Source organism: Amycolatopsis acidicola, from assembly GCF_007713735.2.
GTDB lineage: Bacteria > Actinomycetota > Actinomycetes > Mycobacteriales > Pseudonocardiaceae > Amycolatopsis_E > Amycolatopsis_E acidicola.
In genome coordinates this window covers 1-94,082 of record NZ_VMNW02000026.1, presented here as the reverse complement: position 1 = coordinate 94,082, position 94,082 = coordinate 1, and the positions used below count along the sequence as shown (strand labels likewise).

84 protein-coding genes and 2 pseudogenes are annotated in these 94,082 nt (G+C 69.9%); 42 read left to right on the top strand and 44 right to left on the bottom strand.

Features of this window, described 5'->3' with window-relative positions:
• From FPZ12_RS19140 to FPZ12_RS19115, 6 genes and pseudogenes are all read right to left on the bottom strand, one after another.
• Positions 1 to 532 (bottom strand): annotated as a pseudogene (locus FPZ12_RS19140) (hypothetical protein); the annotation flags it as partial.
• 29 nt (positions 533 to 561) lie between these two features.
• Positions 562 to 1,977, bottom strand: a complete 1,416-nt coding sequence (locus tag FPZ12_RS19135) for a hypothetical protein (RefSeq protein WP_144752668.1) — start codon at positions 1,975 to 1,977, stop codon at positions 562 to 564.
• Positions 1,978 to 2,002: 25 nt separating this feature from the next.
• Positions 2,003 to 2,350: a hypothetical protein gene (locus FPZ12_RS19130; RefSeq protein WP_243769912.1), complete on the bottom strand. Its 348-nt coding sequence runs from the start codon at positions 2,348 to 2,350 to the stop codon at positions 2,003 to 2,005.
• A 94-nt stretch (positions 2,351 to 2,444) separates the two neighbouring features.
• Positions 2,445 to 3,221 (bottom strand): ABC transporter ATP-binding protein, encoded by a 777-nt coding sequence (locus FPZ12_RS19125; RefSeq protein WP_144752671.1) that lies wholly within the window; start codon positions 3,219 to 3,221, stop codon positions 2,445 to 2,447.
• On the bottom strand, positions 3,218 to 4,231 hold the full coding sequence (locus FPZ12_RS19120) for a FecCD family ABC transporter permease (protein WP_424923620.1): 1,014 nt from the start codon (positions 4,229 to 4,231) through the stop codon (positions 3,218 to 3,220). Before FPZ12_RS19120 ends, FPZ12_RS19125 begins: the two co-directional genes overlap by 4 nt.
• Positions 4,232 to 4,235: 4 nt before the next feature.
• Positions 4,236 to 5,207: an ABC transporter substrate-binding protein gene (locus FPZ12_RS19115; protein ID WP_424923619.1), complete on the bottom strand. Its 972-nt coding sequence runs from the start codon at positions 5,205 to 5,207 to the stop codon at positions 4,236 to 4,238.
• Positions 5,208 to 5,667: 460 nt separating this feature from the next.
• On the opposite strand from FPZ12_RS19115, the gene gltB reads away from it, so the two are divergent.
• The 4 genes from gltB to FPZ12_RS19095 all read left to right on the top strand — a co-directional run bounded on the left by gltB (position 5,668) and on the right by FPZ12_RS19095 (position 15,604).
• Entirely contained in the window at positions 5,668 to 10,266 is a 4,599-nt protein-coding gene (gene gltB / locus FPZ12_RS19110; protein WP_144752677.1) for a glutamate synthase large subunit, read from the top strand.
• On the top strand, positions 10,259 to 11,767 hold the full coding sequence (locus tag FPZ12_RS19105) for a glutamate synthase subunit beta (protein ID WP_144752680.1): 1,509 nt from the start codon (positions 10,259 to 10,261) through the stop codon (positions 11,765 to 11,767). The genes gltB and FPZ12_RS19105 overlap by 8 nt, the downstream gene beginning before the upstream one ends.
• Positions 11,768 to 11,953: 186 nt before the next feature.
• The gene (locus FPZ12_RS19100) at positions 11,954 to 14,140 is read left to right on the top strand and encodes an MMPL family transporter (RefSeq protein WP_144752683.1); all 2,187 of its coding nucleotides are present in this window, start codon (positions 11,954 to 11,956) and stop codon (positions 14,138 to 14,140) included.
• 72 nt (positions 14,141 to 14,212) lie between these two features.
• The gene (locus tag FPZ12_RS19095) at positions 14,213 to 15,604 is read left to right on the top strand and encodes a class II 3-deoxy-7-phosphoheptulonate synthase (RefSeq protein ID WP_166462819.1); all 1,392 of its coding nucleotides are present in this window, start codon (positions 14,213 to 14,215) and stop codon (positions 15,602 to 15,604) included.
• 375 nt (positions 15,605 to 15,979) lie between these two features.
• Here FPZ12_RS19095 and FPZ12_RS19090 read toward each other — a convergent pair whose 3' ends face one another.
• The 3 genes from FPZ12_RS19090 to pknB all read right to left on the bottom strand — a co-directional run bounded on the left by FPZ12_RS19090 (position 15,980) and on the right by pknB (position 20,055).
• Entirely contained in the window at positions 15,980 to 16,537 is a 558-nt protein-coding gene (locus FPZ12_RS19090; RefSeq protein WP_144752687.1) for a 2'-5' RNA ligase family protein, read from the bottom strand.
• A 33-nt stretch (positions 16,538 to 16,570) separates the two neighbouring features.
• Positions 16,571 to 17,872 (bottom strand): wax ester/triacylglycerol synthase family O-acyltransferase, encoded by a 1,302-nt coding sequence (locus FPZ12_RS19085; RefSeq protein WP_144752690.1) that lies wholly within the window; start codon positions 17,870 to 17,872, stop codon positions 16,571 to 16,573.
• 191 nt (positions 17,873 to 18,063) lie between these two features.
• A complete protein-coding gene (gene pknB, locus FPZ12_RS19080) occupies positions 18,064 to 20,055 on the bottom strand; it encodes a Stk1 family PASTA domain-containing Ser/Thr kinase (RefSeq protein ID WP_144752693.1) in 1,992 nt (663 codons plus the stop codon).
• Positions 20,056 to 20,188: 133 nt separating this feature from the next.
• Here pknB and FPZ12_RS19075 point away from each other — a divergent pair, with 133 nt between their 5' ends.
• Positions 20,189 to 20,557, top strand: a complete 369-nt coding sequence (locus tag FPZ12_RS19075) for an Rv2175c family DNA-binding protein (RefSeq protein ID WP_144752696.1) — start codon at positions 20,189 to 20,191, stop codon at positions 20,555 to 20,557.
• On the opposite strand, the gene FPZ12_RS19070 is transcribed toward FPZ12_RS19075, so the two are convergent.
• Positions 20,526 to 21,611, bottom strand: a complete 1,086-nt coding sequence (locus tag FPZ12_RS19070; RefSeq protein ID WP_243769911.1) for an MFS transporter — start codon at positions 21,609 to 21,611, stop codon at positions 20,526 to 20,528. The two genes, FPZ12_RS19075 and FPZ12_RS19070, sit on opposite strands and share 32 nt — an antisense overlap.
• A gap of 74 nt (positions 21,612 to 21,685) precedes the next feature.
• Between FPZ12_RS19070 and FPZ12_RS19065 the strand changes: the two genes are divergently transcribed.
• Positions 21,686 to 22,192, top strand: coding sequence for a CGNR zinc finger domain-containing protein (locus tag FPZ12_RS19065; RefSeq protein ID WP_144752701.1), 507 nt, complete (start codon positions 21,686 to 21,688; stop codon positions 22,190 to 22,192).
• 479 nt (positions 22,193 to 22,671) lie between these two features.
• On the opposite strand, the gene FPZ12_RS19060 is transcribed toward FPZ12_RS19065, so the two are convergent.
• Genes FPZ12_RS19060 through FPZ12_RS19045 form a run of 4 tightly spaced genes read right to left on the bottom strand, consistent with a single transcriptional unit; the run spans position 22,672 to position 26,820 of the window.
• Positions 22,672 to 23,457, bottom strand: a complete 786-nt coding sequence (locus FPZ12_RS19060) for an LLM class F420-dependent oxidoreductase (protein ID WP_144752704.1) — start codon at positions 23,455 to 23,457, stop codon at positions 22,672 to 22,674.
• Entirely contained in the window at positions 23,454 to 24,317 is an 864-nt protein-coding gene (locus tag FPZ12_RS19055; RefSeq protein WP_144752706.1) for a phytoene/squalene synthase family protein, read from the bottom strand. The genes FPZ12_RS19060 and FPZ12_RS19055 overlap by 4 nt, the downstream gene beginning before the upstream one ends.
• The gene (gene crtI, locus FPZ12_RS19050; RefSeq protein ID WP_144752708.1) at positions 24,314 to 25,756 is read right to left on the bottom strand and encodes a phytoene desaturase family protein; all 1,443 of its coding nucleotides are present in this window, start codon (positions 25,754 to 25,756) and stop codon (positions 24,314 to 24,316) included. The genes FPZ12_RS19055 and crtI overlap by 4 nt, the downstream gene beginning before the upstream one ends.
• A complete protein-coding gene (locus tag FPZ12_RS19045; RefSeq protein WP_144752711.1) occupies positions 25,756 to 26,820 on the bottom strand; it encodes a polyprenyl synthetase family protein in 1,065 nt (354 codons plus the stop codon). The genes crtI and FPZ12_RS19045 overlap by 1 nt, the downstream gene beginning before the upstream one ends.
• A gap of 79 nt (positions 26,821 to 26,899) precedes the next feature.
• Between FPZ12_RS19045 and FPZ12_RS19040 the strand changes: the two genes are divergently transcribed.
• The gene (locus FPZ12_RS19040) at positions 26,900 to 27,685 is read left to right on the top strand and encodes a PIG-L family deacetylase (RefSeq protein WP_144752714.1); all 786 of its coding nucleotides are present in this window, start codon (positions 26,900 to 26,902) and stop codon (positions 27,683 to 27,685) included.
• Positions 27,686 to 27,697: 12 nt separating this feature from the next.
• On the opposite strand, the gene FPZ12_RS19035 is transcribed toward FPZ12_RS19040, so the two are convergent.
• Positions 27,698 to 28,477 (bottom strand): hypothetical protein, encoded by a 780-nt coding sequence (locus FPZ12_RS19035; RefSeq protein WP_144752717.1) that lies wholly within the window; start codon positions 28,475 to 28,477, stop codon positions 27,698 to 27,700.
• 58 nt (positions 28,478 to 28,535) lie between these two features.
• On the bottom strand, positions 28,536 to 28,970 hold the full coding sequence (locus tag FPZ12_RS19030) for a VOC family protein (protein WP_144752720.1): 435 nt from the start codon (positions 28,968 to 28,970) through the stop codon (positions 28,536 to 28,538).
• A gap of 9 nt (positions 28,971 to 28,979) precedes the next feature.
• On the opposite strand from FPZ12_RS19030, the gene FPZ12_RS19025 reads away from it, so the two are divergent.
• Entirely contained in the window at positions 28,980 to 29,750 is a 771-nt protein-coding gene (locus tag FPZ12_RS19025) for a helix-turn-helix domain-containing protein (RefSeq protein ID WP_144752723.1), read from the top strand.
• Here the strand turns inward: FPZ12_RS19025 and FPZ12_RS19020 are convergent.
• Positions 29,700 to 30,560, bottom strand: a complete 861-nt coding sequence (locus FPZ12_RS19020; protein WP_144752726.1) for a LysR family transcriptional regulator — start codon at positions 30,558 to 30,560, stop codon at positions 29,700 to 29,702. The genes FPZ12_RS19025 and FPZ12_RS19020 overlap by 51 nt on opposite strands.
• A 113-nt stretch (positions 30,561 to 30,673) precedes the next feature.
• Between FPZ12_RS19020 and FPZ12_RS19015 the strand changes: the two genes are divergently transcribed.
• The 4 genes from FPZ12_RS19015 (at position 30,674) to FPZ12_RS19000 (ending at position 35,379) form a co-directional block, all read left to right on the top strand.
• The gene (locus FPZ12_RS19015; protein ID WP_144752728.1) at positions 30,674 to 31,672 is read left to right on the top strand and encodes a bile acid:sodium symporter family protein; all 999 of its coding nucleotides are present in this window, start codon (positions 30,674 to 30,676) and stop codon (positions 31,670 to 31,672) included.
• Between the two features lie 14 nt (positions 31,673 to 31,686).
• Complete coding sequence (locus tag FPZ12_RS19010) at positions 31,687 to 32,571, top strand: methylenetetrahydrofolate reductase (RefSeq protein WP_144752731.1); 885 nt, start codon at positions 31,687 to 31,689, stop codon at positions 32,569 to 32,571.
• A 32-nt stretch (positions 32,572 to 32,603) separates the two neighbouring features.
• Positions 32,604 to 34,331 (top strand): DUF885 domain-containing protein, encoded by a 1,728-nt coding sequence (locus tag FPZ12_RS19005; RefSeq protein WP_144752734.1) that lies wholly within the window; start codon positions 32,604 to 32,606, stop codon positions 34,329 to 34,331.
• Positions 34,332 to 34,479: 148 nt separating this feature from the next.
• A complete protein-coding gene (locus FPZ12_RS19000) occupies positions 34,480 to 35,379 on the top strand; it encodes a DMT family transporter (protein WP_144752737.1) in 900 nt (299 codons plus the stop codon).
• Positions 35,380 to 35,646: 267 nt separating this feature from the next.
• On the opposite strand, the gene FPZ12_RS18995 is transcribed toward FPZ12_RS19000, so the two are convergent.
• The 3 genes from FPZ12_RS18995 to FPZ12_RS18985 are packed head-to-tail and all read right to left on the bottom strand — an operon-like array spanning position 35,647 to position 37,710.
• Positions 35,647 to 36,213 (bottom strand): GNAT family N-acetyltransferase, encoded by a 567-nt coding sequence (locus FPZ12_RS18995; protein WP_144757719.1) that lies wholly within the window; start codon positions 36,211 to 36,213, stop codon positions 35,647 to 35,649.
• Positions 36,210 to 36,719 carry a YbaK/EbsC family protein gene (locus tag FPZ12_RS18990; protein ID WP_144757720.1) on the bottom strand — a complete coding sequence of 170 codons (510 nt, stop codon included), beginning with the start codon at positions 36,717 to 36,719 and terminating at the stop codon, positions 36,210 to 36,212. Before FPZ12_RS18990 ends, FPZ12_RS18995 begins: the two co-directional genes overlap by 4 nt.
• A 25-nt stretch (positions 36,720 to 36,744) precedes the next feature.
• Complete coding sequence (locus FPZ12_RS18985) at positions 36,745 to 37,710, bottom strand: DMT family transporter (protein ID WP_144757721.1); 966 nt, start codon at positions 37,708 to 37,710, stop codon at positions 36,745 to 36,747.
• Positions 37,711 to 37,738: 28 nt separating this feature from the next.
• On the opposite strand from FPZ12_RS18985, the gene pdxR reads away from it, so the two are divergent.
• The 4 genes from pdxR to FPZ12_RS18965 all read left to right on the top strand — a co-directional run bounded on the left by pdxR (position 37,739) and on the right by FPZ12_RS18965 (position 41,302).
• Positions 37,739 to 39,208 (top strand): MocR-like pyridoxine biosynthesis transcription factor PdxR, encoded by a 1,470-nt coding sequence (pdxR, locus tag FPZ12_RS18980; protein WP_166462818.1) that lies wholly within the window; start codon positions 37,739 to 37,741, stop codon positions 39,206 to 39,208.
• A gap of 162 nt (positions 39,209 to 39,370) precedes the next feature.
• Complete coding sequence (locus FPZ12_RS18975; RefSeq protein ID WP_144757723.1) at positions 39,371 to 39,862, top strand: SAV_6107 family HEPN domain-containing protein; 492 nt, start codon at positions 39,371 to 39,373, stop codon at positions 39,860 to 39,862.
• The gene (locus FPZ12_RS18970) at positions 39,862 to 40,626 is read left to right on the top strand and encodes a maleylpyruvate isomerase N-terminal domain-containing protein (protein WP_144757724.1); all 765 of its coding nucleotides are present in this window, start codon (positions 39,862 to 39,864) and stop codon (positions 40,624 to 40,626) included. The genes FPZ12_RS18975 and FPZ12_RS18970 overlap by 1 nt, the downstream gene beginning before the upstream one ends.
• A gap of 40 nt (positions 40,627 to 40,666) precedes the next feature.
• Positions 40,667 to 41,302, top strand: a complete 636-nt coding sequence (locus FPZ12_RS18965) for a VOC family protein (RefSeq protein WP_144757725.1) — start codon at positions 40,667 to 40,669, stop codon at positions 41,300 to 41,302.
• A gap of 28 nt (positions 41,303 to 41,330) precedes the next feature.
• Here the strand turns inward: FPZ12_RS18965 and FPZ12_RS18960 are convergent, their stop codons facing one another.
• Genes FPZ12_RS18960 through FPZ12_RS18950 form a run of 3 tightly spaced genes read right to left on the bottom strand, consistent with a single transcriptional unit; the run spans position 41,331 to position 43,599 of the window.
• A complete protein-coding gene (locus tag FPZ12_RS18960; RefSeq protein ID WP_144757726.1) occupies positions 41,331 to 42,320 on the bottom strand; it encodes an ABC transporter permease subunit in 990 nt (329 codons plus the stop codon).
• Positions 42,317 to 43,198 carry an ABC transporter ATP-binding protein gene (locus FPZ12_RS18955; RefSeq protein ID WP_144757727.1) on the bottom strand — a complete coding sequence of 294 codons (882 nt, stop codon included), beginning with the start codon at positions 43,196 to 43,198 and terminating at the stop codon, positions 42,317 to 42,319. Before FPZ12_RS18955 ends, FPZ12_RS18960 begins: the two co-directional genes overlap by 4 nt.
• Positions 43,195 to 43,599: a GntR family transcriptional regulator gene (locus tag FPZ12_RS18950; protein ID WP_144757728.1), complete on the bottom strand. Its 405-nt coding sequence runs from the start codon at positions 43,597 to 43,599 to the stop codon at positions 43,195 to 43,197. The genes FPZ12_RS18955 and FPZ12_RS18950 overlap by 4 nt, the downstream gene beginning before the upstream one ends.
• A 150-nt stretch (positions 43,600 to 43,749) precedes the next feature.
• Between FPZ12_RS18950 and FPZ12_RS18945 the strand changes: the two genes are divergently transcribed.
• On the top strand, positions 43,750 to 44,871 hold the full coding sequence (locus FPZ12_RS18945; protein ID WP_144757729.1) for a GNAT family N-acetyltransferase: 1,122 nt from the start codon (positions 43,750 to 43,752) through the stop codon (positions 44,869 to 44,871).
• 7 nt (positions 44,872 to 44,878) lie between these two features.
• On the opposite strand, the gene def is transcribed toward FPZ12_RS18945, so the two are convergent.
• Together def and FPZ12_RS18935 are read right to left on the bottom strand one after the other, a co-directional pair.
• A complete protein-coding gene (gene def / locus FPZ12_RS18940; protein WP_144757730.1) occupies positions 44,879 to 45,379 on the bottom strand; it encodes a peptide deformylase in 501 nt (166 codons plus the stop codon).
• 53 nt (positions 45,380 to 45,432) lie between these two features.
• Positions 45,433 to 50,067: an ATP-dependent helicase gene (locus tag FPZ12_RS18935; RefSeq protein ID WP_166462820.1), complete on the bottom strand. Its 4,635-nt coding sequence runs from the start codon at positions 50,065 to 50,067 to the stop codon at positions 45,433 to 45,435.
• A 100-nt stretch (positions 50,068 to 50,167) separates the two neighbouring features.
• Between FPZ12_RS18935 and FPZ12_RS18930 the strand changes: the two genes are divergently transcribed.
• Positions 50,168 to 52,018 (top strand): Hsp70 family protein, encoded by a 1,851-nt coding sequence (locus FPZ12_RS18930; RefSeq protein WP_144757731.1) that lies wholly within the window; start codon positions 50,168 to 50,170, stop codon positions 52,016 to 52,018.
• Here the strand turns inward: FPZ12_RS18930 and FPZ12_RS18925 are convergent.
• A complete protein-coding gene (locus tag FPZ12_RS18925; protein WP_144757732.1) occupies positions 51,985 to 52,734 on the bottom strand; it encodes an alpha/beta hydrolase in 750 nt (249 codons plus the stop codon). The two genes, FPZ12_RS18930 and FPZ12_RS18925, sit on opposite strands and share 34 nt — an antisense overlap.
• Positions 52,735 to 52,941: 207 nt before the next feature.
• On the opposite strand from FPZ12_RS18925, the gene FPZ12_RS18920 reads away from it, so the two are divergent.
• Positions 52,942 to 53,136, top strand: coding sequence for a DUF3046 domain-containing protein (locus FPZ12_RS18920; protein ID WP_144757733.1), 195 nt, complete (start codon positions 52,942 to 52,944; stop codon positions 53,134 to 53,136).
• Positions 53,137 to 53,157: 21 nt separating this feature from the next.
• Here FPZ12_RS18920 and FPZ12_RS46870 read toward each other — a convergent pair whose 3' ends face one another.
• Positions 53,158 to 53,289 carry a hypothetical protein gene (locus FPZ12_RS46870; RefSeq protein ID WP_279537822.1) on the bottom strand — a complete coding sequence of 44 codons (132 nt, stop codon included), beginning with the start codon at positions 53,287 to 53,289 and terminating at the stop codon, positions 53,158 to 53,160.
• A 94-nt stretch (positions 53,290 to 53,383) separates the two neighbouring features.
• Here FPZ12_RS46870 and recA point away from each other — a divergent pair, with 94 nt between their 5' ends.
• Together recA and FPZ12_RS18910 are read left to right on the top strand one after the other, a co-directional pair.
• Positions 53,384 to 54,427 carry a recombinase RecA gene (gene recA, locus FPZ12_RS18915; RefSeq protein WP_144757734.1) on the top strand — a complete coding sequence of 348 codons (1,044 nt, stop codon included), beginning with the start codon at positions 53,384 to 53,386 and terminating at the stop codon, positions 54,425 to 54,427.
• Positions 54,428 to 54,452: 25 nt separating this feature from the next.
• Entirely contained in the window at positions 54,453 to 54,989 is a 537-nt protein-coding gene (locus FPZ12_RS18910; protein ID WP_144757735.1) for a regulatory protein RecX, read from the top strand.
• A gap of 361 nt (positions 54,990 to 55,350) precedes the next feature.
• Here the strand turns inward: FPZ12_RS18910 and FPZ12_RS18905 are convergent, their stop codons facing one another.
• The 3 genes from FPZ12_RS18905 to edd all read right to left on the bottom strand — a co-directional run bounded on the left by FPZ12_RS18905 (position 55,351) and on the right by edd (position 59,961).
• Positions 55,351 to 56,793 (bottom strand): lipase maturation factor family protein, encoded by a 1,443-nt coding sequence (locus tag FPZ12_RS18905; RefSeq protein WP_144757736.1) that lies wholly within the window; start codon positions 56,791 to 56,793, stop codon positions 55,351 to 55,353.
• 675 nt (positions 56,794 to 57,468) lie between these two features.
• Positions 57,469 to 58,086 (bottom strand): bifunctional 4-hydroxy-2-oxoglutarate aldolase/2-dehydro-3-deoxy-phosphogluconate aldolase, encoded by a 618-nt coding sequence (gene eda / locus FPZ12_RS18900; protein WP_279537821.1) that lies wholly within the window; start codon positions 58,084 to 58,086, stop codon positions 57,469 to 57,471.
• Positions 58,087 to 58,098: 12 nt separating this feature from the next.
• The gene (edd, locus tag FPZ12_RS18895; protein ID WP_166462817.1) at positions 58,099 to 59,961 is read right to left on the bottom strand and encodes a phosphogluconate dehydratase; all 1,863 of its coding nucleotides are present in this window, start codon (positions 59,959 to 59,961) and stop codon (positions 58,099 to 58,101) included.
• Between the two features lie 237 nt (positions 59,962 to 60,198).
• Between edd and FPZ12_RS18890 the strand changes: the two genes are divergently transcribed.
• The 4 genes from FPZ12_RS18890 to FPZ12_RS18875 are packed head-to-tail and all read left to right on the top strand — an operon-like array spanning position 60,199 to position 63,992.
• Entirely contained in the window at positions 60,199 to 60,486 is a 288-nt protein-coding gene (locus FPZ12_RS18890) for a hypothetical protein (RefSeq protein WP_144755414.1), read from the top strand.
• Positions 60,483 to 61,301 carry a hypothetical protein gene (locus FPZ12_RS18885; protein WP_144755417.1) on the top strand — a complete coding sequence of 273 codons (819 nt, stop codon included), beginning with the start codon at positions 60,483 to 60,485 and terminating at the stop codon, positions 61,299 to 61,301. The genes FPZ12_RS18890 and FPZ12_RS18885 overlap by 4 nt, the downstream gene beginning before the upstream one ends.
• 25 nt (positions 61,302 to 61,326) lie before the next feature.
• Positions 61,327 to 63,240 (top strand): fumarate reductase/succinate dehydrogenase flavoprotein subunit, encoded by a 1,914-nt coding sequence (locus tag FPZ12_RS18880; protein WP_144755420.1) that lies wholly within the window; start codon positions 61,327 to 61,329, stop codon positions 63,238 to 63,240.
• Positions 63,237 to 63,992, top strand: a complete 756-nt coding sequence (locus FPZ12_RS18875) for a succinate dehydrogenase/fumarate reductase iron-sulfur subunit (RefSeq protein ID WP_144755423.1) — start codon at positions 63,237 to 63,239, stop codon at positions 63,990 to 63,992. The genes FPZ12_RS18880 and FPZ12_RS18875 overlap by 4 nt, the downstream gene beginning before the upstream one ends.
• Here FPZ12_RS18875 and FPZ12_RS18870 read toward each other — a convergent pair.
• Both FPZ12_RS18870 and FPZ12_RS18865 read right to left on the bottom strand, forming a co-directional pair.
• The gene (locus FPZ12_RS18870; protein ID WP_144755426.1) at positions 63,989 to 65,704 is read right to left on the bottom strand and encodes a P-loop NTPase fold protein; all 1,716 of its coding nucleotides are present in this window, start codon (positions 65,702 to 65,704) and stop codon (positions 63,989 to 63,991) included. The two genes, FPZ12_RS18875 and FPZ12_RS18870, sit on opposite strands and share 4 nt — an antisense overlap.
• Positions 65,705 to 65,725: 21 nt before the next feature.
• On the bottom strand, positions 65,726 to 66,907 hold the full coding sequence (locus tag FPZ12_RS18865) for an ROK family protein (RefSeq protein ID WP_144755429.1): 1,182 nt from the start codon (positions 66,905 to 66,907) through the stop codon (positions 65,726 to 65,728).
• 84 nt (positions 66,908 to 66,991) lie between these two features.
• Here FPZ12_RS18865 and ggh point away from each other — a divergent pair, with 84 nt between their 5' ends.
• The 3 genes from ggh to FPZ12_RS18850 all read left to right on the top strand — a co-directional run bounded on the left by ggh (position 66,992) and on the right by FPZ12_RS18850 (position 69,475).
• Positions 66,992 to 68,362 carry a glucosylglycerate hydrolase gene (ggh, locus tag FPZ12_RS18860; RefSeq protein WP_144755432.1) on the top strand — a complete coding sequence of 457 codons (1,371 nt, stop codon included), beginning with the start codon at positions 66,992 to 66,994 and terminating at the stop codon, positions 68,360 to 68,362.
• Between the two features lie 207 nt (positions 68,363 to 68,569).
• Positions 68,570 to 69,043 (top strand): hypothetical protein, encoded by a 474-nt coding sequence (locus tag FPZ12_RS18855; protein ID WP_144755435.1) that lies wholly within the window; start codon positions 68,570 to 68,572, stop codon positions 69,041 to 69,043.
• A 9-nt stretch (positions 69,044 to 69,052) separates the two neighbouring features.
• Positions 69,053 to 69,475 carry a hypothetical protein gene (locus FPZ12_RS18850; protein ID WP_144755438.1) on the top strand — a complete coding sequence of 141 codons (423 nt, stop codon included), beginning with the start codon at positions 69,053 to 69,055 and terminating at the stop codon, positions 69,473 to 69,475.
• Between the two features lie 159 nt (positions 69,476 to 69,634).
• On the opposite strand, the pseudogene FPZ12_RS18845 reads toward FPZ12_RS18850, so the two are convergent.
• Positions 69,635 to 70,095, bottom strand: a pseudogene (locus FPZ12_RS18845) (IS1634 family transposase); the annotation flags it as partial.
• A gap of 128 nt (positions 70,096 to 70,223) precedes the next feature.
• Here FPZ12_RS18845 and FPZ12_RS18840 point away from each other — a divergent pair.
• Positions 70,224 to 70,607 (top strand): VOC family protein, encoded by a 384-nt coding sequence (locus FPZ12_RS18840; RefSeq protein WP_144755441.1) that lies wholly within the window; start codon positions 70,224 to 70,226, stop codon positions 70,605 to 70,607.
• Here FPZ12_RS18840 and FPZ12_RS18835 read toward each other — a convergent pair.
• From FPZ12_RS18835 to FPZ12_RS18815, 5 genes are all read right to left on the bottom strand, one after another.
• Complete coding sequence (locus FPZ12_RS18835) at positions 70,584 to 71,405, bottom strand: alpha/beta fold hydrolase (RefSeq protein WP_243769910.1); 822 nt, start codon at positions 71,403 to 71,405, stop codon at positions 70,584 to 70,586. The genes FPZ12_RS18840 and FPZ12_RS18835 overlap by 24 nt on opposite strands.
• A gap of 139 nt (positions 71,406 to 71,544) precedes the next feature.
• A complete protein-coding gene (locus FPZ12_RS18830; protein WP_144755445.1) occupies positions 71,545 to 72,441 on the bottom strand; it encodes an amino acid ABC transporter permease in 897 nt (298 codons plus the stop codon).
• Complete coding sequence (locus FPZ12_RS18825) at positions 72,438 to 73,133, bottom strand: amino acid ABC transporter permease (protein ID WP_424923618.1); 696 nt, start codon at positions 73,131 to 73,133, stop codon at positions 72,438 to 72,440. The genes FPZ12_RS18830 and FPZ12_RS18825 overlap by 4 nt, the downstream gene beginning before the upstream one ends.
• A gap of 164 nt (positions 73,134 to 73,297) precedes the next feature.
• Positions 73,298 to 74,143: a glutamate ABC transporter substrate-binding protein gene (locus FPZ12_RS18820; protein ID WP_144755452.1), complete on the bottom strand. Its 846-nt coding sequence runs from the start codon at positions 74,141 to 74,143 to the stop codon at positions 73,298 to 73,300.
• Positions 74,144 to 74,170: 27 nt separating this feature from the next.
• Positions 74,171 to 74,899 carry an amino acid ABC transporter ATP-binding protein gene (locus FPZ12_RS18815; RefSeq protein ID WP_208025906.1) on the bottom strand — a complete coding sequence of 243 codons (729 nt, stop codon included), beginning with the start codon at positions 74,897 to 74,899 and terminating at the stop codon, positions 74,171 to 74,173.
• 222 nt (positions 74,900 to 75,121) lie between these two features.
• Between FPZ12_RS18815 and FPZ12_RS18810 the strand changes: the two genes are divergently transcribed.
• The 4 genes from FPZ12_RS18810 to FPZ12_RS18795 all read left to right on the top strand — a co-directional run bounded on the left by FPZ12_RS18810 (position 75,122) and on the right by FPZ12_RS18795 (position 77,867).
• Positions 75,122 to 75,343 (top strand): ribbon-helix-helix domain-containing protein, encoded by a 222-nt coding sequence (locus tag FPZ12_RS18810; protein ID WP_144755458.1) that lies wholly within the window; start codon positions 75,122 to 75,124, stop codon positions 75,341 to 75,343.
• On the top strand, positions 75,343 to 75,690 hold the full coding sequence (locus FPZ12_RS18805) for a type II toxin-antitoxin system PemK/MazF family toxin (protein WP_144755461.1): 348 nt from the start codon (positions 75,343 to 75,345) through the stop codon (positions 75,688 to 75,690). The genes FPZ12_RS18810 and FPZ12_RS18805 overlap by 1 nt, the downstream gene beginning before the upstream one ends.
• A gap of 213 nt (positions 75,691 to 75,903) precedes the next feature.
• A complete protein-coding gene (gene miaB / locus FPZ12_RS18800; protein WP_144755464.1) occupies positions 75,904 to 77,394 on the top strand; it encodes a tRNA (N6-isopentenyl adenosine(37)-C2)-methylthiotransferase MiaB in 1,491 nt (496 codons plus the stop codon).
• Positions 77,391 to 77,867 (top strand): Rv2732c family membrane protein, encoded by a 477-nt coding sequence (locus tag FPZ12_RS18795; RefSeq protein WP_166462816.1) that lies wholly within the window; start codon positions 77,391 to 77,393, stop codon positions 77,865 to 77,867. The genes miaB and FPZ12_RS18795 overlap by 4 nt, the downstream gene beginning before the upstream one ends.
• Before the next feature lie 127 nt (positions 77,868 to 77,994).
• Here the strand turns inward: FPZ12_RS18795 and FPZ12_RS18790 are convergent, their stop codons facing one another.
• Positions 77,995 to 78,891, bottom strand: coding sequence for a LysR family transcriptional regulator (locus FPZ12_RS18790; protein WP_144755467.1), 897 nt, complete (start codon positions 78,889 to 78,891; stop codon positions 77,995 to 77,997).
• A gap of 84 nt (positions 78,892 to 78,975) precedes the next feature.
• Here FPZ12_RS18790 and FPZ12_RS18785 point away from each other — a divergent pair, with 84 nt between their 5' ends.
• A complete protein-coding gene (locus FPZ12_RS18785; RefSeq protein ID WP_208025903.1) occupies positions 78,976 to 80,169 on the top strand; it encodes an MFS transporter in 1,194 nt (397 codons plus the stop codon).
• Here FPZ12_RS18785 and FPZ12_RS18780 read toward each other — a convergent pair.
• Entirely contained in the window at positions 80,105 to 80,743 is a 639-nt protein-coding gene (locus FPZ12_RS18780) for a TetR/AcrR family transcriptional regulator (protein WP_144755470.1), read from the bottom strand. The two genes, FPZ12_RS18785 and FPZ12_RS18780, sit on opposite strands and share 65 nt — an antisense overlap.
• Positions 80,743 to 83,130 carry a glycoside hydrolase family 3 protein gene (locus FPZ12_RS18775; protein WP_243769909.1) on the bottom strand — a complete coding sequence of 796 codons (2,388 nt, stop codon included), beginning with the start codon at positions 83,128 to 83,130 and terminating at the stop codon, positions 80,743 to 80,745. Before FPZ12_RS18775 ends, FPZ12_RS18780 begins: the two co-directional genes overlap by 1 nt.
• Before the next feature lie 92 nt (positions 83,131 to 83,222).
• On the opposite strand from FPZ12_RS18775, the gene FPZ12_RS18770 reads away from it, so the two are divergent.
• Complete coding sequence (locus FPZ12_RS18770) at positions 83,223 to 83,669, top strand: DinB family protein (protein ID WP_144755473.1); 447 nt, start codon at positions 83,223 to 83,225, stop codon at positions 83,667 to 83,669.
• Positions 83,670 to 83,736: 67 nt separating this feature from the next.
• Here the strand turns inward: FPZ12_RS18770 and FPZ12_RS18765 are convergent, their stop codons facing one another.
• Positions 83,737 to 85,050 carry a DUF349 domain-containing protein gene (locus FPZ12_RS18765; protein WP_144755476.1) on the bottom strand — a complete coding sequence of 438 codons (1,314 nt, stop codon included), beginning with the start codon at positions 85,048 to 85,050 and terminating at the stop codon, positions 83,737 to 83,739.
• A 292-nt stretch (positions 85,051 to 85,342) separates the two neighbouring features.
• On the opposite strand from FPZ12_RS18765, the gene FPZ12_RS18760 reads away from it, so the two are divergent.
• Genes FPZ12_RS18760 through dapF form a run of 3 tightly spaced genes read left to right on the top strand, consistent with a single transcriptional unit; the run spans position 85,343 to position 87,741 of the window.
• Positions 85,343 to 86,014: a class III extradiol dioxygenase subunit B-like domain-containing protein gene (locus FPZ12_RS18760; protein WP_144755479.1), complete on the top strand. Its 672-nt coding sequence runs from the start codon at positions 85,343 to 85,345 to the stop codon at positions 86,012 to 86,014.
• Positions 86,011 to 86,910, top strand: coding sequence for a tRNA (adenosine(37)-N6)-dimethylallyltransferase MiaA (gene miaA, locus FPZ12_RS18755; protein ID WP_144755482.1), 900 nt, complete (start codon positions 86,011 to 86,013; stop codon positions 86,908 to 86,910). Before FPZ12_RS18760 ends, miaA begins: the two co-directional genes overlap by 4 nt.
• A gap of 9 nt (positions 86,911 to 86,919) precedes the next feature.
• Entirely contained in the window at positions 86,920 to 87,741 is an 822-nt protein-coding gene (gene dapF / locus FPZ12_RS18750; RefSeq protein ID WP_150980406.1) for a diaminopimelate epimerase, read from the top strand.
• Here dapF and FPZ12_RS18745 read toward each other — a convergent pair.
• Positions 87,732 to 88,973, bottom strand: coding sequence for an MFS transporter (locus tag FPZ12_RS18745; protein WP_144762040.1), 1,242 nt, complete (start codon positions 88,971 to 88,973; stop codon positions 87,732 to 87,734). The two genes, dapF and FPZ12_RS18745, sit on opposite strands and share 10 nt — an antisense overlap.
• A 64-nt stretch (positions 88,974 to 89,037) precedes the next feature.
• Here FPZ12_RS18745 and FPZ12_RS18740 point away from each other — a divergent pair, with 64 nt between their 5' ends.
• From FPZ12_RS18740 to FPZ12_RS18730, 3 genes are read left to right on the top strand one after another with little or no spacing between them, the layout of a single operon-like run.
• Positions 89,038 to 89,532, top strand: coding sequence for a winged helix-turn-helix domain-containing protein (locus FPZ12_RS18740; protein WP_144762052.1), 495 nt, complete (start codon positions 89,038 to 89,040; stop codon positions 89,530 to 89,532).
• A gap of 43 nt (positions 89,533 to 89,575) precedes the next feature.
• Positions 89,576 to 91,006 carry a GTPase HflX gene (gene hflX / locus FPZ12_RS18735; RefSeq protein ID WP_144762037.1) on the top strand — a complete coding sequence of 477 codons (1,431 nt, stop codon included), beginning with the start codon at positions 89,576 to 89,578 and terminating at the stop codon, positions 91,004 to 91,006.
• A 23-nt stretch (positions 91,007 to 91,029) separates the two neighbouring features.
• Positions 91,030 to 92,046 (top strand): hypothetical protein, encoded by a 1,017-nt coding sequence (locus FPZ12_RS18730; protein WP_243769913.1) that lies wholly within the window; start codon positions 91,030 to 91,032, stop codon positions 92,044 to 92,046.
• Positions 92,047 to 92,095: 49 nt separating this feature from the next.
• Here the strand turns inward: FPZ12_RS18730 and lexA are convergent, their stop codons facing one another.
• The gene (lexA, locus tag FPZ12_RS18725; RefSeq protein ID WP_144762034.1) at positions 92,096 to 92,815 is read right to left on the bottom strand and encodes a transcriptional repressor LexA; all 720 of its coding nucleotides are present in this window, start codon (positions 92,813 to 92,815) and stop codon (positions 92,096 to 92,098) included.
• Between the two features lie 264 nt (positions 92,816 to 93,079).
• Here lexA and FPZ12_RS45645 point away from each other — a divergent pair, with 264 nt between their 5' ends.
• Positions 93,080 to 93,541 carry a hypothetical protein gene (locus FPZ12_RS45645; RefSeq protein WP_166462815.1) on the top strand — a complete coding sequence of 154 codons (462 nt, stop codon included), beginning with the start codon at positions 93,080 to 93,082 and terminating at the stop codon, positions 93,539 to 93,541.
• Positions 93,542 to 94,082 lie beyond the last annotated feature (541 nt).

Sequence of the window (94,082 nt, the reverse complement as noted above, 5' to 3'; positions counted from 1 at the left end):
GCTGCTGCGGGGGTGGTGGCGGGGGCTGCCGGGACGACAGGACGTTGTTGCCCGAGAAGTAGTCGTCCTCGCTCTGCTGCGCCGGCGGCGGGGCCGCCTGCGCGCGGGTGGGGCCGCCCCCGTTGAAAACGCTTCCGGTGACGCCGCGCGCTTCGAGGATTTCCTCGAGCGTGGCGCCTTCTTCGGCTTCCTGGTAGATCTCGCGCATCTCGCCGAGGCGGGCGCGCATGGCCTCCTGGACCGCCGGGTCCTTGAGCGCCTTGCCTTCGAGCACGTCCTTCCAGGACAGCTCGCCCGCGTCCACCTTCTTCTTCAGCTCGCGCATCGCGGCGGGGGCGTCCGGCCGCTCGGCCGCCGCCTTGATCCGGGCGATGTCCTCCGGCTTCGCGGTGTTGTCGACGTCCGGGATCTGCTTGAGCTTCTCCTCGGTCTTCTTGATCAGGTCGCGCGCCTTCGACATCGTCTCGTCGAGCTGCGCCTCGGCTTCGCGCAGTGCGGGCGGCTTCCAGGAGTCCAGGTCTGGCTGGGTCATGAGTGGCTACTCCACGTACTTCCGGGCGATCAGGTGCTGGCGGGGGCGGAGGTCTGCGACCGGCTGCGGCTCGGCGAGGACTCCGCCTCGCCGCCTTCCTCGCCGGAACCGGACGCGGTCTTGCCGATGTCCTTGGCCGTCGAGCCGATGTCGCGCGCGTCGCCCGCCACGTCCTTGGCGTCGGAGGAGATGTCGCTGACGTCGCCCTTGATGTTCTTGCCGATGTCGACCACGTCGCCGATGCTCTGGATGTCCTTGATCTTCGCCAGCTGTGAGCCGATGTCCTGGATGGACTGCCACATCGACTGCACCTTCTCCACGATGTCCTTGATCATCTCGATGATCGAGAAGATCTGGTTCGCGATGTCGAGCGCGTCGATGATCGTGGTGGCCTCGGCGGCCCAGCCCGCCACCGGGATGCACGCCTTGGCGGCGATCTCGATGAGCTTGTCGATCAGTTTCTTCAGTAGTTTCAACGCTTCCGCGGCGAGCTTCTCGGAACCGTCGGCCACCGCGAAGAAACCCTTGGCGATGAGCTTCGCGACCTGGCCCTCGACGGCCAGCCCTGCCTTCCAGCCGATGTCCACGTAGGCCTTGTGCGCCAGCGCGGACGGGCCGTGCCAGTCGTCCTGGGTGATGATGTCCGCGTTGCCGGACATGGTCGCGGAGAACTGCTTCATCGCGTCGCCGATGGTCTCCCAGGCGTCGCCGTTCTGCCGCATCTTGCTGAAGTCACCGGTGATCGGCTTGATCACCATGTCGACGAGGCTCTGGCCCGCGATGTGCTGGAACACCCAGTCCACCGCCATGACCTCGATGCCGGCGTCCTCCACCAGCTGCTTGACGTCGTCCCCGTTACTGGGCTCCGGCGGCTCCAGCACGTCGGAGATTTCGGAGCCGTCGGAGAGCTGGCCGCTCGGGGTGGTCGGCTCGAACTCGCCGCCCTCGTCCCCGCCTTCGCCGCCGCCCTCTTCTTCGCCGCCTTCGTCTTCGCCGGCGTCTCCGCCTTCGCCCTCGCTGCTCTCGCCGGAGCCGCTTTCGCCTTCGCCACCTTCGCCCGAGCTGCGTTCGCCGGAGCCGCCTTCTTCCGAGCCGGACTCGTCACTGTCCGAAGAGGACCGACGTGGCTCCTCGCCGCCTTCGCCCTCTTCCGAAGACGGGCGCGTGGTGCCCTCGTCGTCGGTGCGGTTGGGGCGGTTGCCGGTGTCGTCACCGGTGTCGCCGCGCTGGTTCCCGGTCTGGCCCGGCTGCGTGTGACCCGGCTGCGTCTGGCTCGGCTGGGTCTGCTGGCCCGGGTATGTCGGGTTGTGGGTGGTGGGGGTCTGCGTCGTCGGCGTTTGGTGCGTCGGCGTTTGGTGCGTGGGAGTGGTGTGGCTCGGGGTGTTGTGACTGGGCGTGCTGTGACTCGGCGTGCTGTGGCTGGGGGTGTGGTGCGTGCGTGCCATCGCGTGGGTTCCGTTTCGGCTTCGGTCAGTTGATGACGGGGACGTTCTCGTCCTGCAGCTCGCGGAGGAGGTCCTGCAGTGCCTTCGCCGCCTGCTCGTCGATGTTCTGGTACGCCTCGGCGGTCTCCTTCACGCCGTCCACCAGCGACGCGAGCCGCTGCCTGCCGAAACTCAGCGTCTCCCCGAAGAGCGAACCCACGAGGTCCACCACCGGCTGGAGAACGATGAACAACCCGGTGAACCCGGACTTGTCCAACCCGTACGTGTGCATGTACTCGTTGATCGCGTCGATCGCGGAGTTGAGCCCGTCCAGCGTTTCGGCGTAGCCCGCCACCGCGTCCGGGTCGACGTGGAAGTCCACGAGTCCCCCCAACAGAAGTTTCCGTTTGTCGTTGTGCCGAGGAGAATAATTCACCGCGTCCCCTGGCGTACGCGGTTTCCCGCAAAACCCGGAAAGTCCGGAACGTCTATTTCGGTCGCACGGGCGCGATGACCAGCTCGCCGTGCTCGGTGACGATCACGTTTGCATTCGCACCGTAATGGTGGGACAAGGCGGGAACCGTCAGCACTTCACCCGGCGTGCCCGCCGCGACCACTTCTCCGCCCGACAGCAGGAGAACATGATCGGCGTACTGCGCGGCGAAAGTCAGATCGTGCAAAGTGGACACCACCGTCGTGCCGTCTTCGCGTCGCAGCCTGTCGATCAGTTCGAGCAGTGCCTGCGCGTGCCCGAGGTCCAGGCCCGTGGTGGGTTCGTCGAGCAGCAGCAACCCGGCGCGTTGCGCGAGCACCCTGGCCAGCACCGCGCGCTGGCGTTCACCGCCGGAAAGCGTGCTCAGCCGCCGCCCGGCGAGCGCGCCGAGATCCAGCCTGCCGAGTACATCCTCCACAATGGACAGATCGGCGGCGCCTTCGCGGGACAGCAGGCCGAGATGTGGAGTGCGGCCGAGCAACGCATAGTCGGTCACCGTGAGCCCCGGCGGCAGGGCCGGATCCTGCGGCGCGTAACCGATCAGGCGCGCCTTTTCCTTGCGGGACAACGAACTCACCGGATGCGTGTCGACGAGCAGCTCGCCTTCGCCGGGCAGCAACCCGGCCATGGTCTTGAGCAGCGTGGACTTTCCCGCGCCGTTCGGGCCGACGATCGCCAGCCAGCTTCCGGCAGGCACGTCCACGCTCACGTCGCGCATCACCGGACGGCCGCCGTAGCCTGCCTGCACGTTCCGCAACCGCAACGATGTCATGACAGCTTCCCCCGCGAAGAACGCAGCACCACCACGAAGAAAGGCGCCCCGGCGAACGCGGTGACCACGCCCAGCGGGAGTTCGCCGGGCATGATCGTGCGCGCGATCTGGTCCGCCACGATCAGGAAAGCGGCTCCTGTCACCAAAGACAGCGGCAGCACCACGCGGTAGCTCGCGCCGGCGAGCATCCGGACGAGATGCGGCACGACGATGCCGACGAACCCGATCAGCCCGCTGACCGACACCGCCGCGGCCGTGGCGAGAGAGGCAGCCGCGAGAAGCACCAGCCGCACCCGTCCCGGCCGGATGCCGAGCGACGCGGCTTCGGCGTCACCGAGGGAAAGCACGTCGAGCAGCCGCCCGGAGACGCACAAGATCACCGCGGCGACGGCGATGTAGGGCAACGCGATCAGCACTTCGCGCCAGCCGCTCACGTTCAGCCCGCCGAGCATCCACGTGTAGACCTGTTTGATCGTCTCGGTGTTCAGCTGCTGCGCGAACGTTTGCACCGCGGACAGGAACGAGCCGACGGCCACCCCGGCGAGCAACAGCGTGGCCGTCCCGGTGCCGCCCGAGGAACGGCCGAGGAGCCAGCTGAGCCCGACGCCGCCCAGCGCCCCGAAGAACGCGGCCACCGGCACCCACCCGCCCGCGTGCGGGGTGAACACGACGACGATCGTCGCCGCCATCCCCGCGCCCGCGGCGGCGCCGAGGAGATACGGGTCCGCGAGCGGATTCCGGAACACGCCTTGGAAAGTGGCGCCGGACATGGCGAGTGCCGCGCCGACGAGACCGGCCAGCAGCACCCGCGGCACGCGCAGCTGCCAGACGATCGCGGCCTCCCGTTCGGACAGCGGGGACCGGCCGCCGGTGACCTCCGCCCAGATCTCGCCGAGCACGCGCTGCCACCCGAGGTCGCCCGCGCCGACGAGCACGGCGACCACCAGCACCACGAGGAGCACGAGCAGTGCGAGCGCGACGGTCCTCGGCCGCAGCCGGGTGGTGTTCACGATTTCAGTGCTCGGCGCGCGTGACGGCGTCCGACACCGCGCGCACGAGGTCCACGATGCGCGGGCTCCAGCGCGACGCGATGTCGTCGTCCAGCGTGAAGATGTGGCCTTCCTTGACGGCGGTCAGCGTGTTCCATCCCGGACGGGCGGCGAGCGTCTGCGCGTTTTGCCCGCAGCACCGGGAATCCGCCAGGAACACCAGCGATGGATCAGCCTGCAAAATGCGTTCTGCAGACAGCTGCGGGTATCCGCCGGAGTTCGACGGATCGCCGTCGTCGGCGATGTTCGTCAGCCCGAACCGGCCGAGCACGCCGCCGATGAACGTGGCGGAGGTGACGCTGTAGTACGTCTGGTCCAGCTCGTAGTAGTAGGACAGCGGCTTCGCGGGCTTCGGGGTGCCGGCGACGATTTTGTCGATGTCCGAACGGGTCTGCTCGGCGAGACTCTCGCCTTCGGCCTGATGCCCGGTCGCGCGGCCGAGCTGGACGAACTGGTCGTACGCCTGGTCGAGGTTCGCGGCCGCGGGCATCACCAGGGTCTTGGTGCCGGTTTTCGCCAGCGCGGCGGCGAGTCCGGTGCTGTCGGCGCTGACGATCACGAGGTCCGGGTGGTAGCCCGCGATGGCCTCCGGATCCGGGCTCAGCGAGGACAACGACGTATGCGGCGCCTCGTTCGGATAGTCCGAAAGCGAGTCCACCGCGACGACCTGCGGCCCGGCGCCCACGGCGAAGAGCGTCTCGGTCGCGGACGGTGACAGGGAGACGATCCGCGTGGGCTGCCGGTCGATCGTGACCGAACCGATGGTCACCGGGAACGTGGCCTCGGTGTCCGGTTTCGCCAAGGAGTCCTCGTCCTTCGGGTGCGAGGCGCAACCCGTGAGTACGAGCAGCAGCGACAGCAGCAGGAGTGGGAACCTGCGCGACATGGCGACCTCTGAGGGTTCGGCCGGTGGCGCGTCGTGCCGTTCCGCGGTCACGCCGCACCTCTGTACCGGAGGTGGATGGCGTCGGGCGGGCACGGCAGGCGACCTGGCTCGGGCCGACCGAGCGTGACCGGCCCATCACAGTTGCGGCACAGCACCGGGTTCGCACCGGTTTCGCTGCCGTACACATCCCTGGTCAGCAGGCCGCTGACCAGCGTGAGGAACGCTACCACCGGCGGATCTGGCCCTTCGGGGCGCCGTTCGCGTAATCTTGGAAAGATTCGCGCGCGGGCTACACTGGAGCTCAGCGAGGCTCTTCAGCCCATCAAGAACGATGTCGTTCGCCGCAGCCAGATCGTTACCTCCTCGATGAGAAAATCCACACTGCGAGAGGGTGCCGTTGTGTTTCCTGGGTGTTAAGGTCGCGCTAATCAGCGGGCCATCGTCGTCCCGAGCACAGCAAACCGGGGGAACTTTCCGAACTGAGCACGACGACGACGAAGGAGGTCCCCGCATGATCTTCTCCGCCAATCCAGGCAAGCAGGGTCTGTACGACCCCGCCACCGAACAGGATTCCTGTGGTGTCGCCATGGTGGCCGACATCAGCGGGCGACGTTCACACCGGATCATCACCGATGGACTGACGGCGCTGACCAACCTCGACCACCGCGGCGCGGCGGGTGCCGAGCCGACCTCCGGCGACGGTGCCGGCATCCTCCTGCAGCTGCCGGATACGTTGCTGCGGGCCGAAACCCACTTCGCACTGCCCACACCGGACTCTTCCGGCGCGCAGCGCTACGCGGCGGGAATCGCCTTCCTGCCGGTCGACGACGAGCAGCGGCTGAAGGCCGTGGCGCTCATCGAACGGCTCGCCGAGGAGGAAAGCCTCGACGTGCTGGGCTGGCGCGAGGTGCCCACCGACGCCGACCGGGCCGACATCGGGCCGACGGCGCGTTCGGTGATGCCGCATTTCGCGATGCTGTTCGTGGCGGGCAAACCGGACGCCGACGGCGTGCGCCCGTCCGGCATCGCGCTGGACAGGCTCGCCTTCTGCCTGCGCAAGCGCGCGGAGCACGACACCGAGGCGGCCGAGTGCGGCACGTACTTCCCTTCGCTGTCCTCGCGCACGTTCGTCTACAAGGGAATGGTCACGCCCGAGCAGCTGCCGGCGTTCTTCCCCGACCTGCGTGACGAGCGGCTGACGAGCGCGATCGCGCTGGTGCACTCCCGCTTCTCCACCAACACCTTCCCGTCGTGGCCGCTGGCGCACCCGTTCCGGTTCGTCGCGCACAACGGCGAGATCAACACCGTCCGCGGCAACCGCAACCGCATGCGGGCGCGCGAGGCGCTGCTGGAGTCGGACGAGATCCCGGGCGACCTGTCGCGGCTGTACCCGATCTGCTCGCCCGACGCGTCGGACTCCGCTTCCTTCGACGAGGTGCTGGAGCTGCTGCACCTCGGCGGGCGCAGCCTGCCGCACGCGGTGCTGATGATGATCCCGGAGGCGTGGGAGAACGCCGTCGTCGGAGACGACGATCGGACCGGGGGCGCGATGTCCGCTGAACTTCGCGCCTTCTACCAGTTCCACACGAACCTGATGGAGCCGTGGGACGGCCCGGCCTGCGTGACGTTCACCGACGGCACGCTCGTCGGCGCGGTGCTCGACCGCAACGGCCTGCGCCCCGCGCGCTGGTGGCAGACCGCGGACGGCCGCGTCGTGCTGGCCAGCGAGGCCGGCGTGCTGGACGTGCCGCCGGAGGAGGTCGTCGCGAAGGGGCGGCTCAAGCCGGGCCGCATGTTCCTCGTGGACACCGAAGCCGGGCGGCTCGTCGACGACAACGAGGTCAAGACGGCGCTCGCCCGCAAACGCCCGTACGGCGAATGGGTGCACGCCGGCCTGCTGCAGCTGGCCGACCTGCGCGACCGTGATCACGTTACGCAGAGCCATGATTCGGTGCTCCGCCGTCAGCTTTCCTTCGGCTACAGCGAAGAGGAGCTGAAGATCCTGCTCGCGCCGATGGCGGCCAAGGGCGCGGAGCCGATCGGCTCGATGGGCACGGACACCCCGCCCGCCGTGCTGTCGCAGCGTTCCCGCCAGCTCTACGACTACTTCAAGCAGGGCTTCGCGCAGGTCACCAACCCGCCGCTGGACGCGATCCGCGAAGAGCTGGTCACGTCGATGAGCCGGATCATGGGCCCCGAGCGCAACCTGCTCGACCCCGGCCCGGCCTCCTGCCGGCACATCCAGCTGCCGTACCCGGTGATCGACAACGACGAGCTGGCCAAGCTCATCCACATCAACGACGACGGCGACCTGCCCGGTTTCGCCTGCACCGTCCTGTCCGGACTGTTCGAAGTGGACGGTGGCGGGCAGGCGCTGCACGAGGCGATCGAGCGGGTGCGCCGCGAGGCGTCCGAGGCGATCGCGGCGGGCGCGCGCACGCTGGTGCTCTCCGACCGCGACTCCGACCACCGGATGGCGCCGATCCCGTCGCTGCTGCTGGTGTCCGCGGTGCACCACCATCTGGTGCGCACCAAGGAAAGGCTGCGGGTCGCGCTGGTCGTGGAGACCGGGGACGCGCGCGAGGTGCACCACATCGCGCTGCTGCTCGGCTACGGCGCCGCGGCGGTGAACCCGTACCTGGCCTTCGAAACCATCGAAGACATGATCAACCAGGGCACGCTCACCGGGATCGAGCCGCGCCAGGCCGTGCGCAACTACGTCAAGGCGCTGGTCAAGGGCGTGCAGAAGATCATGTCCAAGATGGGCATCTCCACGGTGAGCGCGTACACCGCGGCACAGGTCTTCGAATCCTTTGGCCTGTCACAGGAACTGCTCGACGAGTACTTCACCGGCACCACCTCCAAGCTCGGCGGCGTCGGGCTCGACGTGCTCGCCGAAGAGGTCGCGGTCCGGCATCGCCGCGCGTACCCGGACAACCCGACCGACCGCGTGCACCGCAGGCTCGACACGGGCGGCGAGTACGCGTACCGCCGTGAGGGCGAGCTGCACCTGTTCACCCCGGAGACGGTGTTCCTGCTGCAGCACGCGTCGAAGACCCGTCGTGACGAGGCGTACCGGGCCTACACCGACGAAGTGCACCGCCTCGCCCGCGAGGGTGGCGCGCTGCGCGGCATGTTCAAGTTCAAGGAAGGCGAGCGCGAGCCGGTGCCGATCGACGAGGTCGAGTCGATCGAGTCGATCTGCAAGCGGTTCAACACCGGTGCGATGTCGTACGGCTCCATTTCGATGGAGGCGCACCAGACGCTGGCGATCGCGATGAACCGCATCGGCGGCCGCTCCAACACCGGTGAGGGCGGCGAAGACGCCGAGCGCCTGTACGACCCGGAGCGCCGCAGCGCCATCAAGCAGGTGGCGAGTGGCCGGTTCGGGGTGACGAGCGAGTACCTGGTCAACGCCGACGACATCCAGATCAAGATGGCGCAGGGCGCGAAGCCCGGCGAGGGCGGCCAGCTCCCGCCGAACAAGGTGTACCCGTGGATCGCGCGCACCCGGCACTCCACGCCGGGCGTCGGGCTGATCTCGCCGCCGCCGCACCACGACATCTACTCGATCGAGGATCTGGCCCAGCTGATCCACGACCTGAAGAACGCCAACGAAAAGGCCCGGGTCCACGTGAAGCTGGTCAGCTCGCTGGGCGTCGGCACGGTCGCGGCTGGCGTGTCCAAGGCGCACGCCGACGTGGTGCTGATTTCGGGGCACGACGGTGGCACCGGTGCTTCGCCGCTGAACTCGCTGAAGCACGCGGGCACGCCGTGGGAGATCGGCCTCGCCGAGACGCAGCAGACGCTGATGCTCAACGGGTTGCGCGACCGGATCACCGTGCAGGTGGACGGCGCGATGAAGACCGGGCGGGACGTGGTGGTCGCCGCGCTGCTCGGCGCCGAGGAGTACGGCTTCGCCACCGCGCCGCTGATCGTGGCCGGTTGCGTGATGATGCGCGTCTGTCACCTGGACACCTGTCCGGTCGGCGTCGCCACCCAGAGCCCGGAGCTGCGCAAGCGCTACACCGGGCAGGCCGACCACGTCGTGAACTACTTCCGGTTCGTGGCGCAGGAAGTGCGGGAAACCCTTGCCGCGCTGGGCTTCCGCACGCTGGACGAGGCGATCGGCCGGGCCGACGCGCTCGACGTGGACGAAGCGGTCGACCACTGGAAGGCCAAGGGCCTCGACCTGGCGCCGATCTTCGAGATGCCGACGGACACTCCCTACGGCGGCTCGCGGCGCAAGATCCGCGAGCAGGACCACGGGCTCGAGCACGCGCTGGACCGCACGCTCATCCAGCTCGCCGAGGCGGCGCTGGAGGACGCGCACCACGTCAACATCGAGCTGCCGGTGCGCAACGTGAACCGCACCGTCGGCACGCTGCTGGGTTCGGAGATCACCCGCCGCTACGGCGGCGAAGGGCTGCCGGACGGCACGATCCACGTGAAGCTGACCGGTTCGGCCGGGCAGTCGCTGGGCGCCTTCCTGCCGCGCGGCATCACGCTGGAGATGGTCGGCGACGCGAACGACTACGTCGGCAAGGGCCTTTCCGGCGGCCGCGTGATCGTCCGCCCGGACGAGAAGGCGACGTTCGCCGCGGAGCGCCAGGTGATCGCGGGCAACACGCTCGCCTACGGCGCCACCTCGGGCGAGATGTTCCTGCGCGGGCAGGTCGGCGAGCGGTTCGCCGTGCGCAACTCCGGCGCGGTCCTAGTCTGCGAAGGGGCGGGCGACCACGCCTTCGAGTACATGACCGGTGGCCGTGCCGTGGTGCTCGGCCCGACCGGCCGCAACGTGGCCGCCGGGATGTCCGGCGGCATCGGCTACGTCCTCGACCTCGACCGCGCGCGGGTCAACGACGAGATGGTCGATCTGCTGGCACCCGAGCCGGAGGACCTGTCCTGGCTCAAGGAAATCGTTACGCGCCACCGGGAGCTGACCGGCTCGGCCGTGGCCGCGTCGCTGCTGGGCGACTGGCCCCGCCGCTCCGCCTCGTTCACCAAGGTGATGCCGCGCGACTACGCGCGGGTGCTGGCGGCGGCCAAGGCGGCCAAGGCCTCCGGGCGCGACGTGGACGAGGCGATCATGGAGGTGGCCCGTGGCTGACCCGACGGGCTTCATGAAGTTCGAGCGCGAGGAGCCGAAGAAGCGCGCGCGCGAGGAGCGGGTGCACGACTGGCGCGAGGTGTATGCCGACCTCGGTGCCGAGGAGCGCAACAAGGAAGTGCGCACCCAGGCGAGCCGGTGCATGGACTGCGGTATCCCGTTCTGCCACTCCGGTGCTTCGGGCTGCCCGCTGGGCAACCTGATCCCGGAGTGGAACGACCTGGTGCGCCAGGGTCATTGGGCCGCGGCGAGCGACAGGCTGCACGCCACCAACAACTTCCCGGAGTTCACCGGGAAGTTGTGCCCCGCGCCGTGCGAGGCGGGCTGCGTGCTGTCGATCTCGCCGGAGTCCGGCGGGCCGGTCGCGATCAAGCGGGTCGAGGCCACGATCGCCGACCAGTCCTGGGAAATGGGGCTCGTCGAGGCGCAGGCTTCGGAGGTCGCTTCCGGGCAGCGGGTGGCGGTCGTCGGTTCCGGTCCGGCCGGGCTGGCGGCGGCGCAGCAGCTGACGCGCGCCGGCCACGAGGTCACCGTCTTCGAGCGGGACGACAGGCTGGGCGGGCTGCTCCGCTACGGCATCCCGTCGTTCAAGATGGAGAAGCGCCACCTGGACCGGCGGCTGGCCCAGCTGCGCAAGGAAGGCACCCAGTTCGTCACCGGCTGCGAGGTCGGCGTGGACCTGACGGTGGAAGAGCTGCGCGCGACGTACGACGCCGTGGTGCTCGCGGTCGGCGCGCTGCGCGGCCGGGACGACAAGGTCACCCCGGGCCGTGAGCTGCGGGGCGTGCACCTCGCGATGGAGCACCTCGTGCAGGCGAACCGGAAGGTCGAGGGCGACGGCCCGCCGGAGATCACCGCGGAGGGCAAGCACGTCCTCGTGATCGGCGGCGGGGACACAGGCGCCGACTGCTACGGCACGGCCACCCGCCAGGGCGCGCTTTCGGTCACGCAGCTCGACCAGTACCCGATGCCACCGTCCACAAGGGACGATGACCGGTCTCCGTGGCCGACGTGGCCGTACATCCTGCGCACGTACCCGGCCCACGACGAGGGCGGCGAGCGTGTCTTCGGCGTCGCGGTGAAGCGGTTCGTCGGGGACGACGAGGGCCACGTGCGCTCGGTGGAGCTGCAGAAGGTGCGTGTCTCGCGCAACCCGGAGACGGGCGTGCGTGAAGTGGTGCCGCTGTCGGAAGAGGTCGAGGAGATCCCGGCGGATCTGGTGCTGCTGGCGATCGGTTTCGAGGGCGTGGAGCACATGCGGCTCCTCGACGATCTGGACATCGAGCTGACCAGGCAGGGCCGGATCGGCTGCGGCGCGGACTGGCAGACGGCGGCGCCGGGCGTCTTCGTCTGTGGCGACGCGCATCGCGGTGCTTCCCTTGTGGTGTGGGCGATCGCGGAGGGCCGCTCGGTGGCCAACGCGGTCGACGCCTACCTCACCGGTGCCTCGGACCTGCCGGCGCCGGTGCACCCCACGGCCCTGCCGCTGGCGGTCGTGTAACCCACCCGGGCCTGCGGCCCGGTCCGGCAATGGCGCCGGGCCGGGCCGCTTTTTTCGTGCGCCCCATGGGCTCTCAGCGAATCCTCAGGAGTGACGGCAAACTCGTGGCACGGGTGGCCCCTTCTCGGTTTACTGGCGCCAGCATCGGGTAAAGCCGGTGCTTTACCGGGGCTGACAGGGGTGGACATGGTTTCCGTGGCGGGGAAAACAGGGGGAACGCGAGAACACGGCGTCTTCGCCAGGCTGGGCCGATTCGTCGTGCACCGGCCGTGGTGGGTGATCGCGGCCTGGGCACTGCTCGCGGTGGTCGTCATCTCGACCGCGCCCGCGCTGCCGACGAGTACGGACGAAAGTGACGCCCTGCCCAGGGATTACGAGTCCATCCAGGCGTCGACGCTGGGGCAGCAGGCTTTCCCGTCCGCGTTCACCCCGTCGATGATCGTGGTGTTCCAGCGCGCGGACGGCGCCGCGCTGAACAAGGCCGATTCCGACAAGGTGGCCCAGGTCGTCACCGAGCTGAGTGGCAAGCACCTCAAGGACATCGAGGCGATCGTGCCGCCGCAGGCCGCCACGGGCGCGCCCGTGGCGATCTCCGCGGTGAAGATGCCGCAGCTGTCCGGGGCGAACTCCCAGGAGCTGACGTCTTCGGCGAAGGCGTTCCGCACCGAGCTGCAGGCGGCCGTCTCGGGTACGGACCTCAAGGCCGGCACGACGGGAACCGTTGCGCAGCAACTGGATTCACAGGAGGCGTCGAGCAACTCCACGGGCATCGTCGGGATCGCGACGGTGCTGCTGATCCTCGTGCTGCTGCTGGTGATCTTCCGAAGTCCGATCATCGCGCTGCTGCCGATCGTGCTCATCGGCATCGTCTCGCAGATCGCCAGCGGGCTGATCTCCTGGGTGGTCAAACTTTTCGGGATGCAGGCGGACTCGTCGATCTCCTCGATCCTGATCGTGGTCCTGTTCGGCGTCGGCACCGACTACATCCTGTTCCTGATGTTCCGGTACCGGGAACGACTCCGCGCCGGGGACGCACCGAAACAGGCGATGGTGACCGCGGTGAGCCGGGTCGGGGAGGCGATCACGTCCGCGGCGGCGGTGGTGATCATCGCGTTCCTGACGATGGCGTTGTCGTTGTTCGGGTTCTTCCGCTCGATGGGGCCCTCGCTGGCGATCGCCGTCGCGGTCACCCTGCTGGCCGGGCTCACGCTGGTGCCCGCGGTGGTTTCTCTCTTGGGTACCAAGGTGTTCTGGCCGTCGAAGGCGTGGCAGCGCGAGCCTCGGGCCGCCCGGTTCGGCGCGGTGGGGCGTGCGGTCGGGCGCCGTCCGGCGATCTTCGCCGGGGTGTCCGGCGTGGTGATGGTGGCGCTGGCGCTGGGGGTCTTCAGCTTCAACCCGACCTTCGACCTGTCCTCGGGTTCGATGCCGGACACGGCCGAGTCGCAGGTGACCATGAAGGCGCTGGAGAAGAGCCTGCCCGCGGGCGCGACCTCGCCCACGAACGTGTACCTGCAGAGTGAAAACGGCACGGCGTTCACACAGGCCCAGCTCGACGAGTTCCGGGCGAAGATCGCCGGCGTGCACGGCGTCGGCCAGGTCGGCGAGCCGCAGCTGAACGGGCCGCGTTCCGTCGCCAACTACTCCGTGGTGCTGGCCGATGATCCGGCCTCCGATGCGGCCATCGACACCGTGGGCGGCCCGTTGCGGGACACCGCGCACGCTGCCGCGCCGCCCGGCGCCAAGGCGCTTGTCGGCGGTGTGACGGCGGTGTATGTGGACATCCAGGACACCATGAACCGCGACTACCGCGTGGTGTTCCCGGTGGCCGCCGTGCTGATCATGCTGGTGCTCGGGCTGCTGCTGCGCAGCGTGGTCTCGCCGTGGTACGTGATGGCCTCGGTGGGCCTCGGGTTCGCGGCCACGCTCGGCGCGACCACCTGGCTGTTCCAGGGCATCGTCGGCGAGTCGGGGCTGATCTTCATGATCCCGCTGATCATCTACATGTTCGTGGTGGCGCTGGGCACCGACTACAACATCCTGATGATGGCGCGGCTGCGAGAAGAGGCGAAGGAGGGCAAGCCGCCCCGTGAGGCGGCCGCGCTCGCCGTCCGGCACACCGGGCCGACGATCGCCGCGGCCGGGGTGATCCTCGCCGGTTCGCTGGGCGCGCTGATGCTGGCCGGGAACTCGCTGCTCGCCGAAATGGGCTTCGCGCTCGCCTTCGGCATCCTGGTGGCGGCGTTCGTGATGGCGATGTTCTTCGTGCCGAGCCTCACCGCGCTCATCGGCCGCGCCGCGTGGTGGCCAGGGCACGGCGACCGCGCGAAGGCCCCGGCCGAACCGCGTGACCCGGTGAGCTCCGGGCAGCGCTGACTGGGGACGGGCGCGGCTCGTCGCCGTGCCCGTCCACAAGCGGCTCAGGCGGCGCCCGATACGCTGGGGTCCGTGAACTGGACTGTGGACGTTCCCATCGACACCCTCCCGGAACTCCCCCCGCTGCCTCCTGAGCTGCGGGAACGGCTGGACGAGGCGCTGGCCCGCCCGGCCGCGCAGCAGCCGGAGTGGCCGGACCCGGACGCCACCCGCCGGGTACGCGGGGTGCTGGAGAGCGTCCCGCCGATCACCGTGCCGCTGGAGATCGACAGGCTGCGCGAGCGCCTGGCGATGGTCGCGCGCGGGGAGGCGTTCCTGCTCCAGGGCGGTGACTGCGCGGAGACGTTCGAGTCCAACACCGAGCCCCACATTCGCGCCAACCTGCGCACGCTGCTGCAGATGGCCGTCGTGCTCACGTACGGGGCGAGCCTGCCGGTCGTGAAGGTCGGCCGCATCGCCGGGCAGTACGCCAAGCCGCGCTCGAACGCCACCGACGCGCTCGGCCTGCCGGTGTACCGGGGCGACATCGTGAACTCGCTCGTCGCGAAGCCCGAGCTGCGGGTGCCGGACCCGGGCCGGATGATCCGCGCGTACGCGAACGCCGGCGCGGCGATGAACCTGGTGCGCGCGCTCACCGGCGCCGGGATGGCGTCGCTGGCGCAGGTGCACGACTGGAACAAGGACTTCGTGCGCACCTCGGCCGCGGGCGAGCGGTACGAGGCGCTGGCGGGCGAAATCGACCGTGGTCTGCGGTTCATGTCGGCTTGTGGCGTCACCGACGCCTCGCTGCAGTCCACCGAGATCTTCGCCAGCCACGAGGCGTTGCTGCTCGACTACGAGCGGGCTTTGCTGCGGCTGGACAACGCGGATGCGGCGAATCCCAAGCTGTACAACCTTTCCTCGCACTTCCTGTGGATCGGGGAGCGCACCCGCCAGCTGGACGGCGCACACATCGCGCTGGCCGAGCTGCTGGCGAACCCGATCGGCGTGAAGATCGGCCCGACCACCACGCCCGAACAGGCCGCCGAGTACGTGCGCCGGCTCGACCCGAAGAACGAGCCCGGCCGTCTGACGCTGATCTCGCGGATGGGCAACGGCAAGGTGCGCGACGTGCTCCCGGCGATCGTCGAGGCGGTCGAAGCCACCGGGCACAAGGTGATCTGGCAGTGCGATCCGATGCACGGCAACACACACGAGTCGTCCACCGGGTACAAGACGCGGCACTTCGACCGGATCATCGACGAGGTGCAGGGTTTCTTCGAGGTGCACCACAAGGTGGGGAGCTACCCCGGCGGCATCCACGTGGAGCTGACGGGTGAAGACGTGACCGAATGCCTCGGCGGCGCGCAAGAAATTTCGGACGGCGACCTGTCCGGCCGCTACGAGACGGCTTGCGACCCCAGGCTGAACACACAGCAGAGCCTGGAGTTGGCCTTCCTGGTAGCGGAAATGCTGCGCGGCTGAGCTTTCGGCGCCCTCCACGCGGCTTCGCCGCGCCCCCCGGCCGTGTTGGCCGCTCCCGTTGGTGCGTTGGCTGCTCGCGTCGGTGTGTTGGCTGCTCGCGTCGGTGTGTTGGCTGCTCGCGGTGGTGTGTTGGCTGCTCGCGGTGGTGTGTTGGCTGCTCGCGTTGGTGTGTTTGCGTCCCCGCGGGCGGCCAACTCGCCACGGGAATGGGCACCAGACCTACGGGCGTGGCCGATCCGCCCGCGGGCGGCCAACTCGTGAACGGGGGGCCAACATGCGTGCGGGGGCGGCCAACTCGCGTGCGGGGGTGGCCAACATGCGTGCGGGAGTGGCCAACTCGCGTGCGGGGGCGGCCAACGTGTGTGCGGGGGCGGCTCAACCGCCCAGTGAGAACTCCGCCACTGGGTGCCAGGGGCCATGCTCGTCCTGGCCTGCTACCAGGCGGACGGTGTCGATCCGGGCGTGGATCGGCAGCGCGCCCGCGATGTCTTCGGCCACGCGGCGTTTGCTCTCCGCGTTCCCGGTGCGACTGTCCGCGACGGTCAGATGTGGCACCGTGTCCGGATGCTCCCCGGCATACGGCCGCAGCGCGGGAAAGCGCTTGCACACCTCGCGGGTCAGCGACCGGAAGTGCTCATCCGGCTTGGGTTCCAGCCACAGTACCTCTTCACCGAACCACTTGACCTGCGAGAACACGCAGTCGAACGCGCCGATGCCCGCCAGCGCCGCTTCGAGCGCGCTGAGGGTGCCGGCGCGGATCTGCCGCGGATGCACGAAGGGGTACAGCACGGTCACGTGCGCGGGCACCAGTGACGTGCCCGGCGTGTTCAGCCCGCGCCGGTGCCAGGCAACGGTTTGTTCCGCGTCCGGCACGGGCACGATGATCGCGCTTCTCGTCGCATGGGGCAGCCACGCAGCTGTGGGGACCGGCATGGATCAATCATGACGTATGCACACCACGATGAGTTAGACAGACCGCTCGTATAGAGCAGCGGCCGACTTCAGCACGGCATCACGCAGGGAACCCGTGTCCGGCACCGCGGCGCCGTTCGCCTGGAGTCCGATGTGGACACCGTCGTGGAAGACGGCGGCCGCGATGCCCAGCGCGTTCCGCGGGGCCAGCGGCACCAGGGGGTACACCTCACGCAAGGGCGCGCCGTCGAGGGTGAGGTCGAGTTTGGGCAGTGGCACGTTGGTGATCACCGTGTCGAACAACAGTCCGGACGCCTGCCCGGCGGCACGCGTGGCCAGCTTGTGCAGCGGCGGCGGCATCCTGTCCGCGAGCACCGGCACCGCGCCCGCGCCGGCCTGCGTGCCCACGGCCTTGTGGCGGTTCATCTCCCGCCGCACCGCGCGCAGCCGCTCCACGGGATCGTCGATGTGCACCGGGAGTTCGCACAGATACCCGGAAAGCCGGTTCGCGCCACCGCTTTCCCTGGCGCGGGTGCTCACCGGGATGAGCGCGCGCAGCCGCTTGCCGTCGACACGCTGCCCGCGGTTGACCATCCACTGCCGCAACGCGCCGGCCAGCACGGCGAGGATCACGTCGTTCGTCGTACCGCCGTGCGCCGCGCGGACCTGACGCAGCTCCGTTTCCTCCAGGCGGACGAACCCGAGCCGCCTGCTGGTGGAACTCGGTGCGGACAACGGGGAAAACGGGTACGGCCGCGCCGCGCGCAGAATCGAGGTGGCGATACCCGCCGTCTGTTTCCCGTCGCTGAGGGTTTCCTTCAGCAACGTCAGCGGAGAACGGGGCCGCGGCGGCGTTTCCGTCTTGTTCAGCAGCGCCTTGGTGATGGGCAGCTCGTCGATGAGCCCGGCGGCGACGGCGAACGCGCCGGCCCCGTCGGTGAACGCGTGGTGCAGTTTGAGCAGCAGGGCGAACCTGTTGCCCGGCAAGCCGTTGACCACGCGCACCTGCCACAACGGGCGGGCGAGGTCCAGCGGCTGCTCGATCCACTCGGCCGCGTGCGCGGCGAGCGGGTCCTCCTCGTAGAACTCGTGCAGTTCGCAGGTGTCGATGTGCTCGTGCGGGTCGAACAACGGATCGTCGGTCCAGTTCGCCGCGCCCGGCAGCAGACCCGGGCTGACCCGTTGCCGCAACCGGGGAATCCTTGTCGCCCGTTCCGCGAGCAGTTTCGCGATCTTCTCCGGGTCCACCGGTTCACCCGGGTCGAAGATCACCACCGCTCCCATGTGCATGGGGGTGGATTCCCCCTCGAGACACAGGAAAGCGACATCGAGCCCGCTGAGTTGGCGGCCAGCCATAGTCGACCCTTCTGTGGGGGATTCAGGAATGGAGTTGGCTACTACTGGAGCGCACAGACATGACGAGAGCGTAGTCGCTGTGTTTCGCAGGCGCTAACAGGATCCTCCTTCACTCGAAAGGAGGTACCACTGTCCATAGTAGACAATTCTGTTCCGGTGAAAGGTTCGGCTCGGCGACCATTTCCCCGCGATTACGGAAATGTTTTCAGGTTTACCTTGCTGCCCTTCTTCACGAGCTTGCCCGGTTCCGGGTCCTGCTGGATGACCAGACCGAACCCGTTGTTGCCGTTGCCGTTGCCGCGCGCCTTGCCCTCCACCTGGAGTCCGGCCGCCTGCAACGTCTGGACCGCGTCCTGGATCGTGTGGCCGATGACCGACGGGACCTCGACCGAGTTGGAAACGAACACACCGACCTGCGTGCCGGAGCTCGGGTTCGCGCCGGCCTTCGGATCCGTGCGCGTCACGTTGCCCGCCGAAACCTTCTCGGAGAACTCGGCGCCGGCGTCGAACGGCTGGAAGCCGGCCGCCTGCAGGGTCTGGAACGCCTGGTCGTGTGACATCCCGGTGACGTCGGGGATCGGCTGCGGCGGCGGGCCCTTGGACACGATGATCGTCACCGTGGCGTTCACGTCGAGCTGGGTGCCCGGTTGGGGATTCACGGAGACGACGTTCCCGCTCGGTACGCTGGTGCTGTACTGGTCGGCATTGGCGTCGTGCGCGGGCACCAGCTGGGCCGCGATGATCGCGGTTTCCGCCTGCTGCAAGGAAGTGTCCGAGGAAATATCGGGCACCGTCGGCTTGCCGGAGGAGATCACCAGCGTCACCTCGGAGCCCTTCAGCGCCGTCGAACCACCCGCCGGATCGGTGCGCACGGCGAGCCCGGCGGCCACCGTGTTGTTCCGCTGCTGGGTGACCTTCGCGGTGAACCCGTTGGTGCGCAACGTTTCCGTCGCCGTCGCCTGATCCATTCCGGAAACCTGCGGGACCGCTGCCGTGCGGGACGCCGGTTCGCCCGTGGTGAACCACCAGAGCCCGCCGCCGATGATCGCGACGAGCACCACCGCGGCGATGGACCACAGGGCGATTTTCCGGTTGCGGTCGCGCTCCGGCGGGGGCTCCGCGGGTGCTGCGGATGGCGGAACCGGCGGCGGCACCTGGCCCATCCCGGTGACGCGCGTGGCATCGGGGCGCAGCATCGCGCGCGTGCCGCGCGGACCGGAAACCGGAGAAGTAGGGCCGACCGCGGAGAAAGCCGGGATCGTTTTTTCCGCATCCGGAACCTGATCGTCCTTGCCCGGCGGGACCGGGATGGCGACCGGGCCGAGCCCCAGCGAGGCGCGGATCTGGCGCAGCTCGCGCAGGAACGCGGCCGCGTCGGCGGGGCGGGCCTCCGGGTCACGCCGGGTGGCGCGCAGCACGAGATCGTCCAATGCCGCGGGCACCTGCGGGTTGACCGCGCTCGGCGCGGGCACGTCGTCGTTCACGTGCCGGTACGCCACGGAAATCGCGGTGTCGCCGGTGTAGGGCACGCGGCCGGTGAGCATCTCGTACAGCACGATCCCGGCGGAGTAGACATCGCCGCGTTCTTCGGCGAGACCCGTGGTGACCTGCTCCGGAGAGAGGTACGCGACGGTGCCGAGGATGATGCTGGAGCTGGTCGTGCCGGAGCTGGCGACCGCGCGGACGAGGCCGAAGTCGGCGACCTTGACCACCCCGGTCGGCGGGGTGCCGGTGCGCCCGATCAGCACGTTCTCCGGTTTGACGTCGCGATGCACGAGGCCGGCGGCGTGCGCGGCGGCGAGCGCGGCCAGCATCTGCTCGGTCACCGACAGCGCCAGCGCGACGTCGAGCGCGCCGCGGTCGTCGAGCAGGTCGCGCAGCGTGCCGCCGTCGACGAGCTCCATCACGAGGAAGACGTGCGGGCCGTCGACGCCCTGGTCGTGCACGGTGACCACGTTCGGGTGGTGCAGTTTGGCCGCCGACCGGGCCTCCCGCTCGAACCGCTCGACGAAGGAACGGTCGTCGGCGAAGCGCGGGTCCATGATCTTGATCGCGACGGGACGGTCCAGCCGTGTGTCGGCGCCCCGGTACACCGAGGACATGCCGCCTCGCGCGATGGGCGTGTCGACCCGGTAACGCCGCTCCAGGAGCGTTCCGGCCAGACCGGTGTCGGTGGTTGTCACGGAGGCGATCGTACGGACTTGCGCCACCCCCGTGACCGATACCCATGATCGACTTGTTCGCGCTGTTGAGGTTTCGTTACGCCGTTGGAGCGATATTGCCCTCGGTGATGCCCCGTGTGGCACAGTGTCAACTGTGAGTGCGATTCCTGTCGCTGATGACGTGCTGGGCCCCGAGGTCGAACTGCTGCGCCTGGCGGAGGTGAGCAACGCTCTCGGGCTGTCGGAGAACAAGGTGCGTCAGCTGCTGCGTGACGGACAGCTGATCGCGGTCCGCCGCGACGGCGATCTGTTGGTGCCCGCGGACTTCCTCGCGGACGGCGCCCCGGTGAAAGGCCTCGCGGGCCTGCTGACAGTGCTGTCCGACGCGGGCTTCGGCCGCACCGAGATGTTGCGGTGGCTCTACACCGAGGACGAGTCGCTGCCCGGCACCACGCCGGTCAACGCGCTGCGGACCAACCATGGCACGGAGGTCAAGCGGCGCGCGCAGGCGATGGCGTTCTGAGCGCCAGGCCCGAAGCTCCCGCCACCAGTCCGATCGCCGCCGCGACCCAGAGGCACATCGTCACCGAGTGCCCGGCCAGTGGACCGGCGAGCGCCGAACCGAGCGCGAACCCGGTCACCTTCAGGCTGGCACCGGTCGTGAACACGCGACCACGCAGTGCCGTGGGCGCTTCGCGGTGGCGGATCCCCATCAGCGCGACGAGTTGCGGGCCTTCGCCGATTCCGCTCAGCGCGGCGGCGAACACGATGGCGGGCCCGGGCAGCGCGGCCAGCGCGTAGCTCGCGGCGAGCACGAAAGTGCTGCAGAGCAGCAAGGTGTCCGGCCGCCACGGCCACGGTTTCCGCGCCAGAAAGCCGTTCGCCAGCAGCGAAGCGACCGCGACGACGGTGAGCAGGAGCGTACCGAGGGTGGCGGCGCCGAACCGTTGTTCGCCGATCAACGGCAGGCACACGACGAACATGCCGACGCCGACGTAGGAAACCGTCGACGCGACGGTGGCGCGCAGCAGCGGGCGATGCGCGAAAATCGCCGTGAATCCGGCTGTCCACGAGGTTTTCCCGGTATGCGGGGTTCCGGCCGGGAGCGACCACGCGGACGGCAGAGCGAGGACGACAAGGCCCACGGCGGTGGCCAGCGCGGTGCCCGCGCCGAGCCAGCCCGCGATCAGCGCGGCGAACGCCGGACCGGTGAGGCTGGCGAAACTGTAGGTGAGCGCGTCCAGCGCCGTGGTGCGAGAAAGGTCGCGGCCGTGCGGAAGCTGCGCCGTCCAGCCCCCGGCGATGGCGGGGTTGAACAGGCCGGTGAGTACGGCCAGCGCCACCACCGCGGCTGTCGGCACGTGCCCGAGCGTGGCCACGATCGCGCTCAACCCCAAGGCGTACGCGGCGAGCGTGACCGCGAGCAGCCTGCCGGGACGGCGGCTGCGATCCAGCACAGTGCCGAACACCGGGCCGCCGATGGCCGAGGACGCGGTGAGCCCGGCCAGCAGCGCGGACGCCGTGACGGGTGAGCCCGTGGCGGCCAGCCCGAGCAGCAGGAGTGCGGGCCCGGACATCTCATCCCCAGTACGCGCCGCCGTGGCCCCCGCCAGGTAACGGCTTAGCATGAGAAAGACGTTACACTGCCGGGGTGACCGATCCGGTGCGGCGAGCGGCGGACCTGGTGAACGTGCTGGTTCCCGGGCCGGCGACGGCAGGCCAGGTGCGGGAAGTGCTGCGCGCGCACGGCGAACCGGAGCCGATCGAGCTGGCGGTGGACGATCTGGCCGACCTCCGTGCGGCCGCGGAGGTGCTACGCGCGATCTTCGCGGCGGGAACGGTGGACGAGGCCGCGGCGGCGCTCAACGCGGCGCTGGCCGAGCACGCCCGGCCGCCGCGGCTCACCACGCACGACGGCACTTTCGCCTGGCACCTGCATGTGGACAGCAGCGACGACGCGCCGTGGGGGGAGTGGCTGGTGACGTCGTCGTGCCTGGCGCTCGCGTTCCGCCTCGCCGAGAAACAGCGGCCGCCGGGCGGAATCTGCGCCTGCGGGAAGTCCTTTGTGGACACCGGGCGCGGTGAGCGGAAGCAGTACTGCTCGGCCCGCTGCGCGACCCGCGCGCGAGTCGCGGCCCACCGCGCCCGGCGTGCCTGATCCGGCCCGAGGTGGGTGGAGGTGGGCGCGGCCGAGTTGCTCGGCGTGCTGTGTGAGCCGCGCGCGGGTCGCGGCCTGCCGTGCCCGGCGTGCCTGATCCGGCTGGAAGTGGGTGGGTGTGCAGCCGTGGCCGAGTTGCTCGGCGTGCTGTGTGAGCCGCGCGCGGGTCGCGGTCTGCCGTGCCCGGCGTGCCTGATCCGGCTGGAAGTGGGTGGGTGTGCAGCCGTGGCCGAGTTGCTCGGCGTGCTGTGTGAGCCGCGCGCGGGTCGCGGCCTGCCGTGCCTGACCGGCTGGAGGTGGGTGGAGGTGCAGCCGCCGCCGACTTGCTCGGCGCGCTCCGCGACCCGCGTGCGGAGTGGCGGCCCACCGCGCCCGCCGTTATGACCCGACCGGAAGCGGGCGGATCCGCAGCCGACTTGCTCGGCGCGAGAAGTTCCGCCACGGCTGTGGTCGGATCAGTAACGGCCCGGCGCCGAAACTCAGTTGTTCTGGGTCTTGGCCCAGTCGATCCACTTCTTGAGCAGGGTCAGGTCGTAGTCCGGCCCGCCCGCGCCCACGGTGAACTGCGTGACGCCCAGCGCCAGCAGCTTCGGCCCGAGCTCGTCCGGCTCGCCCCGCACGCCGGTCGACAGCTCGATCTGGCCGAAGTCCCGGCCCACGTCGGCGCAGTGCTGCTTGAGGATGCCGACCTTGCGCTCGACCACCTCGGGGTCACCGAAGCCGTGCCAGATGTCGGCGTGCTGGGCCACCATCCGTAGCGTCTTCTTCTCGCCGCCGCCCCCGATCAGCACCGGGATCTTGCGGGTGGGCGCCGGGTTCAGCTTCGCCAGCCGGGATTCGATGCGCGGCAGCGACTCGGCGAGCGCGTCGAGCCTGCCGCCCGCGGTGCCGAACTCGTAGCCGTACTCGGTGTAGTCCTTTTCGAACCAGCCCGAGCCGATGCCGAGGATCAGCCTGCCGCCGCTGATGTGGTCCACCGTGCGGGCCATGTCGGCGAGCAGCTCGGGGTTGCGGTAGCTGTTGCAGGTGACCAGCGCGCCGATCTCGACGCGCGACGTGGACTCGGCCCAGGCGCCGAGCATCGTCCAGCACTCGAAATGCATCCCGTCGGGGTCACCGTACAACGGGTAGAAGTGATCCCAGTTGTAGACGATGTCCACGCCGAGGTCCTCGGCGCGGGACGCGGTCTCGCGGATGGTCTTGTAGTCGGCGTGCTGCGGCTGCAGCTGCAGCCCCACGCGGACGAAGCGCTCGACGGAAGTCATGATCTCCAGCCTAGTGTGGCTCCCGCGGCCACGCGCATTCTCCGCACCAGCGAGACCGAAACCCGCCGGTTCAGCACGTCGAACTCGTGCCGGGCGAGCTCGTCGAGGATGCCGCGGTAGAGCACCAGCGCGGTGTGGATGCACGAGCGGGATTCCTTGCGCAGCAACGGGATCCCGGCTTCGGCGCGACGGTAGACCGCCCGGTTACGCGCGGCCAGCGAGCCGAGCGCGCGGCGGACTCGCGGGTCGGTGCGTTCGTGTGCGCGGCACCACACCAGCAGTTCGCGGTCCACACCGAACGCGGCCAGCTCGCCGGTGGGCAGGTAGAGCCGACCGCGGTCGAGGTCTTCGCCGATGTCGCGCAGGAAATTGGTCAGCTGGAAGGCTTCCCCGAGCGCGGCGGCGCTCGGCGCGGCCTCCTGCCTCGGCACCACGGTGCCCAGCACCGGCAGCATCTGCAGGCCGATCACGCTCGCCGAACCGTAGGTGTATTCGCCCAGTGCGGCGAAATCCGGGTATTCGGTGACCGTCAGGTCCATCCGCATCGAATGCAGGAAGGCGTCGAACAGCTCGCGTTCCAGCGCGTAGCGCCGGACGGTGTCGGCGAGCGCCTGGAACACCGGGTCGGTCTGCGGGTCCCCGCCGAACAGCTTGTCCAGCTGGCGTTCGAGCTCGCCCAGCGCGGTTTCGGGGTCGCGTTCCGGGTTGTCGACGAGTTCGTCCGCGGTGCGGGCGAAGGCGTACAACGCGTGCGTCGCCGGGCGGGCGTGCGCGGGCAGCAGCCGGGTGGCGAGGAAGAACGTCTTGCCGTGGTGGGCGTTGATCCGCCGGCAGGCCCGGTAGGCGTCCTCGAGTCTCATCTGCCGATGATCCTCGCGGCGGCGAGCTTGCCGGAGATCAGCACCGGCGGGATGCCGACCCCTGGCGTGGTCCCGCAGCCGGCGAGCACCACGTTTTCCACGCCGCGCACCACGTTCCGCGGCCGGAACGGGCCGGTCTGCGCGAAGGTGTGCGCGAGCGAAAACGGCGTGCCCGCGGCCATTCCGCGCTCCGCCCAGTCGCGCGGGGTCACCAGTTCGTCCACTTCGTACTGTTCGGCGAACCCGTCGAGCCCGCGGGCGGCGAGCGTGCGGAGCAGCTCGTCCCGGTACGCCGGGCCCACGCGCGGCCAGTCGATCCGGCCGGTGCGGAGATTCGGCGCGGGCGCGAGGACGGACACCACGTGCCCGTCGGAGGCCAGCGTCGGGTCGGTCGCCGTCGGGCGGGTCACGAGCAGGGAGGGATCGCTCATCAGCGAACCGTCCCGGATGATCTCGGCGAACGTGCGTTCCCACGCGTCGCCGAAGAAGATCGTGTGGTGGTCCAACTCCGGCCAGCGGCGCGAAGTGCGGCCGTGCAGCACCACCGCGGAAGGCGAAAACCGAAGCGGCACAAGGCGTTTCGGCCGGACACCGAGCAGCCTGTACGCGGTGGTCAGCTCGGTGGCCAGTACGACGGCGTCGCACTCGATCCGCTCGCCGGCGCGCGTGCGCACCGCGCGGACGCGGGAGGAAACCCTTTCCAGCCAAGCGGCTTCGGTGCCGAACTCGAGCCGCGCGCCGGCGCGCTCGGCGGCGTCGGCGAGCACCTGCCCGACCCGGCCCATGCCGCCGAGCGGGTAGTACACCCCGGCGACAGTGTCCATGTACGGGATAACGCCGTACGCGCCGAGCGCGTGCCGCGGGTCGAGCCCGGCGTAGAGCGACTGGAAGGAGAACAGCCGTCGCAGGCGGGGATCGTGCAGGAACCGGGCGATTCGCGGGCCGAGCCGCCCGAAACCGCCCAGCACCACCAGTTTCGCGAGTTCCGGGCGGACGAGGTCGAGCGGGGAGTCGAAGTTCGCGCCGATGAACCTGTCCTTCTCCACCGCGTACAACTCGGTCAGCCACCGGCGAAGACCGCGATAGCCCACCGCGTCGCGCGGCCCGGCGAAGGCGCGGATCTCCTCTTCCATCGCCTCCGGCTCGGTGCGCACGGGGATCGAGCTGCCGTCGGCGAACCTCGCGCGATAGGCGGGATCGAGCCGGATCAGCCGCAGCCGGTTCCGTTCGCCCACCGCGGCCAGCGCCTCGTCCAGCAGCTCGGGCATGGTCAGCACGGTGGCGCCGGTGTCGACCGAGAACCCGTCGCGCTCCCGCTGGCTCACCCGGCCGCCCGGCCGGTCGTCCTGTTCGAGCAGCGTCACCTGACGGCCCGCGCCGAGCAGGTGCAGGGTGGCCGACAACCCGGCGAGGCCGGCGCCGATCACGACGACATGCACTAGTGCGTCCTTCTCGTGGCTTTGGCCGCCAGCTCGGTCAGCTCGGCGCCGGCGGGCTCGAGCAACTCCGCCCGATCGAGTGCTTTCAGCGCCGTTTCGGTCAGCGCGTCGATGCGCTCCTCGACCGCGGCCACGGCGCCCACCTCGGTCAGGGTTTCCCGCACCCGCGCGACATCCGACTGCGACAGCGCGGGATTGCCGATGGCGTGCGTGATCACCTTCGCCTGCTCCGCACCGGCGCGTTGCAGGCCCAGCGCGACGAGCAGGGTGCGCTTGCCTTCGCGGAGGTCATCGCCCGCCGGTTTGCCGGTGACCGAAGGATCGCCGAAGACGCCGAGCAGATCGTCCCGCAGCTGGAAGGCCACCCCGATGTCGCGGCCGAACTCGCGCAGCGTCTCGATCTGTGACGGCTCCGCGCCCGCGAGCAGCGCGCCGAGGTGCAGCGGCCGCTCGACCGTGTAGGCCGCCGTCTTGAGCCTGCTCACGCGTAGCGCGGCCTCGGGGGAGGCGTCCCCGGTCGCCTGGGTCCGGACGTCGAGGAACTGCCCGGCGAGCACTTCGGTGCGCATCGCGCGCCAGGCCGGGCGCGCCGCGTCGAGCGTCGCGGGCGGGAGCGCGGCGGAGCCGAACATGTCGTCGGCCCAGGCCAGCGCGAGGTCGCCGATCAGCACCGAGGCCGCGAGGCCGAACGCGGGGGCCGGGCCGAGCCAGCGCTCCGCGGTGTGCAGGTCGGCGAACGCGACGTGCACCGTCGGGCGCCCGCGCCGCGAGTCCGAGGAGTCGATCAGGTCGTCGTGGATCAGCGCGCAGGCCTGCACCAGTTCGAGGCTCGACACGACCCGCAGCACGCCGTCCGCGTCCGCCTCCGCGCCGCCCGTGCCGCGCCACGCCCACCAGGCGAACGTGGGGCGCAACCGTTTGCCTCCGCGCAGCACGAACTCCCCGAGAGCGTCGACGCCGGCGGCGAAGCTGGGCTCCACGGCACGGATGTCCGCACCGGCCTCGTCGAGGAAGCGGGCGAGCTCGGCTTCCACGTGCCCTGGCAGGTCGGCGTCGTAGTCCATGTGCCTATCGTCGGGGGTCGGCGCGGGTTTCGCGATCGCGGGGTGGCCGAGGTGTGACGGCGCCCCGTAGCCTCGACTGGTGTCGACCATGGTGACCTTCCACGCGCATCCCGACGACGAGTGCATCACGTGCGGTGGCGTGATGCGAAAAGCGTACGAAGAAGGGCACCGCGTGGTGCTCGTGGTGGCCACGCGCGGCGAGCACGGCGAGGTGCCCGACGGGTTCCTGGCCGAGGGCGAGCTGCTCGCCACCCGCCGCGTGGCCGAAACCGAGGCGGCGGCGGAGATCCTCGGTGTCTCACGCGTCGAGTTCCTCGGCTATGTGGACTCGGGGATGATGGGTGAGCCGACCAACGACGAGCCCGGTTCGTTCTGGACCGCGCCGGTCGAGGAGGCGGCGGCCAAGCTCGCGGAAATCCTGCGCGAGGAGAACGCCGAGGTCCTCACCTGTTACGACGACAACGGCAACTATGGCCACCCGGACCACATCCAGGTGCACCGGGTCGGCATGCGGGCCGCCGAATTGGCCGGTACCCCGCGCGTCTACCAGGCCACGACGAGCCGCGAGCACATGCTGCACGGGATGAAGGCGATGGCCGAGCAGGCCGGCGTCGAAGCACAGGAGCCGCCGGAGAACCTGGGCAAACCGGAGGCCGAGATCACCGCGGTCGTGGACGTGACGGCGTTCCTCGAGTTCAAGCGGCGCGCGATGCGGGCGCACGCGAGCCAGATCAGCGAGGAGTCCTTCTTCCTGGCCATGCCGGACGAAGGGTTCGCGTACGCCTTCGGCACCGAATGGTTCATCCGTGCCGGCCAAGGCCCGGGCGTCACCGAGAAGGATCTGTTCGAAACCGTTGCGGAGTAAGGGAAAACCGGCTCAGACGATGGTGCCGGTCTGCGCGTCGAAGATCGCCTTCGTGACATCGCGCGAACGCAGGTAGGCGCCCGGGGTCTGGTACTCCCACATCCCGGCGACGATCGAGACGTTCTCCGCGCCGGGGAAATCGACTTTCGCCACGGCGACGATGTCCGTGACGTCGGCCATGTTGATCCAGCGCCGCACCGAGGGCGGGCGCCCGCGCTCGGCCGTTTCCGGCAGCACGCCGGGCATGGCCAGCGGGCTGCCGACCGTGAGCAGCAGCGGCACGGGCGTTTCCTGGTGCTCCCAAAGGGCTTCGTACGCCACGGCGGAGCCCAGCGAATGCGCCAGGATGACGTCCGGCCGGTGGCCCGAGATCGCCGCCGCCACCGCCTCCCGGCAGGCGGCGCGCCGGGCCGGATCGATGAGGTACGCGTACAGCTCGCGGCAGAAGGCGAGCGCGAACAGGCGCGTGGCCGAGCCGAAGTTGTTCGCCATCAGCTCGGCCGCGTCGCGCGCGTCGGTGATCGGCGCGGAGCCGGGGCGCAGCAGCTCGGCCCACTGGATGAGCAGGGCCTGCTCGCCCGGCTCCATGAGCGCCGGGTCCTCTTCCAGTTCGTACCCCAGCTGGTGGCCGTAGTAGGCGAGTCTGAGGTCGACCGAGGAGTTGGCGGGCATGGCCGTGCCGAGGTGCTGGAACCAGTCGGTACCGAGCGCGACCGCCGCGCCCTCGGCCGAACCGGTACGGCGGTGGTAACGGTAGGTGCCGGTGCCGTGCACACCGAGTACCCGCAGCATCCGTGCCCCTTCGTCGCTGCCGTGGACCCCTCGCTTGTCGTTCTGGGCCGCCTGGGCGTTACCCGATTACGCCGATTGCCACCCGACCGGACGCATCGACCGTCCAGCCCGGATTGTGCGCCACCTCCCACACGACACCGTTGGGGTCGGCGAAATGTCCGTGGTAGCCCCCGAAAGCGGCCTTCTGGGGTGTTTTCACGACGGTCGCGCCGGCCCGCTCGGCGGCCGCGACGCACGCGTCCACTTCCCCGGGGCTGTTCAGATTGTGGGCGAGTGTCACACCGGAAACGGCTGGCGCGCCGGCGGACTCGAGGTCCTCGGCGAACTTCACGGCGTCGAACATGCCCAGCACCGTGCCGGGCGCGATCTGGAAGAAGAGGACCTCGCCGGGCACGTCGAGCAGCGCCGTCCAGCCGAGGCCGGTCACGTAGAACTCGCGGGCCGCGTCGAGGTCCGCGGTGGCAAAGGTTACGAAGCTGACTTTCTGTTCCATACTCGGAGCATGTCACCGGCCGCGGCCCCAGCCTTGAACGAAACGGACCCCGTTTCGGTCTATCGCGAGCTGCCCGGCGCCGGTGTGCTGCGGTGCTGGTGGGAACAGCGCGTGCACGAGATGCCCAAAATGCAGCGGGTGCTGCCCGACGCGTGCGCGGACGTGCTCGTCAGCGCGGACGGCGAAGCGAGCCTGATCGGCCCGACGATGTCGGTGGCGCTACACGATCTTCGGCCCGGCACGAGTTTTCGCGCCGTGCGCTTCCAGCCCGGCGCGTTGCGGTCTGCGCTGGGGTTGTCCGCCGCCGAGGTCCGTGATCAGGTACTGCCGTTGACGTCCGTGCTGCCCGACCGCGCCGCGCGGCTGCTGGCGGAACAGGTGTGGGCCTGCCGGTTCCCGGAAGCGTTGCGCCCCATCGGGTTCGACCCCCGTGTGCGCGAAGCGGTGCGGCTGCTTTGGTCCTGGCGTGACGTCGACCGTGTGGCGGCGGAACTCGGGTTGACGGCGCGGCATCTCCGCCGGTTGCTGGTCGAAAACGCCGGTGTGGGGCCGAAAGCGGTGCAGCGGGTCGGCCGGCTGCAGCGTTTCCTGACGTTCGCCGAGCAGTGTTACCCCGTTGCCACGCTGGCCGATCTCGCCGCTGAGGCCGGTTACGCCGACCAAGCCCACCTTGCCCGCGAAGTGCGGGATCTGGCTGGGCTTCCGCCTTCGGCCCTGCTGCGCGAGCGTTCAGCGAGTGGCGTGGAGACGGCCGGCGCCGGCGCGGATCGCCTCGGATAGCGCGGCCGTCGGCCCTCGCATCGCGGCGCGCCGCGCGGTCAGGATGAACTCCACCTCGCCCGGATCCGGCAGGTCGTGTCCCGTGGGCAGTTCCACGAGCCCGGCCGGGACGAGGCTGCGGGCGAACACCACCACGCCCAGCCCGGCCAGCGCCGCCGCGCGCAACCCGTTGAGGCTGCCGCTGGTGCACACGATCCGCCAGCTCTTCCCGTTGGCGTGCAAGGATTCCATCGCGCGGGCGCGGGTGATGCTCGGCGGCGGGTACGCGATCAGCGGCACCGGGGCGGCCTCGTCGAGCTCGAACCCCTCGCGGCCGACCCACACCAGCTCGTCCGTCCACAGTGCACCGGTGCCGTCCTCGCCCGGATGCCGTTTGGCGAGCACGAGGTCCAGCTCGCCCGCGCGCAGTTGTTCGTGCAGCACACCGGAAAGCGCCACGGTCAGCTCCAGGTCCACCTGCGGATGCGTCCGGCGGAACTCGCCGAGGATCTCGGGCAGCGGGCCGACGACGAAGTCCTCCGAGGCACCGAACCGCACCCGGCCGCGCAGTTCGGTGCCTGTGAAATAGCTCATGGCGCGGTCGAGGGTTTCGATGACGGTGCCGGCGAATCCGAGCATCGCCTCGCCGTCCGCGGTCAGCTCGACCGAATGCGTGTCGCGCAGGAGCAGCTGCTGGGTCGTGGCCTGTTCGAGCTTGCGAATGTGCTGGCTGACGGTGGATTGGCGGAGTCCGAGGTGGCGCGCGGCGCGCGTGAAGCTCCGCGTTTCCGCGACCTCGAGGAACGTCTTCAGCCAGACCGGATCGAGCACGAGAAGGAGCGTATATCACGTGGCGCGATAGCAGTTATGGCGCTAATCATGCTTCACAATCGAAGGCGGCCGCCGGAGGATGGAGTGACCGGCCCGGAAGAGAGGACAGGTTCATGCGTGGCTCCGCGCTGCTCGCCAAGTCCAGGATCGACCCGTTCATCCTCGGGATCCTGGCCACGGTAGGCGTGGCCGCGCTGCTGCCCGCCCGCGGCCACGGCGCCGATATCGCTTCCGCGGTGAGCGCGATCGGCGTCGGCGCGCTGTTCTTCCTCTACGGCGCGCGACTGTCCACAGCGGAGGCTGTGGAAGGACTGAAGCACTGGCGGCTGCACCTCACGATCCTCATCGCGACGTTCGTGCTGTTCCCGTTGCTCGGCCTGCTGACCCGGCTCCTGCCCGGCGGGGTGCTGAGCCCGACGCTGGTGGCCGGCGTGATCTTCCTGTGCGCATTGCCGTCGACGGTGAACTCATCCATCGCGTTCACCTCCATCGCCCGCGGCAACGTGGCGGCGGCGATCTGCAGCGCGACGTTCTCCAGCCTGATCGGGATCGTGCTCACGCCGTTGCTGGTGGGTTTGCTCCTCAACACCTCGGGCAGTGGATTCTCGGCGCACTCGGTCACGTCGATCGTGCTGCAGCTGCTGGTGCCGTTCGTGGCCGGACAGGTCGCGCGGCGCTGGATCGGCGGCTGGATCGCGCGGCACAAGAAGGTGCTCGGCCGCGCGGACCGCTCGGTGATCCTGATCGTCGTGTACACGGCGTTCAGCGAAGGCGTGGTCGCCGGGATCTGGCACCAGCTGAGCTGGGTCTCCCTCGTCGCGCTGCTCGCGGTGAACCTGCTGCTGTTCTATGCGGTGTTCTGGATCCTGAAGCTCGTCGTGCCGCGGCTGGGGTTCTCCCGCGCGGACGAGATCGCGATCGTGTTCTGCGGGTCGAAGAAGAGCCTGGCCAGCGGGCTGCCGATGGCCACCGTGCTGTTCCCGGCGCATACGGTCGGGCTGATCGTGCTGCCCCTCATGCTGTTCCACCAGGCGCAACTGATGATCTGCGCCGTGCTGGCGCGGCGATGGGGAGCCAGGTCTCAGGCCGGGGACTTGGAGGTCGTGCACTAGATACGATGTCCGGTATGACGTCGGTGCTGGAGCGGTTACAGGGCGATGCCCCCGTGTTCTCGGTGGAGTTCTTCCCGCCGCGGGACGCCGCGGACGAGGCTGTCCTGTGGAAGTCGATCCGGCAGCTGGAGCCGCTCGACCCGGCGTACATGTCGATCACCTATGGCGCCGGCGGTTCCAGCCGCGACGGCACGATCCGCAACATCGCCCGCGCCGCGACCGAGACCACGCTGGTCCCGATGGCGCACCTCACGGCCGTGAACCACTCCGTGGCCGAGCTGCGCAACGTCATCGGCTGGTACGCGGCCGTCGGCGTGCGCAACATCCTCGCGCTGCGGGGCGACCCGCCGGGCGACCCGTACGGCGACTGGGTGGCGCACCCCGAAGGCCTGAAGTACGCCGAGGAACTGGTCTCCCTCGTGCGCTCGCTCGGCGACTTCTGCGTCGGCGTTTCGGCGTTCCCGTACGGGCATCCGCGCTCGCCGGATCTGGAGACCGACACGAAGTACCTGGTGCGCAAGTTCAAGGCGGGCGCGGATTTCGGCATCGCCCAGCTGTTCTTCGAAGCCGAGGACTTCCTTCGCCTCCGCGACCGGGTGGCCGCCGCGGGCTGTGACGCGCCGTTGATCCCCGGCGTGATGCCGCTGACCACCCCGCGCACGCTGCACACCACGATCAAACTGTCCGGCGCGCAGTGCCCGCAGCAGCTGCTCGACCGGCTCGAGCCGTTGTCGGAGCAGCCCAAGGCCTTCCGTGAGGAGGGTATGAACGTGGTCACCGAGCTGTGCGAACGGCTGCTCGCCGAGGGCGTTCCGGATCTGCACTTCTACACGTTCAACCGCGCGAAGGCGACGCGCGAGGTCGTCCACCGGCTCGGGCTGGTGCCCGCGCGCGCCTGAAATCTCGTTGCCCGGCACGGTAGGTTCTCCCTATGGCTTCGGTGCACGAAATCTGCGATCAGTTCGTCGACGACTTCGCGGCGGCGCACCCGGTGGCGGCGACCGAGATCGGCATCCCGGGGCACGAGGACCAGCTGACCGACTACTCGCCGGAGGGCCACGCCGCGCGCGCGTCGCTGGCCAAGCGGGCGCTGGCCGCGGTCGGTGCCGCCGAGCCGGTGGACGCGTCGGAGCGCGCCGCCAAGGCCGTGTTCACCGAGCGGGTCGGGCTCGAGGTCGAGATCCACGACGCGGGGCTGGACGAGGCCTCGCTGAACGTGATCGCCAGCCCGGTGCAGGACCTGCGCCAGACGTTCGACCTGATGCCCACCGACACCCCGGAGCACTGGGCCACCATCGCGGCCCGGCTGGCCAAGGTCCCCGACGCGCTCGACGGCGTGCGGGCTTCGCTGCTGGTCGCGGCGGACGCGGGCAACGCGCCGGCGCTGCGCCAGGTCACCAAGGTCGCCGCGCAGGCGGAAACCTGGGCCGGGCTGAGCGGGGAGGCGGGCTTCTTCGACAGCCTCGTCGCCGGAGCCGGCAACGTGCCGGATTCGCTGCGTGAGGAGCTTCGCCACGGGGCGCATCTGGCGCAGGAGGCGTACGCGGAGCTTGCCGGTTTCCTCCGCGCGGAGCTCGCGCCGAAGGCCAGGGCCAAGGACGCCGTCGGGCCCGACGCGTACCGGTTGTGGTCGCGGTACTTCATCGGCGCGGCGCTCGACCCGCAGGAGTCCTACGAATGGGGCTGGGCGGAGTTCACCCGGCTGGAAGCCGAAATGCGCGAGGTCGCGGGCCGCCTGAAGCCGGGCGCCACCCTCGCCGAGACGGCCGCCGCGCTCGACGAGGATCCGCGCTATCGCGTGCAGGGCAGGAAGAACTTCGAGAACTGGATGCAGGAGCTTTCCGACAACGCGCTGAAAGCGTTGCGGGGCAAGCATTTCGACATCCCCGACGAGCTGATGGCGCTGGAGTGCAAGATCGCCCCGCCCGGGGGCGGCGCCGGCGCGTACTACACCGGGCCGAGCGAGGACTTTTCGCGGCCGGGCCGGATGTGGTGGTCGCTGCCGCCGGGCCGCGACGAGTTCTCCACCTGGCGCGAGGTCAGCACCGTCTACCACGAGGGCGTGCCGGGCCACCATCTGCAGATCGCGACGGCGGTGGCCGAGCGCTCGCTCAACCGGTTCCAGCGGCTGCTCGCGTTCACCTCCGGGCACGGCGAAGGCTGGGCGCTCTACGCCGAACGCCTGATGCAGGACCTCGGTTACCTCTCCGACGACGGCAACCTGTTCGGGATGCTCTCCGAGCAGCTGTTCCGCGCCGGCCGCGTGATCGTGGACTTCGGCATGCACCTGGAGCTGGAGATCCCGAAGGGCACCGGGTTCCACGAGGGCGAGCGGTGGACCCCGGAGCTGGGCCTGGAGTTCATGCTCACCCGCACCATCACCGACCCGCCGCTCGTGCGCGACGAGATCGACCGCTACCTCGGCTGGCCGGGGCAAGCGCCGTCGTACAAACTCGGCGAACGACTGTGGCTGCAGGCGCGCGAAGAGGCGCGCGCTCGCGGCGTCGACATCAAGGACTTCCACACCCGCGCGCTCCGGCTCGGCGGGATGGGACTGGACACCCTCCGCGAACAACTGGCCGAACTGTACTCTGCTGATCATTACCAATCCGATCGGCAGTCACGGCGATCCGCCTCGCGCAGGTCGGCTTCCAGTTGATCGCGTTGGCCTACTTCAGATCGGATTGGTAACCGTGCCCTGGCTCCACCGCGTCACCCCACCGCCGCGCTCCTAGCGGGGCGGATACGTAAACGTCTTCGCCCCGCGTCGTCGTCCCCCGACTTCTTCGACGCAGGAGCGATTTTCCATGTCCACAACTGTTGCCGCGCCCGCGCGCGGCCGGTCGGCGGTCACGCTGATCATCGCCGGGCTCCTCTGGGGCACCGGCGGCCTGTCCGGCACTCTCCTTGCCACGAAAGGACATCTGCACTCCCTGCCGGTGGCGGCGTACCGGCTGCTGCTCGGCGGCTGCTGCACCGTGCTGTTCCTCTGGGCCCGCGGGTCCTTGCGGAACATGGTCTGGACCAAGCCGGTCCTCGTCCGGCTGCTGGCGGCCGGCGTGCTGCTGGCGCAGTTCCAGAGCTGCTATTTCGGCGCGATCTCGTTCACCTCGGTGAGCATCTCCACGATGGTCACCATCGGCAGCGTGCCGGTGTTCGTCGCGCTGGCGACGGCGGTGCGCACCCGGCGGCTGCCCAGCCCGGTGAACCTGGTCGCGATCGCCGTCGCGGTGCTCGGGCTCGTCCTGCTCACGTGGTCGCCCGAGGGCATCCCGGGTGGCTGGCGGCTGCTCGCCGGGGTGGCGCTGGCGCTCGCCGCGGGCGCCGGGTTCGCGGCGCTGACGTTGCTCACCCGCAGGCACGTCGAGGGGCTGGATGCCTTCAGCACCACGGCTTTCGGCTGTCTGCTCGGTGGTCTGCTGCTCACGCCCGCCGGGCTGTGGTTCGGCATGGCGCTGCCGCTTCGGCCCGACGTGCTGGCCGTCGCGCTCTACTTCGGGATCGTGCCGACGGGCCTCGGGTACGCGATGTACTTCCTGGCGCTGCGGCGCGCGCCCGCCGTGGTGGCGGCGTTGTCCACGTTGATGGAGCCACTCACCGCCGCGGTGCTGTCGGCCTTCGTGCTGCACGACCAACTCGGGCCGGTCGGCTGGACCGGCGCGGCGTTGCTCGTCGGCGCGCTGGCCCTGACCTACACGAAGTCCTAACGCCCGTGCCCGTGCCTTTGCCGCCCCCGTGCCTTTGCCGCCCCCGTCGCCATGTTGGCCGCCCCCGTGGGTGTGTTGGCCGTCGCCGTGGGTGTGTTGGCTGGTGGCGCCGGTGTGTTGGCTGGTGGCGGGCCTGTCCCGGGTCTCGTTCGTATGTTGGCTCCGTCGGCGGCCAACTTGTGAGCGGGCGGGGCGAACTCGTGCGCGGGCGGGGCCAACACGCGAACGGGGGCGGCCAACTCGTGCGCGGGAGGGGCCAACTCGGGCCTAGGCAGGAGGTTCGAGCGGGAGCCTGCGGCCGAGTATCGCGAACGGCCGCGGGTCTCCCGCGAAGTGGTACTCCCGCAGCACATCCAGGAAACCCACGCGCCGGTACAGCTTCCACGCGCGGCTCGGGCCTTCGGGCGTGGACAGCAGGACGTGGTCGTTGGTGACGCCGGTGAGCAGGCGCCGCAACAGTTCCTCGCCGATGCCGCCGCCCTGGCTGCGCGGGCTGACGTGGATCTCGGTCAGCTCGAAGTAGTCACGCAGCCAGTGTTCGGCATGCTCCTCGCCGGTGCTCTTGACCAGCCCGCGGCGTACCTGCTCGTGCCACCACTGGCCGGGATTTCCCTTGTAGCCGTAAGCGATCCCGACCATCGTGCCGTGCGAGTCGAACGCGCCGATGCACCGCCAGCCCTCGCGCAGCGCGTGCGTCAGCCACATCGGCGCGCGCTGTTCGGCCGTGCCCGGCGGGTAGCGCATCGCCTCGACGTAGATGGCCAGCGCCTCGCGCAGCCTGGTGCGGAACTCGTCGGCGGTCAGCTGCACGAATTCGGTCGACACCGTGGTCATGTTCCCGCCCCCGCGACGTCCGCGGCCCGTCCGCCGGTCAGCTCCAGCAACCCCGCGTACGTCGTCGGGAAGACGGATTTCGCGTGGCCCGCCGCCGCCCAGATCTCGTCGTACTGTTCGAGCGCGGTGTCCACGAGCGTGAGGATGGGCGCCGGGTGCCCGACCGGGGCGACCCCGCCGATGACCTGACCGGTGTGCTCCTTCACGAACCGCGGGTCGGCCTTCTCCACCGCTTGGGCACCGATCAGTTCCGCGAGCAGCGCGGTGTCCGCGCGATGCGCGCCCGAGGTCAGTGACAGCAACGGCCGGGGCCCGTCTTCGAAGACCGCGCGGAAGATCAGGCTGTTCGCGATCGCCCCTACCGCCACCCCGAGCGCTTCGGCGGCCTGCGCCGCGGTGCGCGCGTCCGCGGGCAGGATCCGGATGCCCTGCGCCGCGTGAGGCTGACCCGCTTCGGCGAGTGCGGCGGCGACCTTGGCCACCGCCGGGTGCTCGAGGCTGCTCATACCGATATGAGATCACGAACCCTCTTCACAGGCGACGGTGTATCCCCCTTGGGCCCGCGGGTGGGGTGACGCCGGGCAGGTGGGCCCCGGGGGCGGACCGGCCCGGCGTGACATCTTGCAGGTCGGCCGCGGGCCCGGCAGGGTTCCCGGACTCACCTGATCGAGTGGCAAGGCCGAGGGCGAGACCGGCGCCGACCACGGCGATCCCGGTCCACACGAGCGGGCCCGGGGCCGGTCCGGTGAGCGCGGCGCTGACCGGCGCGACGCCCGTGAGCAGGCCCACGCGGCCCGAGCCGAGCGCGGCGACGGTCGAGTACCAGAGCAGGAAGGCGACCGCGGTGACCAGCACCGCGAGATAGCCGATCGCGGCCCAGTGCGTGCCGGTCAGATGGGCGGGCTGCTCGGTCACGGCGAGCACGCCGAACATGACCGCGCCCAGCCACACGGAGTGCAGCGAAACGCCCCACGGCCCGTGCCGCGGCAGCACCGGCACCGCGAGCAAGGTGAACCCGGCCTCGCACACCAAAGCGACCACCGCCCAGGCGATCCCCGCCGCGTCCGTCCGGCCGACGCCTTCCACGAGCGCGCCGCCCACAGTCACGACGACAGCAGCCACGACGAGCCGCCCGCGTGGCGATTGGCGTTCCAGCAAAGGACCCACCACGCCGAGCAACACCGGCACACAGGCAACCGCGACCGCGATGACCGCCGGTTCGGCGTGGGCCACCCCGCGCACGACGGCGATGTTGAACACGACGAGCCCGCTGAGCGCGACTCCCGCCAGCCACAGCCATTCCCGGCCCCGCGGCCGGACGATCGGAACCCGCGTGGCCTTCGCCATCCCGAGCAGGACGAAGAACGCGATGGCGTAACGGATCGCCTGTGCCGTGGCCAAGGGCGCGTCGGTGAGCGTGCGGGAGACGCCGACGCTGCCACCGACCAGTGCCATCGCCGCGGCACCGGCGGCGACGTTGCGGAGTTTGCTGGGCATGGGCCCAGCCTGTCGGCACAATGGTTCGGTGAGTAGGTCCAAAACCGGCTCCTCTGACCGGGCCAAACCGGGCGCCGACTTCCTGCAGCTGAACTTCGCCGACGCGCCGCCGGGCGGGTTGTCGGACTGGCTCACCGGAAGGCTGCGGCAGGCGATCGCCGACGGGCTGCTCCCGGTCGGCAGCAGGCTGCCCGCCAGCCGCGTGCTCGCAGCGGAGTTGCGGGTTTCGCGGGGCGTGGTCACCGAGGCGTACCAGCGGTTGATCGAAACCGGGCAGGCGGCGGGCCGCGGCCGCGCGGGCACGATCGTCGTGGCCGCCCCGGTCCTTGCTCCGGCATCGACGCGGAAACCCTTGCCGCGCAAGGTGTTCAGCGGCCCGCCGAGTCTCGACACGCTCGACGAGCTGCGAGCCACACCGGCCCGGATCGACCTGTCGCCTGGCGTGCCCGACCTGGCCGCGTTCCCGCGCGCCGCTTGGTTGCGCGCCGAGCGAACGGTGCTCGACGCGCTCTCGCCGGCGGACTTCGGTTACGGGGATCCCCGTGGCGCACCGGTTTTCCGGCGTGCGGTGGCGAACTGGCTGGCGCGGAACCGGGGGATCGCCGTCGATCCGGACGACGTCGTGATCGTCGCGGGTGTCGCGCAGGGGCTCGTGTTGCTCGCGCAGGTGCTGCGCGCGGACGGCATCGGCGTCGTCGCGGTCGAGGACCCTGGTTCCTTCGGCGCGCGGCAGCATTTGCGGCAGCACCATCTGGAAACCACGCCCGTGCCGGTGGATTCCGGCGGCCTGCGGGTCGGCGAATTGCGCGCGAGCGGCGCGCCCGCCGTGCTGCTCACGCCGGCGCACCAGTTCCCGACGGGCGTGGTGCTGGACGGCGCCCGTCGACGCGAGCTGATGGCGTGGGCCGAAGAAGGCGGGCTGGTCATCGAGGACGACTACGACGCCGAGCACCGCTACGACCGGCCGCCCGTGCCCGCGTTGCGTTCGCTGCTGCCGGAACAGGTCTGCTACACGGGCAGCGTGTCCAAACTGCTCGCGCCCGCGCTGCGAGTGGGCTGGATTGTCGTACCCCGCCGTTACCGTGCAGCGGTGGTCAACGCCAAGCGGGACGCCGATCTCGGCAACGCGGTGCTGCCGCAGCTGGTGCTCGCCGAGCTGATGGACTCGGGGGAGCTGGAGCGCCAGCTGCGGCTGCTCCGCCGCCGTCACCGGCGTCGCCGTGACGCGATGATCGACGCCATTCGAACGCGGCTGCCGGGTGCCCAGGTGCACGGCGCGGCGGCCGGATTGCATTTGACGATCACTTTCGATCATGTGTTCGCCGACACAGAACTGGCGGCCGCGGTGCTCGCGCGCGGGGTCAAGGTGCAGCCGTTGTCCTGGCATCGGCAGCGCTCTGGCCAGCCAGGACTCGTCCTCGGGTACGCGGCTTCGTCGGCAGGCGAGATCGCCGAGGCGATGGCCGTGATCGGTGACGTGGTGGCCGGACTGACCTGACCGGATGAAGCGCACGTTCGAAGACTTGAACGAACACATGTTCGAAGTTAGACTCGAACTTGCTCGAACACAGGTTCGACACCGGTGAAGCATCCGGTGCTGGGGTGGGGGAAGCACCTCGGCGCCGGATGCCGCCGTCAGCAGCCTGAACAGGGAGGCGCAATGTCCGTTGCCGTCGCGTCCCGCGCCGACTCCAGCCAGCCGGCGCTGCCATTGCCGGTGCGACCGCCGGCCACCCCCGCGGCCGTTTCCCTGCTGCGGGAGGCCGAACGCGGCCTCGCCGAGGCAGAGCACGCCGCCGATCCGGCGCCCAAGTTCATCGCCTCCTACCTGTCCGCGCTGCGCGGCGGCGCCGCCGTGCTCGCCGCCCGTGGCCGTCCGCATCGCGGCCGCGCCCGCCCGGCCAGCGTGTGGGTCCTGCTCGAAAGCGCGGCCCCGGAGCTGAGCGAGTGGTCGGCGTACTTCGCGGCCAATTCGGCCGCGCATTCCGCCGCGCAGGCGGGCGCCGTCCGGCGGATCACGCCGCAGTCCGCGGCGGAGCTGTGCCGTCAGGCCGCGCTGTTCCTCGAACTGTGCGGCCGCATCGTGTACGGCCCGGCGCCGGTCCGCCAGTGTGTGCATCCGCCCGTGCGGCGGAAAGTCCAGCGCACCTGATGTCCGGACAAGCACTGATCGACCCCGGCCGGTTCGTGGAAACGCTCGGCACCGAGGTGGAGCTGCTCGTCGCCGCGGCGAACGCTTCGTCGGCGAGCACCCCGGTCCCCGCCGCGCCGGGGTTCACCATCGGCGAAGTGCTCCGTCATCTCGGCGGCTCGTACCGCGTCGCGTGGCATTGGCTCACCGAAGGGCGCGATCCCCGTGGCTGGCAAGAAGATCCGATCCCCGGACAGTCCACTGAGGACTATCTGCGGAGCGGGCTCGTCGACCTGCTGGACGAGGTGACCACGCACGACGCCGGGGCGTACGCGGCGAGCTGGTGGCCCGCCGATCGCACGTACGGTTTCTGGTGCCGCCGCATGGCCCACGAGACCACGGTGCACCGCTTCGATGTCGAGGAGGCGGCAGGCAGGCCGATCACCGGCGTGGCCGAGGATTTCGCGCTCGACGGCGTGGACGAGGTGCTCTCGGCCTGGTTCGCTCAACGACTCGCGTTGCTCGGGGTGTCCGGCACGGCGCACTGGTCGGTCGGCGTGCGCACGGGCGGGCATCACTGGATCGCGCGGGCCGGGCCGGGGTACACCGAAGCCTGGCGCTGTTCCGCCGACGAGGCCGCGCTGGCCGACGGTCTGGTCACCGGTTCACCGATGGACGTGTACCTGTGGCTGTGGGGCCGTCGCTCGCACAGGTGGGTCGGCTGGGACAAGGGTGACAACGAGATCGCACAGTTCTGGGCGCTGATGCGGCTGGCCACGAGATGATTCCGCGCGTGGGGAAGCGTTGCCGGATATCGTTTCGGGCATGTCGACGAGGCTCACCGGACTGCTGATCGAGGCACGGGAGCCGGCCGCGCTGGCCGGGTTCTGGGCGGCTTTGCTGGGCTGGGAGGCCGTGGGCGCGGAGACCGTCCGCGCCCCGGTTTCCGACGGCGAGCTGGAGCTGGCGTTCGTGCCGGAGTCGGGGCCCAAGGTGGGGTTGAACAGGCTGCACCTCGATCTGGCGAGTACGTCGCCGGAAGCCCAGCGCGCCAAGGTTTCCCAGGCGGTGGAGCTGGGCGCGCGCCCGAAGGACATCGGCCAGGGCGCGGTGCCGTGGGACGTACTGGCCGATCCCGAGGACAACGAGTTCTGCGTGCTGGAGCCGCGTCCTGGCTACACCACGACGGAAGCACTCGCGGCGATCGTCGTGAACTCGCGGGATCCGTTGGTGCAGGCCACTTTCTGGGAGCAGGCAACCGGCTGGCGGATCGCCGCCCGGCAGCCTGTCATCGTCGGACTGCGATCCCCGGCCGGTCGCGGTCCGTGGCTGGAGTTCCTGAGCACCGAGGAGGAAAAGGTGCGCCCCAACCGGTTCCGCCTCCGCGTCACGGCGACCGTCGGCGGTGACGCGAAGCCGGAAACCGATCCGGAGGGCAACGAGTTCGTCGTCGTCGCCTAGCACGCCACCCTCCTGCCGGGAACCTGGCTCAGGAAACATGCCGGATCCGCCGGAAGCAGAACCAGGTCAGCAGCGCCGAAGCCACCAGGAAGTAACCGAGTTCGACCCACTGCAGCGGCCAGAACCGGCTCGCCGGCTGATAGGTCAGGCGTTGCCGGTAACCGTGCGCGCCCAGCTGTGCCATGCACTCGCCCACGCTCTCGCGGTTCGGGGCGGGCTGACTCTGGCCCGGTCGCGGCAAGCAGGTCCGCACGAAGTCGGGCAGCGGCGAGGTCACGTTCCCGGACGAGTCCACGGTTTCGTTGCCCAGCACCCACGCGCCTGCCGGCTCCCGCACCGTGATCGCCTGGACCAGGCCCGTGCCGTCCCCGGAGATCCCCATGATGCTCTCGGACGTGATCGCGACGGTTTCGGTCGTCGCGGGCAGGGCATGAGGGCGCACGAGGAACGGCACGCCCACCTGCACACCGACGAACAGCACGAGGGTCACCGCCATCGCCACCACCGTGCGGCGCAGCACCATTCCGACGGAAACGCCGAGCACGAAAGCGAAAGCGGCGTAGCCGATCGGCACGATGCCGCGCGCGGCGAACACCATGGGCTGCATCCGGTTCAGCCCGGAGCGATCCGTACTCAGGCCCGCCGCCGCGTCGATGGGACTGGCCCACCAGGTGACGGCCAGCGCCAGCAGGCCGGCCGCGAGCATCGAAGCCAGCAGGCCGATGACGAGTTTGTTCGTCAGCCACCGGTTGCGCGTGATGCTCTGGTTCCACACCAGGCTGTGCGTGCCGGTCTCCACCTCGCGCGTGATCAGCGGGACACCCCAGAACACGCCGATGACGGCAGGCAGCACCAACAGCACGGCGATCGTGGCGCTGAACAGGAAGTCCTGATCGGTGAAGTTCGTGCGGCCCACGAGTCCCGGCCCGGTGATCCCGAGGAGCACGAAGATCGCCACAAGACCCGCGGACACCGAAAGCGCGGCCATCCGGAACTGCCGCCAAGTCAGCCACGTCATCGCAGCACCTCCAGCGCGGGGCGGGCGGCGGCCTGGCTGCTCATGTACTCCAGCACCAGGTCCTCGAGCGTCAGCTTGCCGACGGTCCAGGCGGGATCGAGGATCGGCGCCTCGGTGCGCACGAGCACCGTGCTCTGCCGGTCGGTGTGGCTCGAGGAGACGACGTGTTGATCGGACGGCAACGAGCTCACGTCGCGGCGTGGCCCGGTCAGCCGGTGGTGCGTGGAGAGCAGCTCCTCCACGTCACCCTCGATCCGCACCTGCGAATCCACCAGCACGATCAGGTGGTCGCAGACGCGTTCCAGGTCGGTGACGAGATGCGAGGACATCACGACGGACAGCTCGTGCTCGGCGACGGCCTCCATCAAATCCTGCAGGAATTCGCGCCGTGCCAACGGGTCCAGCGCGGCGACCGGTTCGTCGAGCAGCAGCAGCTCGGGCCGTTTGGCGATGCCGAGCGTCAGCGCGAGCTGGGCGCGCTGGCCGCCGGAAAGCTTGCCCGCGGCCTGTTTCGGGTCGAGCCCGATCCGCTCGATCCGGTGGCGCGCAAGGGGTTCGTCCCACGCCGGGTTCAGCCGGGCGCCGAGGCGCAGGTGGTCCTCGACCGTCAGCCCGGGGTACACGGGCGTGTTCTGCGCGACGTAGCCGACCTTCGCCAGCTGCTCCGGCCCGCTGCCCGGCACCCCGCCGCACACCTCGATCCTGCCGGTGGTCGGCTCCAGCATGCCGGACGCGATGTTCAGCAGCGTCGACTTGCCGGCTCCGTTCGGCCCGACGAGCCCGCTGACGTGCCCGGCCTCGATCTCGAGCGTGCAGCCGGTCAGCGCCCATCTGCGCTTGTACTTCTTGCCCAGTCCCTGGGCATGCAGGACAGTCACGCTATGTCCTCTCTCGCGGATTCGTGAAACGTGGACATCAACAGGGCCTCGATGCTTTCGTCGTCGAGACCCGCCTTGCGTGCTTTGGCCAGCCAGCGGCGCAGGTCCTGGCGCAGCGGCCCGAACGCCGCGAACGAAGCGCCGCCCAGCGTCCCCGTCACGAAGGTGCCGACGCCGGGCCTGGCCGCGACGAGCCCGTCGTGCTCCAGTTCCCGGTACGCCTTCAGCACCGTGTTCGGGTTGATGGCGAGCGCGGCCACCACGTCCTTGACCTTCGGCAGCTGGTCGCCCTCGGCCAGCAGGCCGAGCCGCAGCGCGTGCCGCACCTGCTGGACGAGCTGCTGGTAGGGCGAAAGACCGGACCGGCCGTCCAGGTGGAACTCGATCACCGGTACCTCCATTTATCTATGTAACTAGCACTATAGGCCCATCAGTGAGATCCGCGCCACTGTGCCCGGTGTTTCCGTGGGATTGCGTGCCGGCGCGGAACGCTGACAAGGGCGAAACAGCGGTGTCCTCGCCCGGCAACAACGCCGCGGGATCGTGACGAAATGAAGATTCAGAGTGCGAGACCCAGGCCGCTCGTGGACGCCCCGGTGCCCTGGCCGCCGGCGCCGGACACCTCGGCGGAGGTGTGGCGGCTGCGGATCAGGATGGACGACCGCCCCGGCATGCTGGCCAGGATCGCGATCCGGATGGCGGACCTCGAGTGCAACATCCTCGGGCTGCAGGTGCTCCCCGTCCCGGGCGGGGTCCTGGACGAGATGGTGCTGCGCCCGGCCACCGGGCTGACCAAGGAACAGCTGGTCCGCGCGGTCCGCGAGGAGGGCTGCGAATGTTCCGCGATCACCGACGGGGACGTGCGTGAACTCGTCGACGCGTCCGCCGCGACGCTGACCTCCGCGAGCCGCGCGGTGGACGACCCTGCCCGCTACGCGGACGTGCTCCGCGACGTTCTCACCGCGGATCTCGTGACGGTCGTCCCGCTCGCCGAAGCGAATCCCGGCCGTACCGAAGGCGGGCACCGCGCCGCTTTCGCCATCGACGCGCGCACCGCTTTGGTCGCCCGCCGCCGCTGGGCTCCGTTCGTGCAACAGGAAATCGCCAGGGCGGAAGCGTTGCTAGGACTGCTCGACAGCGTCCGCGCGAATGTCTCCGCCCCTGCCGTCGCCACCTGCACCGACGGCGCCGCCATCGTGTTGCGGCTGGGGAAGCCCGGCGACGCGGATGCCGTGCTGCGGCTGCACGACCGGTGCTCGATGGAGACTCTGTTCCAGCGCTACCACACCGGAATGCGCACCATGCCCCGCCGCTGGCTGCACCGGCTGCTCGTGCCGCCGCGCGGCTCCAGCCTGCTCGCGATGTGCGGGCGCGACGTCATCGGCCTCGGCCAGCTAATCCCGGGCGCCACGGGCGAGATCGCCGAGATCTCCTTGCTCGTCGAGGATTCCTGGCAGCGCAAGGGAGTCGGGACGGCGCTGCTGTCCAGGCTCGCCGTGCTCGCCGCCGCGCGCGGCCACCACAAGCTGATGGCCGTGTCCCTGCCCGGCCGCGACGGCATCTTCCGCACCGCCGTCCGCGCCGGACTCGAACCAGGGCAGCCGGAAGAGGAAGGGCTGCTGCGGATCACCATCCCGTCCGGCCTCGCGCCACGCCTGCCCGGCGCGCGCTGAAACGCTTTCAGCGCCGCCAGAACCAGTCCTTGCCGCGGGCCTGCTTGAGCGCCTCGCGTTTGGTGTCCTTCGGCAGCCTGTCCAGGTAGAGGATGCCGTCGAGGTGGTCGGTCTCATGCTGGAGGCATTGCGCCAACACGTCCTGGCCCTCCACCGTCACCGGCTCGTTGCGCAGGTCGACCCCGCGCACCACCGCCCGCACCGCGCGGGTGGTGGGGAACCACAGTTCCGGCACGGACAGGCAGGCTTCGTCGATCTCGTGCGTGGCCTCGGAGAGCTCGACGATCTCCGGGTTGATCACGTAGCCCGTGAGCCCCTCGACGTCGTAGCTGAACACCCGCAGGCCGACCCCGATCTGCGGGGCGGCGAGCCCGGCCCGGCCCGAGGGCTTGACGCCGTCGAGCAGATCGGTGACCAGCGCTTCGGTCTTCTTGTCGAAGGTGATCACCGGGTCGCAGCGCGTCTTCAAAACCGGGTCCCCGAAGTACCGCAGCTCCCGCATCGCCATCCGTGCACGTCCTTTCAGCCGGGCGGAATTCTACGGGCCCCGCCCCGCGGCGCTCAGGCGCGCAGTCGCAATCCCTTCGGAGTGGCGCGGAAACCGGCGTCACGCAGGACGTCGGCCAGCGCGGATGTCAGCGCCTGTTCCCCGTCGGCGCGCTGGACGGCCAGCTGCCCGAGCCAGCCCTCGCGGACCGCTCGGGACAGCGCGTTCGCCGCCTCGCGCAGCGCAGAATCGTTGTCCGTGAAGGAAAGCAGCGAACGGCCACCGCGCTCGACGTACAGCACCGGCACCCCGTCCACGAGCACGACCAGCGCGCCGGCCTTCCGCGCGGGACGGTGCTTCGTTTCGCCGAGCGGCGCGGGCCACGCCAACGCGGCCCCGTAGGGCTGCGCGGGGTCCGTGGCCGCCAGCACGACCGCCGCGCTCGGCTTGCGCCCGCCGGACGTGTCCGACAGCGCGCGCAACCTGTCCACCGCGCCGCGGGCGGCGAACTGGGCCGCGCCGAGGCCCTCGACCACGTACCCGCGGATGACCTGGCCCGAGTCCTCCATCCCGCGAAGCACCTTGTATATCCCGGAAAACCCGCCGACCACGCGCTCGGTCTCCAGTGCGCCACGGGTCAGCACGCCATGCCGCTCCAGGAAGGCCTCCGTGCGGGCGTGAGTGCGCCGCGTCGGATCCGTCTCCCGCCACGGAGTCAGCCCCCAGCGGCCCGCGACGGTCGGCGGGCCGGTGCGCGAGGGCATCGCCGGACGGCCGGCCCGCATCCGCGCGTACCGGCCGCGCGGCGTGGACTGGCGCGGCTTGTGCGTGGCTCCGCGGCCGGAAACCAAGGCGCGCAACGGACCCAGCGTGTCTCCCGTTACGCGGCCCGCCCACACCAGATCCCACAGCGCGGTGACCACGTCCGCGTCGGTGGGCGGGGTGTCGACCAGGACCGAGACCCGGTCCACCAGCTGCCGGAAGAACAGCGCCCCACCCTCCAAAGTGGACGCTATCGCCTCGTGCAACGGCCCGGCGGGCGCCTCTTCGTCGATCTCCGGCAGCAGCAGATCGGCCACATCGGACGGAGCCAGCGCCAGCCAGCCGTCCCCGCCCGCCAGCGCGCCGCACCCCGCCCACGTGACCTCGCCCGCCGTGGTCAGCTCGTCCAGCAGCGCGGGGTAGTAGCCCGGCAGACGGCTCGGCAGGATCAGCGACTCCACCGCGCTGGCGGGCAGCGGCGCGCCCGCCAGCTGTTCCACGACCGAAAGCACGTCGTCCGCGGTCGGGGCCGCGCGCATCCGGGCGCCGATCCCGTGCCAGGACGGCAGGAACCGGCCCAGCGCCGCCGGTTCGACCGGCTCGACCTCGGTACGCAGCTTCGCCAAAGACGCCCGCCGCAGCCGACGCAGCACCGCCGCGTCGCAGTATTCGACCCCGACCCCGTGCGAATCGGGATGCCCGACCGGGCTCAGCTCGCCGCGCACGACCCGGCCCTCGGCGGTGAGCCTGTCCAGCACGCTCGCCACCACGGCCGTACCCAGCCCGAACCGCTCCGCCGCCTGACGCGCCGGGAACGGCCCGCGCGTGCGCGCGTAGCGGGCCAGCAGATCACCGAGCGGATCCGCGACCGGCTCGGTGAACGCCTCGGGCACCCCGATCGGCAGCGCCACACCGAGCGCGTCCCGCACGCGGCCGGCGTCTTCGATCGACAGCGCCCGTTCCTCGCCCGCGATCCGCACCCGGATCACCCGGCGCTGCCCGACCAGCTCGGCCAGCCACTCCGGCTCGATCCCGCGGGCCGCCGCCTCGTCGTCGGTCAGATCTCCCAGGAACCGCAACAGATCCGCCGCGTCCTCGGCGTTGCGGGCGTGCCGCTCCGGATCGAGGCGCTGCAGCGAACGCTCGACCTCGGCCACCGCCTCCGGATCGAGCAGCTCGCGGATCGCTTCCGTGCCAAGGAGTTCCGCCAGCAGCGCGGAATCCAGCGACAGCGCCGCCGCGCGCCGCTCGGCCAGTGGGGCGTCCGTCTCGTACAGGAACATGCCGACGTAGCCGAACATCAGGCTGCGGGCGAACGGCGACGCGGACGGCGTCTCCACGTCCACCAGCCGAACCCGGCGCGCCCGCACGTCCTTCATCAGCTCGCGCAGGCCACCGACGTCGTACACGTCCTGCAGGCATTCCCGCATCGCCTCCAGCACGACGGGGAACCGCTCGTACTTCGCCGCCACCGCCAGCAGCTGCGAAGCCCGTTGCCGTTGCTGCCACAGGGGAGTGCGCCGGCGCGGGTCACGCCGGGGCAGCAGCAGCGAACGCGCCGCGCACTCCCGGAACCGCGCCGCGAACAACGCCGACCCGCTGACCTCGGCGACGATCAGCTGCTCGACCTCCTCCGGATCCAGCAGCACGTCCTCGGGCCCGATGGTGACCTCGGCGCCGTTCTCGTCCAGCGCGTCCGGCAGGCGCAGCACCATCCCGTCGTCGGAGTGCATGATCTGCGCGTCCACGCCGCGGTTCTCCCGCAGCCGCGCCGCTATCGCCAGCGCCCACGGCGCGTTCACCTGCGCGCCGAACTGCGAATGCAGCACTATCCGCCAGTCGCCCAGTTCGTCACGGAAGCGCTCCAGCAGGATCGTGCGGTCGTTCGGGATGTGCCTGGTGGCCACGCGCTGCTCGTCCAGGTACGCCAACAGGTTCTCTCGCGCCCACTCGTCCAGCCCCGCCGCCTCGGCACGCGTGCGCGCGCCCTCGGCGTCCGAAGTGGACAGTTCGCGGACGAACGCGCCGAGCGCGCGGCCCAGCTCCAGCGGCCTGCCCGGCGCGTCACCCTTCCAGAACGGCATCCGCGCCGGCTCGCCAGGCGCGGGCACCACGATGACCCTGTCGTGCGTGATGTCGGTGACCCGCCACGAGGACGTGCCGAGCAGGATCGTGTCCCCCACGCGGGACTCGTACACCATCTCCTCGTCCAGCTCGCCGACCCGTGAACCGGACTTGCCCTCGCTGCCCGGCGTCATCACCGTGAACAGCCCGCGATCCGGGATCGTGCCGCCCGAGGTGACCGCCAGCCGCTGCGAACCGGGGCGGCCGCGCAGCTCCCCGGTGACCCTGTCCCACGTGATCCGCGGTCGCAGCTCGCCGAACTCCTCGCTCGGGTACCGGCCGGCCAGCATGTCCAGCACCGCCAGCAGCGCGTCGTCCGGGAGCGACGCGAACGGCGCCGACCGGCGGACCGCGGCGCCCAGCTCCTCGACCGTCCACGGCTCGACCGCCACCATCGAAACCACGTGCTGCGCCAGCACGTCCAGCGGGTTGCGCGGATAGCGCACCGCCTCGATCGCGCCCTCGGTCATCCGCTCGGACACCACCGCGCAGGACACGAGGTCACCCCGGAACTTCGGGAACATCACGCCGGTGGACACCGCGCCCACGTGATGCCCCGCGCGGCCGACGCGCTGCAGCCCGGAGGCGACCGTCGGCGGCGCCTCGATCTGCACCACGAGATCCACCGCGCCCATGTCGATGCCGAGTTCGAGCGAGGACGTGGCGACCACGCACGGCAGCCGCCCCGACTTCAGCTCCTCCTCGACCTGGGTGCGCTGCTCTCGCGACATCGAGCCGTGGTGCGCCCTCGCGACCGTGGGCGCGACACCCGTCGTGAGCCCGGACTCGCCGATCGCCTCGGCCGGAAACCGTTGCCCCGGCTCGAGTTCGGTGTGCTCGGCGGCCAGCTCGTTCAGCCGCGCGGTGAGCCTTTCGGTCAGCCGTCGCGAGTTCGCGAAGACGATGGTGGACCGGTGCTGCCGGATCAGCTCCAGCACCCGTTCCTCCACCGCGGGCCAGATCGACGGCCGCTTCACCGCCGAACCGGCGATCTCCTCCTGGGTGCCGATCCCGCCCTCGGACGGCATCGGCGGCGAGTCCAGCGACTCCAGCGGCGAAGGCGACGGCCCGTCGAGATTGGCCATGTCCTCCACCGGAACCTCGACCCGCACCTCGATCGTCTTCGGTGTTTTCGGCTGCACCACGCGCACCGGGCGCCCGCCGCCGAGGAACGAGCTCACCTCGTCGACCGGGCGGACCGTCGCGGAGAGCCCGATGCGCTGGGCGGGCTTCGGCAGCAACCCGTCCAGCCGTTCGAGCGAGACCGCCAGGTGCGCGCCGCGTTTGGTGCCCGCCACCGCGTGCACCTCGTCGACGATCACCGTTTCCACGCCACGCAGTGACTCCCGCGCGGAGGACGTGAGGATCAGGAACAGCGACTCCGGCGTGGTGACCAGGATGTCCGGCGGAGTGCGGTTGAACGAGCGGCGCTCCGAAGCAGGCGTGTCCCCGGTGCGCATGCCCACCGTGATCTCCGGCGGGACGCCCCCGAGCCGGCGCGCGGCCTGCGACATGCCCGCCAGCGGCGCCCGGAGGTTGCGCTGTACGTCCACCGCGAGCGCCTTGAGCGGCGAGACGTACAGCACACGGCAGCGTTTGCCCGCGGACTCGGGCGGCGGCCCGGTAGCGAGCCCGTCCAGCGCCCAGAGGAAGGCCGCGAGCGTCTTGCCGGAACCCGTCGGCGCGACGACGAGCGCGTGCTCACCCGCCTGCGCCGCCCGCCAGGCCCCGGCCTGGGCTTCGGTGGGCGCGGCGAAGGCACCCGCGAACCAATCCCTGGTCGCGGGTGAGAACAGGTCGAGCACGTCTGACACGCTCTCCATCATCGCGCGACCCACCGACAATTTCCGTGGGTCCGCGCCCGTGCGGGGCTCGCGCATGGCAGCATCAGCTTCCGACCTGGGAAGTCTTGAGGGGAGAACCGTGCGGATCCTGTCCGTGGACCTCGGAACGTCGAACACGGTGGCCGTGCTGTCCGCGCACGGCATGCCGCCGCGCGTGGTGGAGGTGGACGGCTCGGCCACCATGCCCACGGCGGTGTTCGCCGAGGAGGACGGCACCCTCATGGTCGGCCGCGACGCCGAGCGCCGCGCCCGCCTCGACCCGACGAGGTTCGAGCCCAACCCCAAACGCCGGGTCGACGAGCAGACCCTGTTGCTGGGCCAGGACATCGTGCCGGTGAACGAGACGCTGGCCGCGGTGCTGCGCCGGGTGCTGGACGAGACCACGCGCCAGCTCGGCGGGGAGCAGCCGGACGAGGTCCGGCTCACCCACCCCGCGCAGTGGGGCCCGGTGCGCCGCAACGTGCTGCTGTCCGCGGCGCGGCTGGCGGGCATCAAGGGCCCGATCCACCTCGTGCCGGAGCCGGTCGCCGCGGCCGCGCATTTCGCGTCCTTCCCCGGCCGAACGCTCGCGCCGGGCCAGGCGCTGGCGGTGTACGACCTCGGCGCGGGCACCTTTGACGTCGCGGTGGTCGGCGCGACCCAGAACGGGTTCACCGTGCTGGCCGAGGACGGCCTGCCCGACCTCGGCGGCCTCGACGTGGACCAGGCGCTGATGGTGCACGTTGGTCGCGAGGTCTCGCACCGCGACCCGCAGCGCTGGCAGCGCCTGCTGCGCCCGGAGTCGACGGCGGACCGGCGCACGCGCCGCGCGTTGCAGGAAGACGTCAAGGCGGCCAAGGAATCCCTGTCACGGCACCCGCAGACAGAGGTGCCGATGCCCGAGCCGTTCACCGATGTGCTGGTCACGCGCGGCGAGCTGGAGGCGCTCGTCCGCCCGGCGATGCTGCGCAGCGTCGAGCTGTTGTCGCGCACCGTGCAGGCCGCCGGGCTCTCCCCGGACCGGCTCGTCGGCATCTACCTTGTCGGCGGCTCCAGCCGGCTGCCGCTGGTGGGCGCGATGATCTCGGAGAAGCTCGGCGTCGTCCCAGCCAGCCTCGACCAGCCGGAGACGGCGGTCGCGCTCGGCGCGCACCACGTGAACGGCGACGGCATCAGCATGCGCACCCAGAACGTGGAGGGGCAGGTCGCCGCCACCGGCGTCCCGCCGGCACCGCCGCCGCCGCATTCGTACGCCCCGCCGCAGGTCGCGAACGTGCCCGGGACCCCGCCCGGCGGGTACCCGAACTACCAGCAGTACCCGTCGAACTTCCCGAGCCTGCCGGCGCAGGCGCCGCCGAAACCCAAGGGCGGCAAGAAGAAGCTCGTCATCGGGATCGTCGCCGCTGTGGTCGTGCTGCTCGCCGGCGGGCTGACGTACGCGTTGTGGCCGTCGAGCTCCTCGGCCACCACGCTCAGCGCCGACCAGTGCAAACAGCCCGGCCAGGCCGATTCGAAGGGCTTCACCAGCTGCATGCGCCAGCTGGCAGGCGACGTCGCCGACACCAGCCAGTGCGCCGCGGGCGCGGGCAGCGGGGACATCGCCCCGCCGTCCGGGCAGGACATCGGGGTGCTGGCCACGTGCTCGGCGCCCGCGCTCGCCGGGGCGCAGGTGACCTATTTGCACGGCACCAGCGCGGCGACGATCAAGGAGTACACCGACCGGCTGCTCAGTTCCGTTGGCGGGGACCAGATCCAGGCGCCGTGGAAGGGGAACGGCCTGTCGGGCAGCTACTCCGCGGCGTCCGGGCGGACGTCGGCGGTGCTGGTGTTCAGCGTGGCCGACCGCCCGCTGGCCGGGGTCGTCTACCAGAAGACGGGCAGCGACCAGGCCCCGCTCACGGCGTCGAAACTGGCCGACTACTTCGAACAGACCGTCCAGCCGGGGACCTGAGCCGCCGCGATCTCCAGCAGCGCGTCGGCGACGGCGCGTGGTTCGGTGATCATCAGGTCGTGCCCGGTGTCGATGTCCCAGAGCCTGCCCGCTTTCCTGGCCCCGGCGACGAGTTCCGGGTCCCTCGTGGCGAGCGTGCTGGTGCACACGACGTGGTACTGCGGGATCGCCCGCAGCGCGTCCTCGTCGGTGAGTTCGAGCGGCTGCTCGAAGCAGGGCCAGGGATGAGCCGTCAGCCGTTCGTCCATCCACGCCACCACATCCGGGTCGGCCGGGCCGTAGAAGGCGCCCGCGCCCGGCGACGGCAGCAGGACCAGTTCGATCCCGTCGACCACCTTCCCGTGCTTGCGGGCCTCGTTCATGATCGGGCCCGCGATGTCCACGAGCGACTGCCCGCCGGCCGGGGTCGCCGCGTCCAGATAGACCAGCTTGCCCACGCGCTCGGCCGCCCTGTCCGCGGCGCCGGTGATCACCATCCCGCCGTAGCTGTGCCCGACGAGGACGACATCGCGCAGGTCTTCGTAGCGCAGCACGGCCGCGATGTCCTCGATGTGCAGGCCGAGGTCCACGTGCGGGCCGAGCAGATGGGACCGTTCGCCGAGGCCGGTCAGCGTCGGGGCGTATACCTCGTGGCCCGCCTCGCGGAGCACCCCGACGAGAGGCTGGTAGCACCAGCCGCCGTGGCCTCCGCCGTGCACCAGCACGAATGTCGCCATGCCCGCCGTCCTCTCCGCCGGTGATCGACACTGGGAGAGAATGATATTCTCATTTTCGGGGAATGGGAATCACTTGCGCTTGCGCATCGACCAGAGCGCGCCCAACGCCACCACGATCGCCGCGATCAGGGTGAGGATCGAAGCGATCGTGAGCAGCCAGCCGCTCTGGGAGCCGTCCATCGATCCAGGGTAGCTACGCTGGTCCCGATGCGTATCACCGTTTTCCGAAGGTTGATGTCCGACGAGTTCGGCCCCGTCCGCGCCGAGACGATGGCCAAGGACCACGTGTTCAGTTCGCTCGGCGGCAGGACAGTGGACGAGGCGCTGGCCGCGGGGCTGTCCGCGAAGGAGATCTGGCGTGAGGTGTGCCAGGCCTTCGACGTGCCGGCCGAACGCCGCTGACCGAACGCCGCTGGCCGAACGTCACTGGTCGAACGCCGCTGACGGCTTGCGCGGAAAAATCCGCGACGAGGGTGTGTCAGTCCTTGCGTCGAACAGGTGTTCGGCTATCGTGTTGTGCACATCGGGGTCGGCTGTCCACAGATTGATCGCCACGGTCCGAAACTGTCGGCCCCCGCCCGTAGTGTCGGGCCCAACAGCTCAAAACAGCAACCAAGCCCCACAGGCTCCGACCAGCGAGGTGGAATCCATGCCCGCAGCAGCACCCGACAAGGACAAGGCGCTCGAGCTCGCGCTCGCCCAGATCGACAAGCAGTACGGCAAGGGATCGGTGATGCGCCTCGGGGACGAGGGCCGCGCGCCGATCGCCGTGATCCCCACCGGCGCCATCGCGCTGGACATCGCGCTCGGCATCGGGGGCCTGCCCCGCGGCCGCGTCGTCGAGATCTATGGCCCGGAATCCTCCGGTAAGACCACGGTCGCCCTGCACGCGGTGGCCAACGCGCAGAAGGCGGGCGGCATCGCGGCCTTCATCGACGCGGAGCACGCGCTCGACCCGGAGTACGCCAAGGCGCTCGGGGTGGACACCGACGCGCTGCTGGTCTCTCAACCGGACACCGGTGAGCAGGCGCTGGAGATCGCGGACATGCTGATCCGCTCCGGCGCGCTGGACATCCTGGTGATCGACTCGGTGGCCGCGCTGGTGCCCCGCGCCGAGATCGAGGGCGAGATGGGTGACTCGCACGTGGGTCTGCAGGCCCGCCTGATGAGCCAGGCCCTGCGGAAGATCACCGGTGCGCTGGCCAACTCCGGCACCACCGCGGTCTTCATCAACCAGCTGCGCGAGAAGGTCGGCGTCATGTTCGGCTCCCCGGAGACCACCACCGGTGGTAAGGCGCTGAAGTTCTACGCCTCGGTCCGGCTCGACGTCCGCCGCATCGAAACACTGAAGGACAGCGGGGACGCGGTCGGCAACCGCACCCGGGTCAAGGTCGTGAAGAACAAGGTCGCCCCGCCCTTCAAGCAGGCCGAGTTCGACATCCTCTACGGCAAGGGCGTCTCCCGCGAGGGTTCGCTCATCGACATGGGTGTCGACCAGGGCATCCTGCGCAAGTCCGGCGCCTGGTACACGTACGAGGGCGATCAGCTGGGGCAGGGCAAGGAGAACGCGCGGAAGTTCCTGCTCGACAACCCGGACATCGCCAACGAGGTCGAGAAGCGGATCAAGGAGAAGCTGGGGATCGGCGCCCAGCTCGACGCCGAGGACACCGCCCCGGCGCCGGTCGAGTTCTGAGGGTTCGCGCGGAAAAGCGAGAGGTATGGCGAAGGTCGATCCGGCGGAGCTGTCGCCGGAGGAGGCGTGGAAGAAGGCCAAAGAGGTCTGTTTCGACCTCTTGGCCGTCCGGGCGCGCACGAAGGACGAGCTGCGTAAAGCCTTGCGGCGCAAGGGTTTCGAGGACGAGCTCGCCGAGCGCATGGTGGGTAAGCTGGACAGCTCCGGCCTGGTGGACGACGCGGCGTTCGCCGAGCAGTGGGTGCGTTCGCGGCATGCGTACCAGGGCCTGGCGCGCACCGCGCTGGTCGCCGAGCTGAAGCGGAAGGGCGTCGACAGTGAGGTCGCCGCCCAAGCAGCGGGGGAGATCGACCGCGAGTCCGAGGAGCAGCGGGCCAGGGAACTGGTCCGCAAACGGATGCGGTCGATGACCTCGGTGGACGAGCAGACGGCCACCCGCCGTCTGCTGGGGACGTTGGCGCGCAAGGGATATCCGCAGGGCCTCGCGTACGCCGTGGTCCGGGACGAGCTGAAGAACGCAGGCGCCGAATCCACCCTCCTCGACGACGCGGTGAGTGACTGACCCGCCCACCGGATCACTGATCCGAGATTACTGACACGGCACATCCATCCTCAGGCCGCCACGCTGTTGTGGCGCCACGCGCCGCCATGCCTTCGTGCCGCCGCGCTGCCGTGCCCTGCAATGCGCTGCCATGCCGCCCCCGTTGCTACGTGACCGCGCCGTCACGCGGCCACCCTCTGGTGGCGTCATGCCGTCATACCGCCCCGCTGCCATGTCGCCTCGCCGCACTGCCAAGAGGTTGTGCCGCCGTGCCGCCGTGCCGCGCGATTGTGCTGCCTCGGGGCGCGGTCGCGAGGCAGCACGGTCGCGCAGTTCCGTCGTTCCGTCGTGCGATTCCGCCGCAGCGTGTCCCCGCTCCGCTTCACTCGGCGGCGACGGCGGCGCCGTCCGGGCCGAGTCGTCCCGCGCGCAAGGCCGGGCCGCGTGGCGTGCGCACCCACCACTCGCCGGTGGCGCGGCGTTCGGCGGGAGTCGTGAACCGGTAGCGGAAGAGCCGTGCCCGCAGGAAAGTCGGCGGCCGGCCCTCGAAGGGGTCGTGCCGCAGGAGTTTGAGGGTTTCCGGGTCGGCGGCGAGCAGCTTCTCCGCGAGGGGCTCCAGCCAGGCGTCGGCGTAGCTGGAGGACAGCGAGGCGAACCACATCATCCAGTCCAGCCGCAGGTGGTACGGCGCGATCTGCCGTGGCCGCCGTCGCGGATCGCCCGGTTTGCCTTTGAACTCGTACTCGCGCCACACCGTGTCCGGCCCGAGCTCCGGTTCGTCGGTGGCTTCGATCACCACCTCGTGCCGGATCTGGGTCACGGTGCCGAACGCGCCGTAGGTGTTCACCAGGTGCAGCCGGTCGAAGCTGTAGTTCATGAGTTGCTTGCCCGAGAACAGGTTCCGCGCGGGCCGGTAGCTCAGCACGAGCAGCAGCGCGGTCACGACGAGGATCAGCACCCGGTCCCACAACGGCGGTTCCGCCAGCGTGGGAGCGGAAAACGGGAGCAAATGACTGTCCAAAGCGGACAGTGCGAGAGTCATGGTGAGGAGGTTGAGCCAGGAAAAGTTGCCGCTGGCGACGAGCCATGCCTGCGTGACGAGTATGAGCAATGCGGCGATGCCTGCGGCGGGCTGCGGGGCGAACAGCGCGAACGGCACCACCAGCTGGGTCGCGTGGCTGGCCAATGCCTCCAGCCTGTGCAGCGGTTTGGGCAGATGGTGGAAGTACCAGCTCAGCGGGCCGGGCATGGGCTGGGTTTCGTGGTGGTAGTACAGGCAGGTCAGGTCGCGCCAGCACGGGGCTCCCCGCATCTTGATCATCCCGGCGCCGAACTCCACCCGGAACAGCACCCACAGCAGCAGCCACAGCACCGGCACCGGCGGCGCGGTATCTGCTGGGCCGAGGAAAATCGCGAGGAAACCCGTTTCCAGCAACAAGGATTCCCAGCCGAACGAGTACCAGATCTGCCCGACGTTGACGATCGACTGGTACAGCACCCACGGCGCCGCCCACACCAGTATCGAGGCCCAGACGGGCACCGAATCGCACAGTCCGAGCACCAGCGCGGCCGAGATCACCGCCCCGGTCCACGCGACTGCGGCGAAGAAGCGATCCGAGTAGTGGAACTGGAAGACGCTGGGCGCCCGCCGGAAGGGCACCCGCCGCACGAACCGCGGCACGGGCAGCAGCCCATTCGTGCCGATCAACGCCCGGAACTGGTTCACCGCCACGAGAAAGGCGATGAGGTAGAGCGCAGCGAGCACTCTCTGGAACGCCAGCCGTGACGCCCAGTAATCCGGATCCGTGAACCAGTCCCAGCTCACGGCGCACAGATTAGTGCCGCCGCCACGCCAACGCCGGGTTCAGTTCTTCGCGTGTGGCCAGCTGGTGTTCATGGGGCCCGCGCTCGATGAAGCCACCCATCGACCACCACCGCAACCCCTGCGCCCGCAGGCTCGCTGCCGCCTCACTAACGCAGCGCCTTCACCGCAGCCCACATCCGTTGCCCCACGACCCGCAGCCCACCACCACCACCATCGCCGCCGCGTCACCCGCGCGCCTCCGCCGTTGCCTCACCGCCACGGGCCCCATCCATCGCCTCGCGCCGACCAGCCCCTACTGCCGCCTCGCAGCATCAGCCGCAGCACCATCGCCGTGCCCCGCCGCCTCACCACCACAGCTCGACCACCATGCCCCGCTGCCGCGCGGCCTCTCTGCCGCAGCCGCGCCCCGTTGCCGCGCCGGTCCCGCCGGGCCGCGGGAGCCTCGCCGCCGTAGCGGCTGCGCGCGTGCCGCCTCATCGCCGCAGCCGCGCCCCGTTGCCGCGCCGGTCCCGCCGGGCCGCGGGAGCCCCGCCGCCGAAACCCCACCGCCGCGCCACCGCCGCAGCAGCCGCCGCGCCACCGCCGCAGCAGCCGCCGCGCCACCGCCGCAGCAGCCGCCGCGCCTGCCCCGCCCCACCGCCGCGCCCCGTTGCCGCCGGAACTGCCCTCACAACCTCACCGCAAGGCGGCAGCCTCCCGTGCCAGTTCGGTGATCCGCCCGAAGTCCTTGGCCGCCACGGCATCCCTCGGCGTCAGCCAGGTGCCTCCCACACAGCCCACTGTGGACAGTGCCAAATACTCCGGCGCGTTCTTGATCGTCACGCCGCCGGTGGGGCAGAAGCGCAAACCGGGCAAAGGCCCGGCGATCGCCTTCAGGTACGCGACACCGCCACTCGCCTCGGCGGGGAAGAACTTCATCGCCGTGACCCCGTGCTCGGCCAAGCGCATCGCCTCGGAGACCGACGCCGCCCCGGGCAAAAACGGCAGCCCGGAGGCGAACAGTGCCTCCAGCAACCTGTCCGTGCACCCGGGCGTCACGAAGAACTTCGCGCCCGCGTCGGCGGCCTGCTTCGCCTCGTCCGGGGTGGTCACCGTGCCCGCGCCGATCACGATCTCCGGCACCTGCGCCGCCACAGCCTCGATCGCCGCGAGCGCCACCGGCGTCCGCAGCGTCAGTTCGATCACCCGGATTCCGCCCGCCACCAACGCTTCCGCCACCGGCACGGCGTCCGCGACGTCGTCAACGACCACGACCGGCATCACCGGCGAAAGCTCCAGCAACTCGTTACTCACGAAAAACTCTCCTCAAACTCGTGCGGGGGCGCCGAAGTGCCCCGGGGTGACCGGGCCGAACACGCTCGCGCCCTGGTCGGCCGGGCCGATCGCGCGGCGCAGCGCGGTGAACAACTCGCGTCCGGTGCCGACCCACGAGGCCTCGTCGGGCGCCGCGTCCCACACCGGCCGCGCGTCGAGCTCCGCTTCGCCGACCAGCACCTCCAACGTGCCGGCGTTCGCGTCCAGCACTATCTCGTCGCCGTCGGCGATCCGTGCCAGCGGGCCACCGGCGGCAGCCTCCGGAGTCACTTGGATGGCGGACGGCACCTTGCCCGAAGCCCCCGACATCCGCCCGTCCGTCACCAGCGCGACCTGGTGCCCGCGGTCCATCAGCGCGCCGAGCGCGGGGGTGAGGCCGTGCAGCTCCGGCATCCCGTTCGCGCCCGGCCCCTGACCGCGGATCACCACGACCACGTCCCGGTCCAGCTCACCCGCCCGGAAAGCCTCGTCGAACTCTTGCTGCGTACCGAAAACCCGCGCCGGAGCCCGCACCACGCGGTGCTCCGCGGCCACGGCGGACACCTTCGTCACCGCGCGCCCGAGGTTGCCGCTCACCATCCGCAAGCCACCGTCCGGCGCGAACGGGTGGGAAACAGGCCGCAACACGGCTTCGTCGAGGCTGCGGGCCGGAACTTCCCGCCACACCAAGCGATCCCCGTCGAACACCGGCTCGCTGCGGTAGCGCGAGAGCCCGTCACCGGCGACCGTGCGCACGTCCTCGTGCAGCAGCCCGGCGTCGAGCAGCGTGCCGATCAGGAACTGGACGCCACCCGCCGCGTGGAAGTGGTTGATGTCCGCGCTGCCGTTGGGGTACACGTTCGCCAGCAGCGGCACGACCGACGAAAGATCCGCGAAATCGTCCCAGGTGAGTTGGATCCCCGCGGCCGCGGCGACCGCGACCAGGTGCATCGTGTGGTTCGTCGACCCGCCGGTGGCCAGCAGCGAAACCACCGCGTTCACCACGGACCGCTCGCTGATCACCTCCGCCAGCGGCGTGTACTCGTCGTCCCGCGAAAGCGCCACGATCCGGCGCCCGGCTTCTTCGGTGAGCGCGCGGCGCAGCGGCGTACCCGGCTGGACGAAGCTCGCGCCCGGCAGGTGCAGGCCCATCACCTCGACGACGAGCTGGTTCGAGTTCGCCGTGCCGTAGAACGTGCAGGTACCGGCCGAGTGGTACGACGCCGACTCGGCCTCCAGCAGGTCCTCCCGCGTCGCCTTGCCCTCCGCGAACAGCTGTCGCACGCGGGCCTTTTCCTTGTTCGGCAGGCCCGAAGCCATCGGCCCCGCCGGCACCAGGATCGCCGGCAGGTGGCCGAAGGACAGGGCACCGATCAACAACCCCGGCACGATCTTGTCGCACACGCCGAGCAGCAGCGCCCCGTCGAACATCTCGTGGGAAAGCGCTATCCCCGTCGCCATCGCGATGACCTCACGGCTGAACAGGGACAGTTCCATTCCCGCCCGGCCCTGGGTGATCCCGTCGCACATCGCGGGCACGCCCCCGGCGAACTGCGCCACTCCACCCGCCTCGCGGGCCGCCGTCTTGATCCACTCCGGGTATTCCCGCAGCGGCTGGTGCGCGGAGAGCAGGTCGTTGTACGCCGAGATGATCGCGACCCCTGGCTTGCGCAGCCCGCGGACGGCGAGCCGGTCGCTGCCGCCACACGCGGCGAACCCGTGGGCGAGGTTGCTGCACGCCAGGCCGGCGCGCACCGGTCCTTCGGAACGCGCGGCCGCCATCCGCTCCAGATATCCGGCGCGGGTGGCCGCACTGCGCTCGGCAATGCGCTGGGTGACTTCTTCGACGATCGGATGGATGGGGACTTCCTGCACTGATACCGCCTCAGATCACGGAGAGTGTGGTGGTCCGCAACGGCAGCGCTGGCGTCGCTAGGTCGTGACTGTGCCCACAGTAGTTCGTCTCATCCCCGGATCAAAATCGATTAAGAAGATCGTTTAAGGTGACGCCGATCACGCAAACTACCTGCTGTGTGCTACTTGTCACATTGAAAGCAGAACGGCAGAGTCGCTAGCTGACGGCTCCGCCGCCGAACTGATCCGGGAGGATGCATGTCCACCACAGAACTCACGGAGCTGCGCCGGACGATCGGGCAGTTGCGACAGTGCGTAGGCGCGCTGCGCTCGCGCTACGGCGACGCCTCGGCCGTGCGGCGGCTCGTCAACGACGTGGACCGGCTCGACATCGACGCGGCCGACCTCGACAGCCCGATCCCGGCCCAGCCGAAACCGGTCGACCGCTCGCAGGTCGTGAAGATCCCCGACGACCCGTACGACCCCGCGCTGTGGCACGGCGCGGACGACGAGGGCGTCGGCGGCTACCACCCCGATCACAAGTGAGCGCGCCGACGCGAAGCGCCGGCCCCGCCGTACGAGGGGGCCGGGCCCGGATCGCCGAGCGCACCCTGCGCACGGACCGCTGGTGGCTGTCACCGCTGCTCACCACGCTGGGCCTGGCCACCTTCGTCATCTACGCGACGATCAGGGCGTTCGTCCGCACGGCGTACTGGGTGCCCGAGTACCACTACCTGACGCCGTTCTATTCGCCCTGCGTCTCGACGTCGTGCGCGCCGGGTTCGAGCCACCTCGGGCAGTGGTTCGGGGACTTCCCGGCCTGGCTCCCGCTCGGCGTGCTGGTCCTGCCGTTCCTGCTCGGGTTCCGGCTGACCTGCTACTACTACCGCAAGGCCTACTACCGGTCGGTGTGGTTCTCCCCGCCGGCGTGCGCGGTGGCGGAACCGCACGCGAAGTACACCGGCGAGACGCGGCTGCCGCTGATCGTGCAGAACGTGCACCGTTACTTCTTCTACGTGGCGATGATCGTCTCGGTGCTCAACACCTACGACGCCGTCGTCGCGTTCCACGGGAAGACCGGCGGGTTCGGCTTCGGGCTCGGCAACATCATCATCGTCGCCAACGTGGTGCTGCTGTGGGCGTACACCCTTTCCTGCCACTCGTGCCGGCACATCACCGGCGGCAGGCTGAAGCACTTCTCCAAACATCCGGCGCGGTACTGGGTCTGGACCCAGGTGAGCAAGCTCAACACCCGGCACATGCAGCTCGCGTGGACGACACTGGGCACGCTGGTCCTCACCGACCTCTACGTGATGCTCGTGTCCAGCGGCGTGTTCGCCGATCCGCGGTTCGTGAACTGACAACGAAGTCAAAGGTGCATCGTTTATGACAGAGGTCGAACGGCTCAGCTACGACGTGGTGGTGATCGGCGCCGGCGGCGCCGGTCTGCGGGCCGTCATCGAAGCAAGGCAACGCGGGCTGTCCGTCGCGGTGGTCTGCAAATCCCTGTTCGGCAAGGCGCACACCGTGATGGCCGAAGGTGGCTGCGCGGCGTCGATGGGCAACGCCAACTCCAACGACAACTGGCAGGTGCACTACCGCGACACGATGCGCGGCGGCAAGTTCCTGAACAACTGGCGGATGGCCGAACTGCACGCCAAGGAGGCCCCGGACCGGGTCTGGGAGCTGGAGACCTACGGCGCGTTGTTCGATCGCACCAAGGACGGGCGGATCAGCCAGCGCAACTTCGGCGGGCACACGTACCCGCGGCTCGCGCACGTCGGTGACCGCACCGGGCTCGAGCTGATCCGCACCATGCAGCAGAAGATCGTTTCGCTGCAGCAGGAGGACAAGGAGAAGTACGGCGACTACGAGGCGCGGGTGAAGGTCTTCGCCGAGTGCACGGTCACCGAGCTGCTCAAGGACAACGGCCGCATCGCAGGCGCCTTCGGGTACTGGCGGGAGAGCGGCCGGTTCGTGCTGTTCGAGGCGCCGGCGGTGGTGCTGGCCACCGGCGGCATCGGCAAGTCGTTCAAGGTCACCTCGAACTCCTGGGAGTACACCGGTGACGGGCACGCGCTGGCACTGCGCGCGGGGGCGACGCTGATCAACATGGAGTTCGTCCAGTTCCACCCCACCGGGATGGTCTGGCCGCCGAGCGTCAAGGGAATCCTGGTCACCGAAGGCGTCCGCGGCGACGGCGGGGTGCTGAAGAACTCCGAGGGAGACCGGTTCATGTTCGGCTACGTGCCGGACGTGTTCAAAGGCCAGTACGCGGAAAGCGAGGAAGAGGCCGATCGCTGGTACGCCGACGCGGACAACAACCGGCGCACGCCGGATCTGCTGCCGCGCGACGAGGTGGCGCGGGCGATCAACTCGGAGGTCAAAGAGGGGCGCGGTTCCCCGCACGGCGGGGTGTTCCTCGACATCGCCAGCAGGCTGACCGCGGAGGAGATCCAGCGGCGGCTGCCCTCGATGTACCACCAGTTCAAGGAACTGGCCGACGTCGACATCACCGCCGAGCCGATGGAGGTCGGGCCCACCTGCCACTACGTCATGGGCGGGATCGAGGTGGACCCGGACACGGCGTCCTCCACGGTGCCAGGGCTGTTCGCGGCGGGCGAGTGCTCCGGCGGGATGCACGGCTCGAACCGCCTCGGCGGGAACTCGCTGTCGGACCTGCTGGTGTTCGGCCGACGTGCCGGGCTCGGCGCGGCGTCCTATGTGGAGGGTCTGAAGGAGCGCCCCGCGATCGCCCAGTCCGATGTGGACGAAGCGGCCAAGGTGGCGCTGGTGCCGTTCGACCCGCCGGCGGAGGGGATCGAGGAGAACCCGTACACCCTGCACGGTGAGCTGCAGCAGTCGATGAACGATCTCGTCGGGATCATCCGCAAGGCCGAGGAGATCGAGCAGGCGCTGACCAAGCTCGAAGAGATCAAGCAGCGCATCCGCAACGTCACGGTGGAAGGGCACCGGCAGTTCAACCCTGGCTGGCACCTCGCGCTCGATCTGCGCAACATGCTGGTGGTCAGCGAATGCGTGGCGCGCGCCGCCTTGCTGCGCACGGAAAGCCGCGGCGGGCACACCCGCGACGACCATCCGAAGATGGATGCCCAGTGGCGCAACAAACTGCTGGTGTGCGCGTCGTCGAGCGAGGACCCGCTGGCGCCGGGGGTGACCGTCACGATCAAGGACCAGGAGCCGATGCGGGGCGATCTCCTGGAGCTGTTCGAGATCGCCGAGCTGGAGAAGTACTACACCGACGACGAGCTGGTCGAGCACCCGCGGAGGAAGGCATGACCTACAAGGCGAACTTCCGCGTCTGGCGTGGTGACGACACGGGCGGCGAGCTGCAGGACTTCACCGTGGAGGTGAACGAGGGCGAGGTGGTGCTCGACATCATCCACCGGCTGCAGGCCACCCAGGCCTCCGATCTGGCCGTGCGCTGGAACTGCAAGGCGGGCAAATGCGGGTCGTGTTCGGCGGAGGTGAACGGCAAACCGCGGCTGCTGTGCATGACCCGGATGTCGGTCTTCGACGAGGCCGAGGTCATCACCGTCACCCCGATGCGCACGTTCCCGGTGATCCGCGACCTGGTGACCGACGTGTCCTTCAACTACACGAAGGCGCGCGAGATCCCGTCGTTCACGCCGCCCGCGGACCTGAAGCCGGGCGACTACCGGATGCAGCAGGTCGACGTGGAACGCTCGCAGGAGTTCCGCAAGTGCATCGAATGCTTCCTGTGCCAGAACACCTGTCACGTGGTGCGCGATCACGAGGAGAACAAGGCGAACTTCGCCGGCCCGCGGTATCTGATGCGCATCGCGGAACTGGAGATGCACCCGCTCGACGTGGCCGACCGGCGTGACGCCGCACAGGACGAGCACGGCCTCGGCTACTGCAACATCACCAAATGCTGCACCGAGGTGTGCCCGGAGGGCATCCACATCACCGACAACGCGCTGATCCCGATGAAGGAGCGGGTGGCCGACCGCAAGTACGACCCGCTGGTCTGGCTCGGCACGAACCTGTTCCGCCGCAAGAAGAACTAGGCCGATTCGTCGATCAGGGAAAGCAGCTCGCCGGGGTCGTTCGTGATCTCCGCGTCGAGCTGCTTCGCCGCCCTGACGCGCGCGGGCGTGACCTGCCCGCAGTAGAAGAACGCCGGTCCGCCGTACAGGCCGTTGTCGCGCAGGTACGCCAGATCGGTGAAGCCGGCCTTGTCGTCGTCGCCCCGGCGGACGTCGGAGATCAGCACGTTCGGCCGTAGCCGGGAAAGCGCCGCGAGCGCGCCCGCCCGGTCGGTGACCGACTCGACCTTCGCGCCGCCCGCTTCGAGCTGGTCGATGGGCCAGCGGTTCCCGTCCGGATAGTCATCGATCCACAGCACCCGCAATCGGCGCAGGTCGCGGGGGCCGGCGAAGGAGGAAGCCTGCGAAACGAGGGGTTGCTGGATGAGCCGCTGCCACTCGACCGAATCGACGAAGAGACTTTCCACCAGTGACACGAATTCCCGGTCCCCGGCCAGTTCCGGGAACTCCACCGGGAGCTGCTTTTCCAGCTCCGCCAGGCTCGCTTCGAGCTCTGCCCCGTCCGCGTCCTCGCTTGGCGGGGCGAGCTTCACCGCGTCGAACAACCGGCGCCACCGCAGCGGGTCGCCCTCGCTGTGCTGCCGGACGAATCCGCGGAAGACGAGGTAGTCGACGAACTCGCGGACCGGGTCGCGGTCGGTCCCGCTGAGCATGTTCCGGTAGAACGTGGGGTAGAAGTGTTGCAGCAGCACCACTTTCACCAGGTTCTTCGCGCCGAGGTCGTCCCAGCTCCGGTTGAGCCGGTGTTCGAGCACGAAGCTGTTGATCAGGCGCTTGATCCGACGCGGGTTGCGGCCGGTGCGCTCCACCAGCAGCCGCTTCATCGAGTCATCGAACAGATGCGCCGTGCCCGAGTGCTCGACGTACCCGTTGACAAGGCGTTGTGCCTCTTCCTCACCCGGCGCCGGGATCGGGTAGTTGACCTGGATGATCTTCTCCAGGTACTGCGCGCCCGCCGTCCCGCCCACGGCCTGCCCCAGTACGACCTGGTCGCAGCCGAGGACGAACACGATTCCCGGCACGTCGAGGTAGAGCTTGATCGCCTCGCAGACCGCGAACACGCGATCGTCGGCGCAGCGGTCGAGGTCGTCGATGAACACGACCAGCAGCCTGCGGTTCGTGCCCTTCCCGCCGCGCGCGAGCCAGTCCTGCGCCATGTCCCGGACGACGGCCTTGATCTCGTTGCGGGACTTGGCATCCAGTGCCAGCGCTCGCCAGATCTCGTCCACCGCATGGGCGAACCCGAAGAAGCTCGACGCGACCAGCGTGGCCGCTCGCAGGGCACCGACCACCTGGGTGCGCCGGAGCAGCCCGCGCACCGTCCGGCGGACCACATTGCGGTCGAAGGAGAACAGCACGGATTTGATCAGGCCCTCGACCGCGTCGGCACGCGCCGACGTCCACGCGTTGAACCAGACCGTGGACACGGCGTCGGGCTCGTTGTTCTCGAGCGTGCTGGAGAGGGTGCGCATCAGGCTGCTCTTGCCCATGCCCCAGCGCGCGTCGACGGCGAGCGTGAACGGCGCGGCCGCGCGCGAAGCGAGAATCAGTTCCGCCAGGTTGCGCGCTGTTTCGGCCGTGCCGAGCAGGTCCTCCGTGCCGCCTTCGCCGACCGGTGCGTCGTTGAGCACGACGTAGGGCGGGCGGATCGGTTCGAACCCCAGCTCGGTCACCCCTGAGTTATACCGGTCCGTTCATGGCACCGGGGACGTTTCCGGCACGACGAGTGCGTCCACGGCCGCCGGGGAGAGCACCTCGTCCGCCACCAGCCCGGCCACACCGGCGAGCGTGGTGTTCGAGCCCAGTACGCACGCGCCCACATCCACCCCGTCTCGCGCCGACGTGTGCGCGTTGGCGAGCACAGCGTCCCGCAGCGCGTCGAGGAACGGCGGAAGTACGCCGATAGCGCCGCCGACGCGCAGGTAGCGCGGGTTGACGATCGTGACCACAGTGGCGAGCACCGTGCCGACCAACCGCCCCGCGGCGGCCGTCACCCGCACCGCCTCCGGATTGCCCGCGCGTACGCGCCGCACCACGTCCTCGGCGGTGCGGACGCCTGTGGGCCGCAGTTGTCGGAGCACGGCCTGGCCGCTGGCGATGGCCGCGACGCAGCCGCGTCGGCCACAGTCGCAGCGCTGGTCGTTGCCCTCGATCCGGATGTGACCGATCTCGCCCGCGGACGACGTCTCGCCCCGGTGCGTCCGCTTGGAGATCACCAGCCCGGCGCCGATCCCGGTGCCGACCTTGACCCCGACCAGCGCGGCGTCGGGGCGCCCGAGTTCGCAGTAGGCGCCGAAGGCCAGCGCGTTCGCGTCGTTCTCCAGCAGCACGGGCACCGAAAGCGCCTCGCCGAACGGTTCCCGCAGCCGGAATCCCTGCCAGGCCGCCATACTCGGCGGGGCCACCGTGATGCCGTGTTCGTGGTCGATCTGGCCCGGCACGCTCAACCCCATCGCGCACAGGCTGTCCGCCCGGCCCGTCTCGGCGAGTAATTCACGGCCCGTCGCCAGCAGTCCGGAAAGCGTTTCCCCAGGCAGATGTCCGGTCGGCAGCGGACGGTGGGCCTGGGCGAACACGGTGCCACGCAGGTCCGCCACCGCGATGGTCGCGTGCCGCTGGCCGACGTCGGCGACCAGCGCGGTGCGGCCGACGTCGTTCGCTTCGAGAATCTCCGCCGGGCGGCCGCCGCTGGACGCCCGGTGCCCCGTCTGGCGCAGCAGCCCGAGCCGCTGTAGCAGGTCGAGGCGCTCGACGAGGGTGACCCGGGACAGGCCGATGCGGTCCTGCAGCTCCTGGCGCGTCAGCGGGCCCTCGGCACGCAGCACCTCGAGTACGTGTCCGGCCGACGTCGGCGGGGCAGCACGGGGCGGACTCATGTTGACAGGATCTCCCGGGCGGACTTATGTTCAATGACCTGACAGAAGTGTAACCGCCGCGTCGTGCTGCCTGGAGACGAAGCAATGACAGTGGACGTCCCGACCGCGACGGGGGACAGGCCTGCGCGCTACCCGGAGGCGGCCCTGGCCGCCCGCGCCGCCAGGGTCTTGCGGGACAACGACACGGGAGCGGTCATCACGGCCGCGCCCCGGTTGTACCCGCACATGTGGAGCTGGGACGCGGCGTTCATCTCGATCGGCCTGGCGCGCCTGGACGTCCAGCGCGCGATAGCGGAGTTGGAGACGCTGTTCGCCGCGCAGTGGCGCAACGGGATGGTGCCGCACATCGTCTTCACGGACGACGACGCCTACTTCCCCGGCCCGGACAGGTGGGGCACCGAAGCGGCGCCGGACGGCCCGCGCAACGTGCGCACGTCGGGCATCTGCCAGCCGCCGGTGCACGCCATCGCGGTGCAGCGCGTGCTGGAGGTGGCGCGGCGATCTTCGCCGGACGACCGGCGCGCGGCGGAGCGCTTCGCCCGGAAGATCTGGCCCGCGCTGTACGCCTGGCATCGGTGGCTGGTCGAATACCGCACCCCGGGTTCGAGCGGGCTGGTCGCGATCGTGCACGGCTGGGAGTCCGGAATGGACAATTCCCCGCGGTGGGACGTGCCGTACGACGCGGTGCACCCCGGCGCGGCGTTGCCTCCCTATGTGCGCAAGGACGTCCGTGTCGTGGGCGACGCGAGCGAGCGCCCGACGGACCGCGAGTACGACCGGTACCTGTGGCTGATCGAAGAGATGCGCCGCGCGGGGTACGACCAGCGCAAGATCGTGGAGAATTCCAGTTTTCTCGTCGGCGACGTGTTCATCACGGCGTTGTTCGCGATCTCCTGCGACGTGCTGGTCGAACTGGGCGAGGAGTTCGGGCAGCCGGCGGGCGAGCTGGCGGATCTGGCCGACTGGGCGGAGAAAGCGCGCGCCGCGGTGGCGGGGAGCTGCCATTCGGTGTCCGGCATGGCGCGCGACCGCGACCTGCGGACCAGCCGCTGGCTCGACACCCAGACCATCGCCGGATTTTCGCCGCTGCTGTGCGGTGGCGCGCCGGACGACGTCCAGCTCCGTCTTCTGTCGCTTTTGGACAGTGAGCGATGGTGCGGTCACGAAGGTCTGCTGGCGCCGGTCCCGCCGTCGGTGTCGCCGCTGCGGCCGGGATTCAACCCGCGCCAGTACTGGCGCGGTCCACAATGGCCGGTCGTCGCGTGGGTTTTCTTTTGGGCCTTCGAACATCGCGGCTGGCACGAGCGCGCGCGGAAGCTGCGCGACGCCGGCATCAGGCTCACCGAAGACGGCGCGTTCGGCGAGTACTACGAGCCGTTCACCGGGAAACCGCTGGGCAGCGCCGACCAGTCGTGGACGGCTGCCGTCGTACTGGACTGGCTCTGCTCGGACTGATCACCCGAGAAGCTGACTTGTGAAGGCCTGACCGCGCTGCTAGCGTTCTTGGTGGCCGGCGGCTCCCGGATGGAGCGGCTGGGGGGATTTCTGGGGATTCAAGGCGCGTTTCCGCGCGCGGTCGTCATTCGACTATTGAAAACATTTCGCGATATTCCTTGTATCGGTCGTGCTCGCTGGGCGTGATCGGCAGTAGAGGGGGGTTCGATGAAGCACGTCAAAATCCGGGGGCTGCTCGCGGTCGTACTGGCCGCGGTGGTGGCTCTGTTGTCCGCCGTGCCGGCGTCGGCCAGCACCGACACGTCGTTCGGCAAGGGCAACTGCACCGCGCGGCTGCAGGGCTATCCGGATTCCGACCAGAACGGGTCCTGGATGCAGCTGACGGTCTCATCCGGTTGCAACGACAAGGCAAACGGGCTGCAGCAGATCCAGACCGAACTGCTGTACTACGGCATCCGCGGGGACAACAGCAGGGTCGAGTTCGTCGGCCCGTCGACGGGCAACTACCTGATAGCCGGGGCTCCACGGGCGCATTCGATGGTGGCACAGGCCGGCGCGCCCGCCACCGGATTCTCGCAGTACTGCGCCTCGGGAAAGGTGTACTACGCCGGGTTGACCGGCGCCCCGGATGGGAACGGCGCCGTGCTCACGCAATACTCCGGCGTCGTCTGCTGGAGTTAGGAGGCTGTGATGAGCAAGAAAACCGTTGCCCTGACAGGGATGCTGGCCGGGCTCGCCGCTGTCGCCACGGTGGTGCCGGCGCAGGCGGTCGAGCTGCGGGAAGGTGTCTGTTATGGACAGTTGAACATCGCGGGGCGGGATTTCGGCACCGCGATCGAATGGGGCGGGCTGTACACCTGTGACCAGGTCTCCGCCGGTCCCTATGACGCGGACTGGTCGGTGAGCTCCGACGGCGCGGTGATCGCGTCCGGGAAGTTCCAGCCCGTGATCGGTGCCCAGCAGCAGACGCCGTTCCCGGTGGTCCACGTGAACCTGCCCGGCCCGGTGCCGCACGCGGCCAAACACGTGAAAGTCCAAGTGGTGTTCAACGCCAAGATCGACCCGGGGATCATGTCCACCGAGCAGGACGTGTACTACAGCCCACCGGACTGAAAACCGCCGGGGCGGAAAACCCTTGAGGGTGTGCTCGCCGGCCTGGATGTTGATGGTGCGGTAGCGGCGGGTGGTGCGCACGAACTTCTTGATCGACCAGCCGGTGGTCTGCTCGATCCACCTGCTGACGGCCAGGGCGGCGAACACGACCGTCAGGTGCGCGAACGCGGGCAGACGCCGCTTGAGGTCGCGTACGCCGGCGGGTCGAAACCTGCCTCCTCGACCACCCGCAGACTGTCCAGCTTGCTGGTCGGCTCGACGATCCGTGCCAGCACCAGTAATCGGAACACCTCGTCACCACCAGCGGCCTCCTCGAACCCCAACAGCTGGTAGGCGTGGCCGAGCGCGTCCCACAGGTACCCCATCCGCGACGACGTGATCGCAAGCGGCGCACCACCAGCACCACTGCCGGCCTGCAACGCCGCGAAGTCCGGGCCAAAGTCGAGCTCGGGCTGCCCCACAGCCAGACGCTGCCTCGCCACCGCCCTGAGCGCCTCCAACGCCGCATCGTCATGCGCCGAGCCGATGTGCTCGATGTCCCGCGACCCGCGACGCGAGGAGTGCACGATCTGCACCGCCCTGGCCCCCGACGCCGTCTTCACCGTGCGCACATACGCCACGAGAGACAGCCTAGAACCGGCCGCTTAGTGCGCAGATTTTCGCCGTTCACACGACGAAACCGCAGCTCAACAGCCAGCACCCTACCCAAGATCAGCGATCTTGAGCCAAAGTTAGGTAAGGTGACGGAATGGTCATGCGGGTGGCGGTTCCCGTGCTGCCGTGCCGAGATGTGCAGGCAGCGTGGTCGTACTTCACGGACGCGCTCGGATTCGACACCATATTCACCTGGGAGACCCCACCTAGCTACGCGGCCGTGATCCGCGACACCGCCGAGTTCCACCTGTACGCCGAAAGCAGCGTCGGCCCGGCCAGGGTGACGGTTGTCGTCGACGACGTCGATTCCTGCCACGACGAGCTGCGCGCCCGCGGCGCCGAAATCGTCGAGCCACTGGCTAACCGGCCCTACGGGATGCGCGACTTCAACGTACGGACACCCGATGGGCACTTGTTGATCTTTAGCCAGCCGCTTACCGAGTACGGGAGACCATCAGCGGACCAGCCGGAAGAATGACCGGACCTCGTCGACGAACAACGCCGGCTGCTCGAACGCCGCGAAGTGGCCGCCCTTGCCGGGCTCGTTCCAGTACCGGATGTTCGGGAACCGGCGCTCCGCCCACCGCCGAGACGGGCGCTGCAGCTCCTTGGGGAAGACCGAACAGCCGGTGGGTACGGTCACCGGCGCGCCGGCCGACCCGGAGATCCATTCGTTGACCTGCCGGAGGCTTTCCCAGTACAGCCGGGCGCATGAGGCACCGGTGCCGGGCAGCCAGTAGAGCATCAGGTTGTCGAGCAGCTCATCCCGGGTAATGACTCGATGCAGGTCGCCACCGGAGTCGGTCCACGACCAGAACTTCTCGACGATCCAGGCGCAGAGGGCGGCCGGCGAGTCGACCAGCCCGTAGCCGACCGTCTGCGGCCGGGTCGACTGCTGCGCCGAGTATCCGGAGCCCCATTCGTCCGCCTCCCGCAGTGTCGCGAGCGCCGCCCGCTCGGCACCGGTGAGGTCGTCCAACGTGGCCGGATCGGGCGGTGCGAGCGGCGGCATGAGATGGATGCCGGCGACCCGATCGGGTTGCCGTTGACCGATGCTGGTGCCCCAGTCGCTGCCTTGGGCGCCGAACCGCCGGTAGCCGACCCGGGCCATCAGCTCGCACCACGCGTCGGATATCCGCTCGATCCCCCACCCCGGCGCGGCCGGCTTGTCGCTGAAGCCGTAACCGGGAAGCGATGGGCAGACCCCTAGAACCGGCCGCTTAGTGCGCAGATTTTCGCCGTTCACACGACGAAACCGCAGCTCAACAGCCAGCACCCTACCCAAGATCAGCGATCTTGAGCCAAGTCAGGCTACAGCCCACCGGACTGAAAACCGCCGGGGCGGAAAACCCTTGGTGTGTAAGGGTTTTCGCCCCGGCGGCTCGGATCGGACTGCTCGGGTCCGACTGCTCGGGTCAGACGGCTGCGCCGGTGTCCATGTCGGTCTTGATGTGCACCGGCTCGGCTCCGCCGCCCAAGGCCCGTGGGGCCTTGCGCCTGCGGGAAAGCCTGCGTTCCAGCCAGGACGCGAAGGAGGTGAGGATCAGGTTCATGATGATGTAGAGGATCGCGACCACGATCAGCGTCGGGATGGTGTTGCTGAAGTTCGCGGTGATCGTGCCGGACGTGCGGATCAGCTCGGTGTAGCCGATCGTCAGCTGCCCGGCGAGCGCCGTGTCCTTCAGCACCACGACCAGCTGGCTCACGATCGCCGGGAGCATGAGGGTGACGGCCTGCGGCAGCAGGATGTTCGTCATCACCTGCGTCTTGCGCATGCCCAGCGTGTAGCCGGCCTCGCTCTGTCCCCTCGGCAGCGCCCTGATGCCGGAGCGGAACACTTCGGCCAGCACCGAGCCGTTGTAGAGCACCAGGCCGGTCACGGCGGCGAACAGCGGCCGGGTCTCGGAGTCGATGTCGGTGTAGTAGGCGTAGAGCTCGGCCGCGAACACCATCAGCATCAACACCGGGATGGCGCGGAAGAACTCGACGATCACGCTTGCCGGAACGCGGATCCACCGGTGCTCGGACAGCCTGCCGATGCCGAGCAGCGCGCCGACGGGTAACGCGATCACGATCGACAGCGCGGCGGCCTTGAGCGTGTTGACCAGGCCGGGCAACAGGAACTGCGTCCAGGTGGAGGCGTCGAGGAAGGGCTTCCACATGGCGCTCGCCCACTGGCCCTTGGCGTCGAACCCCGAGTAGATGAAGTAGGCGAGGGCCAGCAGCGCGATCACGAACAGCACGCTGTAGATGATGTTGCGCGCCTTGGCCTTCGGGCCCGGCGCGTCGTAGAGAACGGAGGGAGCGCTCATCGTTTGACCTCGGCCTTCTTGGCGAGCCAGCCCAGGAGCAGCCCGAGCGGGAGCACCAGTGCGGCGAAGATGACGGCGAAGAGGGCGAAAACGAGGAACAGCTGGTCCGACTCGTTCTCGATCATCGTGGACATCAGCAGCGCGGCTTCCGCGACACCGATCACCGCGGCGACGGTGGTGTTCTTCAGCAGCGCGATCAGCACGTTCGCCAACGGGTTCACGACGGAACGGAACGCCTGCGGCAACACGATCAGCCGCATCACCTGGCCGAAGGACAGCCCGAGCGCCCGTGCCGCCTCAGCCTGCCCGACGGGCACGGTGTTGATGCCCGACCGGAGGGATTCGCACACGAAGGTGGACGTGTAGGCGATGAAGCCGAGGATCGCGAGCCGGAAGGCGTTGTCCGTCAGCGACGTGGAGGACTCGGAGTTCGCGAGCTGCAGCCCCAGCGTCGAGGAAAGGCCCAGCGACGTGAACAGGATGATCACCGTCAGCGGGGTGTTCCGGAACGTGTTCACATACACGGTGCCGAAAGCCCGCATCAGTGGCACGGGGCTCACGCGCATCGCGGCGAGCAGCGTGCCCCAGATGAGCGAGCCGATCGCCGACCAGAACGTGAGCTGGATGGTTGTCCAGAAAGCTCCGACCAGGTCGTAGTCGGGATTGTCGAGGAATTCGAACACCGTATCCAATCCTGCCCTGGTGTCTTTAGCGGAAGTAGGTGCGAGTCAGGAAACGAAAAGCCTGTCCGGGACCGGGAGAGCCCCGCTCGGGACTCCTCCCGGATAAGGAACGGTGCGCCGCCGGGCCGGCCGGCGGCGCACCGTGTTGTTCGGTCGGATCAGCCCGACGTGGGTCAGGGCGCGATGGCCGGCGGCGCGCTCGGCAGGTTGTACTTCGCCTGCCCGACGTTCGCCTTCAGCGCGGTGAGCCAGCTGCCGTCCTGCTCCATCTTGGTGATCGCGTCGTTGATGGCGGTGCGGCCCTGCGTGTCGTCCTTCTTCAGGCCGACGCCGTAGTTCTCGTCGGTGAAGCCCTTGCCGACGACCTTGAGCTTGTCCGGCTGCTGCAACGCGTAGCCCGCCAGGATGATGTCGTCGGTCGTGACCGCGTCGACCTCCTTGTTGAGCAGCGACGTCACGCACTGGCTGTACGTCGCGCGCTCGAGGAGCTGCACGTCCTTGGCGTACTTGTCCTTGACGTTCTGCGCGGGCGTGGAACCCTTCACCGAGCACAGCTTCTTGTTGCCGGTCAACGACTCCGGCCCGGTGATGTCATTGTCGTCCGAGCGGACCAGGAGGTCCTGGTGCGCCACGAAGTACGGGCCGCCGAAGGAGACCTCCGCCTTGCGCTTGTCCGTGATCGAGTAGGTGGCGACGATGAAGTCGACCTCACCCTTCTTGATCAGGTCCTCGCGCTGCGCGGACTGCGCTTCCTTCCAGGTGATGTTGTTCTCGTCGACGCCGAGCTGCTTGGCGATGTACTTGGCCACGTCGACGTCGAACCCGGCGTAGGTGCCGTCCGGCTTCTTCAGCCCCAGCCCCGGCTGGTCGAACTTGATGCCGATGGTGAGCTTCTTGTCGTTCTTGGCCTTGTCGACGAGGTTCGCGGAGCTGCCGCCCCCACCGCCGCCACACGCGGTCAGGGCCAGGCTCGCCGCCGCGGCCACCGCGCCGACGCGCAGAATTCGACTCCACTGCATGATTTCGTCAGGTCCCTTCGGGTTTTACTAATGGGTCAGGATCTTGCCCAGGAAGTCCTTGGCGCGCTCGGACTTCGGGCTGGTGAAGAAGTCGTCCGGGGTCGAGTCCTCGACGATCTCACCATCGGACATGAACACCACGCGGTGCGCGGCCCGCCGGGCGAAACCCATCTCATGGGTGACGACGAGCATGGTCATGCCGTCCGCGGCGAGGCCGGTCATGGTGTCCAGCACCTCCTGGACCATCTCCGGGTCCAGCGCCGAGGTCGGTTCGTCGAAGAGCATCACCTTGGGCTTCATCGCCAGCGCCCTGGCGATGGCGGCGCGCTGCTGCTGGCCGCCGGAAAGCTGGGCCGGGAACTTCTCGGCCTGGTTGGCGATCCCCACCCGTTCGAGCAGTTCCATCGCCGTCTTGCGCGCCTCACCGGAACCCACCTTGCGGACCTTGACCGGCGCGAGCATCACGTTGTCGACGATGCTCTTGTGCGCGAACAGGTTGAAGGACTGGAACACCATCCCGACGTCGGCGCGCAGCGCGGCCAGCGCCTTGCCCTCGGCGGGCAGCGGTTTGCCGTCGACCGCGATCTCGCCCGAGTTGATCGGCTCGAGCCGGTTGATCGCCCGGCAGAGCGTGGACTTGCCCGAACCCGACGGCCCGAGCACGACGACGACCTGACCCCGCGGCACCTCCAGGTTGATGTCCTTCAGCACGTGCAGGTCGCCGAAGAACTTGTTCACGTCCGTCGCCCTGATCATCGGCGGCGCTGACGTCGCAGTGGTCATCGAACCCTCCATACCCTGGCTCACCCCGGCGATCTAACACCGAAGCGGCTACTGGCGCCCGCAAATCGGATCAAACGCAACCTAGGCGTCATCTGCGACACCAGGCAAAGCACACCATAGTCACGCAAGGTGCCCAGGCAGGGCGGGGTCCGGCATGGGTGGCACCCCGGTGGCAACCGGAGTAGCATGACCGGTATGAAGCTGAGTGTGAGTCTGGGCGAGGAGGACGTGGCCTTCCTCGACGAGTATGCGGCGGAGACCAGGGCCGGGTCCCGTTCGGCCGTGCTGCACCAGGCGATCGACATGCTGCGCGCTTCCCAGCTGGAGGACGCCTACCAGGCGGCGTGGGCGGAGTGGGAAGAAGAGGAGGCCGCGGTCTGGGAACCGGTCGCGGGTGACGGGGTGGTCGCGGGCTGATGCGGCGTGCCGAGATTCGCCTGGTCGATCTGGAGCCGGTGCGCGGTTCGGAGGCGGCGAAGGTCAGGCCGGCGGTCATCGTCAGCAACGACGGGGCGAACTCGGTGGCCACCAGGCTGGCGCGCGGGGTGGTCACGATCGTGCCGATCACGTCGAACGTCTCGAGGGTGTTCCCGTTCCAGGTGCTGCTGCGAGCGGGTGACTGTGGTTTGCGGATGGACTCGAAGGCGCAGGCCGAGCAGGTGCGGTCGGTGGCCGTGCAGCGCATCGGCAAGAAGGTGGGGCACGTGCCCGCGGTGATCATGGCGAAGATCGAGCACGCGCTGCGGGTGCATCTGGGGCTGTGACCTCCGGACGAAAGCTGCGAAGCCCAGGGCCGTGACATCCCGAGCTGCGACTTCCAGGGCTGTGACTTCCAAGGCTGTGACATCCAGGGCTGTGACATCGGAGCGGCGCGGCGACATCGGCGCTGTGACATCGGGGCGGCGCGGCGGTCGGCCGGGGGAGTGCCGCGGCAGCCACCACAGGGGTGAAACAGGCCAGGTTTACCCTGGTAGGCGATGAGCGCGCCAGAGGTTGGAAAAACCTACCAAATCCGTACGTTCGGCTGTCAGATGAACGTACACGACTCCGAGCGCCTTGCCGGGCAATTGGAGGAGGCGGGTTACCGGCCCGCGGACGGGGCCGATCACCCGGACCTCGTCGTGTTCAACACCTGCGCGGTCCGCGAAAACGCCGACAACAAGCTGTACGGCACGCTCGGCCACCTGCGTCCCGCGAAGGACGCGAACCCGGGCATGCAGATCGCGGTCGGTGGCTGCCTCGCGCAGAAGGACCGCGGTGAAATCGTCAAACGCGCGCCCTGGGTCGACGTCGTCTTCGGCACGCACAACCTCGGCGCACTGCCGGTGCTGCTCGAACGCGCCCGGCACAACGCCGAGGCCGAGGTGGAGATCCTCGAGTCGCTGGAGACCTTCCCCTCCACGCTGCCGGCCCGCCGGGATTCGGCCTACTCGGGCTGGGTGTCGATCTCCGTGGGCTGCAACAACACCTGCACGTTCTGCATCGTCCCCTCCCTGCGCGGCAAGGAACGGGACAGGCGCCCGGGCGAGATCCTGTCCGAGGTCGAGGCGCTCGTCGCGGAAGGCGTGCTGGAGGTGACGCTGCTGGGGCAGAACGTCAACTCCTACGGGGTCGAATTCGGGGACAGGCAGGCGTTTTCCAAGCTGCTGCGCGCCTGCGGTTCGGTCGACGGCCTGGAGCGGGTCCGGTTCACCTCGCCGCACCCGGCCGCCTTCACCGACGACGTGATCGAGGCGATGGCCGAGACCCCGAACGTCTGCCACCAGCTGCACATGCCGCTGCAGTCGGGTTCGGACCGGGTGCTCAAGGAGATGCGCCGCTCGTACCGGTCCAGCCGGTATCTGTCCATTTTGGACAAGGTGCGCGCGGCGATGCCGGACGCGGCGATCACCACCGACATCATCGTCGGCTTCCCCGGCGAGACCGAGGAGGACTTCCAGGCCACCCTCGACGTGGTCCGCAAGGCCCGGTTCTCCAGCGCGTTCACGTTCCAGTACTCCAAGCGCCCCGGTACCCCGGCCGCGGACATGCCGGGCCAGCTGCCGAAGCAGGTCGTGCAGGAGCGCTACGACCGGCTGGTCGAGCTCCAGAACGAAATCGCCTGGCAGGAGAACAAGAAGCTCGTCGGGCGCAAGGTCGAGCTGCTCGTCGCCACCGGCGAAGGCCGCAAGGACGCCGAGACCCACCGGATGAGCGGCCGCGCCCGCGACGGCAGGCTGGTGCACTTCAGCCCGGCGGGCGCGGCGGTCGACCGGGAGATCCGGCCCGGCGACATCGTGGAAACAGTGATCACTTACGGCGCCCCGCACCATCTGGTGGCCGACGGGGAAGTCCTGTCGCACCGCCGTACCCGCGCGGGCGACAACGTGGAAGCCGGGCGGCGTCCGAAGACCGACGGGGTCAGCCTCGGGCTGCCTTCCTTCGGTGCTCCGGCGGTTCCGGCGACGACAGGCGGGTGTGGAGCGTGAGCGAAGTGCCGAACGGCAACGAGGTCGACCAGGCATTGGCCGACGACGTGAATCACGTGGTCACCAAGGCCTCGCGCACGGTCGAGCTGGGCCGGCGCGGGTTCGTGATCTCGATCCTGGTGTTCGTGTTGCTGGTCGGGCAGATCCTGCCGTGGGTGGGGGACAAGGTCGGCTGGCAGGTGCTGTTCGGTCAGGGCGGCGCGATCCCGCAGCTGTTCGCGGCCACGTCCACGTTGATCGGCATCGTGTGCTCGGCGCTGGCGCTCGCGACGCGGCGCTGGTGGCTGACGTGGGTGTGCGCGATCGGTGGCTGGTTCTCCTCCGTGGACGGGTTGCTGGCGATCTGGTCGCAGCAGTCCTCGCACGCGAACAACGCCGTCGGCGGCGGCCCGGGTATCGGGATGGTCATCGCGCTGGTGGCGATCGTCTTGGTGGCGGGCAACTGGATGCGCTCGGCCTTCTCCCGCGCCTGAGCCCTCCCGCACCTGAGCCGCGGCCCGGACGGGTAGCCGCGGGGCCGAGTGTCATTGCCAGCGCCGGGAACCGCCCACCGTCGCACTGCTCAAAGCCGGGCCAGTACGCCAGAACCCGCCGTAACCCTCACGGCCGCACGGGAAAGCGCTCGGCGAGCGTGGTCGCCAGGGAGCGGAACAGCCGCACCGCCGGGTTCGGGTCGCCGAGCCTGGTGGCCAGCACGCTGTGCTCCCAGGGCGCGTCCACCACGGGCACGCTGACCGTGCCGGGCCACGGGTAGTACCGCGCGAACGAACTCAGCGCCGAGCCCGCACCCCGCCCCGCCGAAACGCTCGTCAGCACTTCCTGCGGCGTCACGGCGTGGTCGGGCGAGCGCCGCGGGGCCTCGCCGCCGCGGGCCTCGGTGAAGTACAGGTAGTCGGTGAACGGCCGCGGCGTATGCGGCGGCACCACCACGAACGGCAGGTCGAGCACGTCGGCCAGGCGCACGGACGGCGCGTCGGCGAGTTCCCAGCGCGCCGGGGCGACGATGATCCGCTGTTCGGTGCTCAGCACGTCCACGGCGATCCGCTCGTCGGCGACGGCGGGCCGCACGAACGCGACATCCACCCGCCGCGAGAGCAGCGCGCTCGTGTGCTCGGTGAACGTGAGCGTCTCCAGCGCGAGCCGGATCCCGGGCCGGGCGCGGCGGAACGCGTCGATGACCTTGGGCGTCAGCTCCGCCGAGCCGTGGCCCATGATCCCGATCCGCAGCGTTTCCACGTCCGGCTGCGAGGCGCCGGCCACATCGTCCGTCGCCGAGTGCACTGCGTCGAGCAGGGAGCGCGCGTGCCGAGCGAAGCGTTCTCCGGCCGGGGTCAGTGAAACGGGGCTGCGGTGGAACAGCCGCGCGCCCAGTTCCCGCTCCAGCTGCTGGATATGCCCGGTCAACGCGGACGGCGACAGGAACAGCCGGGCGGCGGCCCGGCCGAAGTGCTGTTCTTCGGCCACCGCGAGGAACGACGAGAGCCGGCGGAGGTCCACCCTCCGAAGGTAGCCCCGTCAAGGTCGTTCGGAAAACGTGAACGTGATCGCGTTATCCGCTCGGACCGGCCGAAACTGGACGTCATGAGTGTTTCCACGGCGGCGGTCGCGAGGCCGGCCTGGCTCCGGGCCGCCCTGCTCATCACCGCGGCGGGCTGGGGCGCCAACCAGTTCTCCCCGCTGCTCGGCGCCTACCGCCACGAGCTCGGGCTGTCTTCGGCGACGGTGACCGGACTGTTCGCCGTCTACGTCGTCGGACTGATCCCCGGCCTCCTGCTGGGCGGCCCCGGCGCGGACCGCTACGGCCGCAAGCCGGTCGTGCTGGGCGCGGTCGTGCTGTCGCTGCTAGCGACTCTCGCGCTGATGGCCGATCAAACGCTCCTGCTGGGCATCGGCCGCTTCTTCTCCGGCGCCGCGATGGGCGCGGTGCTCGCCGCGGGCAGCGCGTGGGTCAAGGAGCTTTCGCACCCGCCATACGACCCGGATGCCGCGCCCGCGGCCGGCGCGAGGCGCGCGAGCCTGCTGCTGTCCGCCGGTTTCGGTATCGGCGGCCTGGTCGCCGGCTTGCTCGCGCAGTGGACGTCGTTGTTCACCGCGTACTTCCCGCATCTGGTGCTGTCCGTCGTGGCGCTCGCCCTCGCGGCCCGGCTGCCCGAAACGAGGCCACCCCGAGTGGCCGGTGGCGCGACGGGGATCCGCGATCCGCGCTTCTGGCGGCTGGTCGCGCCGGTGGCGCCGTGGGTGTTCGCCGCGCCGAGCATCGGGTTCGCGGTGCTGCCCGGACTGGTCGAGAAACGCTTGCCCGGCTTCGAAACCGCATACGCCGGGGTGGCGATCGCGATGGTGCTCGGCGCCGGCCTGCTCATCCAGCCCTTCGGCCGCAGGCTCGCCGACCACGGCGTGCTGCCCGTCGCCGTCACCGGGCTTTCGGCCGTGTGCGCCGGTCTGCTCATCGGAGCGCTGGCCGCGGCGACGACGCAGCCGGTGGTCGCCTTGGTCGCGGATTTGTTGCTGGGTACGGGTTACGGCCTGTGCGTGACGTTCGGGCTCACCGAGATCGGCAAGATCGCACCGCCGTCCGGGCTCGCCAGGCTGAGCGCGATCTTCTGGGCCCTCACGTACGTCGGGTTCTGCGCGCCTTACGTTTTCGCCCTGCTCGAGGAGCTGACCACCGCCCCGGTGATCCTCGTCGGGGCGGCGGCGCTGACCGTGGTCACCGGGGTGGCTGTTCCGGCGCTGAGCTCCACTGTTCGCGAAGTCCCTGCACGTGGGCGTTGAACAGTTTGGTCATCGACACGCTTTCCGGGCGCAGCAACCACTGCTGCTGCAACCCGTCCAGCACCGCGATCGTGGTGCGCACCAACGCTTCCACGGGCGCGTCGGCGCGGATTTCGCCGCGCTCCTTGCCTGCCTGGACGGCGTCGGTGAGCCAGGCCTCGACGTTCGCGTAGTGGCTCCGCAGCCACTCGTGCGCCGGATGGCCGGGCTCGATCGCCTCCGCCGAGACCCGCACGTACAGCCCGACCAGTTGTGGCCGGGTGGAGTTGCGGGCGACGAGCGCGGCGAGCGAGTCGAACGCGGCCCAGCCCAGTGGCGCGTCACCCCCGGCGCTGAGGAACTCGCCGTCCTCGGCGTCCCGCGCCTCCAGCACCGCCGACAGCAACGCCGTTTTGCTCGGGAAGTGGTGGAGCAGACCGGATTGTGACAGCCCGGTCTTCTCCGCGACCCGCGCGATCGACGTCCCCTTGAAGCCGGACGTGGCGAACAGCTCCATCGCCGCCCGCACAGCCTTCTCCCGCGACTCCGCCCCGGAGACGTCGCCCCGCGACCGGTATCGAGGTGGGAACGACATCAGGCCCCCACGCGGATCTTGGCCCGGACGTCGCCGAGCCCGCGCGCGATCAGCACCTCGCCGCCGAGGGGGAGTGGACGCCAGGAACCGTTGTCCCACAAGCGTTGTACCCGCTCGTCACACGGCACGTCGACGAGCGCGCTTTCCCCGGGAGCCAGTTCGACGCCCGCCCAGCCGATCAACCGCACCGGCTCGCCCTCGGGGCGCAGGTAGACCTGGACCACCTCGCGACCGTGCCGCTCGCCGGTATTGGTCACCTCGACCCTGGCCGACTCCACGCGTTCCCCGACGGACAGCCCGGCCTCCCCGTACTGCCACTTCGTGTAGCCGAGACCGTGGCCGAACCAGAACAGCGGCTCCTCGTTCCAGCCGCGATAACCGACGGCAATTCCTTCCGCGTAGGGAAGTTTGCCGTCCACCGGTGTGGTCGACCAGGCGGGACCGTCGCCATCGCGAGCCGGGAAAGTGGTGACGAGCCGCCCCGCCGGTTCGACCTCGCCGGTCAGCGCGGCCGCGACAGCCGCGCCCGCCTCCTGCCCCGGCAGGCCCGCCCAGAGCACCGCGTCGACGTCCTCCAGCCAAGGCATCAGCACCGGCGTCGCCGCGTTCACCACGACCAGTGTCCGCTTCGCCACCGCCGCGACGGCCGAGACCAGCGCGTCCTGCTCGCCCGGCAGGGCCAGCGTGGTCTTGTCCACGCCCTCGGTCTCCTGCTCCGCCGTCAACCCCACGACGACCACTGCCGCATCCGCTTCCCTGGCCGCGCGCACCGCGTCACTGATCACCTCGGCCGGCGGTTTCGGCGCGCGCCGCGCGACCAGCCCGAGTACGCGCATCCCGGTCTCGCCCGGTGTGGTCGCGCTGATCCGCGCGCCTTCCTCCAGGTCGATGTCGACCGTCCACGCCGGCGGGTTCAGCACCCCTCCGCCGGGTCCGTCGCCCGCGCCCAGCACCACGTCGTCGTGGACTCCCGGCGCGGTGAACTGCCAGGCCCCCGGCCCGCGCAGGCCGACGCGCAGCCGTTCCGTCCTCGTGACTTCGGCGATCAGTTCGAGGCTCGCGGCGTTGTCGAACCTGCCGAGGTCACCGGCGAAGATCTCGGCCGATTCGCGATGCCGCGAGTCGACGACGACCCCGTCCTGATCCCTGGTGATCACGCGGATGCCGGGCGCGCCCGTCTCCGGATCACGCAGCATTCCCGGCAACGGCGCCGTTTCCCCGGTGCGCACCTCGACTCCGTCCACAACGGACGCATCGAGCGCCTCGGCCATCGATACCACGTGCGGCGGCCGGACACGCGCCGACCCTCCGCCCTGCGCGACGGGCTCCAGCGCGTGCCTGCCGATGAGCGCGACCTTCTCGCCTTCGCGCAACGGCAACGCCGAATTCTCGTTCTTCAGTACCGTCATCCCACCGGCCGCCAGGCGCTTGAGCTGCTCGCGGCGCTCCGGCGAATCGGGTGCGGGCAACCCCTCCGGCCACTCGCGTTCTTCCCCGAACGCGCCCACCCGGTCGGCCAGCCGCAGCAGGCGGCGCAGGTGCTCGTCCACAGTGGACTCTTCGACCTCGCCCGCGCGGACGGCCGCGACCAGCTGCTCACCCCACGGCCCTTGCGGGCCGGGCATCACCAGGTCCAGGCCGCCGTTGGTGCTCGCGGCCGCCGACCGCGTGGCGAACCAGTCGGACATCACGAGCCCGTCGTAGCCCCACTCGCCCTTGAGCAGCTCGACGATCAGTGGCGCGTGCTCGGTGGCCGTGGTCCCGTTGATGCTGTTGTAGGAGGCCATCAACGACCACGGGTTCGCCTCCGCCACCGCCATCTCGAACGGCAGCAGGTACACCTCGCGCAGCGTGCGCTCGTCGACGACCGAGTCGACCGTGAACCGGTCGGTCTCCGACTCGTTGGCGAGGTAGTGCTTCGGGGTGGCCGAGATTCCCTTGCCCTGCAAGCCTTGTACGTACGCGACGGCCAGTTTGCCGGTCAGCAGCGGATCTTCGCTGTACGCCTCGAACAGCCGCCCGCCGAGCGGCGTGCGGTGCAGGTTGATCGTCGGCCCGAGCACCACGTGGATGTGCTGGTTGGCGGCCTCGTCGGCGAGCAGGGCGCCCGCCTCGCGCGTGACCTCCGGATCCCAGTGCTGCGCCAGCAGTGTCGCGTTCGGCAGCAGGCAGGTGATCTCGCCGTCGACGAACTCGCTGCCGCGGACCCCGGTGGGGCCGTCGGAGACGACCAGCCCGGCGAGGCCGATCGCCGGCTCGGGGTGCAGGGCGAACAACGCCGAGCCGGTCAGCAGCCGGACTTTCGCCGGCAGGTCCAGCGCCTCGATCGCCTTGTCGATCCGGGACTCCAGGTCGGTCATCAGCTTCGCCTCCTCGCGAACGGACACGGGGCCGAGCATACCGACCGAGTACTCGGTCGGTAGCCCGAAATGCCGAAGGGAGTTCTGCCGTGCTGGTGCCTTCGTGCCACGCTGGGCCGATGGCTTCCGCAGGTGAGGACATCCTGGATCTGTTCGACTACGCCTGGCAGCGGTTCCGGAACCGGATGGCCGGGCTGACCGACGAAGAGTGGCGGTGGCAGCCCATCGCCGACGACCGGGTCACGCTCCGCTGGCGGCTCGGGCACATCGCGGACCTCCTGCGCATGGAACGGAACGCGCCGTTGCTGGGGTTGTCCGAGGAGCCGGGCCAGTGGCCCGAACCGCGGAGCGCGGAGGAGGCGATGGCGCAGACCGAGGAGGCGTACGGGCGATGGCGCGCGAACTTGGCTTCGTTGAGCGAAGACGACCAGGCCAAGCTTCTCGGTGACGCCGCAGGCTACTACGCGACGTCGACCCGTCGCGCCTTCGCGCTGCACATCGTCGACGAGTTGATCCACCACACGGCGGAGGCGGCGCTCCTGCGGGACCTCTACGCGGGCCGCTGACCAGCCCGCAAAAACACAGGCGGGGCAAACGTTTCCGTCTGCCCCGCCCGGCTGAACTACCTGCCGATCACCGATCGGCGACCGCGCGCTCCGCGGCTTCCATCCACTCCCGCCACTGCGCGGCCTGCTCGTCCGCCTTCTTCGCGCGGCGCTCGTCGCCCGCCGCGCGGGCCTTTTCCGCTTGCGCCTCGAACTGCTGCACGCGCTCCCGGAACTGGTCGACCCTGGCCTGAGCCTCCGGGTCGGTGCGGCGCCAGCGCCTGTCCTCGACCTCGCGAATACGGTCCTGCACCGCCTTCAGGCGCCCGTCGAGCTCCCGGATCCGCTCGCGTGGCACCTTGCCGATCTCGTCCCACTGCTCCTGCAGCCTGCGCAGATGGGCCTTGGCCGCGTCCAGGTTCGACGACGGGTCGATCTTCTCCGCCTCGGTGAGCAGCTCCTCCTTCTGCGTGGCGTTCTGCGCGAACTCCGCGTCCCGCTCGGAGAACACCGCCGAACGACGGGCGAAGAACTTGTCCTGCGCCGCCCGGAACCGCTGCCAGAGCGCGTCGTCGGTCTCCTTCGGCGCGCGGCCGGCGGCCTTCCACTCGGCCATCAGGTCCTTGTAGCGCCCGGCCGTCGCGCCCCACTCCTCCGAGTCGACCAGCGACTCGGCCTCCGCGATCAGCTCTTCCTTGCGCACCTTGGCCGCCGCGCGCTGCTTGTCCAGCTCCGCGAAATGCGAGCCACGACGCCGGTTGAACGACTCGCGGGCCTTGGAGAAGCGCTTCCACAGCTCGTCGTCGGTCTTGCGGTCGACACCCTTGACCGTCTTCCACTCGTCGAGGATCGCGCGCAGCCGGTCGCCCGCGGCCTTCCACTGGGTGGACTCGGCGGCGATCTGCTCGGCCTCCTCGGCCAGCGCCTGCTTGCGCCCGATCGCGGCCGACCGCGCTTCCTCACGCTCGTGCTTGGCATCGGCCAGCGCGCGCTCCGCGTGCGCGACGATCTGCTCGATCCGGGCACCCAGCGCGGCCAGGTCACCCACGACGGCGGCGTCGACCAGGCTGTCCCGCAGCTGCGTGGCACTGGACAGCGCGTGCTTCGGGTCGCCAGCGCCCGACGTCAGCCTCGTCTCGAGCAGCTCGACCTCGGTGCGGATGTCGTCGAACCGGCGCGCGTAGTGCAGCAGGCCCTCGTCCGGCGTCCCGGCCTGCCAGACGCCGACGGCACGCTCACCATCCGCCGTCCGCACGTAGACGGTGCCCTCTTCGTCGATCCGGCCCCAGCGGGACGGGTTCTGTTCGGCCGGGGGCACCGGCCGGGCATCGTGGCCGGACGGCGCGTGCGCGTGCGGCATCTTGTGCGGTGCCGGGGTGCCGGTCTCTGTCTCGTCGGCCATCGCAGGCTCCTTATGCCTGTCGGCCCGCCGAACGGCGGGCGCCCCACCGGTGGGTGGGGCCGGGTGGTGCGGGTGTCGACCTCCCGAGCATTCAAGCAGTTCAGCGCTGCTTGTGGTACTCGGTGAGAGGGCTGGGGCGGGTGATTCTACTTCTGTGGCTGTGGGAGGCGTGTGATCGCGAGCGGCTGGGGCGGGTACTGCGCTGATGTGAGGCGGACTGTCTGTGGCTGTGGGAGGGGTGTGATCACGAGCCGCTGAGGACGATCCCACCCGCCCGGTAACCTCGGCCAGTGTGATCACGCATGTCGCGGTGGTGCCACATCCTCCCCTGGTGGTGCCCGAACTGTCCCCGGGGCCCGACGCCGGACTGACCGAGCTGCGCGAGGCCTGCCTCGACGCGGTCAAGCGCCTCGGTGACAGGTGGACAGCCGTCGGCGCGCACACTGAGAACGTGGTGCTCAGCGACGTCGCGGGCAGTTTCCGCGGATACGGCGCCGACGTGCGGGTCCGGCTAGCCGAAGAGGCCACGGAGAGCACGTTACCGTTGCCGGCGCTCGTCGCGGGCTGGCTGCGCGCACAAGCCGGGGCGGGTTCGGTGGAAATGCACCTGGTCGCGGCGGACACCGAGCCCGCCGAATGCGCGCGGATCGGCAAACAGCTCGACGATTCCGGGGCGACCGGGCTGCTCGTGCTCGGCGACGGCTCGAACCGGCACGGCCCCCGCAGCCCGGGCAGCGAAGACGAACGAGCGCCGGGCTTCGACAGCGATGTCGCCAAGGCCCTGCAGACGGCCGATGCCGGGGCCCTGCTGGAAATCGACCCCGCGCTGGCCCGCTCGCTGGGCGCCGGCGGCCGGGTGCCGTGGCAGGTGCTCGCGGGCGTCGGCGACGGCTGGCGGCCCGAGCTGCTCTATTCGGAGGCGCCCTTCGGGGTCGGGTACCACGTGGCGGTCTGGGAACGGTGAAACCGATAGCCGTCGTCGGCCCCACGGCCACCGGCAAGTCCGAACTGGCCGTCACACTCGCCCGTGAACTGGGTGGCGAGGTGATCAACGCCGATGCGATGCAGCTCTACCGCGGGATGGACATCGGCACCGCGAAGGTCACCGAAGAGGAGCGGCGCGGCGTGCCGCACCACCTCCTCGACGTGCTCGACGTGACCGAGACGGCGTCGGTGGCCGCCTATCAGCGCGACGCCCGCGCGGTGCTGGAAAAGCTGCTGGCCGAAGGGAAAGTGCCCGTGCTGACCGGTGGTTCCGGGCTGTACGTGCAGGCCGTCCTCGACGATCTGCGCTTCCCCGGCACGGATCCCGCGGTGCGGGCCCGTCTCGACGCGGAGGCGGCCGAGGTCGGTTCCGAGGCGCTGCACGAGCGTCTCGCGCGGCTGGATCCCGTGGCGGCCACAGCGATTCTGCCGTCCAACGCGCGGCGCGTGGTGCGGGCGCTGGAGGTCATCGAGATCACCGGGCAGCCGTTCTCGGCCTCCATGCCCAAGCCCGGCCCGCCGCGGTACGACACGGTGCTCATCGGAATCGATCGTGAAGTGGCCGAGCTCGACGAACGCGTCGAGCGCCGGGTGGACAGGATGTTCGAAGCGGGACTGGTGGACGAGGTGCGCGCGCTCGCCGGGCGCGGGCTGCGTGACGGCAAGACGGCGTCGCGAGCCCTTGGCTACCAACAGGTCCTCGCCGAACTCGACGGTGCCGGCGATTTCGCCGCCGCGGCCGCGGCGACCAAGCAGGCGACCCGTCGATTCGTTCGCAGGCAACGATCCTGGTTCCGCCGCGACGCCCGGATCCGGTGGTTCGCCGGGGCCGATCATGACGTGGCCGGACAGGTGCTCTCGGTACTCGACCAGTAGGCTGATCGGGTGGCAATCGAGTTCCTCAAAGGGCATGGCACCCAGAACGACTTCGTGCTGCTGCCCGATCCGGCCGGCCGTCTCGACCTGACGCCCGGCCGCGTCGCCGCGCTCTGCGACCGGCAGCGTGGGCTCGGGGCCGACGGGGTTCTCCGGGTGATCCGGAGCGAGGCCCTCGGACTGCACTCCGATGGCGAGTGGTTCATGGACTACCGCAACGCGGACGGTTCGCTGGCGGAGATGTGCGGCAACGGGATGCGCGTGTTCGCGCGGTACCTCGTGGACACCGGTCTGGCGCGGGAGCGCGAGTTCGTCGTCGGCAGCCGCGCCGGGGACAAACCGGTCCGCGTGCACGCCGACGGCCTGGTGACGGTGCGGATGGGCCCGGCGACCATCACCGGCTCCTCGGTCGCGATGGTGGGCGACCGCAACTTCTCCGGCGTCGCGGTCGATGTCGGCAACCCGCATCTGGTGTCCATTGTGGATGAAGATGTCGACGGGCTCGATCTGCGTGAGCAACCCCGCTACGACAGCGACTTCTTCCCCGAGGGCGTGAACCTGGAGTTCGTGAACCCGCGCGGCGAAGGCGCGCTCCGGATGCGCGTGTACGAGCGCGGCGTCGGCGAGACCAGGTCCTGTGGCACGGGAACGGTCGCGGCCGTCGCCGCCGCGCTGCACCTCGCTGGCACCGACACCGGTGAGTCCACAGTGGACATCCCGGGCGGCAGGGTCGTGGTGATCATGGACCACGGCGAGTCCACGCTGACCGGCCCGGTGGAGTTCGTCGCCCGCGGCGAGCTGGACGAGAACTGGTGGGCGGCTCAGGCGTAGCTGTGCTCGGCCGGGATATCGCGCATCCGCCGCAACGGTGAGAGCAGCAGCGGCGTCATCGGAACCACGATGGCGGCGGTCGCGACCCACAACGTGTTCCGCACGCCGATGCCTTCGCCGAGCGCGCCGCCGAGCAGTCCGCCCAGCGGCATCATGCCCCACACCACGAAGCGCACGGTGGCGTTCATCCGGCCGAGCAGGTGGTCCGGGCAGATCGCCTGCCGGTAGCTGACCTGCGCGACGTTGTAGACGATCACGCCGTAGCCCATCACGGCCAGGCCGGCGCCGGCGAGCCACGGGCCCCAGCCCGGCTCGGTGAGCGGCAACAGGACCTGCGCGGGCCAGGTGATCAGCGGTGCCAGCCAGATCGAGCGCGCCTGCCCGACGTGCCTGGTCCACCAGCCCGCGGTGAGCGCGCCCAGTACGCCGCCGACGCCGAGCGTGGTCAGCACCGCGCCCACGATGGCGGAGCTGTAGCCGAGGTCGCGGGTCAGGTAAAGGATCTGCATCGACAAGAACACGGTGTTGGCCAGGTTCGCCGTCGCCGTGCACAGCGTGATCGCCCGCAGTGTCCGGTTGCCGAAGACGAAGCGCAGCCCTTCGCCGATCTGGGTGCGCAGCGAAGCGCCTGTCCGTGGCGCGGGTTCGGGCTCGTTCGCCTTGATGCGCAACAGAAACAGCCCGGACGCGAGGTAGCCGATGCCGGTTGCGAACACCGCGTTCGCCGCGCCGGCCAGCTGCGCGAGCCCGCCCCCGACACTCGGCCCGACGACCTGCGCCGTGGACTGGCTCGCCTGCAGTTTCGCGTTGCCCTCCAGCAGTTGCGCGCGTCCGACCAGTGACGGCAGGTACGACTGGTAGGACACGTCGAAGAACACCGTGCCGACGCTGACCAGCAGCGCCACCACGATGAGCTGCGTGAGCGTCAGCACCCCGCCCCACCAGGCGAGCGGGATGGTCAGCAGAAGCCCCGCGCGGGTGAAATCCGCCCGCAGCATCAGGGGTCTTCGCCGCATCCGGTCCACCCACACCCCGGCGGGCAGCCCGATCAGCAGAAACGCCGCGTTCTCCGCCGCGGTCAGCAGCCCCATCTGGAACGGGCTCGCCGCGAGCACGGTGGCCGCCAGCAGCGGGATCGCCGTCTGGCCGACGTAGTTGCCGGCCTGGCTGACCGTTTCGCCCGCCCAGAGCCGCCGGAAGTCGGCGTGGAACCACAAGGTGTCGCGGCGCATGCGGCCAGCATCCCGCGAGTGATTGGAAACGGTCAATCACTTTTTCGCCTAGGCTCAGGAAGTGATCAGGCGAAGGCAGGCGACCGAAGCCGAGGCGAACGCGCTGGCGTCCGGAATACGGCTGCGGATCATCCGGTTGACCTATGCGGAGGCGCTGACGAACAAGGAGCTCGCCGAGCGGCTCGGCCGGGATCCGGCCACCACGCTGCACCACGTGCGCAAGCTGGTGGACACGGGTTTCCTGGTGGCACAGCCCCCGCGCCGGGGCAATCGCGGCGCGAAGGAGATCCCGTACCTGTCGAGCGGCTTGTCCTGGCACCTGTCCGGCGCCGGGCACGAGAAGGCCCTGAACGAGGCGATCCTGGAGGCCTACCTGGCCGAGATCGCCGAGGTGCCCATCGGCGAAGTCGAGCAGACGCGGCTCGTCGTGCAGGTCCCGGACGAGGACCTGCGCGAGTTCTCGGACCGGTTGCGGGATCTGCTCGAAGAATTCCGCGCCCGATCCGATACATCCGGGCGGCGGACCGCGATCTACCTGGCGACGTACCCGAGCCGGTAATCGGTTCGGAATCTCCCGTGACTCGTGGGAGCATGAAAGGACGATGACAGAACTGACACACACAGACTTTCGCGACGACCCGTCCATCGGTGAGCTGGAGCTGGAGGACCGCGCCTCACTGCGGCGCGTGGCCGGGCTCTCCACCGAGCTGGCGGACATCACCGAGGTCGAGTACCGGCAGCTGCGCCTAGAACGGGTCGTCCTCGTCGGCGTGTGGACCGAGGGCACCGCGGCCCAGTCGGAGGCCTCGCTGGCGGAGCTCGCCAGGCTGGCCGAGACGGCGGGTTCCGAGGTGCTCGAGGGCATCGTGCAGCGCCGCCCCAAGGCGGATCCGGCCACCTACATCGGCTCGGGCAAGGTGCGCGAGCTGTTCGACATCGTGCTGGCCACCGGGGCGGACACGGTGATCTGTGACGGTGAGCTTTCGCCGGGCCAGCTGCGCAACCTGGAGCAGCGGCTCAAGGTCAAGGTGATCGACCGGACCGCGCTGATCCTCGACATCTTCGCCCAGCACGCCCGCTCCAAGGAGGGCAAGGCCCAGGTCGAGCTGGCCCAGCTGCAGTACCTCATCCCGCGGCTGCGCGGCTGGGGTGAGTCGCTGTCCCGGCAGGCCGGTGGCCGTGCCGGTGGCGCGAACGGCGGTGTGGGTCTGCGTGGTCCCGGTGAAACGAAGCTGGAGACCGACCGCAGGCGGATCAGCAAGCGGGTCGCCAAGCTGCGCCGCGAGATCGCGGCGATGGAGACGATCCGCGACACCAAACGCGGCCGCCGGGTCGCGAACGAGGTGCCCAGCGTCGCGATCGTCGGCTACACCAACGCGGGCAAGTCCAGTCTGCTCAACGCCATCACCGGCGCGGGCGTGCTGGTGGAGAACGCGCTGTTCGCCACCCTGGACCCGACCACCCGGCGGGCCACTTCGCCCGACGGCCGCACGTACACGCTGACGGACACGGTCGGCTTCGTCCGGCACCTGCCGCACCAGCTGGTCGACGCGTTCCGGTCCACTTTGGAGGAAGCGGCCGACGCGGATCTGCTGCTGCACGTGGTGGACGGTTCCGATCCGGCGCCGGAGGAGCAGGTCAACGCGGTGCGCGAGGTACTCGCCGAGATCGGCAAGAACCGCTCCGAAGCGCTGCCGCCCGAGCTCATCGTGATCAACAAGGCGGACGCGGCCGACCAGCTTTCCCTGGTGCGCCTGCGGCATCTGCTGCCTGACGCGGCGGTGGTGTCCGCGCAGACCGGCAAGGGCGTGCCCGAGCTGGTCGACGCGATGGCCGAGCGGCTGCCGCGGCCGGAGGTCACGGTCGAAGCGCTCGTGCCGTACACCCGCGGCGAGCTGGTGGCCCGCGTGCACGCCGACGGTGAGCTGCTCACCGAAGAGCATCTGCCGGAGGGCACGAGGCTCACGGCGCGTGTCCGGCCGGATCTGGCGTCCGCACTGGAGGCGTATGTCGTGAACGGTTCGCCGGTTTAGGTCTCGGTAATGTCGGTGCGGTGATCCTTCGTCGCTGCGCGTCGCTGTTCCTGGTGCTGTCCGGGCTGTTCCTGCTGGCAGCGCCGGCTTCGGCGGCGGAGGCACCGGTCGACGTCTGCAAGGTGAAGGACAAGGATCTCGACGAGCTGTCCGGTCTGGTCAGCGACGGTCAGCACTGGTACGCGATCAACGACGGCGGCAAGAAGGTCCAGGTGTTCGTGCTGGACCGGGACTGCTCGGTGCGGCAGGTGATCACCAACTCCACCGACCCGTACGACGTCGAGGATCTCGCGCGCTCGTCGGACGGGACGCTGTGGCTTTCCGACACCGGTGACAACGACAAGAAGCGGGACACGGTGGCCCTGCTCGCCGTCACCCCGCAGGGCAAGACCACGGTGTACCGGCTGACATACCCCGATGGCGCGCACGACACCGAAGCGCTGCTGCTGGACCGCGACGGAACTCCGTATCTCGTGACGAAGACGCCCTTCGGGGACTCCGGCGTGTACCGGCCGAAGGCGGCGCTGGCGAGCCCCGGGCCCACCCCGCTGGAAAAGGTGGGCTCGCTGAACTTCCGGACCACGGATACGCAGGGCGGGCCGGTGCCGGGCTTCGGCACCGTGCTCGTCACCGGGGGCGCGACCAGTACGGACGGCACCGTGGTGGCGCTGCGCACCTACACCGACGCGTACCTGTACTCCGCCCCGGACGGGGACGTGCTCGCCGCGCTGGGCCGGACCCCGGTGCGGATCCCGCTGCCGAACGAGAAGCAGGGCGAGGCGATCGCCTTCGAACCGGACGGCACACTGCTCTCCGCGAGCGAAGGGACCGGCGAACCCATCCGCGCCGTGCACGGGGCCACCGCCCTGGTCACCCCCGCCACGACGGAGGCCGCGCCGGCCGCCGGCGGGGAGGCGGGCAGCGGCTCGGGCGGCTCGTCGGAGGGGATGGGCGCGGTGCCTGCACTGGTGCTGGCAGTGTGCGTCGCGGGCGCGGCGGCGTTCGTCTGGACGAAACTGCGCAGCCGCTTCCGAAAATGATTCGCACGCCTGTGCCAAAGATCGTTTTCCGGCGCGGTGGCGCCTGTCGTCAAAGGCGCCGGAGAACCGCCACGACCTTGCCGAGGATGGTGGCGTCGTCACCGGGGATGGGCTCGTACGCCTCGTTGTGCGGCAGCAGCCAGACGTGGCCGCCCTTGCGCTTGAACGTCTTGACCGTGGCCTCGCCCTCGATCATCGCGGCGACGATCTCGCCGTTGTTCGCGGTGGGCTGCTGACGTACCGCCACCCAGTCGCCATCGGTGATCGCGGCGTCGATCATCGAGTCACCGGTGACCTTGAGCAGGAAGACCTCGCCCTCGCCGACGATGTCCTTCGGCAGCGGGAAGACCTCTTCGATGGACTGCTCGGCCAGCACCGGGCCACCGGCGGCGATCCGGCCGACCACGGGGACGTACGCCGGTTTCGGCATGTCGCTCTCGGTGCGGCCGACCCGCGCCGCGTTCTCCGCCGCGGCCGTGAGCACGCCGACCGCGCGCGGCCGGTTGGCGTCGCGCCGGAGGTAGCCCTTGCGCTGCAGGGTGCGCAGCTGGTGGGACACCGAGGAGGTGGACGTGAGGCCGACGGCCTCGCCGATCTCCCGGACGCTGGGCGGGTAGCCGAAGCGGTCCACCCAGGCGCGGATCACCTCGAGCACCTGCTGCTGGCGGGGGCTCAGGCCCTCCTCGACGTCCTCGGGTTGGGGGAGTGGGTGCACGTCGCCGAAGCGGCCGCCAGGCCTGCGCGGGACCGTCTCGTCGGTGTCTGTCATGGTGCTGCCTCCCAGCCGCTCGGGCTCGCTTTTCCGGGGCCGGGCCGCAGACCTGCGCGCCGGCGCGTATCGCCTTGTACCGGTCACCCACGGTAGTCCACCGGGGCCCGAACATCAAACAACTGTTCGAGCGACACGCCGGGGTGCTCTCGATTTTGTCGGACCCTGGTGGTACACATTCGCGCAGAGGTTCGATAGAACGAGTGTTCGACCTGACGGGTCCCGTGCCCGGTCGGGTCGGCGAGACCGCGAGGAGGTTCCGCCATGTCGGTTCTGCTGGACGGAGACCCGGTCGCCGGGCGCGTCACCGAGGAACGCCCGCACGTGCAGCGCCCGGTGCGCCCGCGGCGTGTCGGCGAGGCGCGCCGCCCGCCCACGCGGGCGCGGGTCGTCGCGGGACGGCGTCGGGCGCCGGTGCCCGCTTGCGCGCCGCGGAAGGTCGCGCCGCGCTGGCCGTGGCTCGCCGCGCTGGGCATCGCCGTGGCGCTGGTCGTCACCGGTTTGGGTGTTTTCGCGCAGGGTATGGCGGAGCCGGTCCCGGAGCAGACGGCCACGGTGACCGTGGGCGCGGGACAGAGCCTGTGGGACGTCGCGCACGAGTATGCCCCCGGCGCGGACGCCGACGCCGTGGTCGCGCGCATCGAGCAACTGAACAACCTGACCGACGCGGTCGTCGTGCCGGGTCTGCCGCTGACCGTGCCCGTGGACGCGCCCGCCGGTTCCTGAGGCTGCGCCGCTGTTTCGCGCTGTTTCAGTGGCGCGCTGGTCCCGGTCGTGGGGTGCTGTTGGGTGCTCGGGTGCGCCCGCTGAGTCGTGCCGTGCTCCCCGCGCGCTTGTGCGTACGCGCTCGGTGAAGGTGCCTTGGTGAGGCGCCTTGGTGGAGGTGACTTGGTTTGTCGCTGCCCGCCGCTGCTCCGGAGCTTTCGCCCGCGCCACAGGCTTTTCGGCGCCGCAGCCGTGTGCGCCGCAGTCTTGCCGATCCGGCGGTCCTGCCCGCGCCGCAGCTTTGCCGCACTGTCAGCGTTGCTGTGCGATAGTCCTTGCCACGCCTCAGTTCTTGCCGCGCCGCCAGCCCCGCCGATGCGCCCGCCTTGGCCTGCGTCGCCACTTTCCGACCCGCCAGCCGCGCGCGCCACCGCCTCCCCGCCGGTCCGCCTGCCTTGGCCTGCGTCGCCACTTCGCGACCCGCCAGCCGCGCGCGCCACCGCAGCCCCGGCGCCGGGATCTCGTGATCGCTGCGCCCCTCGCCAGCTCCACTCCCCACCGC

Coding starts and splice junctions, on each gene's coding strand:
- FPZ12_RS19135 (WP_144752668.1), bottom strand. CDS start 1,977: ATGGCACGCACGCACCACACCCCCAGCCACAGCACGCCGAGTCACAGC.
- FPZ12_RS19125 (WP_144752671.1), bottom strand. CDS start 3,221: ATGACATCGTTGCGGTTGCGGAACGTGCAGGCAGGCTACGGCGGCCGT.
- gltB (WP_144752677.1), top strand. CDS start 5,668: ATGATCTTCTCCGCCAATCCAGGCAAGCAGGGTCTGTACGACCCCGCC.
- FPZ12_RS19100 (WP_144752683.1), top strand. CDS start 11,954: ATGGTTTCCGTGGCGGGGAAAACAGGGGGAACGCGAGAACACGGCGTC.
- FPZ12_RS19090 (WP_144752687.1), bottom strand. CDS start 16,537: ATGCCGGTCCCCACAGCTGCGTGGCTGCCCCATGCGACGAGAAGCGCG.
- FPZ12_RS19085 (WP_144752690.1), bottom strand. CDS start 17,872: ATGGCTGGCCGCCAACTCAGCGGGCTCGATGTCGCTTTCCTGTGTCTC.
- FPZ12_RS19070 (WP_243769911.1), bottom strand. CDS start 21,611: ATGTCCGGGCCCGCACTCCTGCTGCTCGGGCTGGCCGCCACGGGCTCA.
- FPZ12_RS19060 (WP_144752704.1), bottom strand. CDS start 23,457: ATGACTTCCGTCGAGCGCTTCGTCCGCGTGGGGCTGCAGCTGCAGCCG.
- FPZ12_RS19055 (WP_144752706.1), bottom strand. CDS start 24,317: ATGAGACTCGAGGACGCCTACCGGGCCTGCCGGCGGATCAACGCCCAC.
- FPZ12_RS19045 (WP_144752711.1), bottom strand. CDS start 26,820: ATGGACTACGACGCCGACCTGCCAGGGCACGTGGAAGCCGAGCTCGCC.
- FPZ12_RS19035 (WP_144752717.1), bottom strand. CDS start 28,477: ATGCTGCGGGTACTCGGTGTGCACGGCACCGGCACCTACCGTTACCAC.
- FPZ12_RS19030 (WP_144752720.1), bottom strand. CDS start 28,970: ATGGAACAGAAAGTCAGCTTCGTAACCTTTGCCACCGCGGACCTCGAC.
- FPZ12_RS19025 (WP_144752723.1), top strand. CDS start 28,980: ATGTCACCGGCCGCGGCCCCAGCCTTGAACGAAACGGACCCCGTTTCG.
- FPZ12_RS19015 (WP_144752728.1), top strand. CDS start 30,674: ATGCGTGGCTCCGCGCTGCTCGCCAAGTCCAGGATCGACCCGTTCATC.
- FPZ12_RS19010 (WP_144752731.1), top strand. CDS start 31,687: ATGACGTCGGTGCTGGAGCGGTTACAGGGCGATGCCCCCGTGTTCTCG.
- FPZ12_RS19005 (WP_144752734.1), top strand. CDS start 32,604: ATGGCTTCGGTGCACGAAATCTGCGATCAGTTCGTCGACGACTTCGCG.
- FPZ12_RS19000 (WP_144752737.1), top strand. CDS start 34,480: ATGTCCACAACTGTTGCCGCGCCCGCGCGCGGCCGGTCGGCGGTCACG.
- FPZ12_RS18995 (WP_144757719.1), bottom strand. CDS start 36,213: ATGACCACGGTGTCGACCGAATTCGTGCAGCTGACCGCCGACGAGTTC.
- FPZ12_RS18990 (WP_144757720.1), bottom strand. CDS start 36,719: ATGAGCAGCCTCGAGCACCCGGCGGTGGCCAAGGTCGCCGCCGCACTC.
- FPZ12_RS18985 (WP_144757721.1), bottom strand. CDS start 37,710: ATGCCCAGCAAACTCCGCAACGTCGCCGCCGGTGCCGCGGCGATGGCA.
- FPZ12_RS18975 (WP_144757723.1), top strand. CDS start 39,371: ATGTCCGTTGCCGTCGCGTCCCGCGCCGACTCCAGCCAGCCGGCGCTG.
- FPZ12_RS18970 (WP_144757724.1), top strand. CDS start 39,862: ATGTCCGGACAAGCACTGATCGACCCCGGCCGGTTCGTGGAAACGCTC.
- FPZ12_RS18965 (WP_144757725.1), top strand. CDS start 40,667: ATGTCGACGAGGCTCACCGGACTGCTGATCGAGGCACGGGAGCCGGCC.
- FPZ12_RS18960 (WP_144757726.1), bottom strand. CDS start 42,320: ATGACGTGGCTGACTTGGCGGCAGTTCCGGATGGCCGCGCTTTCGGTG.
- FPZ12_RS18950 (WP_144757728.1), bottom strand. CDS start 43,599: ATGGAGGTACCGGTGATCGAGTTCCACCTGGACGGCCGGTCCGGTCTT.
- FPZ12_RS18945 (WP_144757729.1), top strand. CDS start 43,750: ATGAAGATTCAGAGTGCGAGACCCAGGCCGCTCGTGGACGCCCCGGTG.
- def (WP_144757730.1), bottom strand. CDS start 45,379: ATGGCGATGCGGGAGCTGCGGTACTTCGGGGACCCGGTTTTGAAGACG.
- FPZ12_RS18935 (WP_166462820.1), bottom strand. CDS start 50,067: ATGGAGAGCGTGTCAGACGTGCTCGACCTGTTCTCACCCGCGACCAGG.
- FPZ12_RS18925 (WP_144757732.1), bottom strand. CDS start 52,734: ATGGCGACATTCGTGCTGGTGCACGGCGGAGGCCACGGCGGCTGGTGC.
- FPZ12_RS18920 (WP_144757733.1), top strand. CDS start 52,942: ATGCGTATCACCGTTTTCCGAAGGTTGATGTCCGACGAGTTCGGCCCC.
- recA (WP_144757734.1), top strand. CDS start 53,384: ATGCCCGCAGCAGCACCCGACAAGGACAAGGCGCTCGAGCTCGCGCTC.
- FPZ12_RS18910 (WP_144757735.1), top strand. CDS start 54,453: ATGGCGAAGGTCGATCCGGCGGAGCTGTCGCCGGAGGAGGCGTGGAAG.
- FPZ12_RS18890 (WP_144755414.1), top strand. CDS start 60,199: ATGTCCACCACAGAACTCACGGAGCTGCGCCGGACGATCGGGCAGTTG.
- FPZ12_RS18880 (WP_144755420.1), top strand. CDS start 61,327: ATGACAGAGGTCGAACGGCTCAGCTACGACGTGGTGGTGATCGGCGCC.
- FPZ12_RS18875 (WP_144755423.1), top strand. CDS start 63,237: ATGACCTACAAGGCGAACTTCCGCGTCTGGCGTGGTGACGACACGGGC.
- FPZ12_RS18865 (WP_144755429.1), bottom strand. CDS start 66,907: ATGAGTCCGCCCCGTGCTGCCCCGCCGACGTCGGCCGGACACGTACTC.
- ggh (WP_144755432.1), top strand. CDS start 66,992: ATGACAGTGGACGTCCCGACCGCGACGGGGGACAGGCCTGCGCGCTAC.
- FPZ12_RS18855 (WP_144755435.1), top strand. CDS start 68,570: ATGAAGCACGTCAAAATCCGGGGGCTGCTCGCGGTCGTACTGGCCGCG.
- FPZ12_RS18850 (WP_144755438.1), top strand. CDS start 69,053: ATGAGCAAGAAAACCGTTGCCCTGACAGGGATGCTGGCCGGGCTCGCC.
- FPZ12_RS18840 (WP_144755441.1), top strand. CDS start 70,224: ATGGTCATGCGGGTGGCGGTTCCCGTGCTGCCGTGCCGAGATGTGCAG.
- FPZ12_RS18830 (WP_144755445.1), bottom strand. CDS start 72,441: ATGAGCGCTCCCTCCGTTCTCTACGACGCGCCGGGCCCGAAGGCCAAG.
- FPZ12_RS18820 (WP_144755452.1), bottom strand. CDS start 74,143: ATGCAGTGGAGTCGAATTCTGCGCGTCGGCGCGGTGGCCGCGGCGGCG.
- FPZ12_RS18815 (WP_208025906.1), bottom strand. CDS start 74,899: ATGATCAGGGCGACGGACGTGAACAAGTTCTTCGGCGACCTGCACGTG.
- FPZ12_RS18810 (WP_144755458.1), top strand. CDS start 75,122: ATGAAGCTGAGTGTGAGTCTGGGCGAGGAGGACGTGGCCTTCCTCGAC.
- FPZ12_RS18805 (WP_144755461.1), top strand. CDS start 75,343: ATGCGGCGTGCCGAGATTCGCCTGGTCGATCTGGAGCCGGTGCGCGGT.
- miaB (WP_144755464.1), top strand. CDS start 75,904: ATGAGCGCGCCAGAGGTTGGAAAAACCTACCAAATCCGTACGTTCGGC.
- FPZ12_RS18785 (WP_208025903.1), top strand. CDS start 78,976: ATGAGTGTTTCCACGGCGGCGGTCGCGAGGCCGGCCTGGCTCCGGGCC.
- FPZ12_RS18780 (WP_144755470.1), bottom strand. CDS start 80,743: ATGTCGTTCCCACCTCGATACCGGTCGCGGGGCGACGTCTCCGGGGCG.
- FPZ12_RS18770 (WP_144755473.1), top strand. CDS start 83,223: ATGGCTTCCGCAGGTGAGGACATCCTGGATCTGTTCGACTACGCCTGG.
- FPZ12_RS18765 (WP_144755476.1), bottom strand. CDS start 85,050: ATGGCCGACGAGACAGAGACCGGCACCCCGGCACCGCACAAGATGCCG.
- FPZ12_RS18745 (WP_144762040.1), bottom strand. CDS start 88,973: ATGCGCCGCGACACCTTGTGGTTCCACGCCGACTTCCGGCGGCTCTGG.
- hflX (WP_144762037.1), top strand. CDS start 89,576: ATGACAGAACTGACACACACAGACTTTCGCGACGACCCGTCCATCGGT.
- lexA (WP_144762034.1), bottom strand. CDS start 92,815: ATGACAGACACCGACGAGACGGTCCCGCGCAGGCCTGGCGGCCGCTTC.
- FPZ12_RS45645 (WP_166462815.1), top strand. CDS start 93,080: ATGTCGGTTCTGCTGGACGGAGACCCGGTCGCCGGGCGCGTCACCGAG.